Origin of the sequence: Lysobacter sp. CCNWLW3, from assembly GCF_036697405.1 — a bacterium.
Lineage (GTDB): Bacteria > Pseudomonadota > Gammaproteobacteria > Xanthomonadales > Xanthomonadaceae > Lysobacter.
The window spans coordinates 1-85,274 of sequence record NZ_JBAHWA010000015.1 but is presented as its reverse complement, the minus strand read 5'-3'; the positions used below and the strand labels follow the sequence as shown (position 1 = coordinate 85,274).

At 69.6% G+C, this 85,274-nt stretch carries 69 protein-coding genes; 50 read left to right on the top strand and 19 right to left on the bottom strand.

Going from position 1 to position 85,274, the window contains the following annotated elements:
- The 5 genes from V1318_RS17995 to V1318_RS17975 form a co-directional block, all read left to right on the top strand.
- A partial coding sequence (locus tag V1318_RS17995; protein WP_332941115.1) for a DNA polymerase III subunit gamma/tau C-terminal domain-containing protein occupies positions 1-661 on the top strand: 661 nt, incomplete at its 5' end.
- Between the two features lie 106 nt (positions 662-767).
- A complete protein-coding gene (locus tag V1318_RS17990) occupies positions 768-1,088 on the top strand; it encodes a YbaB/EbfC family nucleoid-associated protein (RefSeq protein ID WP_332941114.1) in 321 nt (106 codons plus the stop codon).
- Between the two features lie 19 nt (positions 1,089-1,107).
- Positions 1,108-1,344: a hypothetical protein gene (locus V1318_RS17985; RefSeq protein WP_332941113.1), complete on the top strand. Its 237-nt coding sequence runs from the start codon at positions 1,108-1,110 to the stop codon at positions 1,342-1,344.
- A gap of 10 nt (positions 1,345-1,354) precedes the next feature.
- Entirely contained in the window at positions 1,355-1,951 is a 597-nt protein-coding gene (recR, locus tag V1318_RS17980) for a recombination mediator RecR (protein WP_332941112.1), read from the top strand.
- A gap of 103 nt (positions 1,952-2,054) precedes the next feature.
- A complete protein-coding gene (locus V1318_RS17975; protein WP_332941111.1) occupies positions 2,055-2,408 on the top strand; it encodes a histidine triad nucleotide-binding protein in 354 nt (117 codons plus the stop codon).
- A gap of 216 nt (positions 2,409-2,624) precedes the next feature.
- On the opposite strand, the gene V1318_RS17970 is transcribed toward V1318_RS17975, so the two are convergent.
- Genes V1318_RS17970 through V1318_RS17955 form a run of 4 tightly spaced genes read right to left on the bottom strand, consistent with a single transcriptional unit; the run spans position 2,625 to position 7,018 of the window.
- Positions 2,625-3,122 carry a Slp family lipoprotein gene (locus V1318_RS17970; protein WP_332941110.1) on the bottom strand — a complete coding sequence of 166 codons (498 nt, stop codon included), beginning with the start codon at positions 3,120-3,122 and terminating at the stop codon, positions 2,625-2,627.
- Complete coding sequence (locus tag V1318_RS17965; RefSeq protein WP_332941109.1) at positions 3,119-5,101, bottom strand: DUF3488 and transglutaminase-like domain-containing protein; 1,983 nt, start codon at positions 5,099-5,101, stop codon at positions 3,119-3,121. Before V1318_RS17965 ends, V1318_RS17970 begins: the two co-directional genes overlap by 4 nt.
- Positions 5,094-6,059, bottom strand: coding sequence for a DUF58 domain-containing protein (locus tag V1318_RS17960; protein WP_332941108.1), 966 nt, complete (start codon positions 6,057-6,059; stop codon positions 5,094-5,096). Before V1318_RS17960 ends, V1318_RS17965 begins: the two co-directional genes overlap by 8 nt.
- Before the next feature lie 5 nt (positions 6,060-6,064).
- Positions 6,065-7,018, bottom strand: a complete 954-nt coding sequence (locus V1318_RS17955) for an AAA family ATPase (RefSeq protein ID WP_332941107.1) — start codon at positions 7,016-7,018, stop codon at positions 6,065-6,067.
- A 188-nt stretch (positions 7,019-7,206) separates the two neighbouring features.
- Here V1318_RS17955 and V1318_RS17950 point away from each other — a divergent pair, with 188 nt between their 5' ends.
- The gene (locus V1318_RS17950) at positions 7,207-9,039 is read left to right on the top strand and encodes a glycosyltransferase family 39 protein (protein ID WP_332941106.1); all 1,833 of its coding nucleotides are present in this window, start codon (positions 7,207-7,209) and stop codon (positions 9,037-9,039) included.
- Between the two features lie 36 nt (positions 9,040-9,075).
- Here the strand turns inward: V1318_RS17950 and V1318_RS17945 are convergent, their stop codons facing one another.
- The 3 genes from V1318_RS17945 to V1318_RS17935 form a co-directional block, all read right to left on the bottom strand.
- Positions 9,076-9,594, bottom strand: coding sequence for a tetratricopeptide repeat protein (locus tag V1318_RS17945; RefSeq protein ID WP_332941105.1), 519 nt, complete (start codon positions 9,592-9,594; stop codon positions 9,076-9,078).
- Between the two features lie 92 nt (positions 9,595-9,686).
- Entirely contained in the window at positions 9,687-10,259 is a 573-nt protein-coding gene (locus tag V1318_RS17940; RefSeq protein ID WP_332941104.1) for a Maf family nucleotide pyrophosphatase, read from the bottom strand.
- 105 nt (positions 10,260-10,364) lie between these two features.
- Positions 10,365-10,742, bottom strand: coding sequence for a hypothetical protein (locus V1318_RS17935; protein WP_332941103.1), 378 nt, complete (start codon positions 10,740-10,742; stop codon positions 10,365-10,367).
- 126 nt (positions 10,743-10,868) lie between these two features.
- On the opposite strand from V1318_RS17935, the gene V1318_RS17930 reads away from it, so the two are divergent.
- From V1318_RS17930 to V1318_RS17870, 13 genes are all read left to right on the top strand, one after another.
- Positions 10,869-11,396 carry a YceD family protein gene (locus tag V1318_RS17930; protein WP_332941102.1) on the top strand — a complete coding sequence of 176 codons (528 nt, stop codon included), beginning with the start codon at positions 10,869-10,871 and terminating at the stop codon, positions 11,394-11,396.
- 126 nt (positions 11,397-11,522) lie between these two features.
- Positions 11,523-11,717: a 50S ribosomal protein L32 gene (gene rpmF / locus V1318_RS17925; RefSeq protein WP_056173439.1), complete on the top strand. Its 195-nt coding sequence runs from the start codon at positions 11,523-11,525 to the stop codon at positions 11,715-11,717.
- A 209-nt stretch (positions 11,718-11,926) separates the two neighbouring features.
- A complete protein-coding gene (locus V1318_RS17920; RefSeq protein WP_332941101.1) occupies positions 11,927-12,922 on the top strand; it encodes a beta-ketoacyl-ACP synthase III in 996 nt (331 codons plus the stop codon).
- Between the two features lie 190 nt (positions 12,923-13,112).
- Complete coding sequence (gene fabD, locus V1318_RS17915; RefSeq protein WP_332941118.1) at positions 13,113-14,060, top strand: ACP S-malonyltransferase; 948 nt, start codon at positions 13,113-13,115, stop codon at positions 14,058-14,060.
- A gap of 117 nt (positions 14,061-14,177) precedes the next feature.
- Positions 14,178-14,924, top strand: a complete 747-nt coding sequence (gene fabG, locus V1318_RS17910; RefSeq protein ID WP_332941100.1) for a 3-oxoacyl-ACP reductase FabG — start codon at positions 14,178-14,180, stop codon at positions 14,922-14,924.
- 117 nt (positions 14,925-15,041) lie between these two features.
- Positions 15,042-15,281, top strand: coding sequence for an acyl carrier protein (gene acpP / locus V1318_RS17905; protein WP_031373652.1), 240 nt, complete (start codon positions 15,042-15,044; stop codon positions 15,279-15,281).
- Positions 15,282-15,431: 150 nt separating this feature from the next.
- Entirely contained in the window at positions 15,432-16,670 is a 1,239-nt protein-coding gene (fabF, locus tag V1318_RS17900) for a beta-ketoacyl-ACP synthase II (RefSeq protein WP_332941099.1), read from the top strand.
- A 184-nt stretch (positions 16,671-16,854) separates the two neighbouring features.
- Entirely contained in the window at positions 16,855-18,210 is a 1,356-nt protein-coding gene (locus V1318_RS17895; RefSeq protein ID WP_332941098.1) for an aminodeoxychorismate synthase component I, read from the top strand.
- Complete coding sequence (pabC, locus tag V1318_RS17890) at positions 18,207-19,049, top strand: aminodeoxychorismate lyase (RefSeq protein ID WP_332941097.1); 843 nt, start codon at positions 18,207-18,209, stop codon at positions 19,047-19,049. Before V1318_RS17895 ends, pabC begins: the two co-directional genes overlap by 4 nt.
- Positions 19,046-20,185, top strand: coding sequence for an endolytic transglycosylase MltG (mltG, locus tag V1318_RS17885; RefSeq protein WP_332941096.1), 1,140 nt, complete (start codon positions 19,046-19,048; stop codon positions 20,183-20,185). The genes pabC and mltG overlap by 4 nt, the downstream gene beginning before the upstream one ends.
- Complete coding sequence (gene tmk, locus V1318_RS17880) at positions 20,182-20,820, top strand: dTMP kinase (protein ID WP_332941095.1); 639 nt, start codon at positions 20,182-20,184, stop codon at positions 20,818-20,820. Before mltG ends, tmk begins: the two co-directional genes overlap by 4 nt.
- The gene (locus V1318_RS17875) at positions 20,817-21,791 is read left to right on the top strand and encodes a DNA polymerase III subunit delta' (RefSeq protein WP_332941094.1); all 975 of its coding nucleotides are present in this window, start codon (positions 20,817-20,819) and stop codon (positions 21,789-21,791) included. Before tmk ends, V1318_RS17875 begins: the two co-directional genes overlap by 4 nt.
- On the top strand, positions 21,788-22,153 hold the full coding sequence (locus V1318_RS17870) for a PilZ domain-containing protein (RefSeq protein WP_055909722.1): 366 nt from the start codon (positions 21,788-21,790) through the stop codon (positions 22,151-22,153). Before V1318_RS17875 ends, V1318_RS17870 begins: the two co-directional genes overlap by 4 nt.
- Before the next feature lie 400 nt (positions 22,154-22,553).
- Here V1318_RS17870 and V1318_RS17865 read toward each other — a convergent pair whose 3' ends face one another.
- Entirely contained in the window at positions 22,554-24,605 is a 2,052-nt protein-coding gene (locus tag V1318_RS17865) for a 3-hydroxyacyl-CoA dehydrogenase NAD-binding domain-containing protein (RefSeq protein ID WP_332941093.1), read from the bottom strand.
- Between the two features lie 238 nt (positions 24,606-24,843).
- Here V1318_RS17865 and rpoE point away from each other — a divergent pair, with 238 nt between their 5' ends.
- From rpoE to recO, 10 genes are all read left to right on the top strand, one after another.
- Positions 24,844-25,446: an RNA polymerase sigma factor RpoE gene (gene rpoE / locus V1318_RS17860; protein ID WP_091635334.1), complete on the top strand. Its 603-nt coding sequence runs from the start codon at positions 24,844-24,846 to the stop codon at positions 25,444-25,446.
- 1 nt (position 25,447) lies between these two features.
- Complete coding sequence (locus tag V1318_RS17855) at positions 25,448-26,311, top strand: sigma-E factor negative regulatory protein (RefSeq protein ID WP_332941092.1); 864 nt, start codon at positions 25,448-25,450, stop codon at positions 26,309-26,311.
- A 158-nt stretch (positions 26,312-26,469) separates the two neighbouring features.
- The gene (locus V1318_RS17850; RefSeq protein ID WP_332941091.1) at positions 26,470-27,978 is read left to right on the top strand and encodes a DegQ family serine endoprotease; all 1,509 of its coding nucleotides are present in this window, start codon (positions 26,470-26,472) and stop codon (positions 27,976-27,978) included.
- A 108-nt stretch (positions 27,979-28,086) separates the two neighbouring features.
- Positions 28,087-29,880, top strand: a complete 1,794-nt coding sequence (gene lepA / locus V1318_RS17845; protein WP_332941090.1) for a translation elongation factor 4 — start codon at positions 28,087-28,089, stop codon at positions 29,878-29,880.
- Between the two features lie 105 nt (positions 29,881-29,985).
- On the top strand, positions 29,986-30,771 hold the full coding sequence (lepB, locus tag V1318_RS17840; RefSeq protein ID WP_332941089.1) for a signal peptidase I: 786 nt from the start codon (positions 29,986-29,988) through the stop codon (positions 30,769-30,771).
- 65 nt (positions 30,772-30,836) lie between these two features.
- Positions 30,837-31,220 carry a DUF4845 domain-containing protein gene (locus V1318_RS17835; protein ID WP_332941088.1) on the top strand — a complete coding sequence of 128 codons (384 nt, stop codon included), beginning with the start codon at positions 30,837-30,839 and terminating at the stop codon, positions 31,218-31,220.
- Positions 31,207-31,872 carry a ribonuclease III gene (rnc, locus tag V1318_RS17830; protein WP_332941117.1) on the top strand — a complete coding sequence of 222 codons (666 nt, stop codon included), beginning with the start codon at positions 31,207-31,209 and terminating at the stop codon, positions 31,870-31,872. Before V1318_RS17835 ends, rnc begins: the two co-directional genes overlap by 14 nt.
- Before the next feature lie 73 nt (positions 31,873-31,945).
- Positions 31,946-32,842 carry a GTPase Era gene (gene era, locus V1318_RS17825; RefSeq protein WP_332941087.1) on the top strand — a complete coding sequence of 299 codons (897 nt, stop codon included), beginning with the start codon at positions 31,946-31,948 and terminating at the stop codon, positions 32,840-32,842.
- Between the two features lie 7 nt (positions 32,843-32,849).
- Positions 32,850-33,998, top strand: coding sequence for a hypothetical protein (locus tag V1318_RS17820; RefSeq protein ID WP_332941086.1), 1,149 nt, complete (start codon positions 32,850-32,852; stop codon positions 33,996-33,998).
- Between the two features lie 79 nt (positions 33,999-34,077).
- Positions 34,078-34,830, top strand: a complete 753-nt coding sequence (recO, locus tag V1318_RS17815; RefSeq protein WP_332941085.1) for a DNA repair protein RecO — start codon at positions 34,078-34,080, stop codon at positions 34,828-34,830.
- A gap of 325 nt (positions 34,831-35,155) precedes the next feature.
- Here the strand turns inward: recO and V1318_RS17810 are convergent, their stop codons facing one another.
- Entirely contained in the window at positions 35,156-35,890 is a 735-nt protein-coding gene (locus V1318_RS17810) for a response regulator (protein WP_332941084.1), read from the bottom strand.
- Positions 35,891-35,936: 46 nt separating this feature from the next.
- On the opposite strand from V1318_RS17810, the gene V1318_RS17805 reads away from it, so the two are divergent.
- The 3 genes from V1318_RS17805 to rlmD all read left to right on the top strand — a co-directional run bounded on the left by V1318_RS17805 (position 35,937) and on the right by rlmD (position 40,110).
- Positions 35,937-37,976 carry a hypothetical protein gene (locus tag V1318_RS17805; protein ID WP_332941083.1) on the top strand — a complete coding sequence of 680 codons (2,040 nt, stop codon included), beginning with the start codon at positions 35,937-35,939 and terminating at the stop codon, positions 37,974-37,976.
- Between the two features lie 35 nt (positions 37,977-38,011).
- Positions 38,012-38,620, top strand: a complete 609-nt coding sequence (locus tag V1318_RS17800; RefSeq protein WP_332941082.1) for a YdbL family protein — start codon at positions 38,012-38,014, stop codon at positions 38,618-38,620.
- Between the two features lie 134 nt (positions 38,621-38,754).
- On the top strand, positions 38,755-40,110 hold the full coding sequence (rlmD, locus tag V1318_RS17795; protein WP_332941116.1) for a 23S rRNA (uracil(1939)-C(5))-methyltransferase RlmD: 1,356 nt from the start codon (positions 38,755-38,757) through the stop codon (positions 40,108-40,110).
- 70 nt (positions 40,111-40,180) lie between these two features.
- Here the strand turns inward: rlmD and V1318_RS17790 are convergent, their stop codons facing one another.
- Positions 40,181-41,512 carry a S8 family serine peptidase gene (locus tag V1318_RS17790; RefSeq protein WP_332941081.1) on the bottom strand — a complete coding sequence of 444 codons (1,332 nt, stop codon included), beginning with the start codon at positions 41,510-41,512 and terminating at the stop codon, positions 40,181-40,183.
- Positions 41,513-42,055: 543 nt separating this feature from the next.
- Here V1318_RS17790 and V1318_RS17785 point away from each other — a divergent pair.
- The 9 genes from V1318_RS17785 (at position 42,056) to V1318_RS17745 (ending at position 50,716) form a co-directional block, all read left to right on the top strand.
- On the top strand, positions 42,056-42,571 hold the full coding sequence (locus V1318_RS17785; protein WP_332941080.1) for a CYTH domain-containing protein: 516 nt from the start codon (positions 42,056-42,058) through the stop codon (positions 42,569-42,571).
- Positions 42,572-42,756: 185 nt separating this feature from the next.
- Positions 42,757-43,752, top strand: a complete 996-nt coding sequence (gene nagZ, locus V1318_RS17780; RefSeq protein WP_332941079.1) for a beta-N-acetylhexosaminidase — start codon at positions 42,757-42,759, stop codon at positions 43,750-43,752.
- On the top strand, positions 43,752-44,321 hold the full coding sequence (locus tag V1318_RS17775; protein ID WP_332941078.1) for a hypoxanthine-guanine phosphoribosyltransferase: 570 nt from the start codon (positions 43,752-43,754) through the stop codon (positions 44,319-44,321). Before nagZ ends, V1318_RS17775 begins: the two co-directional genes overlap by 1 nt.
- A gap of 1 nt (position 44,322) precedes the next feature.
- On the top strand, positions 44,323-45,096 hold the full coding sequence (locus V1318_RS17770; RefSeq protein ID WP_332941077.1) for an S-methyl-5'-thioinosine phosphorylase: 774 nt from the start codon (positions 44,323-44,325) through the stop codon (positions 45,094-45,096).
- Between the two features lie 192 nt (positions 45,097-45,288).
- Complete coding sequence (locus V1318_RS17765) at positions 45,289-45,495, top strand: cold-shock protein (RefSeq protein WP_056176409.1); 207 nt, start codon at positions 45,289-45,291, stop codon at positions 45,493-45,495.
- A gap of 121 nt (positions 45,496-45,616) precedes the next feature.
- Entirely contained in the window at positions 45,617-46,858 is a 1,242-nt protein-coding gene (locus tag V1318_RS17760; protein ID WP_332941076.1) for an NAD(P)/FAD-dependent oxidoreductase, read from the top strand.
- An 89-nt stretch (positions 46,859-46,947) separates the two neighbouring features.
- Positions 46,948-48,585 (top strand): acyl-CoA dehydrogenase family protein, encoded by a 1,638-nt coding sequence (locus tag V1318_RS17755; protein WP_332941075.1) that lies wholly within the window; start codon positions 46,948-46,950, stop codon positions 48,583-48,585.
- The gene (locus V1318_RS17750) at positions 48,582-49,124 is read left to right on the top strand and encodes a L,D-transpeptidase family protein (protein WP_332941074.1); all 543 of its coding nucleotides are present in this window, start codon (positions 48,582-48,584) and stop codon (positions 49,122-49,124) included. Before V1318_RS17755 ends, V1318_RS17750 begins: the two co-directional genes overlap by 4 nt.
- Positions 49,125-49,537: 413 nt before the next feature.
- On the top strand, positions 49,538-50,716 hold the full coding sequence (locus V1318_RS17745; RefSeq protein ID WP_332941073.1) for a S1 family peptidase: 1,179 nt from the start codon (positions 49,538-49,540) through the stop codon (positions 50,714-50,716).
- A 61-nt stretch (positions 50,717-50,777) separates the two neighbouring features.
- On the opposite strand, the gene V1318_RS17740 is transcribed toward V1318_RS17745, so the two are convergent.
- Positions 50,778-51,137, bottom strand: coding sequence for an MmcQ/YjbR family DNA-binding protein (locus tag V1318_RS17740; protein WP_332941072.1), 360 nt, complete (start codon positions 51,135-51,137; stop codon positions 50,778-50,780).
- 847 nt (positions 51,138-51,984) lie between these two features.
- Here V1318_RS17740 and V1318_RS17735 point away from each other — a divergent pair.
- The 5 genes from V1318_RS17735 (at position 51,985) to V1318_RS17715 (ending at position 63,855) form a co-directional block, all read left to right on the top strand.
- Complete coding sequence (locus V1318_RS17735; protein WP_332941071.1) at positions 51,985-53,952, top strand: hypothetical protein; 1,968 nt, start codon at positions 51,985-51,987, stop codon at positions 53,950-53,952.
- A 105-nt stretch (positions 53,953-54,057) separates the two neighbouring features.
- Positions 54,058-55,560, top strand: coding sequence for a hypothetical protein (locus tag V1318_RS17730; RefSeq protein ID WP_332941070.1), 1,503 nt, complete (start codon positions 54,058-54,060; stop codon positions 55,558-55,560).
- A 494-nt stretch (positions 55,561-56,054) separates the two neighbouring features.
- A complete protein-coding gene (locus V1318_RS17725) occupies positions 56,055-58,424 on the top strand; it encodes a CshA/CshB family fibrillar adhesin-related protein (protein WP_332941069.1) in 2,370 nt (789 codons plus the stop codon).
- A gap of 755 nt (positions 58,425-59,179) precedes the next feature.
- Positions 59,180-61,159 carry a hypothetical protein gene (locus tag V1318_RS17720; protein WP_332941068.1) on the top strand — a complete coding sequence of 660 codons (1,980 nt, stop codon included), beginning with the start codon at positions 59,180-59,182 and terminating at the stop codon, positions 61,157-61,159.
- A gap of 446 nt (positions 61,160-61,605) precedes the next feature.
- Complete coding sequence (locus V1318_RS17715; protein WP_332941067.1) at positions 61,606-63,855, top strand: CshA/CshB family fibrillar adhesin-related protein; 2,250 nt, start codon at positions 61,606-61,608, stop codon at positions 63,853-63,855.
- Between the two features lie 45 nt (positions 63,856-63,900).
- Here V1318_RS17715 and V1318_RS17710 read toward each other — a convergent pair whose 3' ends face one another.
- Genes V1318_RS17710 through V1318_RS17695 form a run of 4 tightly spaced genes read right to left on the bottom strand, consistent with a single transcriptional unit; the run spans position 63,901 to position 67,916 of the window.
- Positions 63,901-65,682 carry an ABC transporter transmembrane domain-containing protein gene (locus tag V1318_RS17710; protein ID WP_332941066.1) on the bottom strand — a complete coding sequence of 594 codons (1,782 nt, stop codon included), beginning with the start codon at positions 65,680-65,682 and terminating at the stop codon, positions 63,901-63,903.
- Positions 65,679-66,281, bottom strand: a complete 603-nt coding sequence (locus V1318_RS17705) for a YigZ family protein (RefSeq protein WP_332941065.1) — start codon at positions 66,279-66,281, stop codon at positions 65,679-65,681. The genes V1318_RS17710 and V1318_RS17705 overlap by 4 nt, the downstream gene beginning before the upstream one ends.
- Positions 66,282-66,291: 10 nt before the next feature.
- Positions 66,292-67,365 (bottom strand): hypothetical protein, encoded by a 1,074-nt coding sequence (locus V1318_RS17700; protein ID WP_332941064.1) that lies wholly within the window; start codon positions 67,363-67,365, stop codon positions 66,292-66,294.
- The gene (locus tag V1318_RS17695; RefSeq protein ID WP_332941063.1) at positions 67,362-67,916 is read right to left on the bottom strand and encodes an RNA polymerase sigma factor; all 555 of its coding nucleotides are present in this window, start codon (positions 67,914-67,916) and stop codon (positions 67,362-67,364) included. The genes V1318_RS17700 and V1318_RS17695 overlap by 4 nt, the downstream gene beginning before the upstream one ends.
- Positions 67,917-68,160: 244 nt before the next feature.
- On the opposite strand from V1318_RS17695, the gene V1318_RS17690 reads away from it, so the two are divergent.
- Positions 68,161-71,025, top strand: a complete 2,865-nt coding sequence (locus V1318_RS17690) for an EAL domain-containing protein (RefSeq protein ID WP_332941062.1) — start codon at positions 68,161-68,163, stop codon at positions 71,023-71,025.
- Here V1318_RS17690 and V1318_RS17685 read toward each other — a convergent pair.
- The 4 genes from V1318_RS17685 to xseA form a co-directional block, all read right to left on the bottom strand.
- On the bottom strand, positions 71,015-72,946 hold the full coding sequence (locus V1318_RS17685) for a VWA domain-containing protein (RefSeq protein WP_332941061.1): 1,932 nt from the start codon (positions 72,944-72,946) through the stop codon (positions 71,015-71,017). The two genes, V1318_RS17690 and V1318_RS17685, sit on opposite strands and share 11 nt — an antisense overlap.
- Positions 72,947-73,318: 372 nt before the next feature.
- Positions 73,319-74,791 (bottom strand): aldehyde dehydrogenase family protein, encoded by a 1,473-nt coding sequence (locus V1318_RS17680; RefSeq protein WP_332941060.1) that lies wholly within the window; start codon positions 74,789-74,791, stop codon positions 73,319-73,321.
- Positions 74,792-74,841: 50 nt separating this feature from the next.
- The gene (locus V1318_RS17675; RefSeq protein WP_332941059.1) at positions 74,842-76,488 is read right to left on the bottom strand and encodes an acetolactate synthase large subunit; all 1,647 of its coding nucleotides are present in this window, start codon (positions 76,486-76,488) and stop codon (positions 74,842-74,844) included.
- A gap of 297 nt (positions 76,489-76,785) precedes the next feature.
- The gene (gene xseA / locus V1318_RS17670) at positions 76,786-78,141 is read right to left on the bottom strand and encodes an exodeoxyribonuclease VII large subunit (protein ID WP_332941058.1); all 1,356 of its coding nucleotides are present in this window, start codon (positions 78,139-78,141) and stop codon (positions 76,786-76,788) included.
- A gap of 133 nt (positions 78,142-78,274) precedes the next feature.
- Here xseA and ispG point away from each other — a divergent pair, with 133 nt between their 5' ends.
- From ispG to V1318_RS17655, 3 genes are all read left to right on the top strand, one after another.
- The gene (gene ispG, locus V1318_RS17665) at positions 78,275-79,546 is read left to right on the top strand and encodes a flavodoxin-dependent (E)-4-hydroxy-3-methylbut-2-enyl-diphosphate synthase (RefSeq protein WP_332941057.1); all 1,272 of its coding nucleotides are present in this window, start codon (positions 78,275-78,277) and stop codon (positions 79,544-79,546) included.
- Complete coding sequence (locus V1318_RS17660) at positions 79,521-80,243, top strand: phosphatase PAP2 family protein (RefSeq protein WP_332941056.1); 723 nt, start codon at positions 79,521-79,523, stop codon at positions 80,241-80,243. The genes ispG and V1318_RS17660 overlap by 26 nt, the downstream gene beginning before the upstream one ends.
- Before the next feature lie 133 nt (positions 80,244-80,376).
- Positions 80,377-85,274 (top strand): FG-GAP-like repeat-containing protein (locus V1318_RS17655; RefSeq protein ID WP_332941055.1); only part of this gene is annotated, 4,898 nt, incomplete at its 3' end.

Genomic DNA, 85,274 nt, shown 5'->3' with positions numbered 1-85,274 from the left:
GCCCGCACCGCAGACGCGCGCCGCGCCGCCGCCGCTCGAGACGCGGCCGGCCGAGCCGGCGCGAGTCGAAGCCCCCCGAATCGAAGCGCCGCGCATGCCGGCGCCGAGCGCGCAAACCGCGCGCAGCGACGTGCCCTGGGCGGAACCGCCCGCGGTCGAAGCGCCGCCGCGCCGGCCCGCGCCGCCGCCGGAACCGGCTCGGGCCGAGCAGCGCGAGGCCGCGCCCGCCGTGCCGGCGATGTCGTCCGCGCCGCGCAGCGGCGGCGCCGGCATCGCCGATGCCGACGCCTGGCACGACCTGGTCGCCGGCAGCGGGCTGCGCGGCCCGGCCCGGCTGCTGGCCGAGCACGCCGGTTTCATCGCCTACGCCGACGGCGCGCTGCGCCTGTCCCTGCCGGCCGAGGACGATCACCTGCGCGCGCCGGCCCTGATCCAGATGGTCGCCGACGCGCTGGCGCCGCGCCTGGGCGCGGCCCCGCAGATCCGTTTCGAGTCCGCCCAGTCCAGCGAATCGCTGCGCGAGCGCAACGAGCGCGCGCGCGACCAGCGCCAGGCCTCGGCCGAGGACGCGTTCATGAACGATCCCGACGTGCAGCGCCTGATCTCGCAGCACGGCGCGCGGGTCGTGCCGGACTCGATTCGTCCGTTCGACGAGGCTTGAGGACGGCGGCCGCCGTCCTCATTCCAGTTGCATCGCTGCTCGTCGCAGCGCGCCGCGTCCACCCGCGCGGCGCCTTCCCCACCACCCCGGAAACAGGCAGGACACCATGCGCGGCAACATCGCCCAACTCATGCAACAAGCGCAGAAGATGCAGGAAAACGTGCAGCGCGCCCAGGAAGAACTGGCCAAGATCGAAGTCACCGGCAACGCCGGCGGCGGCATGGTCAGCGTGACCATCACCGGCCGCATGGAGTGCCGCAAGGTGCGCATCGATCCCAGCGTGCTGAGCGATCCGGAGATGGCCGAAGACCTGGTCGCGGCCGCGTTCAACGATGCGGTCAACAAGGTCAACGCCGAGTCGCAGGCCAAGATGTCCGCCGCCACCGCCGGCATGCCGATGCCGCCGGGCATGAAGATGCCGTTCTGAGCCGCGGGAACCTGTGCTCATGAATCTGCAACTCGGCCTCGCCGCCGGCCTGATCGCGTCGGGCCTGCTCGGCCTGGACCTGTACGCGACCTGGGCGATCTGGCGCGAGCCGGACCTCAGCGGCGCCCAGAAGGGCCTGCAATCGGCCTTCGTCTGGCTGCTGCCGCTGCTGGGCGCGATCGTCTGCCTCAACGTGGTGCGGGCGATGAATCGCGAGCCGATCCCGCGCAGCAGTTCGTTCACCCCGTCCGAGTGAGTTCGCCGGCATGAGCAGCGCGCTGCTGGAACAACTGATCGAAGCCTTCCGGGTGCTGCCCGGCGTGGGCCAGAAATCGGCCCAGCGCATGGCCTACCACGTGCTCGAACGCGAGCGCGCCGGCGGCCAGCGCTTGTCCAACGCGCTCGCCGAAGCGATCGAAAAGGTCGGCCATTGCAGCCGCTGCCGCGACTTCAGCGAGACGCCGGTCTGCGCGACCTGCGCCAGCGCCGCGCGCGACGCCCATCTGCTGTGCGCGGTGGAGTCGCCGGCCGACCGGCTGGCGATCGAGCAGGCCACCGGCTACCGCGGCCTGTACTTCGTGCTGCAGGGCCGGCTCAGCCCGCTCGACGGCATCGGCCCGCGCGAACTCGGCCTGGACGGCCTGGCCGCGCGCCTGGCCGAGGGCGAGATCCAGGAGCTGATCATCGCCACCAATCCCACCGTCGAAGGCGAGGCCACCGCGCATTACCTGGCCCAGCTCGCGCGCCAGCACGGCGTGTGCCCGAGCCGGCTCGCGCACGGCGTGCCGCTGGGCGGCGAACTCGAATACGTCGATCGCGGCACCCTGTCGCACGCCTTCGGCAGCCGCAGCGAGATGGAGTGAGGCTGGGAATCGGGAATGGGGAATTGGGAATCGATAGAGCTTTAGACCCCGGCCGTTGTACCTTTACGATTCCCGATTCCCGATTCCCGATTCCCGATTCCCGATGACCGACCCCACCATCTTCGGCAAGATCATCCGCCGCGAAATCCCGGCCGACATCGTCTTCGAAGACGAGCACCTGATCGCGTTCCGCGACATCGCGCCGCAGGCGCCGGTGCACGTGCTGTTCGTGCCCAAGACCCACGTACCGACCCTCAACGACCTGCAGCCCGAGCAGGCCGAGGTGGTCGGCCGCCTGGCTCACGCCGCGGCCGCTTACGCCAAGCGCGAAGGCTTCGCCGAAGACGGCTACCGCATCGTCATGAACTGCAACGGCGACGGCGGCCAAACCGTGTTTCAGATCCATCTGCACCTGCTGGCCGGCGCCCAGCTCGGTCGTTTCGGCACGCCGCGCTGACGCGGCCCGGGCTGCAGGTGGGAGCGGCGTAAGCCGCGATCGCGACCTCAAGCCACGCGCGAACGATGGGCGACCCGGCGATCGCGGCTTACGCCGCTCCCACAGGGGGCGCCATAGCATCGTGGCCGCGGCTTGGCCCGCAAACATCGATCGAAGGCGCAAACGAAAACGCCCGGGACATCCCGGGCGTTTCGTCATGCGCCGCCAGCGACTGGCTTACCACCAGCCCCACCACGGCCACGGCGCCGGGCGGGTGATGACGTCGACTTGTTCGCGCACCGGCCACAGGTAGACCACCTCGGCGTCGACCAGCGGGAAACGGTAGTCGTACTGGCCGATGCGGCGGTTCTCGTAGCCGCTGATGCGACCGGTGAAGGTCACTTCGCGGTTCTTCTCGAACAGGGCCGGATCGTAGAAGCCGGAGCGGCAGGCCAGGAAGCGGCCGCCGATGTCGTCGCTGGCCCAGTACGGGCGGCCGCTGCTGCCCAGACGGGTGGAGATCATCACGAAGCAGGTGCGATTGGCTTGCGGCTCGACTTCGACCACGCGGCCGCCCCAGCGCACGGTCGCGCCGGTGCTGTCGTTGGCGGCGGCATCGGCCGGGGTGATCGGATTGAACGCGCCCTGCAGCGGTTGCGGCTGGGTCGCGCAGGCGGTCAGCAGGCCGATGCTCGCGGCCAGCAGGACCAAGCGGGGGGTGAGACGAACGTTCATCGGCCTTCTCCATTGGGGCCCGGGCGGTGCGCGCGCAGCGCCCTGATCAGATCGCGCTTTTCACGGGCGTCGCGCCGCCCGGGTTCCGCTACAGCGTACCGCCAATCGGCGAAACGCTGGCTGAGCGCCGCCAGCGCCGGGGCCAGGTCCGGCCGGCTGCGGGCGACGCGGTCGGACCAGTCCTGGGCCGGCTCGTGCGGTTCGCGCGCCAGATCCAGGCGCCGGTAGCGGCGGCCGAGCGCATGCCAGGCGCGCAGGACCGGATCGCGCTCGCGTTGGCCGCGGCTGCTGAGCCAGACCATCCACAGCAGGGTCAGGCCCGCGGCCATGCCGAACAAGGCTACCAGGCGTCCCGTGTCGAGCCGGTCGACACCCAGCGGCTGCAGCAGGCTCTGCTGGCGGTTGGCGTCGAAGCCGAGCACGAAGTCGTTCCAGCCGCGCCGGGCCCAGTCGCCGAGATTGAAGATCGGCGTGGCCATGGTCAGCCCGCCGAGCAGGTTGGCGCCTGGGGCGCGGTCGGCGAGGGTGTCGTAGACGCGCTCGGGGGCGACCGCGGCGGTCGGGTCCACCCGCACCCAGCCGCGCTGCGGCAGCCAGACCTCGGCCCAGGCGTGGGCATCGGAGCGGCGCACCAGCCAGTAGTCGCCGATCGGATTGCGATAGCCGCCGGCGTAGCCGGTGACCACGCGCGCCGGAATGCCGGCATTGCGCATCAGCACCACGAAGGCCGAGCTGAAGTGCTCGCAGTAGCCGGCCTTGTAGTCGAACAGGAATTCGTCGACCGCGTGGCGTCCGGGCAGCGGCGTGTCCAGGGTGTAGGCGAACTCGCGATTCACCCAGTCCAGCGCGCGCCGCACCAGCGCCGCGTCGTTGCCGCCGAGTTCGCGCCGCCAACGCAGCGCGAGTTCGCGGGTGCGCGGGTTATAGCCTTCGGGCAGGCGCAGCGCGGCTTCGCGCAACACGCTTTGCAACTGCAGGTGATAGCGCAGCGGCGGCGCCGAGCGCAGGCGCCAGCGGCTGAGCGCGGTCAGCGGGCGGGCGGTGAACAGGCCGTGATCGATCGACAAACGGGTGTCGGGCGGCGCCGCCAGCGGCAGATCCAGCGCCACCAGCTGACGGCCGTCGGTGGGCTCAAGCTCGATCTCGTAGTCCCAGCGCGCTTCGGCCGATTGGGTCTGCGCCGGCGGCAGGCCGCGGTACCAGCGCGGCTGGGTCCATTCGCGGCCGTCGAAATCCCACAGCACCGGACCGCGCCAGTACATCTGCGAGGGCCGGGGCACCGCGCCGTTGAAGCGCACGCGCATGGTCGGTGTTTCGTCGTTCATCAGCTCGGCCCAGCCGCCGGGCGTCATGCTGCCGGACAAGCCCGGCCGGCTCAGCGAGCGGTCGGGCACGCCCCACAGCGGCGTGCCCAGGCGCGGGAACAGCCAGAACGCCGCCAGCGCCAGCGGCAGGCCGATCGCGACCAGGCGGGCGATGCCGGCCAGGCGTTGCCAGTGACCGAGCCGGCGCACGCGTTCGCCGGATTCGAATTCGGCCAGGCGCTGCAGCGTCGCCAGCGCCAGCAGCGCGGCGATCAGGCCCAGGATCAGCGACAAGGGCCCCTGGTCGAGCAGGAAGGTGCCGAACGGCGCGAACAGGGCGAAGCCGATCAGGCTGCGCGCATCGCGCAGGGTCGAGGTCTCGGCCGGTTTGATCGCGAGCATGGCCGCGAGCAGCGCGCAGCCGGTGTCGCGGCCGATGCCGAAGTTCATCTGCATCATCACCGTGCCGATCAGCACCAGCGCGAGCAGGGCGCGCACCACGAAGTTGAGCGGGCGGCGCCAGGCCAGCAGCGCGACCGCGATTCCGCAGGCGGCGATCAGCAGGCCCAGCAGCGGTGTGAGCTGCAGCAGCAGCGGCAACATGCAGGCGGCCGCGGTCGACAGGGTCCAGGCCCGGCTGCCCGAGTCCAGCAAGGGCGAGGTCGGCTTAGGCATGCGGCATCAGCGCCAGCGCGCGCAGGCAGGCGTGACGGTGCGCGCTGCCGCTGCTGGGGCCCAGCTCGGGCTGGCCGGGCAGCATCAGGCGGTAGCGGCGGCCGTCGCGTTCGGCCTCGTCGACCCAGCGCGCCAGGCGCGCGATCCGCGCTTCGTAACCCAGGGCGAGCACGCTGCGCCAGTCCAGCACCACGTCCGCGCCCAGGGGTTGCTCGAACTCGCGCACCAGCAACGCGTCGCGTCGCGCCGAAGGCTTCCAGGCGATCGCGCGCCGGGCGTCGCCGGCGCGATAACCGCGCAGGTGATGGACGTCGTCGCCGCTGGGGTGCAGGCGGGTCTGGATCTGGTCGCCGCTGCCGGCCGGCAGCGGCGGGCCGTGCGGCTCCGGCGCCGGATACACCAGCAGGGGCGCGTCCGGCCAGACATAGGCCCAGGCGCGCGCCAGGCCGAGCGGTCGCGTGGTCGACACGCGCAGGCGCGGCAGTTCGAACCAGCCGCGCCTACGCGTGGCGAAGTTCAATTCGGCTTCGCCGCTGCCCGCGTCCAGGTCCAGCGGCGCGAGCGCGTCGGAATCGCCGTCGTCGTCGACGCGCAAGCCGCGGCGCGCGCGCTCGGGCGGGGCTTTGGCGTGCACGCGCACGCGCAAGGGCTGACCGGCGGCGACCGGTTCGGCGTCGATCGCGACCACGCTCAGGCCGGTGAGCTGCATCTGCGCCGCGATCAGGCTGGCCAGGCCGGCGCCGGACAGCAGCAGGGCGAGCAGCAGGGCGGGGTTGTTGTTGTAGTTCAGCGCGCCCAACAGCATCGACATCAGGGCGACGGCGAAGAACAGGCCGAAGCCGGTCGGCAGCACGTACACGCGGCCGCGATGGAACAGCGCGGGCAAGGTCTCCGGATCGCGCGGCCGCGCGAACTTGCGCAGGCGCGCGCGCAGGCCGGGGCGCGGATTGTCCGCCATCGCGCTCAGTCCACCGGCACCGCGTGCAGGATCGCCTTGGCCAAGGCGCCGTCGTGTCCGGCATCGGCGTCGGCGACCAGGCGGTGCGCGGCGACCGGCGCGAACAGCGCCTGCACGTCCTCGGGCAGCACATGCGCGCGCCCCAGCAGCAGGGCGTAGGCGCGCGCGGCGCGCAGCAGGGCCAGGCCGGCGCGCGGCGACAGACCCACGCGCACGCCCGGATGGCGGCGGCTGCGCGCGAGCAGCGCCTGCACATAACCGATCAGCGCGTCGCTGGCATGCACCGCGCTGACCGCGCGGCGCGCGGCCAGCACGTCCTCGCTGCCGAGGATGGGCAGGGTCTGGGCGATCAGGTCGCGCCGATTGGCGCCGGCGAGCAGGTCGCGTTCGGCCGCTTCGCCCGGATAGCCCAGCGCCAGGCGCAGGAGAAAACGATCGAGCTGCGAATCGGGCAGGGGATAGGTGCCGGCCAGGTCGACCGGGTTCTGGGTCGCGATCACGAAGAACGGATCCGGCAGGGCATGGGTGGTGCCGTCGACGGTGACCTGGTGCTCGGCCATGGCTTCGAGCAGCGCGCTCTGGGTACGCGGCGGCGCGCGGTTGATCTCGTCGGCCAGCAGCACCTGGGTGAACACCGGGCCGGGATGGAACTGGAAACTGCGCGCCTGCGGATCGAACACCGACACCCCGACCACGTCGGCCGGCAACAGGTCGGAAGTGAACTGCACGCGCTGGAATTCCAGACCCAGCGTGGCCGCCAGGGCGTGCGCGAGCGTGGTCTTGCCCAGCCCGGGCAGGTCCTCGATCAGCAGATGGCCGTCCGACAACAAGGCCACGAAGGCGAGCCGGACTTCGTGCGGCTTGCCCAGCACCAGGCCGTTGACCTGCGCCTGCGCGCGATCCAGGGCGCTGCGCAGGCCATCGGTTAGCATGGATGCCGTCGTGGGGGATGCCGCCATCGTGCTGGTCTCCTGAGGATCGCGTCGAATTCCGGAGCGCGCGCAGCGCCTGCGGTCGGCTGCGGTCCGGTGCGGGACAGGCGCGGCGCCGTTGCGCCGGGTCCGCCCGCGTCGAGTTCATCAGAGTGTAGCGAGGTCGCGAGTCGATGCGGGATGCAAACGGGGCCGACGCAAACCGGGACGTTGCGATGCGTCGCGTTTTCTGGGGGCTGTGGTCGATCGTCCTGGCGCTCAAGCTGCTGGTCGCCGCGCGTCTGCCCTTGTTCGTCGACGAGGCCTTCTATTGGTGGGAGGGGCGGCATCCGGCCGCGGCGTATTCCGATCTGCCAGGCCTGACCGCCTGGCTCACGCGCCTGGGCACCGCCGTCGGCGGCGAACACGCCTTGGCCCTGCGCGCGCCGTTCCTGTTGATCGCCGCAGCGCTGCCCCTGCTGGTGCAGCGCATCGCCGCGCGCGAATACGGCGCGCGCGCCGGTTGGCAGGCGGCCTGCTTCGCCCTGCTGCTGCCCTTGGGCGGCACGCTGGGCCTGTTGGCCCTGCCGGATGCGGCGATGGCCCTGGCGACCTTGCTGTGCATGGACGCGGGTGCGCGCCTGCTGCGTCGTGTCGACGCCGCCAGCGCGCTGGAACTGGCCGCGGGCCTGAGCATAGGCGCGCTCAGCCATTACCGTTTCATCGCCGTGATCGGGGTCGGTTTCCTGGCTTTGCTGATCCTGGCCGATGGCCGCCGCGCCTTGCGCGACGTGCGCACTCTCACCGCGATCGCGATCGGCGCCTCGGCGTGGACGCCGCTGCTGTTTTGGAACATCGACAACGCCGACGCCGGCCTGCGCTTCCAGTTGGTCGATCGCCATCCTTGGGCCTTCCACGCCGACGGGCTGTGGTTCGTCGCGATCCAGGCCCTGCTGGTCACTCCGCCCTTGTTCCTGGCGCTGATCTTGGCGGCCAGGCGCGGTTGCCACGCGCATGCGCAGGCGACGCGCTACTTCGCCCTGCTCGGCGGGCTGTTGGTGCTGGGCTTCTTCGTCCTGGGCTTTTTCGCCGATACCGAACGGGTGAGTTTCCACTGGCCGCTGCCGGGCTATTTCGCGCTGCTGCCCTTGCTGCCGGCGCTGCTTGCGGGCTGGCCGCGTTGGGCGCGGCGCCTGACCTGGATCGCCGCCGCGCTGGGCCTGCTGTCGATGCTGGGCTACTACGTCGCGGTGTCGGCGCCGCAGCTGCGCGCGCGCAGCGCGGCGGAGAAGTGGTACCCCAGCAACTTCGCCGGTTGGGACGAACTGGCCGCGCGCGTGCAGACCGCGCGTGCGCGCATGCCGGCCGGCACGCGTCTGGTCGCCGACAATTTCAAGGTCGCCGCCGAACTGGGTTTCGCCTTGCGTGATCCGCGCATCGCCGTGCTCGACCATCCGCTCAACCACAAGCACGGCCGCGCGCCGCAGCTGCGGCTATGGGGCCTGAGCAGCGCCGGCCGCGCCGACTGGGGCGACGCGCCGGTGTTGCTGGTGGTCGGCGCCAGCGAGGTCGAATACAAGAACCTGCTCGATCGCTACCACGCCCTGTGCGCGATGGTCGGGCCGCTGCCGGCGCCGGAGGTGCTGAACGTCGATCACGGCCGTCAGCGCTTCCTGTTGTTCGCGCTGGACGCTCCGCGCAGCGGCGCGTGCGCGACGCCGGCGATGGCCTGGATCGACGCGCCCGAATCGCGTGCGCGGGTCGGGCGCCGCTTCGCCTTGCGCGGTTGGGCGTTCAAGGACGGGGTCGGGCTGGACGGCGTCGAGATCACGCTGGACGGTCGCGCGGTCGCGCAGGCGCGCTACGGCCTGGAGCGCCTGGACGTGCAAGCGTATTGGGCGCGATCGCGCGATCCGCTGCAGCCCAAGGTCGGTTTCACCGCGCAGGTGGCGCTGGGCGCGGAGGTGGCGCCGGGACGGCATTGGCTGGGGCTGCGTCTGCGCGGCCGCGACGGCAGCGTGGAGACTTGGTCGGAGCAGCCGGTCGAGGTCGTCGACGCGGCGCCCTGACGCGCCGGCGCGCACTGCGCGCCGGCGCAAACCGGCTTACTCCTGCGGCGCGACGTCCAGGTAGCCGCCGGCGGCGGCTACCGCGGCCCACAGATCGGGCTTGGTCTTGAACGAGCGGTCGAACAGGCGCTCGGCGGCGGCGCGATCGCCCTGCATCAGATAATAGGCGCCGATCTCGGCCAGCTTGGTCTCGTCGTCGTCGGTCACGCTGAGGAAGCGATCGAACATGGCCTTGGCCTTGTCCCATTCGCCGGCTTCGCGGTAGACGCGGGCGATGCGGTAGAAGTCGGTGTCCTCGGGCTTGCCCGCCAGCACTTGGTCGAACATCGCCTGGCCCTCGGCCCTGTGGCCGCCGAGGTAGTAGACGCGGCCGACCGCGATGCGTTCCCAACTGCCCTTGCCGGCCAGCGTCTTGGCGGTTTGCAGCAGGGCCATGGCGGCGTCCTGCTTGGGCTTGTCGCGGTAGGCCGGCGCCGTGGTCTTCTGCGCGGCGTAACCGACCGCGATACCCGAGACGAACAGAACTCCCGCGACGGCTGCGGTGCGAATCTTCATGCTGGTTTTCCCCCTGATGGAGCGAAGAGCATAGCCAAGCGCCCGTCGGTCCGTCAGGTCGCGGCGATGGATCGCGCCGAAGCGGTGTCGCGCTAGGGCAGGGCGTAGCCGGCCGCGCGCAGCAGGCGCGCGGTCTCGATCAGCGGCAGTCCGATCAGGGCGCTGGGGTCGCGGCTGTCGACCGCCTCGAACAGGGCGATGCCCAGGCCTTCGGACTTGAAACTGCCGGCGCAGTCGTAGGGCTGCTCGGCGTCGACGTAGCGCTCGATCTCGCCCCGGTTCAGGTTGCGGAAGCGCACCGCGGTCAGGTCCAGCGCGCGCTGCGGGGCCTGGCCGCTACGGGCCAGGCAGAGGGCGGTCAGGAAGCGCACCTCGCGCCCCGACATCGAGGCCAGCTGCGCGATCGCGCCGGCGCGGTCGCCGGGTTTGCCGATCGGGCGGCCGTCGAACTCGGCGACCTGGTCCGAACCCAGCACCCAGGCCCCGGGCATCCGCGCGGCGACCTCCTCGGCCTTGGCCTGGGCCAGGCGCTGGGCCAGTTCCAGCGGCGATTCGCCGGCCCGCGGGGTCTCGTCGACCTGCGGGCGGGCGCAGTCGAAGGGCAGGCGCAGGCGCTGCAGCAGCTCGCGCCGGTAGCGGGAGGTGGACGCCAGGATCAGGTGCATGGGGCGAGAAGTGAGCGCGCAGGAGTGAGGAATGAGCGAAGGGCGGGCATTGAACATTCAGGATCGAGGCGAGCTAAGTCTATGCTTTTACTCACTTCTGGCTTCTCATTCCTCCGGGCTCACTTCCAGGATCGAACGCGCGCGTTCGATCTGCGACAGCTGCTGCTCGATGCGGCCGCGCGCGGCGTCGATCGAGGCCCGGACCTCGGCCAACTGCTCGGGGCTGGCCGAATTGCCGTGGTCGCGCAGCCACAGGCGCTGGCGCAGCATTTCGCGCATGGCGTCGCCGACCGGGTCCAGGTTCTGGTCGCCGGCGACCGCCTCGATCTCGGCCCGGGCCGTGCGCAGGCGGGCTTCCAGGGCGTCGGCGGCGTCCAGCAGCTCGCGCACCGCGCGCTGATGGCGGCCGGAACCGCGGCGGAGGCCGAACACGACCACGGCGGCCGCCAGCGCGGCCAGGAGCAGGATCAGGGTGGTGGTCACGGCGGAGTCGGCTGAACGCAGGGAAAGCCGGAGTCTGACCCGAGGGCCCGGCCGGCGGCAAATCCCCGCCCCGCCTGGGTTTCCGGTTTGACATCAGGGGGTTGGGTCTCTAACATTCCGCGGCTTATGTCAGCGGACGTGCCAGCCGGGCGGGTGCCCGAAGTACTCGATGCCTGGCGCCTGGTGGCCGCAAGGCGCGGCGTCGAGGGGCGCGTGCCGTTGTCGTCGTTCAAGCGGCTGCAGGGCAGTCTGCTCGATACCGAGGGTGACGTGACGTTCTCGCTGGATTTCGCCAGCGACGAACTGCAGGTGCCCTACGTCGAGTTGAAGGTCGATACGGCGTTGCCGCTGCTGTGCCAGCGCAGCCTGGAACGGTTCCTGCTGCCGGTGCAGATCGTGCAGCGCCTGGGCTTGATCCGCGAGGAAGCGGACGAGGCCGGGCTGCCGCCGGGTTACGAACCGCTGCTGATGCCGGAAGACGGCCAGCTGCGGACCATCGAACTGGTCGAGGACGAACTCATCCTCGCCGTGCCGGTGGTGCCGATGGCCCCGGGCACGGAAGCGATGGAGCGCGACTGGCCGGCCCCCGAGGCCGAACAGGAACGCGCCAATCCGTTCGCGGCGTTGTCGGCGTTGAAGAACAAATCGAACTGATCCACCGCGGCGCGCTTGCGGCACACGCGTCAGGGCACTACCGGCAACTCCAGTTTCCAACCGCAGTTTCCATCAGTTTCGGTTCCTAACAGTTTCAGTTTCCACAGTTTCTCTTGGAGCAAGACCATGGCTGTCCAGAAGTCCCGCGTTTCCCCGTCCCGCCGCGGCCAGCGCCGCGCCCACGACGCGCTGACCAGCAAGCAGCTGGCCACCGACCCGACCACCGGCGAGACCCACATCCGCCACCACGTCACCGCCGACGGCTACTACCGCGGCAAGAAGGTGATCAACACCCAGTCCAAGGTCGCCGACGAAGAGTAATCTTCGCATCGCCCGCCGCGCCGCGCGCACGCTTTGGCGGCGCGCGGGGCCGTCGCCGATCCGGCCGCCGCTGTCGTACAGCGCGCGGAACCAACACGTGCTTGTCGAGCACGCGGGACCTGCGGCCGCCACGGCGGGGTTCCGCCGCCAGCGCGTCTGGCGGAATGGGCCCGATTCGGGCCTGACTACGGTTCCGCAGCGGAGTGGTGATGACTGAGCAGCGCAAGCAAGACAGGGTCTATTCGCGTATCGCGGGCACCGGCAGCTACCTGCCGGAGAAGATCCTGACCAACGACGACCTCGCCAAGATGGTCGACACCAGCGACGAATGGATCGCGGCCCGCACCGGCATCCGCGAGCGTCACGTCGTCGCCGAGGGCGAAACCACCTGCGACCTGGCCTACCACGCCTCGCTGCGCGCGCTCGAAGCCGCCGGCGTCGATCCGCAGGAACTGGACCTGATCGTGCTCGGCACGACCACGCCCGACCTGATTTTCCCGTCCACCGCCTGCCTGCTGCAGCACCGCCTGGGCGCCAACGGTTGCCCTGCGTTCGACGTCAACGCCGCCTGTTCGGGCTTCGTCTACGCGCTGACCGTGGCCGACAAGTTCATCCAGTCCGGCGCGGCCAAGACCGTGCTGGTGGTGGGCGCGGAAACCCTGACCCGCATGATCGACTGGAGCGACCGCGGCACCTGCGTGCTGTTCGGCGACGGCGCCGGCGCGGTCGTGCTCAAGGCCGACAGCGAAACCGGCATCCTCAGCACCCATCTGCACGCCGACGGCGGCAAGAAGGAGCTGCTGTGGAACCCGGTCGGCGTTTCGGCCGGTTTCAAGCTCGACGAGCCCAATGCCGGCGTCAAGGTGCTGATGACCGGCAACGAGGTCTTCAAGCACGCGGTCAAGGCGCTGGACTCGGTGGTCGAAGAGACCCTGGAAGCCAACGGCCTGGACCGTCACGACATCGACTGGCTGATTCCGCACCAGGCCAACCTGCGCATCATCGAGGCCACGGCCAAGCGCCTGGACATGCCGATGGAGCGCGTGGTGGTCACCGTCGACAAGCACGGCAACACCTCCTCGGGCTCGGTGCCGCTGGCGCTGGACGAAGCGGTGCGCTCCGGTCGCGTGCAGCGCGGCCAGCTGGTGCTGCTGGAGGCCTTCGGCGGCGGTTTCACCTGGGGTTCGGCGCTGCTGCGCTACTGATCGCCCGCGCCTTTCCCTGTGTCGCCCTACGCGCCCGGCTTGCCGGGCGCGTGCGTTTTCGCGCCCGAATTCGCGTGTTCGGAAAACTGTCGCAACGCGTCACGATACGCGCGAGTACAGACGATGACGCGGTTTGCCTCGTATCATGCCGGTCCTTGACGAACTGGACCGGCGTTCGCGCCACGACTCGATGAGCCACGACTCTCTCGCCTTGGTGTTTCCCGGACAGGGCTCGCAATCGCTGGGCATGCTCGCCGAGCTGTCCGAGCTGCATCCGCTGATCCGCGACACCTTCGCCGAGGCCAGCGACGGCGCCGCCACCGACCTGTGGGCGCTGAGCCAGAGCGGCCCGGAAGAAATGCTCAACCGCACCGAGTACACCCAGCCGGCGCTGCTGGCCGCGGGCGTGGCGGTATGGCGCCTGTGGCAGGCCCAGGGCGGCGCGCAACCGGCGCAGCTGTCCGGCCACAGCCTGGGCGAATACACCGCACTGGTCGCCGCCGGCGCGCTGTCGCTGAAGGACGCCGCGCACCTGGTGCGCCTGCGCGGACAATTCATGCAGGACGCCGCGCCTGCGGGCACCGGCGCCATGGCCGCCGTGCTCGGCGCCGAGGACGCGCTGGTGCAGGAAGTCTGCGCGGCGGTGTCGGGCAAGGAGGTGGTGGTGCCGGCGAACTACAACTCGCCCGGCCAGATCGTGATCGGCGGCCATGCCGCCGCGGTCGATGCCGCCCTGGTCCAGCTGGCCGAACGCGGCGTGCGCAAGGCGGTCAAGCTCGCCGTCAGCGTGCCCTCGCACACCCCGCTGATGCGCGACGCCGCCAATCGCCTCGGCGAGGCCATGGCCGGCCTGAGCTGGCACCCGCCCAAGCTGCCGGTGGTGCAGAACGTCGACGCCCAGGCGCATGCCGGCCTGGACGCGATCCGCGACGCGCTGGTGCGCCAGCTCTATCTGCCGGTGCAGTGGACCGGCTGCGTGCAGGCCCTGGCCGCGCGCGGCGCGACCCGCGTGGCCGAATGCGGCCCCGGCAAGGTCCTCAGCGGCCTGGTCAAGCGCATCGACAAATCGCTGGATGCGCGCCCGCTGGGCACGGTCGGCGATTTCCAGGCCGCATTGGCGGACTGGTCGCAGGCCTGACCCTTATCCTGGCTAGGCTGGCTGCGCGATACGCCGTTTCGGGCGATGATCCGCGATGCCGAACCGACGCCGCACCGAACCGAACCGACGTCGTACCGAACTGAGAGCGGAGCACACATGAGCACTGGACCCCTCGCGGGCGAAATCGCCCTGGTCACCGGCGCCAGCCGCGGCATCGGCGCCGCGATCGCCGACGAACTGGCCGCGCAGGGCGCGACCGTGATCGGCACCGCCACCAGCGACGCCGGCGCCGCCGCGATCGGCGAGCGTCTGGCCGCGCACGGCGGCCACGGCCGCACCCTGGACGTGGCCGACCCGGCCTCGATCGAGGCGGTGATCGACGCGATCGCAAAGGACATCGGCGCGATCTCGATCCTGGTCAACAACGCCGGCATCACCCGCGACAACCTGCTGATGCGGATGAAGGACGAGGACTGGCAGGCCATCCTCGACACCAACCTGACCAGCGTGTTCCGCACCAGCAAGGCGGTCATGCGCGCGATGATGAAGGCGCGCAAGGGCCGCATCGTCAATATCGCCTCGGTGATCGGCGTGACCGGCAACGCCGGCCAGGCCAACTACGCCGCGGCCAAGGCCGGCATCATCGCCTTCAGCAAGTCGATGGCGCGCGAGATCGGCAGCCGCGGCATTACCGTCAACGTGGTCGCGCCCGGCTTCATCGACACCGACATGACCCGTTCGCTGCCCGAGGACGCGAAAAACGCGATGCTCGGCCAGATCGCGCTGGGCCGTTTCGGCGAACCGGCCGACATCGCCCGCGCGGTGGCGTTCCTGGCCGGCCCCAGCGCCGCCTACATCACCGGCGAGACCCTGCACGTCAACGGCGGCATGTACATGCCATGAGCCGTCGTTGCGAAGCGTAAACGATTGAACCAAAAGGGGTTTCGCGCATGCTCGCGAACGCCTCCGATTCCATTAGACTATTCCATCGAAAACCCCTCACGGGAGGAGCACAAACTCATGAGCAGCATCGAAGAACGCGTCAAGAAGATCGTGGTCGAACAGCTTGGCGTTAAGGAAGAAGAAGTCACCAACAACGCTTCCTTCGTCGACGACCTCGGCGCGGATTCGCTCGACACCGTCGAGCTGGTGATGGCCCTCGAAGAAGAGTTCGAGTGCGAGATCCCGGACGAAGAGGCCGAGAAGATCACCTCGGTGCAGCAGGCGATCGATTACGTCAAGGCGCACGTCAAGTCGTAATCGACGCGGGCGACGCGGCGGCCAGCGCGAGCGGACCGCCGGCGTCGTCGGCAAAACCATACCGGGGCCGCATTGCGGCCCCGCGTTTTTAGTGCCGGTGGATACGCCGGCGTAGCGTCAGAATCCCGTGTCAACAGTACGGAGTGCTCCATGTTCAACCGTCGCGTAGTGATTACCGGCCTCGGCATCGTTTCCCCGCTCGGCAACGACCTGGCCAGCAACTGGGACGGGATCGTCAACGGCCGCTCCGGCATCGGTCCGATCACCTGGTTCGACGCGTCCAACTTCACCACCCGCATCGCCGGCGAAGTCCGCGACTTCGACATCGGCAAGTGGGTCGGCCCGAAAGACGCCAAGAAGATGGACGAGTTCATCCACTACGGCGTCGCCGCCTCGATGATGGCGATGGAAGACGCGGGCCTGGTGGTCGACGAGTCCAACGCCGAGCGCATCGGCGCGCTGATCGGCTCGGGCATCGGCGGCCTGCTGGGCATCGAAGAGCAGACCATCAAGTACCACGAGGGCGGCCCGCGCAAGATCTCGCCGTTCTACGTGCCCAGCACCATCATCAACATGCTGCCCGGCCAGGTCTCGCTGCTGACCGGCATCAAGGGCCCCAATTTCTCCGCCGTCTCGGCCTGCGCCACCTCCAACCATTCCATCGGCATGGCGATGCGCATGATCCAGTACGGCGATGCCGACGTGATGATCGCGGGCGGCGCCGAGCGCGGCGCCTCGCAGACCTCGGTCGGCGGTTTCTGCTCGATGAAGGCGATGTCCACGCGCAACGACGATCCCACCCGCGCCTCGCGGCCCTGGGACAAGGACCGCGACGGCTTCGTGCTCGGCGACGGCGCCGGCATCCTGGTGCTGGAGGAGTACGAACGCGCCAAGGCGCGCGGCGCGCGCATCTACTGCGAGCTCGCCGGCTTCGGCGCCAGCTCGGACGCCTACCACATGACCGCGCCCAGCGAGAACGGCGAAGGCCCGGCGCGCTGCATGGCAGCGGCGTTCAAGGACGCCAAGATCAACCCCGAGGACGTGGCCTACCTCAACGCCCACGGCACCTCGACCCCGCTGGGCGACGTCGCCGAAACCCTGGCGATCAAGCGCGCGCTGGGCGATCACGCCTACAAGACCATGGTCAGCTCGACCAAGTCGATGACCGGCCACCTGCTGGGTGCGGCCGGCGGCGCCGAGGCGATCTACTCGGTGCTGGCCCTGCACCACGGCATCATCCCGCCGACCATCAACCTGGAGCAGCCGGGCGAAGGCTGCGACCTGGACTACGTGCCCAACGTGGCGCGCGAGAAGAAGGTCGACGTCACCGTCTCCAACGGCTTCGGCTTCGGCGGCACCAACGGCACCCTGGTGTTCAAGCGGATCTGATCCGCGCGCCCGCGGCGCTGCCCGGATCGGCCGCTGCGGCGCCGGTCCGGCGGCGCCCGCCGTATGCCCTCGCGGGCGCCGCGCCGGCACCCGGCCGGGTGCCGATCGCGCCCCAGCGGCGCCCAAGCGCGCTCGCGCGGCGCGCTCGCCGGCCCGCACCGCGCCGGTATAAGGTTCGACCATCATGCTGCTGACCCGCGCGCTGCCCGCCACCACCGACCTGCTGTCGCTGCAGCGCCTGGCGCCGCAGCGCTATCCCATGCTGCTGGAATCCAGCGCCGACGGCACCGCGCAGGGCCGCTGGGACCTGCTGCTGGCCGGCAACGGCGAGGCATTGCGACTGGACCCCGACGGCGGTGTGCGCGACCAGGACGGCCGCGCGCGCGCGGGCGATTTCCTGTCCGCGCTGGACGCCGATTGGCGCGCCCAACGGGTCGCGCGCGACGAGCCGCGCTGGCCGTTCCGCGGCGGCTGGGCGCTGTTGTTCGGCTACGAATTGGCCGCCCAGGTCGAACCGGTGCTGCGCCTGCCGGCGGCGGCGGGCGGCCTGCCGGTCGCGCTGGCCCTGCGTTGTCCGGCCGCGGTGCTGCGCGACCGCGCCAGCGGCGATTGCATCGTGCTGGCAGAGACCGATCACGCGGACATGCTCGATGCGATCGCCGCCGACGTCGAGCGCGCGGCCGCGCTGGCACCCCTGCCGGAATGGAGCCCGCCGCAGGCGATCGAAGAGGACGCGCCGCAGCGCTACACCGACGGCGTCGCGCGCGTGCTCGACTACCTGCGCGCCGGCGACGTGTTCCAGGTCAATCTCTCGCGCGGCTGGCGCGCGCATTTCGATGCGCCGCTGGCGCCGGCGGCCTTGTTCCAGCGCCTGCGCCAGCACAATCCGGCGCCGTTCGCGGGCCTGTTCGCCGGCCCCGGTTGGGCGGTGGTCAGCGCCTCGCCCGAGCGCCTGGTGTCGGTGCGCGGCGACGTGGTCGAGACCCGGCCGATCGCCGGCACCCGTCCGCGCGTGGCCGGCGACGACGATCTGGCGCGCATCCGCGAATTGGTCGGGCATCCCAAGGAGCGCGCCGAACACGTGATGCTGATCGACCTGGAACGCAACGACCTGGGCCGGGTCTGCACGCCGGGCAGCGTCGAGGTCGACGAACTGATGACGGTCGAGAGCTACGCCCACGTGCATCACATCGTCAGCAACGTGCGCGGCCGTCTGCGCGCGGAGGCGACGCCGGGCGCAACCATCCGCGCGGTGTTCCCGGGCGGCACCATCACCGGCTGCCCGAAGGTGCGCTGCATGCAGATCATCGCCGAGCTCGAAGGCGGCGGCCGCGGCGTCTACACCGGGGCGATGGGCTGGCTCAATCGCGACGGCGATCTCGACCTCAACATCCTGATCCGCAGCGCCGAACTCGAAGGCGGCGAACTGCGCTTCCGCACCGGCGCCGGCATCGTCGCCGACTCCGATCCGCAGCGCGAACTCGACGAGACCCGCGCCAAGGCGCGCGGCATGCTGCGCGCGCTGGGCGTGGCCGGATGAGCGCGCGCGTCTACGCCGGCGAGCATGCCGCGCAGGCGTTGCCCTTGCTGGACCGCGGCTATGCCTACGGCGACGGCCTGTTCGAAACCCTGCGCGCGCACCGCGGCACGTTGCCGTGGTGGGACGCGCACTGGCGGCGCCTGAGCCGCGGCGCGGCGCGCCTGCGCCTGCCGCTGCCGCCCCCCGAGTTCGTGCGCGCCGAGGCCGAGCGCCTGCTCGACGGCGCCGACGCGGTGCTGAAACTGATCGTCAGCCGGGGCGCGGGCGGGCGCGGCTATGCGCCGCCGGCCGAGCCGGTGCCGACCTGGCTGCTGTCCCGCCATGAGCTGCCGCCGCCGGCCCCGGCCGCGGGCCTGCGCCTGCGCTGGTGCGAAACCCGTTTGGCGACGCCCTCGGCGCTGGCCGGGCTCAAACACTGCAACCGCCTGGAGCAGGTGCTGGCGCGCGCCGAATGGACCGACCCGGGGATCGACGAGGGCCTGATGCGCGACGGCGACGGCGCGGTGGTGTGCGCGACCGCGGCCAACCTGTTCGTGCTGCGCGAGGGGCTTTGGTGGACGCCGAGCGTGGAACGCTGCGGTGTCGCCGGGGTCTGCCGCGAGCGGCTGCTGGCGATCCTGGGCGATCGGGCCGCCGAAACCGCGACCCTGTCGCAAGACGCGTTGGAAAGCGCGGACGCGGTTTTCCTGTGCAATGCCGTGCGCGGTATCCTGCCGGTCGCCCGGCTGGGCGAGCGCGTCTGGCCCTCGCATTCCGCGGTGGCCGGCCTGCAGCGTCGCCTGGCCCAATCGCATCCCGCATTCGAATCTGCAGCCCCGCCGGGCTCGGAGGTGTCGTGAGTCGTAAAACCAAGCGCCGTGTCGGCGGTTTCTTCCTGCTGCTGGTGCTGGCCGCCGCGATCGCGGGCGGCTGGCTGTACCAGCGCTACACGCGCTTCGCCGACGCCCCGCTGTCCGGCCTGCAAGCCGGGCAGAGCCTGATCGTGGAAAGCGGCGACTCGCTGCCGGTGGTGCTGCGCAAGCTGCGCGAGGCGGGCGTGAGCGGCGGCGACGCGCTGGAATGGCGCGCGCTGGCCAAGCAACTCGGCGCCGCCGGCCGCCTGCAGGTCGGCGAATACGCGCTCGAGCCCGGCACCTCGCCGCGCGAGCTGCTGATCGCGATGCGCGACGGCCGCGTGCTCAGCCATCGCTTCACCCTGATCGAAGGCTGGAACCTGCGCGACCTGCGCGCGGCGCTGGCGCGCAAGCAGGACTTGAAACAGGAAGCGGCCAAGCTCGACGACGCGGCGCTGATGAAAGCGCTGGGACGCCCGGGCCAGCACCCGGAAGGGCGCTTTTTGCCCGAAACCTATCTCTACACCGGCGGCGACAGCGACCTGGACGTGCTCAAGCGCGCCAGCGACGCCATGGACAAGGCGCTCAACGCCGCCTGGGAAGGCCGCGACAGGAACAGCGTGCTCAAGAGCCGCGAGGAAATGCTGATCCTGGCCTCGATCGTCGAGAAGGAAACCGGCATCGCCTCCGAGCGTCCGCAGATCGCCGGCCTGTTCGAACGCCGGCTCAAGTTGGGCATGAAGCTGGAAACCGACCCGACCGTGATCTACGGTTTGGGCGCGGGCTACGACGGCAACATCCGCAAGCGCGACCTGCAGACCGACACGCCCTACAACACCTACACCCGCACCGGCCTGCCGCCGACGCCGATCGCGATGCCCGGCGTGGGCGCGCTCAAGGCGGTCGCCAATCCGGCCCCGGGCGACGCGCTGTTCTTCGTCGCGTCCGGCGACGGCAGCGGCAGCAGCCTGTTCGCGGCCACCTACGCCCAGCACCAGGCCAACGTGCGCCTGTACCTGCAGCGCTACCGCGCGCAGCGGCGCGACGGCCAGCCCGAGGAGGGCAAGGCGGTGCTGGAGGAGGCGGAGGAAACGCCGCAGGCCGCGACCCCGCAGGCGCCGGCACAGAGCGCGCACCGATGAGCCTGCAGGTCCAGCCGCGCCTGATCACCCTGGAGGGCGGCGAGGGCGCCGGCAAGTCCACCGTGCTGGCGGCCCTGCGCGCAGCGCTGGAGGCGACCGGCGTGGAGGTGGTGTGCACGCGCGAGCCCGGCGGCACCCCGCTGGCCGAGCAGATCCGCGGCCTGCTGCTGGACACCCACCACGAACCGGCGACGCCCGAGGCCGAGCTGCTGCTGGTGTTCGCCGGCCGCGCCCAGCACGTCAGCGAGACCCTGCTGCCGGCGCTGCGCCGCGGCGCCTGGGTGATCAGCGACCGTTTCACCGACGCCAGTTACGCCTACCAGGGCGAGGGCCGCGGTCTGGATCCGCAGTTCATCGCCGAACTCGAACGCCGCGTGGTCGGGATCGAACCCGCGTTGACCCTGTTGCTGGACGTGCCCGTCGCGATCGGCCTGCAACGCGTGCGCGGGCGCGGCGCCGCCGACCGCATCGAGGCCGAGCGCGAGGACTTCTTCGAGCGCGTGCGCGCCGGCTACCGCGCGCGCGCGCAGTCGCAGCCGCAGCGCTTCCATGTGATCGACGCCAGCCAGCCCGCCGACGCGGTCGCGGCGCAGGCGGTGGCGCGACTGAAGCGACTGATCGAGGCGCAGTCGTGAGCGCGCCCGCGTTCGCGCCCTGGCAGCGCCGCGTTTACGAGCAGGCCACCGCCGCGCTCGACGCCGGCCGGCTCGGCCATGGCCTGCTGTTCTGCGGCCCGCCGCAGCTGGGCAAGCGCGCGGTCGCCGAGCGCCTGGTGCAGCGTCTGCTGTGCCGCGACCGCGGCGCCGACGGCGAGCCCTGCGGGCAATGCCGCGGCTGTCTGCTGTACGCGGCCGGCACGCACCCGGATTTCCAGACCGTGTCCTTCATTCCGAACAAGGAAGGCACCCGGCTGCGCACCGAGATCGTGATCGAACAGATCCGCAACGTGTCCGAACGCCTGGCGCTGACGCCGCAGTACGGCGGCGCCCAGATCGCGATCCTGGACCCCGCCGACGCGATCAACCACGCCGCCGGCAACGCGCTGCTGAAGACGCTGGAAGAGCCGGTGCCCGGACGCTATCTGTGGCTGATCAGTGCGCATCCCTTGCGCCTGAGCGCGACCATCCGCAGCCGTTGCCAGCGCCTGGAATTCCGCCTGCCGCCGCAGGACGAGGCCCTGGCCTGGCTCAAGGCCAACGGCCACGCCGAGACCGCCGCGCGCGAGGCGCTGGAGGCCGCGCGCGGCCATCCGGGCCTGGCCCACGAGTGGCTGCAGGGCGACGGCCTGAAGCTGCGCCGCGACGTCGCCGCCGATCTGAACAAGCTCGCGCGCGGCGATGCGTCGCCGTCGGAAATCGCCCAGCGCTGGGTCGGCGACGAACACGCCGCGCTGCGTCTGCGCCATGCCGCCGATCTCGCCCTGGCCGAAGCCTCCGGCTTGACCGACCCGGTGCGAACGCGCAGTCTGGCGGCCTGGTTCGATCGCGCCAATCGCACCCGCGATCTGTTGCGGACGACGGTGCGCGCGGACCTGGCGGTAGTCGAATTGTTGATGGCTTGGCGCGCCGGGGATGGCGCGCGGGCCGCTGGAGGGCATCGGGGATGAGCGGAGCGGCAGGCGCGGGCGCAGCCAGGCAGGGCATTCTGTCGTTGGCGATCAAGGACAAGGCGGCGCTGTACGGCGCCTACATGCCGTTCCTGAAGTACGGCGGCATCTTCGTCGCCACGCCCAAGCGGTATTTCCTCGGCGACGAAGTGTTCCTGCTGTTGACCCTGCCCGAATCCACCGAACGCCTGCCGGTCGCCGGCAAGGTGGTCTGGGTCACGCCCACCGGCGCCCAGGGCAATCGCCCGGCCGGCATCGGCGTGCAGTTCGCCGAAACCGCCGAAGGCGACGCGGTGAAGGGCAAGATCGAAGCCCTGCTGGCCGGCTCGCTGACCGCGGATCGCGCCACGCATACGATGTGAGGTGCCGCATCGCGACCGGCTTTCGGTGCTGCGCCCAAGTCCGGCCCGAATCCGCGAAGTGGCGGTGATCGCCGCACCTACGGCGCCGCGGCCTTCTGTAGGAGCGGCGTGAGCCGCGAAGTTTTTTGAGCGGGGAAGCACCCGCCCATCGAACGTAGGGTGCGGTGAGCCGAAGGCGAACCGCACCATCGCGTGGCATCCAACCTTCGCGACGGTGCGGTTATCACCGGCACCCTACGGCGTCGCCGCTGTCTGTGGGAGCGGCGTGAGCCGCGAAGTTTTTTGAGCGGGGAAGCACCCGCCCATCGAACGTAGGGTGTGGTGAGCCGAAGGCGAACCGCACCATCGCGCGACATCCAACCCTCGCGACGGTGCGGTTATCGCGGCGGCCTGCGAGGCCTTAGGGACGCAACGCCGGCGAATCCCAACCCGGGCGCGGCGCGAAACGATCGCCGTAGCGCGCGTGCAGGGTCTTCAGGCGTTCCAGCAGCGCATCGGCGCCGGTTTCGCGCACGTACTGGATCGGGCCGCCGCGGAACGGCGCGAAGCCGGTGCCGAAGATCACGCCGGCGTCGAGCAGGTCGGCGTCGCTGACCACGCCGTCGTGCAGGCAGGCCACCGCTTCGTTGACCAGCGGCAGGATCAGGCGATCCTCCAGGTCCGAAGGCGTCTGGTAGTCCTTGGGCAGTTCCGGCTTCTGGGCGCGGCCGTTTTCCCACTTGTACAGGCCCTGGCCGTCCTTCTTGCCGCGCTTGTTCGGCTCCACGCCGCTCAGCGCCGCCGGCACGCTCAGGCCCAGGAACGGCGCCAGTTCCGCGCCCACGCCCGCGGCCACGTCCAGGCCGACGGTGTCGATCAGCTCGATCGGCCCCATCGGCATGCCGAACTTCACCGCGACCTTGTCGATCGCCGGGCCCGGGATGCCTTCGGCGAACGCGGTCGCCGCTTCCAGCATGTACGGGAACAGCACCCGGTTGACCAGGAAGCCCGGCGTGCCCGCGACCGGCACCGGCAGCTTGTCGATGGCCTTGCAGAACGCGGCCAGGCGCTGCTCGGTTTCCGGCGCCATGGCGTCGTGGCGGATGATCTCCACCAGCGGCATCAGCGCGACCGGATTGAAATAGTGCAGGCCGCCGAACTGGGCCGGACGGCGGATGTGGTCGCGCAGTTCGACCAGCGGAATCGACGAGGTGTTGGTGGTCAGCAGCGCGTCGGGCTTCATCTTCGGCTCGACCTGGTCGTAGAGCTCGCGCTTGGCCTCTGGCTTTTCGATGATCGCTTCGATCACCAGATCGGCCTGGGCGGCGCCGTCGCCGGCCAGGTCGCCCTTCAGGCGCGCGGCCACCGCCGGGCGCTTGCTCTCGTCCTTCACGCGCTTGGTGAACAACTCGTTGGCGCGCGTAAGCGCGCCGTCGATGAAACGCTGCTCGCGATCGGACAAGGTGACCTCGAAACCCTTGTAGGCCGACCAGGCCGCGATGTCGCCGCCCATCACGCCGGCGCCGACCACGTGCACGCGTTGGATACCGTGATCCTTGCCGCCCTGGCCCTTGAGCCGCTCCTGCAGGAAGAACACCCGGATCAGGTTGCGCGCGGTCGGGGTCGAGGCCAGCTTGACCACCGACTTGCGCTCGGCCGCCAGCCGCGCCTGCACGCCGCCGCTGCTGCGCGCCCAGGTGTTGATCAGCGCGTAGGGGGCCGGGTAGTGCTCCTTGCGCGCCTTGCGCGCGACCTGCTTGGTCAGCATGCCGGGCAGGATCTTGCGCGCCAGCCAGCTATTCGTCGCCCAGCCCATGAAGCGCTGCTTGAACGGGCGCTGGGCGCCCTTGAGTGCCAGCGCGACCGCGGCGTCGACCAGCAGCGGCGCTTCGACCACCTTGTCGACCAGGCCGATCGCGCGCGCGTTCGACGCCGACAGCGCGCGGCCGGTCAGCATCATGTCGAACGCGGCCGGCGCGCCGACCAGCGGCGGCAGGCGCACGCTGCCGCCCCAGCCCGGGTAGATGCCCAGCTTCACTTCCGGCAGGCCGATCCGGGTCGAGGGGTCGGAGCTGGCGACGCGGTAGCGGCAGGCCAGCGAGATCTCGGTGCCGCCGCCCATGCAGAAGCCGTGGATCGCGGCGACCGTGGGGCAGGGCAGTTCGGCCAGGCGCTGGAACACCTGCTGGCCGCGCCGGATCGCGTCGCCGACCGTGCCTTTCTCGTCGAAGGTCTGGAATTCCTTGATGTCGGCGCCGGCGATGAAGCCCGAGGCCTTGGCCGAGCGCAGCACCACGCCCTTGGGCGGGTCCAGCGCCAGCCGCTCCAGCAATGCGTCCAGCTCGATCAGGACGTCCTGTCCGAAGGTATTGACCGAGGAGCCGGCGCGATCGAACGACAGCAACAGGATGCCGTCCTCGCGCAGCTGGGTCTGCCAATGTTGGAAGCGAAGTCCGTCGAGGCCAGCCATCATGACTGCACCATCCGTTCAGGTATGGATATCCCGCTATCATCCCGAGGATGTTTCGTCGCCGTCAAATCGGCACGTCCCAGGTCTCGTTTCCCGACGGTCCCGGCGCGCGCCGCGCCGTGACCCTTGGCGGTTGCGCCGGCGCGGCCCCGGCCCCATTTATGATCGTGATTGAACTTTCTCCCGACAGGGTTGTCCCATTGTTCGGCCACGGCCGAGCTGACAGGAGTGCCGGCGCGGCATGGCCGAGAATGAGTTGGACCAAGAGCTGGTCAGGCGTGTCCAGCGTGGCGATAGCACGGCCTTCGATGCCCTGGTGCGCAAGTACCAGCATCGGATCACCGCGTTGATCGGGCGCTACATTCCCGACTGGAGCGAATGCCAGGACGTTGCCCAGGAAACCTTCCTGCGCGCCTACCGCGCGCTGCCGAACTTCCGGGGCGATGCGCAGTTCTATACGTGGTTGCACCGGATCGCCGTGAACACCGCCAAGAATTACCTCGTCGCGCAGAACCGCAGGCCGCCGACCGACGACATCGACGCCGGCGACGCCGAACAGTTCGAGACCGGCATCCGGCTGCGCGACAGCGACACCCCGGAACACGAGTTGCTGCGCCAGGAGATCGAACGCACGGTGATGCGCGCGGTCGAATCCCTACCGGAGGAACTGCGGGCCGCGATCACCCTGCGCGAGGTGGACGGCCTGAGCTACGAGGAAATCGCGCAGAAGATGGGCTGCCCGATCGGCACCGTGCGTTCGCGGATCTTCCGCGCCCGCGAGGCGATCGACATCGAGCTGCGGCCCCTGCTGGATAACCAAGACACCCGCGAGCGCGCCCACTGATATGACGTCGATTCCCGCTATTGACGAGTACGGCCCCAACGACCGCGAAGCCCTGAGCGCGCTGTTCGACGGCGAGCTCGACGGCGATGCCGCCCGCTTCGCCCTCAAGCGCCTGAGCCACGACGCCCAGTGGCGCCGTGCCTGCGGCAGCTGGCAGTTGTGCGGCGACGCCCTGCGCGGCCAGGCCGCCGGCATCGCCGCGCCGGATTTCGCCGACCGCGTCGCCGCGGCGCTCGCCGCCGAGGCCGCGACCGCCAAGGCCGCCGCACCGGCGACCGCGCCCGCCAGCCGCCGCGGCTGGATCGGCGGCGCCCTGGCCGCCTCGGTGGCCGTGGCGGCCCTGTTCGTGGCGCGCCCGTTCTCCAGCGACGGCGCCCCCGATGCCGGCGCCCCCCAGAGCCAGGTCGCCAGCGCCGACAGCGCCGGCGCCGCGCCGCTCGCGCCGCAGCCGCAGAGCCCCGAGCAGCAGGCCGCCGGTCTGGGCGCCGCCGCGGTCGCGGTGGCCGAAGTACCGCGCCGCATCGCCGAGCGCCGCAGCTCGCGCGGGCAGAGCCAGCGCGCCGCCCTGCGCCGCCAGGCCCAGACCCAGGCCGTCGCCGCCCAGCCCGCGGTCGAAGTCGCGGCCGCGAGCGCCGCCGGTGCCACCGCCAATCCGTTCCGGCCGCAGCACAGCGACGCGCCGTCGCGGCCGTGGCCGCGCGCGGCGCTGCCCAACTACCCGGCCACCGGCGGCTTCACCGCCAGCTACGGCAGCAGCAGCGCCAGCGCGCGCTCGTTCTATCCCTTCGAGCCCAGCGCGACCGACGCGGCGCCCGTGCAGCCGCCGCCGGCGCCCGAGCCCGAAAGCCGGATGCCGCAGCCTTAAGCGGCATCGGCGGCGCGCCGCAGGACCCGTGTGCGTGACGCCGCCGCACTGCGTTCCGGTCTGACCGCTTCCGTCCAGCGTTCCCCCATCCCGTTCCCCGATCACGCGCGGCCCGACGGCCGCGCGGCCAAACCTCCGCAACCTTCGAGGCCGATTCCATGACTCGTCCGCTTCGCTCCATCGCCCTGGCCAGCGCCCTGGTCGCCCTGCTGCCGGTCGCCTGCACCGCGCAGACCCCCAGCACCCCGATCGCGCCGCCGCCGGCGGCGACGCCGGCCGCGCCGCTGGTCAGCGGCCTGCCCGATTTCACCGCCCTGGTGCAGCGGGTCGGCCCGGCCGTGGTCAACGTGCGCGCCGAGATCGCGCCGCGCCGCGCCAGCCGCGGGCAGATGCCGAACGAGGACGAGATTCCGGAAATCTTCCGCCGCTTCTTCGGTCCCGACATGCCCGGCGGCCCGCGGGGTCCGCGCGCGCCGCGCGGCGGCGGCAATTCGCTGGGCACCGGCTTCCTGATTTCGCAGGACGGCTACCTGCTGACCAACCACCACGTGGTCGACGGCGCCGACACGGTCAAGGTCACCTTGTCCGACCGCCGCGAGTTCACCGCCAAGGTGGTCGGCAGCGACGAGCAGTCCGACGTGGCCCTGCTCAAGATCGACGCCAAGAGCCTGCCTTTCCTGCGCCTGGCCAACGCCAGCCTGACCAAGCCGGGTCAGTGGGTGATCGCGATCGGTTCGCCGTTCGGCCTGGATCACTCGGTCACCGCCGGCATCGTCAGCGCGGTCGGTCGTATGAATCCCTACGCCGACCAGCAGTACGTGCCCTTCATCCAGACCGACGTCGCCATCAACCAGGGCAATTCCGGCGGTCCGCTGCTCAACACCAGCGGCGAGGTGGTCGGCATCAACTCGCAGATCTTCTCCAACTCCGGCGGCTACATGGGCGTGAGTTTCGCGATCCCGATCGACGTGGCGATGAACTCGGCCGAACAGCTGCGCGCGACCGGCAAGGTCCAGCGCGGCCTGCTCGGCGTGGGCGTGCAGGCGATCACCTCCGAAAGCGCCAAGGGCCTGGGCCTGAGCGAATCGCGCGGCGCCCTGGTCAACAGCGTCCAGGCCGGCGGCGCGGCGGAGAAGGCCGGCATCCAGCTCGGCGACGTGATCCTGGCGGTCAACGACCGCCCGGTGAACACCTCCAGCGACCTGCCGCCGCTGATCGGCGCGCTGGCGCCGGGGGCCCGGGTCAAGCTGCAGATCAACCGCGGCGGCAAGATCCTGACCGAGCAGGTGGTGCTGGGTGCGCTGGGCGCCGAGGTCGCCGGCGAACCGGGCCCGGCCGCCAACGACGACGGCGACGCCGCCCCGGGCCGCAGCGACGGCAACGCGCTGGGCCTGGTCGGCCAGGACCTAGCCGCGAACGCGCGCCAGCGCCTGGGCCTGAAGGCGGGCGAGGGCGTGCTGGTGCAGTCGCCGGGCGAGGTCGCAGGCGAGGCCGGGCTGCGTCCGGGCGACGTGGTGCTCTCGGTCGGCCGCACCGCGGTCGGCAGCGTCTCGGCGTTGAACCGCGAACTGGCCGGGGTCCGGCCGGGCGACACCGTGATGCTGCTGGTGCGGCGCGGCGCGGCCACCCAGTTCATCGCCGTCACCGCCGAGGCCAAGGCCGGCTGAGGCGGGGCACGCGCCCGCCCTGGGGCGGGCGCGTGGGCGTGGGTACGGCGCGGTATGCGATAATCTCCCGTTAACTCTCTGGAACCGGTGAGCTTCGCGCCGTCCCGCATGCAGCAGATCAGAAACTTCTCCATCATCGCTCACGTCGACCACGGCAAATCGACCCTGGCCGACCGCATCATCCAGCTCTGCGGAGGCCTGGAAGCGCGCGAGATGGAAGCGCAGGTGCTCGATTCCAACCCGATCGAGCGCGAGCGCGGCATCACCATCAAGGCGCAGTCCGTGTCCTTGCCCTACAAGGCGAAGGACGGTCAGGTCTACCAGCTCAACTTCATCGACACCCCCGGCCACGTCGACTTCAGCTACGAAGTCAGCCGCTCGCTGGCCGCCTGCGAGGGCGCGCTGCTGGTGGTGGACGCCGCCCAGGGCGTGGAGGCGCAGTCGGTCGCCAACTGCTACACCGCGGTCGAGCAGGGCCTGGAAGTGGTGCCGGTGCTCAACAAGATCGACCTGCCCACGGCCGATATCGCGCGCGCCAAGGCCGAGATCGAGGCCGTGATCGGCATCGACGCCGAGGACGCGGTCGCGATCAGCGCCAAGACCGGCCTCAACGTGGTCGACGTGCTGGAGGCGATCGTGCATCGCATCCCGCCGCCGAAGCCGCGCGACACCGACAAGCTGCAGGCGTTGATCATCGACTCCTGGTTCGACAACTACCTGGGCGTGGTCTCGCTGGTGCGGGTCATGCAGGGCGAGATCGTGCCCGGCAGCAAGATCCTGGTGATGTCGACCGGCCGCACCCACCTGGTCGACAAGGTCGGCGTGTTCACCCCCAAGCGCAAGGACCTGCCCAAGCTGGGCGCCGGCGAAGTGGGCTGGATCAACGCCAGCATCAAGGACGTCCACGGCGCCCCGGTCGGCGATACCCTGACCCTGGCCTCGGACCCGGCGGCCAAGCCGTTGCCGGGCTTCCAGGAAATGCAGCCGCGCGTGTTCGCCGGCCTGTTCCCGGTCGACGCCGAGGACTATCCCGACCTGCGCGAGGCGCTGGAAAAGCTGCGCCTCAACGACGCCGCGCTGCGCTTCGAACCGGAAAGCTCCGAGGCCATGGGCTTCGGTTTCCGCTGCGGCTTCCTGGGCATGCTGCACATGGAGATCGTGCAGGAGCGCCTGGAGCGCGAGTACGACCTCAACCTGATCAGCACCGCGCCGACGGTGATCTACGAAGTGCTCAAGACCGACGGCACCACCATGCCGCTGGACAACCCGGCCAAGCTGCCTCAGGTCAACATGATCGAGGAGATCCGCGAGCCGATCATCCGCGCCAACATCCTCACGCCGCCGGACTACGTCGGCAACGTGATCACCTTGTGCGAGGAAAAGCGCGGCAGCCAGATCGGCATCACCTACATGGGCAACCAGGTCCAGATCAGCTACGAGCTGCCGATGGCCGAGGTGGTGCTGGACTTCTTCGACCGCCTCAAGTCGGTCTCGCGCGGCTACGCCTCGCTGGATTACCAGTTCCTGCGTTTCCAGGCCGGCCCGTTCGTGCGCGTGGACACGCTGATCAACGGCGACAAGGTCGATGCGCTCAGCATCATCACCCATCGCGCCCACGCCGATCGCCGCGGCCGCGAGATCTCCGAGAAGATGCGCGAGCTGATCCCGCGCCAGATGTTCGACGTCGCCATCCAGGCCGCGGTCGGCTCGCAGATCATCGCCCGCAGCACGGTCAAAGCGATGCGCAAGAACGTGCTGGCCAAGTGCTACGGCGGCGACATCAGCCGCAAGAAGAAGCTCCTCGAGAAGCAGAAAGAGGGCAAGAAGCGGATGAAGCAGGTCGGTCGCGTGGAGATTCCGCAGGAAGCGTTCCTGGCGGTGTTGCAGGTGGACAACAAATGAAGCCGGGATTCGAGATTCGGGATTCGGGATACGGCCAAGTGCACGTTTCCTGGCTGGCCCGATCTCCAATCCCTAATCCCGAATCCCCGCTCCGAAGGAGCTTGCATGCGCTGGTTTGAAATCGCACTGGTATCGCTGACGTTGTTCTCGGGCGCCGTCTGGCTGCTCGACAAGCTGTTCCTGGCCAAGCGCCGCGCCGCGCGCGAGGGCCTGCTCGACGACGGCAAGGAACCGGCCCTGGTCGATTATTCCAAGGCCTTCTTCCCGGTGCTGCTGGTGGTCCTGGTCCTGCGCAGCTTCATCGCAGAGCCGTTCCGGATCCCCTCCAACTCGATGATGCCGACCCTGCTGACCGGCGATTTCATCCTGGTCAACAAGTTCACCTACGGCCTGCGCCTGCCGATCAGCAACCGCAAGGTCTTCGCCCTGGGCGAGCCCAAGCGCGGCGACGTGGTCGTGTTCAAGCCGCCGCACCACCCCGAGCAGGACTGGATCAAGCGCGTGGTCGGCCTGCCGGGCGATCGCGTCAGCTACCACGACAACCAGGTGACGGTGAACGGCGAGGTCCTGAAGTACACGCCGGTCGGTACCTACGAAGGTCACGGCAATGGCACCGAAATGACAGGTTCGCAGGAACTTGCGGAGAATCTGCTCGGGCGCGAGCATCGCGTCCTGGAGCGGACCAATTTGCCGTTGCTCGATCAAGGAGAGGGCGATTGGGTGGTTCCGGCCGGTCACTATTTTGTGATGGGCGACAATCGCGATAATAGCGAGGACAGCCGATACTGGGGCTTCCTTCCGGAGCAGAACCTGAGGGGCAAGGCGTTCCTGATCTGGATGAACGTCGATGGGGGCGTGGATTTCTCGCGTATCGGCAACAGTATTCCGTGACGGCGTCCGCCGTCGCGGCACGGTGACACTCAACAAATCGCGTCTAACGACGGGGGGATGATCGGATGAAGCGTAATCAGAGCGGCATGACCCTGATCGGGTTCATCATCGTGCTGGCGGTGGTCGGTGTATTCGTCTACATGGGCATGAAGCTGATCCCGATGTACACCGAGTATTACGGCGTGAAGCGCGCCTTGACCGGCCTGGCGGCCGAGCCCGGCATCGCCGACCAGGATCCGGTCAAGATCAAGAAGCTGTTCTTCCGTCGCCTGTACGTGAGCTACGCGGACAACGTCAAGGACGAGCACGTGAAGATCCAGCGCAAGGACTCCGGCTACGAAATCATGGTGAATTACGAAGTGCGCCGTCCGCTGATCGCCAACCTCGACGTGGTCGGCCATTTCGAAGCTCAGGAAGTTCTCCGCCGTGGTAGCGGTGGTGCCGACTGATCGCATCGAACACCGGTTCGCGAATCCGGGCCTGCTCGAGCAGGCCCTGACCCATCGCAGCGCCGGTGCGCCGCATAACGAGCGGCTGGAGTTCCTGGGCGACTCCCTGGTCAACCTGATGGTGGCCGAAGCCTTGTACGCGCGCTGGCCGCAAGCCGACGAAGGCGCGCTCACGCGCGCGCGCGCCGAGCTGGTGCGCGAGTCCGCGCTGGCGCCGATCGCGCGCACCCTGGAACTGGGCGCGCGCCTGACCTTGGGCCCCGGCGAGATGAAATCCGGCGGCCACCGCCGCGATTCCATCCTCGCCGACGCCCTGGAAGCGGTGGTCGCCGCGATCTACCTCGACGCCGGCTTCGAGGCCTGCCGGGCCCGGGTGCTGCCCTGGTTCGAGGCCGCGATGGCCGCGTTGCCGCCGCCGCACAAGGTCGGCAAGGACGCCAAGACCCGCCTGCAGGAATGGTTGCAGGGCCGGCAGAAGCCGCTGCCGCTGTACACCCTGCTGTCGGAATCCGGCGAGGACCACGCCAAGAGCTTCCGGGTCAGCTGCAGCATCGCCCAGCCGCCGATCGTGACCGAGGGCGAGGCCGGCTCGCGCCGCGCCGCCGAGCAGCTGGCCGCCGAGGCGGCGCTGCGTCAGTTGGATCCCAGTTAAGAAGCCGGGCCGTTAGCAAGCCGGGCCAGCATCCGCGTTTGCCCTCGGGCCCGCACACGCGGACAATCCCCGCATGAACGCATCCCCCTATCGCGCCGGTCACGTAGCCGTGATCGGCCGCCCCAACGTGGGCAAATCCACCCTGGTCAACGCCCTGGTCGGCGCCAAGGTCAGCATCGTCTCGCCGCGCCCGCAGACCACCCGCCACCAGTTGCTCGGCATCGCCACCTTCCCGGAAGGCCAGCTGCTGCTGGTCGACACCCCCGGCATCCATCGCGAGCAGAAGCGCGCGATGAACCGGATGATGAACCGCGCCGCGCGCGGCGCCATCGAGGGCGTCGACGTGGCCCTGCTGGTGGTGCGCGCCGGCCAATGGGACGACGAGGACGCGCTGGCCTTCGATGCGCTGCGCAAGGCCGGCATGCCGGTGGTGCTGGTGGTCAACCAGATCGACCGCCTCAAGGACAAGACCGCGCTGCTGCCCTATCTGGCCAAGATCAGCGACGGCCGCGAGTTCGCCGGCGTGCATCCGATCTCCGCGCTCAAGCGCAACGGCCTGGAAGGGCTGGTCAAGACCGTGCTGGGCTACCTGCCCGAGCAGGAAGCGCTGTACGGCGAGGACGAGATCACCGACAAGAGCCAGCGCTTCCTCGCTGGCGAGATGGTGCGCGAGCAGTTGATGCGTCAGCTCGGCGAAGAGCTGCCGTACGCGACCACGGTCGAGATCGAGAAATTCGAGGTCGACGGCAGGATGCTGCGCATCGGCGCGGTGATCTGGGTCGAGCGCGACGGCCAGAAGGCGATCGTGATCGGCAAGGGCGGCGAGCGCCTGCGCGAGATCGGCTCCAAGTCGCGGATCCAGATGGAACGCTTGTTCGGCGCCAAGGTGTTCCTGGAGACCTGGGTGCGCGTGCGCGAAGGCTGGTCGGACGACGAGGCCGCCCTGCGGTCGCTTGGTTATCACGACTGAGCGCGCCGTGATCGCGGCCGGCGGTCGTATGCGCGCCGCGCTGCTGCTGATCGCGCTGCAATGCGCCGCGCCGGCCTGGGCCAACATGGGCAAGCCGTGGCGCGAGGGGCCGTTGGTGGCCGAGCCCCAGGGCTTCGAAGCGGTGCGCATCGTGCACGAAGACCTGCGCATCGATCTGAGCGACTTGTCCGGCGAGTCGAGTTTGGCGACGGTGCGGGTCGCCTACCGGCTCGACAACGGCGGTAAGGCCGTGCGTCTGCGGCCGGTGTTCGCGACCGGCGCCAGCGGCGCCGAACGATTCGAGGCGCGGCTGGACGGCCGAAAGGTCGCGGCGCGACCGCTGAAGCCGGCCGCATTGCCCGAAACCTGGCAACCGCCCGCAACGACGCCGGCCCTGTCCGGCGAGCGGCCCGTGTTCTACGAGGTCGGCGAAGCTTCGAGCCTGGCCTTGGATTTCGTGCTGCCGCCCGGCCGACACGACTTCAGCGTGAGCTATCGCGCCGAAGCGATGCAGAGCAAGCGCGAGGGCCCGACCCTGCTGTACCAATTCGCCTACGTGCTGGCTCCGGCGCGCAGTTGGGCCGGTTTCGGCGGACTGGATGTGCGGGTCAGCGTGCCCGAGGGTTGGCGATTCGCGGCCGCGCCGGCGCTGCGGATGGATCGGCAGGACAACGACCCCCATCGCGACGTATACCGCGGCCGTTACCCCGGATTGCCCGGCGACGCCGTCGCGATCACCACCCAGGCCGCGCCGGGCATCGGCTATAGCGCGCTGAGCCTGGCAACGCAGCTGTGGCTGGGCCTGGCGGTGTTCGGCGGTGGCCTGGCCTGCCGGCCGATCGCCGCCGCCGTCGCGCGCCGGGCCGGGCGCGACGGCGCCACGGGCGCGGGGCGAAAGCGCCGCGTCTGGCCGTATGCGCTCGCGGCCGGCCTGGCCTGGGGATCGGCGGTGGCGTGCGCAGGCCTGGCGGCGCTCTATGCGCCCGAGCACTTGCTGCCGGACGGGCAGGGCTACAGTTACGGCTACGGTCGGCCGTTGGCGGCGATAGCGGTGGTGATGCTGGCCGCGTTGCTCAGTCTGATCGGCTTCATCGCGGTCGCCGCGATCGCGCGCCGGCGACTGCGGCAGGCCGGTAGCGGTACGGTCGGGGCATGAATGCCGCTCGATCCGCGCGCCGTTGCGAATCTGTCGGCCTGCGGTGCCGTGCCTGCACCGTCTGCGTTAGCGTAGCCGCATGCGTTACCTAGCCGAACCCGCCTTCGTCCTGCACACCCGGCCCTGGCGCGAGACCAGCCTGCTGGTGGAGGTGCTGAGCGAACGCCACGGGCGCATGGGCCTGGTCGCGCGCGGCGTGCAGGGGCCGAAGCGGCAGGTCCTGCGCGCGGCGTTGCAGCCCTTGCAGTGGATCCGCTTCGACGGCGTCCAGACCGGCGAGCTGGCGCGCCTGACCACGGCCGAGGCCCTGGACGCGGCGCCGCGCCTGAGCGGCGACGCCATGCTGGCCGGCTTCTATCTCAACGAGCTCGCGCTGCGCCTGGCGCCGCGCAACGATCCCCTGCCGGATCTCTACGAGGCCTACGCGCGCGCGCGCGAGCGCCTGGGCGCGGGCGAGTCGCCGGGCTGGAGCCTGCGGCGTTTCGAGCGCGATCTGCTGGACGCGCTGGGTTTCGGTTTCGACTGGCGCCACGACGGCGATGGCGCGGCCATCGACCCGGCCGCGCGCTATCGGCTCGATCCCGAGCACGGCCCGCGCCGCCTGCTCAGCGACCGCGGCCATGCCGACCGCAGCGGCGCGGCCACCGGCCAGGCCCTGCTGGCCCTGGCCGCCGACCGCCTGCCCGGCGCCGAGGACCTGGCCGGCCTGCGCCGGGCGATGCGCGGCGTGCTTGCGCACCACCTCGGCCCGCGCGGCCTGAAATCCTGGGAACTGCTCAGCGAGCTGGCCCGGGTCGCGCCGCGCGCGAAGCCCGAACGCGAACCCGACTAATGCCCAGCACCCATCGCCTGCGCAGGAAGCGATTAGCCAAACGCGAACCGCATCCTACGACCCTGCATGCCATTCGCTCCGACGCTAGTTGACGCGCTAAAGGCACTGGATCCCCGCCTTCGCGGGGATGACGAGCAAAAGCGAATTCTCCCCAACTCACCTTCAAAAAGCTGGGAATCGAAAGCAGAGGCGGGCGCTAGGAGCGGAGAAGGTGCGCGAGCGCCGAACATGGCGACGATGCGGTTCGCCTGCGGCTCACCACATCCTACGATCCCTGCCTTCGCGGGGATGACGAGCTAGGCAAACCCTCCCCAGTCCAAGCGACCTAACTCTCCATCTGCACCGTAGCCAGCGTGTCCTGCACCGCATCGTCGAAACGCGCCAGGCGCTCGCGCGAATCCGGTTCGCTTTGCAGCGCCTGCACCGCGTCGCTCAGGCGCGCCGCGCCGACGAAGCCGCAGCTCGCGCGCAGCTTGTGCAATTCGGTGCGCACCGTGTCCAGGTCCTCGCGATGGGCGGCGGCGAGGATCGCTTCGTGGGTGGTCGGCAGTTCCTGTACGAACAGGCTGCGCAGGGTTTCCACGTGCGCGGTGTTGCCGTTAAGGGCGCTGGCGGCGGCCTCGTCGTCCCATACCGGGCGTTTGGCGCCCACGGCGACGCTGGCGACCGCGCGTTGATCGTGCGCATCCAGGCCCAGGGCGCGCGCGATCGCCGCGCGCACTGCCGCCGCGGGCAGCGGTTTGACCAGCACCTCGCTGAAGCCGACCGCGATCAGGTCTTCCAGCACCGACGCGTCCGCGGCGGCGGTGTGGGCCAGCGCGGGCGTGCGTGGATGGCGCGCGCGCAATCGCGCCAGCAGTTCGACGCCGCTGCCGTCGGGCAGGTTGGCGTCGAACAGCCACAGGTCGTAGTCCTGCGCGTTGCCTAGCGCGACCGCGGCGGCGACGCTGTCGGCGCCGTCGATGTCGGCGGGCAGGGCCTGCGCGGCGGCGGTGAGGAAGGCGCGGCTGGTGGGGTCGTCTTCGACCAACAGCAAACGCGGTAACAACGGCGAATTCATCGTCGGTTCCATCGGGTCGGGGGCTCCGCTGGTTATGCTGCCGGCTATGTCGTCTCCGATAGTACGCCTGCTGCTGTGGATGTCGCTGCCGGGTTTTTGCCTGGCCGGCGACGCCGGCGCGCGCAGCCTGAACGCCAGGATCGGGCGGATCGAGACCGCGGTCGCAAGTTTGCGCCAGGTGCAGGTGTCGCTGGACTGGCCGGCCCAGGCCGAGCAGGGCGAATTGCGCCTGCGCGCGGCCAGCGTGGTCGCGCCGGAGCTGGGCTATCGCTACGCCGACGTGAGCTGGCGCTGCCCCCTGCGGCGCGACGGCCGCGGCGGCTGGCGCTGCGAGGGCGAACTGCGTTCCGGGCGCGCGGCGCCGCTGCGGTTGGCGCTGGATCTGGGCGTGGCGGTCACCGATGCGCGGCTGTCGCGCGGCGCGGCGGTGGTCGCGCTGCACCGCAACGCGGCCGCGCCCGACGCGACCCGGATCGACCTGACCCGGGTGCCGCTGGCCTGGACCCAAGCCCTGGCCGCCCAGGCCTGGCCGGAGGCGCGCTTCAAGGGCGGCGAACTCGACGCCCGGCTGACCGTGACCGCCGCCGAACGCCAGCCGCTGCGCGTGGCCGGGCCGATCCGCCTGCGCGGCGGCGCCTTCGACACCCCCGACGGCACCGTCGCGGCCGAGCACCTGGGCGCCGAACTGGATCTGGACGCGCGCTTCGGCGAAGTCACCGGCATCGACCTCGACGGCCGCCTGCGCGGCGGCGAGCTGCTGTTCGGCAACGCCTATCTCTCGCTGCAGCAGCGCGACGTGGCGCTGGAGCTGAGCGCGCGGCGCCAGGGCGCGCAGGGTTGGCAGTTGCCGCGCCTGCTGTGGCGCGATGAGGGCGTGCTCAGCGCCGAAGGCCGCGCGGCGCTCACGCCCGATGCCGGCCTGGACGCCCTCGAGCTGGACCTGCGCAGCGCCGACCTGGCGCCCCTGCGCGACAGCTACCTCACCGGTTTCCTGGGCCTGGCCGGCCTGGGGCAGCTGCAACTGCGCGGCGCCATGCAGGCGCGGGTGCGCATGGCCGGCGGCGAACTGCATGCGGCCGACGCCAGCCTGCAGGAGGTCGCGATCGACGATCCGCAGGGCCGGTTCCGCTTCGACGGCCTGGCCGGCAACCTGCGCTATTCGGCCGACGCGCCGGTGGCCAGCGCGCTGGCCTGGCGCGGCGGCGCCCTGTACGGCCTGGACTTCGGCGCGGTGGAGCTGCCGTTCACCAGCGGCGCGGGCGAGCTGCGCCTGCAGCGCGCGGTGAGCTTTCCCATGCTGGGCGGGCAGGTGAGTTTCGACGGCCTGCGCCTGCGTCCGCCGGCGGCCGGACGCGGCCTCGATATCCGCTTCGGCCTGGGCCTGGACCGGCTCGATATCGGCCGCATCGCCAAGGCCGTGGACGGCCCGGCCTTCAGCGGCGAGCTCAGCGGGCGCATCCCGCAGGCGCACTACGCCGACGACCGCCTCGACTTCGACGGCGGCCTGACCATGCAGCTGTTCGGCGGCAGCGTCAGCGTGTCCGCGCTGGCGATGGAGCGGCCGTTCGGGGTCGCGCCCACGCTGTCGGCGGATATCGCGCTGGACGACCTGGACCTGGAATCGCTGACCGGCGTGCTCGGTTTCGGCAGCATCACCGGCAAGCTCGACGGCCGCATCGACGCCCTGCGCCTGGTCGACTGGCAGCCGGTCGCGTTCGACGCCGAGCTGCGCACCGAACGCAAGCCGGGCGTGCGCCAGCGCATCAGCCAGCGCGCCGTCCAGGACCTGTCCAGCGTCGGCGACGCCTCCTTCGTCGGCAGCCTGCAGGGCATGCTGATCGGCTTCTTCGACGACTTCGGCTACGCCCGCCTGGGCATCTCCTGCCGGCTCGCCGACGAGGTCTGCCACATGGACGGATTGGGCCCGGCCAGTAAGGATTCAGGCGGCCAGGCCTTTATTATCGTCCAGGGCGCGGGACTGCCGCGCCTGGACGTGGTCGGCATCAACCGCCGGGTCGACTGGCCGACCTTGCTGGAACGGCTCGAAGCCGTCGGCAAGGGCGACGTCAAACCCGTGGTCCAATAAACCCGTCGTAGAACATTCTTCAGAAGGAAACGAACATGCGCCGTTGGATGGGTTTGCCGGTCGCCGCCGTGATGCTCACGGCCTGCGTCACGATCAACGTGTACTTCCCGGCCGCCGAGGCCAAGGAAGCGGCCAAGGAGTTCGTCGAAAAGGTCATCGGCGACGATGCCCAACCGGCCACGCCGGCGCCCGCGCCGACGCCCAAGCCGGGCGGGCAGAGCGCCTCGCTGGGGCCGCGCATCGATTGGCTGTCGCTGGTGGGCATCGGCAGCGCCTACGCGCAGTCGTCGCCGGACATCACCATCAAGACGCCGGCGATCCAGGCCATCCAGGCGCGCATGAAGGGCCGCTTCGACGGCCAGTTGCGCGCGCACTTCGATTCCGGCGCGCTCGGTTTCGGCAACGACGGCAGCATCGACGTGCGCGACGCGGCCAAGATTCCGCTGGCCGAGCGGGTCGGCGTGAACCAGGCCGTCGCCGACCAGAACCGCGATTCGGCCGCGGTCTACCGCGAGGTCGCCGTCGCCAACGGCCATCCGGAGTGGGAGCCGCAGATCCGCAAGGTGTTCGCGCGCCAGTGGACCGACAGCGCGCGCGCCGGCTGGTGGTACCAGGACGCCGGCGGCGGCTGGAAGCAGAAGTAGGCGAGCACGGGATTCGGGATCGGGGTTGCGGGATTCGCCGGCCATCGCCGGCCGCGGCCTGGCCGCCTGAACCGAATCCCGAATCTCGAATCCCCAATCCCGGCCTTTCTGCGACAATGCGCGGCCTCTGATTCCTGCCAGCAGCTGTGGCCCGCATCGATCAAACCCCCTTCGAGGCCGCCATCGGCGGCCTCACCCATGATGGCCGCGGCGTCGCCCGGCGCCCGGACGGCAAAGCGGTCTTCATCGCCGGCGCCTTGCCCGGCGAGCGCGTGATGGCCAAGCAGACCGCGCGCTCGCGCAGCTACGACGAAGCGGTGACGCTGGAGGTGCTGGAGGCCTCGGCGGACCGCGTCGCGCCGCGCTGCCTGCATTTCGGCACCTGCGGCGGCTGCGCCCTGCAGCACATGGCCGAGGACCAGCAAATCCTGGCCAAGCAGAACGTGCTGCTGGAAAACCTGGAGCGCATCGGCCATGTCACGCCCGAGCGCGTGCTGCCGGCGCTGACCGACTCGGCCTGGGGCTATCGCCGCAAGGGCCGCTTCTCGGTGCGCCGGGTCGAGAAGAAAGACAAGACCCTGGTCGGTTTCCGCGAAACCGATCCGCGCTTCGTCGCCGACATCGCGCGTTGCGAGACCGTGATCCCGGCGGTCGGCGACAAGATCGCCGCGCTCGCCGCGCTGGTCGACGGCTTGCAGGCGCGGCGCGAGATTCCGCAGGTCGAGTTCATCGCCGGCGACGCCATGCCCGACGACGGCGACAACGCCCACAGCGGCGTGGCGCTGACCTTTCGCCACCTCTCGCCGCTGTCGGAATCCGACCGCGAGGCCATCGTCGCGTTCGCGCGCGAACATCGCTTCGCGGTGTTCCTGCAGCCCGGCGGCGTCGACAGCGTGCATCCGCTGTGGCCGGCCGAGCCGCGCCTGGCGTTCACTCTGCCGCAATGGAACCTGGAGCTGGCGTTCCGCCCGCTCGACTTCATCCAGGTCAACGCCGGCCTCAACGGCCGCATGATCCAGCACGCGCTGGACCTGCTGGCGCCGCAGCCCGAAGACCGCGTGCTCGACCTGTTCGCGGGCCTGGGCAACTTCACCCTGCCGCTCGCACGCACGGTGCGCGAAGTGGTGGGCGTGGAAGGCGAAGCCGGGCTGGTCAAGCGCGCGCGAGAGAACGCCGAGCGCAACGGCCTGGGCAACGCCCAGTTCTACGCCGCCGATCTGGGCAAGGACCTCAGCGACGAAGCCTGGATGCGCGAGGGTTTCGATCGCCTGCTGCTGGATCCGCCGCGTTCGGGCGCCGATTTCGTGCTCACCCAGCTGCCGCTGAAGCAGTTCAAGCGCATCGTCTACGTCAGCTGCCATCCGGCTTCGCTGGCGCGCGATGCCGGCTATCTGGTGCGCGAGAAGGGATGGAAGCTGCGCGCCGCCGGGGTGATGGACATGTTCCCGCACACCGCGCACGTGGAATCGATCGCCCTGTTCGAGCCCTGATCCGAGCCCGTCGTATCGCCCAAAAAAGAACCCGGCCATGGCCGGGTTCTTTCGTTGCGACGGCGCGGATTCAGAACCCGCTGACGTCCAGGCGTCCGCCCGTCACCGTCTTGCCGCTCAGCGAGGGCGTGGGCACGGCGGCGTTCATGATCGCCGCCTTGATCTGCTGCGCGCTGGAGCCTGGGTGGCGCGAAGCGTACAGGGCGGCCGCGCCGGTGACGTGCGGGGTCGCCATCGAGGTGCCGCTGTAGCTGGCATAGCCCGACACGATGTTGCCCTTGGAACTGGTCGGCACCGTCGAGGCGATGCTGTAGCCCGGCGCGCCGATGTCGACCGTGGTGACGCCGTAGTTGTAGACCAGGGCGCCGGTGCTGCGCAGCGCCGCCACCGACAGGATGTTGCTGTTCGGGTACGCGGCCGGGTAGCAGGCGCCGCTGGTGTTGCCCTCGCAGTTCACGCTGTCGTTGCCGGCGGCGACCACGAACAGGATGTCGGCCTGGCCGGCGCGGTCGATCGCGTCGCTGAGCGCTTGCGAGTACGCGCCGCCGCCCCAGGAATTGTTGGTGGCGACGATGTTCAGGCCGTGCCGGGTCTTGAGATCGTTGAAGTAGTCGATCGCGCGCACGGCATCGGCGGTGCTGCCGCCGCGGCGGCCGAGGAACTTGGCGCTGATCAGCTTGACGCCGCTCCAGCACACGCCGGCCACGCCCTTGCCGTTGCCGCCGACGCCGGCGATGGTGCCGGACACGTGGGTGCCGTGGTCGTCGCTGGCGCCGCCGGAGTTGATGTTGTTGGTGTTGCCGTTGAAATCCCAGCCGCGCACGTCGTCGACATAGCCGTTGCCGTCGTTGTCGACGCCGTCGGCGGCATCGTAGGGATTGGTCCAGATGTTGGCGGCCAGATCCTCGTGTTGCCAGTAGATGCCTTCGTCGATCACGCCCACGATCACGTTGCCGCACGAGGTCGAACCGGTATTCCAGGCCTCCGAGGCCTGCGAGCCGTATTGATTGTTGGGGCTGCCGACATCGCCGTACATGCCCCACAGCGTGCCGTTGGTGTAATAGGTGTCGTTCGAGAACGCGTCGTGGTGCAGGGTCCAGTTGGGTTCGGCGTATTCGACGTCCGGGTCGTTGCTGAGCGCGCTGACGGCGGCGGCGAGATCGACGTTGGCCGGCAGCTTGAGCAGGGCTAGTTCGCCGTTACCGCGGTCGCCGCGGCGCACCACCTGCAGCTTGTGCGCGCCGAGGCCGCGCTGCACCGCGTCGCTCGCGCCGACGCCGGCGCCGTCGCGGTACTTCACCAGCAATTCGCCGCTCGCATGGGCGCGGCCTTCTTTCAAAGCTTTCAGCGCCAGATCCGGCCGACCGCCGGCTTGCGCGGCGAACGACGTTCCCAGTGCCATGGCTACAGCGCCTGCGATCAAACCGACGCGGATACGATTATTCATAAGGCTATGGACCCCGTTGAGGCCGCCCAGGCAGAGGACGGCTGCGGCCGAATGTAGCGGGAAAAAAGCCGGGTGTTTGCTGCGTTGCGGCAACCGATGCGGATTGTGAATGCGGTTGGCACGCCAAAGGCACATAAGCTGCGCCAAACCCCCAGTTAGGTTCCGCTGTTCAGCAAAATCCTGCCGAGTTCTAGGGGAAATCCCTCATGCGGGCGTGGCTCGCTCGAGCGGCGCGATGCGCGGTTCGCCGCCGGACTGCGCAGCCCGGTCGCTTCCGGCCGGGGCGCCAGCGGCCTACGAAACGGTACTTCGTATGGACGCGGCGGAGCCCCGCGCAACGCGCTCGGTCGATTCGCGATTGCGTTGCGTTCCTGGCCGCAGGGCGAGGACAAGCCCTGGGCTTCGCGCGGCGCGTGCGCGCCCGAACGCCCGCGCAACGGATAGAATCGCGGCCTCGGATTTTCGCCTTGTGGATCCGACATATCGCACAGGTGGACGATGGGTATCGAGATCGAGCGCAAGTTTCTGGTGACGGGCGACGGCTGGCGCGATGCCGCGCGCGAAACGGTGGCGATGGCGCAGGGCTATCTCAACGACCTGGCCCTGCTCGACAGCGGCGCGATGAAGGCCTCGGTGCGCGTGCGCATCGCCGGCGATGCGGCCTACCTCAATCTCAAGTCGCGCGAGCTCGGCCATACCCGCCAGGAGTTCGACTATCCGATTCCGGTCGCCGACGCGCGCGCGCTGATGGCGCTGTGCACCGGCGGCGCCATCGACAAGCGCCGTCATTACGTCGAGCACCAGGGCCACCTGTGGGAGGTCGACGAGTTCCTGGGCGACAACGCCGGGCTGGTGGTGGCCGAGTTGGAACTCGAGCACGCCGACGAGGCCTACGCACGTCCGGACTGGCTGGGCCGCGAGGTCACCGATGCCGCGCGTTACTACAACCTGGCCCTGGCCACGCGGCCCTACGCGGACTGGAGCGCCGAGGAGCGCGCGGGCCTGGCGCCCTGAGTCCGGGTCGCTGTGCCTCCTACCGAGGATGCGCAACGGCGGCCGCCGATCGTTGCCATTTCGTGAAACGGCCCCGAAACCCCAAGCCACGGCCCGCCGCCAGGCCCGGACTACGCCTGTAGCGGCTTCTGCGAGACAATGGCCCCCGCGCAGTCAGCGCAGCCATACCCGCTAGGAGTCCCCGCATGCTCGTGATCGGCGTCGCCGGTACCGAACTCACCGCGCAAGAGCGCGACTGGTTGCAGCACGATGCCTGCGCCGGCGTGATCCTGTTCACCCGCAATTTCGCTTCCAAGGCGCAGGTCGCCGACCTGTCGGCCGCGATCCGCGCCGCCGCGCCGCGTCCGCAGCTGATCTGCGTGGACCAGGAAGGCGGGCGCGTGCAGCGTTTCCGCGAGGGCTACAGCGCGCTGCCGGCGCTGGAAGGGTTCGGCCGCCGCTACGCGAACGACCGCGCCGCGGCGCTCAAGCTGGCCGAGGAGCACGCCTGGCTGATGGCGCAGGAGGTGCAGGCCAGCGGCGTCGACCTCAGCTTCGCGCCGGTGGTCGACCTGGGCCGCGGCAATCTCGCCATCGGCGACCGCGCCTTCGACGCCGATCCGCAGGTGGTCGCCGAATTCACCCGCGCCTACGTGCGCGGCATGCACGCGGCCGGCATGGCGGCCACGCTCAAGCATTTCCCGGGCCACGGCTCGGTGCTGGAGGACACCCATTTCGACAACGCCGTCGATCGCCGCAGCCTGGACGAGATGCGCGCGACCGATCTGATTCCGTTCGTCGCCGGCATCGAGGCCAAGGCCGACGCGGTGATGATGGCGCACGTGGTCTATCCGCAGGTCGCGCCGGAGCCGGCCGGTTACTCGCAGCGCTGGATCGAGGAGATCCTGCGCAAGGAAATGGGCTTCCGCGGCGTGGTCTTCAGCGACGATATCGGCATGGCCGCGGCGTTCTCGGCCGGCGGCGTCAAGGCGCGCATCGACGCGCATCTGGACGCGGGTTGCGACGTGGTCCTGGTCTGCCATCCGAACCTGGTCGAGGAATCGCTGGCCGCGGTCGCCGGCCGCAAGCTCAACACCATGGCCCTGACCGGCCTGATCGGTCGCGGCGCGATGGGCTGGGACGGCCTGATCGCCGACCGGCGCTACGGCGAAAGCCGCGGCCGCGTCGAGGGACTGGCTTGATGAGCGCCGCCACCGGCAACGGCGCCGACCTGGCTGCGGCGCTGCGCAACGCCGATCTGCTGCTGGACCGCAAGACGCTGGAGCAGGCGATCGCGCGTATGGCCGACGCGATCCGCAAGGACTACGACGGCGAGCGTCCGGTCTACCTGACCGTGATGCACGGCGGCCTGCCGTTCGCCGCGCAGCTGGCGATGGAACTGGGCGAGCGCGGCCTGGACCTGGAGTTCGACTATCTGCATGCGACCCGTTACCGCGGCGAGACCTCGGGCGGCGAGCTGGTCTGGAAGCATCGCCCGGCGACCCCGCTCGGCGGCCGCCGCGTGCTGCTGGCCGACGACATCCTCGACGAGGGCCACACCCTGCACGCGATCCGCGAATGGTGCCGCGAGCAGGGCGCCAGCGAGGTGCGCATCGCCGCGCTCGCGGTCAAGGCCCACGACCGCTGCGTGCCCGGCATCTGCGCCGATTACGTCGGCGTGGAAGTGCCGGACCGTTACGTGTTCGGCTACGGCATGGACTACCACGAGCAGGGCCGCAACCTGCCCGCGATCTACGCATTGAAGGACTGAGATGGGCGAGGCTCGCATCGAACTGGCGGTCATCGGCGGCACCGGCCTGTACAAACTGGCCGAATTGGCCGACGTGGAAACCCATCAGCCGCTCACGCGCTACGGTGCGCCGTCCGGCCCGATCCGGATCGGCACCCTGGGCGGTCGCCGGGTCGCGTTCCTGGCGCGCCACGGCGAAGGCCATTCGCTGGCGCCGCACCTGATCAACTACCGCGCCAATCTCGCCGCGCTGCAGGCGCTGGGCGCGCAGCGCGTGCTGGCGCTCAACACCGTCGGCGGCATCACCGAACGTTTCGGCCCGCGCGTGCTCGCCTGTCCGGACCAGTTGATCGACTACACCTGGGGCCGCGTGTCGACCCTGTGCGAAGTCGACGCCGAAGGCCGCGGCGGCGGCGACGTGCTGCACGTCGATTTCGGCGAACCCTACACGCGCAGCCTGCGCCAGGCGGTGATCGCGGCCGCGCGCGAGGCCGGCGTGGCGATGGTCGGCGAGGGCTGCTACGGCGCCACCCAAGGGCCGCGCCTGGAAACGCGCGCCGAAATCCTGCGCATGCGCCGCGACGGCTGCGACCTGGTCGGCATGACCGGCATGCCCGAGGCCGGGCTCGCGCGCGAACTGGGCCTGGATTACGCCTGCCTGGCGATCGTCGCCAACTGGGCCGCCGGCGCCGGCCCGGATCCGGACGAAGTGATCACCCTGCAGGACGTGCTCGACCACGTCGCCGCGGCGACCGCGGAACTGCCGAAATTGCTGGCGACGCTGTTGGCAAAGTGATCGGCATCGCAAATTTTCTGACGCTCAGCGTCAGTCGGACCTTGCGTCGGAGTTTGCTCCGCCGCAATGCCCGCAATCCTCGCTCAGACGCTTGTCATCATCCTGTTCAGTTTGCATATACTCGCGAGGCGTCTCGGTCGCCCCGACGCGATGGCGCACGACAAACGCATCCAGCATGAGGTCAATAAGGATATGCAGTACGGCACCGTGAAATGGTTCAACGACGCCAAGGGCTTCGGCTTCATCTCGCCCGAAGACGGCAGCGCCGATGTATTCGTCCACTTCTCCGCCATCGTTGCGAAGGGATTTCGCAGCTTGCAGGAAGGCCAGCGCGTCAGCTACCAACTGACCCAAGGACCGAAGGGCGCACAGGCGTCCGAAGTGACGCCAGCGGCGTGATCGATTGGCTAGGCCGATGTTCGCGGGTGCGCTGCTCGCGAGTGCGCTGCTCGCAGACGCGATCCGGCCCGGACTGGTTTCCAGGCCCCGCTACGGCGGGGCCTTTTTCTTGGCATAGCGCATGAGCGCCGCCTTGCGCATCGGCATCGTCGGCTACGGCAGCGGCGGCCAGGCGGCGGCCTTGCTGCTCAGTCGCGACGGCCATACGGTCGAAGCGTTCGAGCGCGCGCCGGTGCTCGGGCCGGTCGGCGCCGGCTTCCTGCTCCAGCCCACCGGACTGGGCGTGCTGTGGGAACTGGGCCTGCTCGATGCCGCGCTTGGCTATGGCGCGCGCGTGCGACGGCTGTACGGCGAGACGGCGAGCGGGCGCGCGGTCATGGACATGCGCTATCGCGAATTGCACTGGCGCTACTTTGGCCTGGGCCTGCAGCGTGGCGCGTTGTTCGCGCTGCTGGATCAGGCCTGGAACGAAGGCCGGCGCGTGCACTGCGGCCGCGACATCGTCGCCGTCGATCACCAGCGCGGTCTGCTGCGCGACGCCGGCGGCGACGAGCACGGCCCTTACGATCTGGTGATCGTCGCCAACGGCGCGGCCTCGCTGCTGCGCGCGGGCGTGGCGCCGCCGGCGCTGGATCGGCCCTATCCCTGGGGCGCGCAATGGTGCCTGGTCGAACGCGGCGACTGGGCCTGGCAGGACGAACTGCGCCAGCGTTACGTCGGCGCGCGGCGCATGGTCGGCATGCTGCCGGTCGGCAGCCGTCCCGGCGACGCCAGCCAGCGATTGAGCTTCTTCTGGAGCCTGCCGGTGGCGGCGCTGGACAGCGCGGCGAACCACGACGAGGGCGCCTGGCGCGCGGCGGTCGCGGCGGTATGGCCGGAAGCGGCCGAACGCCTGCGCGACACCGCGGTACCGCAGGGCTTGGCGCAGGCGCGCTACCGCGACGCGGTCGCGCGACGCTGGCATCGCGATCGCGCGGTGCTGCTGGGCGACGCCGCGCACGCCATGAGTCCGCAATTGGGGCAGGGCGTGAACATGGCGCTGCTGGACGCGCTGGCGCTGCGCGACGCCTTGCGCGCGCGGCCCGATATTCCGCAGGCGCTGGCCCACTATCAAGACCAGCGGCGCAGGCACGTGGGCGTCTACCATTTCTGGAGCCGCTGGCTGACGCCGCTGTTCCAGTCCGAGCACGACCGCATCGCGGCGCTGCGCGATCGCGTCTTCCATCCGATGTCGCGCGTGCCCGGCGGGCGCGGCCAGATGCTGCGCGTGCTGACCGGCCTGCGCAGCGGCTGGTTCGGCGCGCTGGCGCTGGCGCCGGCGTTCCTGCGGGCGCTGGAGCAGCGCATGGACGGGGAGGCCTGAGCGCCGCGAGCGCGATCCGCCACATAACGGCCCTACGCGCCGGGAGCCATTAGAATCGGGGACATCGCACCGTTCGCAGGGAGTCGACGATGTCCGAGCTGCCGCCGTTCGCGACCCATCGGGTCGAGAATCAACCGCCGCCGTTCGCGCCGCGCGATCTGTGGCGCGACGACGAGGCCTTGCGCGAAGCGGTCGCACGCGAAGGCGGCGGCGAGCACGGCGCGCACTTGGCGCGCTATGCGGCCCTGGCCGGCGATGCGCTGTACGCGCTCAGTTTCGACGCCCACCGCGATCGGCCGCGCCTGCGTAGCCACGATCGCTACGGCCAGCGCATCGATCTGGTCGAGTTCCATCCCAACTACCACGCCCTGATGCAGGCCGCGATCGAGCATGGCGTGGCCGGCTATTCCTGGCGCCACGGCGGCCCCGGCGCGCACGTCGCGCGCGCCGCGCTCAGCTACCTGCACCATCAGGTCGAACCCGGCAGCAGTTGCCCGCTGACCATGACCCACGCCGCGATGCCGGTGCTGCGGCATGCGCCGGCGCTGGCGGAGTGGGCGGCCAAGGCCGCCGCGCCGCATTACGACGGCCGCGACCTGCCGATGCGCGACAAGGCCGGCGTGACCCTGGGCATGGGCATGACCGAGAAGCAGGGCGGTTCGGACGTGCGCGCCAACCAGACCGTGGCCACGCCGCTGTCCGGCGACGAGTACCGCCTGGTCGGGCACAAATGGTTCTTCTCGGCGCCGATGTCGGACGCCTTCCTGGTTTTGGCGCAGGCGCCCGGCGGCCTGAGCTGCTTCCTGTTGCCGCGCTGGCGCGACGACGGCAGCCGCAACGCGCTGCGCCTGATGCGGCTCAAGGACAAACTCGGCGACTGGTCCAACGCCTCGTCCGAGGTGGAGTTCGAAAACGCCTGGGCGCGGCGCATCGGCGACGAGGGCCGCGGCGTGGCGACCATCATCGAAATGGTGATGCTGACCCGCCTGGACTGCATGCTGGGATCGGCGGCGGAGATGCGCATGGCCCTGGCGCAGGCGCTGCACCATGCCCGCCACCGCCAGGCCTTCGGCAAGGCCCTGGTCGGGCACGCCCTGATGCGCAACGTGCTGGCCGACCTGGCGATCGAGGCCGAGGCCGCCCTGCAGTTCTCCCTGCGGGTCGCGCGCGCGGTCGATCGCGCGCCGCACGATGCCGGCGAGGCCGCCTACGCGCGCATCGCCACCGCGGTGGGCAAGTATTGGATCTGCAAGCGCGCGCCGGCCTTCGTCAACGAGGCCCAGGAATGCCTGGGCGGCGCCGGCTACGTCGAGGAATCGATGTTGCCGCGGCTGTACCGGCAGGCGCCGTTGAACTCGATCTGGGAAGGCAGCGGCAACATCCAATGCCTGGACGTGCTGCGCGCGCTGGCGCGCGAGCCCGAGGCTGGGCGCGCGGTGCTGACGCAATTGCATCGTCATCGCGGCGCGCACGCCGCGCTGGACGCGCGCATCGCCGAACTCGCGCCGGCGCTGGACGGCGGCCTGCGCATCGAAGAAGGCCAGGCCCGGCACTGGGTCGAACGCCTGGCGCTGGCCCTGCAGGCCGGCGTTCTGCTGGATGCGCGCAGCCCCTGCGCCGAGGCCTTCTGCCGCAGCCGCCTGGACGGCGCGCACGGGCTCGCCTTCGGCACCTTGCCGGGCGATCTTGGTTTCGAAGCCATTCTGCAGCGGGCGCTGCCGGAGTGAAGCTGCCGCCGCCGGCGCTGTCGCGGGCCGCGCTGCTCGCCGCGCTGCTCGCCACCGGCGCCTGCGCGCGCGACGAAGGCGCACCACCGGTGCCGCGCACGGGAGCGCACGCGCCGGCGCTGTTGCCGCCGGCACAGCGCGCCGATCGCATCGTGGTCGACAAGTCCGAGCGCCGCATGCGCTTGCTGCGCGAGGGCCGGGTGATCGCCAGCTATCGCATCGCCCTGGGCGATGCGCCGCAGGGCCACAAGCGGCGCCGTGGCGACGAACGCACGCCCGAGGGCGAGTACCGCATCAGCCAGCGCAATCCGAACAGCGCCTTCCATCTGTCGTTGCGGGTCTCGTATCCGGGCCCGGACGATCGCCGCCGGGCGCGCGCGTCGGGCCTGGATCCCGGCGGCGACATCATGATCCACGGCGGCAGCTCGCGCTGGTGGCGCGAGGATTGGACCGACGGCTGCATCGCGGTCAGCGACGCCGAGATCGAGGAGATCTGGCGCCGCGTGCCGCGCGATGTGCCGATTCGCATAGATCCCTGACGCCTCATACGTACTCGAGCGTGCCGTCACGCACGCTCGCTCGCAGGTACTGCACACGATGGTTGGCGTTGCCGCGGCGATGCGGTGCGGCGCGAATCGTTTGCGTGCGCGCGACGTTCATCTTCGTGCAGCGCATCGTCACGCGCGCGATCGCGCATGCGCTCCTCGCGCTCGCGTCCAACGCGACTGCGTTCCTGTGACTCGCTTCAAGGATCGCGTGTGATCCGGGTCTGCGCATGCGCCTTGTTTCGCGCGGCCAGGCTCTGCTCTCTTGCAAGTAACCCGGACTGCAGTGCGATGCGAGGCGTGCACTGGACCGGGATGCCGTAGCGAGGCACAGCGCCGCGTGCGGCCGCCGCGACCCACACGGGTCGTCCATGTCCGAGCAACCGCTCTCCAAAGGAGTATTCACCATGCAGGGATCCACCGTACGTCGTTCGCTGCTGTCGCTGGCCGTCGCGCTGGCCGCGTTTTCCGGCAGCGCCATGGCCGCCGATCAGATCAGTCCCGAGTTGAAGTTCGCCATGCAGCGCGACCTGGGCATCGCCGCCGAGCGCGTGCCGCAGTACCTCAGGGCCGAACGCCTGGCCCAGCACCAGGCCGCCGCGGTCGAGCGCGAACTCGGCGCCGGCTTCGCCGGCAGCTGGATCGAGCGCAAGGCCGACGGTTCCTTCGCCTACGTCGCCGCGACCGCGGGCGCGCGCAAGTCTCTGGCCATCCCCGGCGTCGAGTTGCGCCATGTGCGTTACAGCCTGCGCCAGCTGCAGTCGGCGATGGCCCAGCTCGACGGCGGCGCTGGCGCGCGCGTGCTCGGCATCAGCAAGCCGATCGACGGCATCCATTCCTGGCGCGTGGATCCGCAGACCAACGCGGTGGTGCTCAGCGTCGCGCCCGGCGCGGCCGACGCCGCGATCGACTTCGTCGCCGCCAGCGGCGCCGATGCCGGCACCGTGCGCCTGGAAACCTCCGAAGGCCAGCCGCGCCTGACCGCGACCATCCGCGGCGGCATCGAGTACACCATCAACAACATGTACCTGTGCTCGGTCGGCTTCTCGGTGATGCGCGGCACCACCAAGGGCTTCGTCACCGCTGGCCACTGCGGCTCGCCCGGCGACGTGGTGCGTGTGGGCGGGGTCAGCGTGGGCTCGTTCGCGCAGTCCAACTTCCCGGGCACCGACCGCGCCTGGGTGCAGGTCGGCAGCACGCACACCCTGCAGCCGCTGGTCAGCGACTACAGCGGCGGCAACGTGACCGTGCGCGGCAGCACCGAAGCGGCGATCGGCGCCTCGGTGTGCCGTTCGGGCCGCACCACCGGCTACCGCTGCGGCACCATCACCGCCAAGAACGTGACCGTGAACTATCAGGAAGGCACGGTGCGCGGGCTGACCCAGTCCAACGCCTGCATCGGCGGCGGCGACTCGGGCGGCTCCTGGATCACCGCGGCCGGACAGGCCCAGGGCGTGAGCTCGGGCGGCCAGATCCCCGTCGGCAGCAACAACAACTGCAGCGTCGCGCAGTCGCAGCGGGTGACCTGGTTCGAACGCCTGAACCCGATCCTGAGCCAGTACGGCCTGAGCTTGCTGCGTCAGTAACGGCGGCCGGCGCCCCACGCGAACGCCCCGCAACCGCGGGGCGTTCGTGCGCCGGGGCGGCTCAACCGCCGGATATTTCGGCGCGGCGCTTGCGGCTGAGTTTGCCCAAGGCTTCCCGATACGACCATTCGACCAGTTCGCGCAGGTAGTCGGCCGGCACGCCGCGCACGTCGACGATGGTGACCCAGCGGAAACGGCCCATCCAGCGCGCCGGCTTGATCCCGGGCACGCCGGTCAGTTCCAGGAAACGCTCCGGCGTGACCTTGATGCTGAAGCGCCAGCGTTCGGGTTCGCTGGTCTTGAAGTAGGCGTAGGTCTTGCCGCCGACCGCGTAGGTCAGGATGTTGGACGGGTGGCCATGCAGGGTTTGGACGGCGCCAGGGAATGTTGCGCAGAATTTTTTCAGCTGGGCCGTGTCCATGCCGGCCAGCTTACCTGGGCTCGGCCGCCGGCGGCGTAGCGCCGGCTGCTCCGTCTGGGCCGCACCCGGGCGATGCGACCTGGCAGGCGCATGCTGAACTGGCCAGGCTCGCCCAGGACATGGGCGCGGCCGGGCATGTCCGGATTTCGGCGCGTATGGAGACTTATCCCTACAGAGTGGGCGCCATAGCGGCCGGTGAGTGTCATCGCCGTGGCTGTGGTCCAGTGGCCCGCCGAGAGGGTGGCCTGCTGGCGTCGTCCGGTTTCCGGCGCGGCGCGGTGGCCAAGGATGGGACGCGGCCGTTCGCGGCCGCGAAGGCGATCGCGCTTGGCAGTGTCGCGTTGTGGCGGGGGGACCATGCCAGCAGTCGCGTTTTGTCCGTCTGCCCCTGCGGCAGGGGCTTGTAGCGATCTCGTGCGTTTCGGCTGGACGGACGGGTCGCCGCCGCGTGCGGCGGCGCCGGCGTCCGTGGCCGAGACCCGATTGCCCGGCCCGATCCGTGCGGCCCGCGGCGCCGGTTCCTGTCGGGACGGCCCGGGCGCCGGAATCGCCTGCGTCGTCGGCGATGCAGTCGCCTCGCCTGTGCTCTGTAAGCAGGGGGCAGGGCGTGGCATTGAGCTTTGTCTGCACGTACGACCGGGACGGGGCGGATCAAATAGCCCCATGAGGTTTAGAACGGTTGCGACCTTGCACTGCGGCGCGAGCGATCGGCATTCTGAGGGTGTCACGTATCGCACCACCGATGACGCCATGCCGGTACGGCCTACGCCAGTCGATAGCGCTCCCAGACTTTCGCGGGAAAGTCAGAGCGCAACATTCACGTTTACATGTAGTGGGGGCGTTAGGAATGGCATCCAAACTTGACTCGTCGGCGAAGGGCTACAAGCGCAAGCGCTATGCGCGCCTCTGGCCGCTTCCTGTTTTCTGCTTTCTCGCCGCGGCGCCCGCGCAGGCGCAGACCGTTATTTATCAAGAGACGTTCGACGGCGGCAATGTGACGGGTCCGGCCTTCGCCACCCGCGATATTCCTGCCTATGTCGGCCCCGGTCCGCTCAATATGACCTATACGGCCGACCCGGCATGGAATGGCAGCACGGGTTGCAACGGCATCGTCGGTGCCTGGGCATCGTCCGCGACCGACGCCAATGCCGTTGCGAGTTGCGTTGGCGGCGCAAATCCCCCGTCCCCCCAGGCGATATGGAACTTCGCCCAGATCAACCTGCTCGCTCTTGGCGGTTTCAACGCCAATCGGCCAACCGGCGCTACGCTCAACAATGCGACTGCGACTAATGCCGAAAAGCAGAACATCGGGCTGACGGCGTATACGAACGGCAACCCCGGCGCGCCCAATCTGATATTGCGTAACGTTTCGCCGATCCCATTGCCGGCCAGTCCCGTAGGCGGAACCGGTCGCTTCGTCACCTTTCGCGTGACGGCCGCCGCGGTCAATTGTCCGCCGGTTGCTTCCGCACCTCTTATCACCGCCAATCTCAACGGTACCCAGATCGGGGGCACGATCAATCTGTGCTCTAGCCCATCGCCCAACGTACGCAGCTACACGGTGGCGGCGCGTCCCGACTCGGCCATCGCCGGCGCCACGGCGGTGGTTCGCGTCGGCGACTATTTCCCGACCGGCGCGGGCGCTTCGCTGGTAATGGGCGGCGGGCTGACCGTCTCGATGGTGAACCAGAATGCATCCGGCGGCGGCAATGACTGGGCCTTGGACAATTTCGCCGCCGCCGACGTTACGCCAAGCGTCACCAAGGCCGTGGATACGCCGATCAGCTATGTCGGCCAGGTCAAACGTTTGACCTTCACCATCACCAATACCAATGGCGATAATCTGCCCAAGGTCGGTTGGGGCTTCACCGACACGCTACCCGCCAATGTGGTGATCGCACCCATACCCAATGCGACGACCACCTGCGGTGCCGGCACGGCCATGACCGCGGTGGCTGGCGCAGGAACTTTCACCGTTTCCGCCGGCAATCTTCCTGGCGGCACTGCGGGCGGCGTAGCGACGACCTGTACCGTCAGTGTCAACGTGGTCAGCAACGTCGCAGGGATCTACAACAACGGCGCAGCGAACTTCACCACTTCGGTTGGGCTAAACCTGCCGGTCACTCCCATTAGCATGGAATGGGTGGTCAACCGCCTGACCCTGACCAAGGTGTCCACGGGCAACATCGGCAGCTTCGCGTTCAGCGGCAACAACGGCATCGCCGACCATACGATCGTCACCACCGCGCCGGATCTGCCCGGCACGGCGGGGCCGCAACAGACGCTGACCGTGGCCAGCACCACCGCCAATACCACCGTCACCGAAGCGCCGCCGCCGGGCTGGGCCATCACCGCCGTCGCCTGCACCGGGCTGGCGGCGGGGCAAACCGCTACGTTCGCGGGCAACGGCGTAACGATTCCGTTCGCCGGCCTTTCGATCGTGAGCGGCGGCCGCGACGTGGCCTGCACCATCACCAATACCCTGAGCAGCAATCTCACGATCACCAAGAGCAATACCTACACAGCGGCGCAGCCCAGCGACTTACCGGGCGATACCGTGGCGGCGGGCGCCAACACCACCTACACCCTGGTGGTGACCAATGCCGGGCCGGGCACGGTTACCGGCGCGGTGGTGCGGGACGCGCCGGGCGCGGGCATCACCTGCCCGGCGGGCAATGCGGTGACCATCACCGGCGACGGCGTGCCCGCCGGCAGCTTCAACATCGGCCAGCTGACCAGTGCGGCGGGCATCGCTTTGGGTACTTTGAACGCGGGGCAGAGCACGACGTTGAGTTTTACCTGCACGGTGAATTAGGGCGGGGCCGATTGAAGCGGTCTGAATTGGGAGAGATCGACGTGGCTGCAGTGGAATGGTTGCCCCGGTCAAAGCATCGGTATCGATTCACGAAGGAAAGTGGTCATGTATCCACATAAGGCAATCCCCGGTATCCGCACTCCTGCGGCATCGCCGCTCATGGCGAAAGCGGCCCGGATCGCGGCGCGCTGGCGTGGTGCCGTAGCACCGATGCTGCTGGCGAGCGTGGCGTTGCTTTCGACGCCGTCGGACGTCTTGGCCCAGGAAATCACCGGAGGCGAATGCGCGGGCGGAGCTGGCGTCGCTACGCCCAATTTCGATGCCGGCTGGTTCCACAACGAACCGCCGGCAACGGCCTCGGTCGCTCCCACGCGCAGGCAGGACGGATTCTGGGCGAACCCGCCGGGTGGCCCCATCGTCTACTGGGACAACCCGCGGGACGCCAGCCCTATAGGCGCCGACACCAGCGTGGTCGCCAACTACGCGGTCGACGAAGTGGTGGGAAGCGGCTTGATCCCCACGCCCAATATTCCTTCCAGATACGACTACAGCGGGGTCAATGGCACGGGCTCCACCTTTGCCCAGGCGGTCACCGGCAATGACTACCTGCAATACCAATTCACGACTCCGGCGAATTCGGATCCGCGCCTGTTCTTCAAGCGCACCGGTTTCGGCGCCTATAGCCCCGAGGCCTACCAATATGCGGTGCGCGTCTCCACCGACCCGACGTTCGCCACCTACTGGACGATCGTTCAGAACGTGGCCGTCACCAGTGCCAGCGGCTACAGCTACAACGCGGCGAACACGACCCGTTTTCCGCTGCTGAGGCCGAACACGACCTATTACCTGCGCGCATATGTGTACAACCGAACCGCCACCGGAACAGGCGCTCCGGCCAATACCATCACGGCTGACGATTTTCAGTTCGGCACCGCGATCTGTCCACGACCCACGGTCACGGTAACCAAGGTTTCCAACGCAGGCACGGGTACTTTCAACTTCACCGGCAGCAACGGTTTCGCCGCGCAAAGCATCGCCACGGTTACGCCCGGCATCGGCGTCGCCGGCGCCACCCAGGTGTTGGCGGCGAACAATACGGCGACCACCATTACCGAGGCGCCGCCGACGGGCTTCGCGTTGGCGTCGATCAGCTGCACCGGTTTGCCCTCGGGGACGCCCACCTACACCGTCAACGGCGTCAACGGCGGCAACGTGGTCCTGCCGGCGGCCGCAATGACCGCGACGGCCAACATCGCGTGCACGTTCACCAACAACACGGTGTCGAACCTCACGATCACCAAGAGCAATACCTACACCGCGGCGCAGCCCAGCGATCTGCCGGGCGATACCCTGGCGGGAGGCGCCAACACCACCTACACCCTGGTGGTGACCAATGCCGGGCCGGGCGTGGTCACCGGCGCGGTGGTACGGGACGCGCCAGGCGCTGGGATCACCTGCCCGGTGGGCAACCCGGTAACCATCACCGGCGATGGCGTCCCCGCCGGCAGTTTCAACATCGGCCACCTGACCAGCGCGGCGGGCATCACCCTGGGCGCTTTGAACGCGGGGCAGAGCACGACGTTGAGTTTTTCCTGCACGGTGAACTAGTCGCGCGCCGATGGTGCGACGAAGTGACGGAGACCGCGACATGGCTGCGGCCTCCGTCCGGGAAAATATCAGCTAGGCCATTCCCGCGTACTGCCGTTCCGGACCGGTGTCGACACGGTCCATGACCTCGATGCGGTCGGCTTGGGCATGGTCGCATCCTCGCTGCTGGATCTATCTGCATCGGCGGTCAGCGTCGGCGCGCCGATTCGCTTCGCTCACATCTCAGACGCATTTGGAATGTCGTTTGAATGCTTTATATGTGCGTTCAATGCCCATGGCATCCGCAATGGCGGGCGGCGTGTCCGGTTTTTGGTAGACATGGAGACTTAAACCTAGAGCAGGCGCTCCAGGGTCACTTGGCGTTGACGCCGCACCTGCGATCCGAATTTGCCTGCCGAGTCGCGGCTGCTGGCGCCGTCAGCATTCCGGGTTGGCGCGGAGGCCAAGGAATGGGTGTGACAGTGCCGTGCTTTATCCGAGGGGCAATGCCTATATTGTCGTCGACCGCCCGAGCGGCAGACACCAGCGGCGCGCGTTTGCGCGGGCTGCCAGGAGCGCTGCTGCGCGCCTTGGGGCTGGCGTGGGCGGTCTTGTTCATGGCCGGGTTGCCGGGGAGCTCATCCCACGCCGCGGCTTGGGCGAATGGCAGCGGCCCTTATCGCAGTCATCACCGGCGATGGCGTCCCTGCTGGCAGGTCCACATCGGCCGTCTGACTTTTACGATAGCCCCGCAGCCACGTCGGCAGTTGTTGTGCGGGGCTGCATTCGCGGTGGCGCTGAGCTTTGCCGGTCTGTCGACGCAGGTCCGGGCCGCCGCCATTGCCACCGGCGGCAGCAGCCCCTATCGCAGCCAGATCGTATGGTTGACCTGGGGCCAGGCGGGGGGCACAACCACCGGTAATGGCACCGCCGGTACGGCGCTGGTCAACGGCAACAGCTCGGTCGCCAATTTCACTGTCAATGGTGTTCCGCTGGTCGTCACTTGCACCCTCAGCAACATCGCCAATGTGGTGGCCACTCCATCCTTCGCTTCCTACGCCGCCGGCGCCTGGCAGGGCGATCAGTTGGACGAGCTATACAATATCGGCGGCACCGGTGGGGCGAATCAGCTGGTCAACGCCATCCAGGTCACCAACGGGGTCAAGACCTTCACCCTCACTTGCTCTGCCACCCTGAATGGCGCGCCCTATGATCTCCCCGGCGTGATATTCGCCGATGCCGAGCAGTCGGGTTTTTCGGATCGGGAACTCGCCAACGGCTCCGAGTACGTGCAAGGTACGGCCGATGGCGTCTGGAATGTAGTCGAGCGCATGCGCACGAACTGTGCCGAGCCTTTGACGGCAACGCTCAGCGCCAACAGCCAGACCTTGAGGCTGGCTGGCCCGAACAACGCCAATTGCGTAGGCGCAGGCCGTGCGGGACCGATGGCCACCGGCGTTCTTCGCTTCAACCCCAGCGCGTATACGGGCGCCAACCGCCAGGTCACCATGAACTGGCGCGTCAATGGCTGGGGCGCCAGTGCGATCGCGATCGGCCTGGTCGTTCCCGTCGATGGCGGCGATGCGCCGGCGATCTACGGCACCGCTGCGCATCTGATCAACCCCGCCTACAGCGCTGATTCGCTGGTTCCCGGTGGCGCTGCCAACGTGTTCGGCGCCGGCTTCAATCTCAGCACGTCTGCCAACTCTGACCCGCTGATGCTAGGTGCGACGGTGGACAACGACGCGACCGGCACGGCGACCGCGGTGACCACTCCGGCCGGCAACGTGGCAGCAAGCGTGGACGATGCGGGCGGCGTCACCCCGGATGACGAGGCCGCCTTCGCCACGCTGCCCGCGATCGAAGGGACCGCAACGGCCTATTCGTTGACCGTGCCGCTGGCGGCGACGGCCGCGCTGGGCGGTCAGGTCTGCGGCTGGATCGATTTCGATCGCGGCGGCAGCTTCGGCAACGACACCGCCGAGGAGGCCTGCGCGACGTTCGCCGCGGGCGCCGCCAGCGCCGTCCTCAACTGGACCCTTCCGGCCGGCAACGCCTACGTGGCCGGCAACAGCTACGCGCGCCTGCGCGTGGGCCGCGACGCGGCGTCCGCCGGCGTCCCCAGCGGCCTGGCGAATATCGGCGAGGTCGAGGATTACCCCATCGTGCTCAGGCCGCGCCTGCGCCTCAACAAGGCGACCGTGCCGACCACCGATGGCGGGCTGTTCAACCTGACCGTCAACCCCGCGCCGACGGCGGCGTTCACCGCCAACGATCAGGGCCATGGCGGCACCACCGGCTTCCAGAGCATTCCGCTGGGTAGCGCGGTGACCCTCAGCGAAACCGCCGGCACGAATACCAACCTGGCCGCCTACACCGGCAACATGACCTGCACCAACCGCGCCTCTGGCACGGTGTACGGGCCCACGGCGGGCACCACCCACAGCTACACGACGATGAGCAGCGCCTCCACCAACGCCGCGGTCAGCAACACGCCGGCGACGGCGGCCAACGTCAACGACACCGAAATCACCTGCGTGCTGAGCAATACCTTGAACGCGGACCTGTCGATCACCAAGAGCAATACCTACACCGCGGCCCAGCCCAGCGACCTGCCGGGCGACACCGTGACCGGCGGCGCCAACACCACCTACACCTTGGTGGTGACCAACCACGGGCAGATGCCGGTCACCGGCGCGGTGGTGCGCGATGCGCCGGGCGCGGGCATTACCTGCCCAGTCGGCAATGCGGTGACCATCACCGGCGATGGCGTACCCGCCGGCAGCTTCAACATCGGCCAGCTGACCGGTGCGGCGGGTATCGCCCTGGGCACCCTGGGCGTGGGGCAGAGCACGATGTTGAGCTTTACCTGCACGGTGAACTAGAACCGGGCCCGCGCGCGGGCACGTGGACGGAGCCAGGCCATGACCACGCTGCGATCGGCGTGCGCGCGGTTGCATTTACGCCGATCGATTGATTTGCACCGGCGCGCACGCGACGTGACATTCGCATGCTCAATACGTGCCACGTGCATTCACGGCATGCCCAATAGCGTGCGGCGTGTCCGGTTTTTGATGTGCACGGAGACTTAAGCCTAGAGCAGGCGCTCCAGGGGGCACTTGGCGTTGACGCCGCACCTGCGTTCCGAATAGGCCCTGCCGAGTCGCGACTGCTGGCGCCGCCAGCATTCCGGCCGACGCGGCAGGCGAGGAATGGGGCGTGGCCGTTCGCGGCCACGCAGGCGACGGCGCCCGGCAATACCGCGTTGTACCGGGGGGAACAATGCCTAGATCCGCGTTTTTGTCGTCCGCCCGCGCGGCGGACGCCAGCGGTGTGCGTTTGCGCGGACCGCTAGAACCGTTGCCGTGCGCGCTGGGGCTGGCGTGAGCGGCCTACCTCATAGGGCTGCGGGGCCAGCCGCTGGGCGCGGCGGCTTCTTTACCGTAGCCGCTCTGACCGCTATCTGCATTGTCTTGTCGCTGTAGACCGCGCCGAACGACGCGGCAATACCGTTCACCCAAGCTGTGACTTAGGACTACGCTGAACATATGCCGTCATTCCCGTGTTCGCAGGAATGGCTAGCGACAGGAGAATTCCTTCCCTGTTGCCTTGGCACAGCACTTGACCCATAGGGGGCGTCATGCGCGGATCCATTTTCTTCCATCCACGGCCAGGCCGTATCCGCGGCCTGCGAGTGCTGCCGTTGCTGTGTGCTGGTCTGGTGATGCTGGGCATGATCGCGCCGACGCGAGCGCAAACGATCCTCTACCAGGAAACCTTCGACAACGGCAACGCCACGCCAACGGGCACGCCGATCCTGATCACCAACTACACCGGCCCGGCGCCGAACAGCATCACCTATACCGCCGACCCCAGCTTTCTGACCCTGTGCGATGGCTGGGTGGCGTCTTGGAACTCGCCGGCCACGGCCACGGGCACGCCCAACGCCGCGGCGGCGATCGCTTCCTGCGGCGGCCAATCGCCTTGGAACTATGCCCAGTCCTATCCACAGGCACTGGGCGTCTATCAGGGGCAGGCGATATCGACTACGGCGCGCAACAATCTCGCCATCACCGCGACTACCTCCGGGGCGGCCGTCGTCGGCGCTATCGTCATTCAGAACACGACACCGATCGCGTTGACCGGCATTCCGCCGGGCGGTACCGGCCGCTTCGTGACCTTGAGCCTGCTGGTCGGCGTTTCCAGCAACAACTGCACGGGGCAGGCGGGGCAGCCCGTCCCGCCCCTGCTGCGCTTCTACACCGTGAACGGTGCGACGGAAACCCAATTGGGCACCGCAGGCGTCAACATCAACCCGTGCACCGCCGGACTGAACCCGCAGACCATCACCGTCCAGCAAAGAACCAACCTCTCCGGAGCATTCCCGATTCGGGCGGCCACTTTGTTTCCTTCCGGCGCCGGCGCCAATGCGCTCTATACCAGTCCGATCACCTTGCGGGTCCGCGATTTCCAGGGCAGCGGAACCGGCAACGACTTCACCTTCGACAATTTCACCTTCGTCGATGTCAGCCCCGCCCTGACCAAGGCGGTGGACGGGATCGATTACATCGGCCAGACCAAGCGCCTGACCTTCACCGTCACCAATACTCCGCAGGACAACCAGGCCAAGACCGGCTGGGCCTTCACCGAGACCCTGCCGGCCGGGGTGACGATCGCCGCAACGCCGAACATCGCGGTGGGCGGCACGGCGGGTTGCTCAGCCACCACCAGCGCAATCGCCGCTGGCGGCACGCTCACTGTCACCAATGGCAACCTGCCTGGCGGCGTCGCCGGCGGAACCGCCACTTCTTGTACGATCGCGGTCGATGTGGTCAGCACCACAGCCGGCGTTTACAACAATGTGGTCAACAACGGCGATGCCGCGGTGGACAACATCACCAGCTCGACCGGCCTCAACCTGGCCGTGCAGACCGTGCCCATGGAATGGGTGGTCAACCGCCTGACCCTGACCAAGGTGTCCACGGGCAACACCGGCAGCTTCGCGTTCAGCGGCAACAACGGGATCGCCGACCATACGATCGTCACCACCGCGCCGGGTCTGCCCGGCACGGCGGGGCCGCAACAGACGCTGACCGTGGCCAGCACCACCGCCAATACCACCGTCACCGAAGCGCCGCCGCCGGGCTGGGCCATCACCGCCGTCGCCTGCACCGGGCTGGCGACGGGGCAGGCCGCGACGTTCGCGGGCAACGGCGTGACGATTCCGTTCGCCGGCCTTTCGATCGTGAGCGGCGGCCGCGACGTGGCCTGCACCATCACCAATACCCTGAGCAGCAATCTCACGATCACCAAGAGCAATACCTACACAGCGGCGCAGCCCAGCGACCTGCCGGGCGACACCGTGGCGGCGGGCGCCAACACCACCTACACCCTGGTGGTGACCAATGCCGGGCCGGGCACGGTTACCGGCGCGGTGGTGCGGGACGCGCCGGGCGCGGGCATCACCTGCCCGGCGGGCAATGCGGTGACCATCACGGGCGACGGCGTGCCTGCGGGCAGCTTCAACATCGGCCAGCTGACCAGTGCGGCGGGCATCGCTTTGGGTACTTTGAACGTGGGGCAGAGCACGACGTTGAGTTTTTCCTGCACGGTGAATTAGGCGCTGCGCCGATGGTGCGGCGAAGTGACGGAGCCGCGTGCATGGCCGCGGCTCCGTCCAGGAAAAGTGCGGCTAGGGCATTCCCGCGTACTGCCGTTTCGGGCCGGTATCGACATGCTCCATGACCACGATGCGATCAGCCTGAGCACCGTCGCATTCGCGCTGCCGCGCATTGGTTGCCTGCGCCGGTGCGCCTATCGCCCCGCTTACCTCCATTAGGCGCAATAGGTGTGTCATTCGCATGCTCAATGTATGCCCGGAGCGCTCACAGCATGTGCAACAGCGCGTGGCGTGTCCGGGTTTTGATGTGCATGGAGATTAAACCTAAGGAGCAGGCGCCCCAGGGTTAGATCGGCGTTGACGCCGCGCCTGCGATCCGAGTTCGCCCGTTGAGTCGCAGCCTGCTGACACCGTCGGCGTGCCGGGCCGGCGCGGCAGCCTAGGGGATGGGACGTGCCGTTCGCGGCCATGTAGGCGATAGCGCTTCGCAGCGTCGTGTTGTACCAGGGGGAACAATGCCTAACTCCACGTTTTCATCGTCTGCCCGCGTGCGCTGGCCGCTGGTAGCGCTGTTGCGTGCGCTGGGGCTGGCGTGCGCGGTCTTGCTCATGGCCGGGCTGCCCGGCCCGGCCCGCGCGGGGGCCTGGGCCACAGGTGGCAGCAGCCCTTATCGCAGCCAGATCCTGTGGCTGACCTGGGGCGACCCCAGCGGCACCACAACGGGTAATGGCACGCAGCTTACCCGCCTGGCCAATGGTCATCGGTCGATTGCCAGCGTGACGGTCAATGGTGTTCCGCTGGTCGTCACTTGCACTCTCGGCAACTACGTCACCTTGGCGGGCACGCCTCCGCCGGGTTCATTCTCCTGGCGTCCAGGCTTCTGGCAGGGCGATTTGCTGGACGAGCTCTACAACGTCGGCGGTGTCGGCGCTGCGAATCAACTGGTCAACGGCATCAATGTCGCCGGCGGCGTCATGACCTTCACCGTCACCTGCTTTGCGACCCTCAATGGCCAGCCCTACGATATTCCAGGCATGGTCATGGCCGATGCTGAGCAATCCGGTAATTCGCCCTATGAGGCCGGCTTCGAATACATACAAAGCACAGCCGATGGCGCCTGGAACGTCGTCGAGCGGTCGCGCGTGAATTGCGCCGAACCTTATCGGGCATCGCTCAGCGCCAACGGCCAGACCTTGACCCTGGCGGGCCCGGCCAACGCCAATTGTGCCGCCGCTGGCAGGGCGGGACCGATGGCCACGGGTTTCCTGCGCTTCAACCCCACCGCCTACGGCGGCGCCAACCGCCAAGTTGTGATCAGCTTTCGCATGAATGGCGGCGGCGCCACCGCAGCCGCAATCGGCCTGGTCATTCCAGTCGATGGCGGCGATGCGCCGGCGATCTACGGCACCGCTGCGCATCTGATCAACCCGGCTTACAGCGCGGATTCGCTGGCGGCTCCCAGCACAGCCGTCGATGTGTTCGGCGCCGGCTTCACCCTGAGCGCACCGACCAACGCTGACCCGCAGATGCTGGGAACGACGGTGGACAGCAACGCGACGGTCGTCAATTCGATCACCGTGGTCACCCAGGCCGGCAACGTGGCAGCAAGCGTGGACGATGCGAGCGGCGCCACCCCGGACGACGAGGCCGCCTTCGCCACGCTGCCCGCGATCGAAGGGACCGCAACGAGCTATTCGCTGACCGTGCCGCTGGCGGCGACGGCCGCGCTGGGCGGGCAGGTCTGCGGCTGGGTCGATTTCGACCGCGGCGGCAGCTTCGGCAACGACACCGCCGAGGAGGCCTGCGCGACGTTCGTCGCGGGCGCCGCCAGCGCCGTCCTCAACTGGACCCTTCCGGCCGGCAACGCCTACGTGGCCGGCAACAGCTACGCGCGCCTGCGCATCGCACGCGATGCGGCGTCCGCCGGCGTCCCCAGCGGCCTGGCGAATATCGGCGAGGTCGAGGATTACCCCATCGTGCTTCGGCCGCGCCTGCGGCTCAACAAGGCGACGGTGCCGACCACCGACGGCGGGTTGTTCAACCTGACCGTCAATCCCGCGCCGACGGCGGCGTTCACCGCCAACGATCAGGGCCATGGCGGCACCACCGGCTTCCAGAGCATTCCGCTGGGCAGCGCGGTGACCCTGAGCGAAACCGCCGGCACGAATACCAACCTGGCCGCCTACACCGGCAACATGACCTGCACCAACCGCGCCTCGGGCACGGTGTACGGGCCCACGGCGGGCACCAGCCACAGCTACACGACGATGAGCAGCGCCTCCACCAATGCCGCGGTCAGCAACACGCCGGCGACGGCGGCCAACGTCAACGACACCGAAATCACCTGCGTCCTGAGCAATACCTTGAACGCGGACCTGTCGATCACCAAGAGCAATACCTACACCGCGGCCCAACCCAGCGACCTGCCGGGCGACACCGTGACGGGGGGCGCCAACACCACCTACACCTTGGTGGTGACCAACCACGGGCTGATGCCGGTCACCGGCGCGGTGGTGCGGGACGCGTCGGGCGCGGGCATCACTTGCCCGGTCGGCAATGCGGTGACCATCGCCGGCGATGGCGTGCCCGCCGGCAGCTTCAATATCGGCCATCTGACCGGTGCGGCGGGCATCGCCCTGGGCACCTTGGGCGCGGGGCAGAGCACTACGCTGAGCTTTACCTGCACGGTGAACTAGAACCGGGCCCGCGCGCCGGGCGCGCGGCCGGGCCGGCGGCCGCGCTCAGTCCAGGAACTGCAGTTTGGCCAGTTCCGCGTACAGGCCGTCCTGGGCCAGCAACTGTTCGTGGCTGCCTTCGGCGACGATGCGGCCGCGGTCCATGACCACGATGCGGTCGGCCTTGAGCACGGTCGCCAGGCGATGCGCGATCACCAGGGTGGTGCGGCCTTCCATCAGGGTCTCCAGGGCCTGCTGCACCGCGCGTTCGCTCTGCGCATCGAGCGCGCTGGTGGCCTCGTCCAGCAGCAGGATCGGCGCGTCCTTGAGCAGGGCGCGCGCGATCGCGATGCGCTGCTGCTGGCCGCCGGACAAGCGCGCGCCGCGTTCGCCCAGCTCGGTGTCCAGGCGCTCGGGCAGGGCCTCGATGAAGTCGGCGGCATGGGCGGCGCGCACCGCGGCCTCGACCGCGGCGTCGTCGGCCTCCAGGCGGCCGTAGCGGATGTTGTCGCGCGCGCTGGCGGCGAAGATGGTCGGCTGCTGCGGCACCAGGGCGATGGTTTCGCGCAGCGCCGAGGGATCGAGCCGGCGCGCATCGATGCCGTCTACGCGGACCGCGCCGGACTGCGGATCGTGGAAGCGCAGCAGCAGCGAGAACACCGTGCTCTTGCCGGCGCCCGAAGGCCCGACCAGGGCCACGGTTTCGCCCGGCCGCACGCGCAGGTTGAAATCGTCCAGCGCCGGCAGGTCCGGGCGCATCGGGTAATGGAAGGTGACGTCGTCGAAGGCGATCTCGCCGCGCACCGGCTGCGGCAGCGCGTCCGGATGCGCGGGCGCCTCGATCGCGCTGTCCTCGTTGAGCAGCTCGCTGATCCGGCCCATGCCGCCGGCCGCGCGCTGCAGGTCGTTCCAGACCTCGGCCAGGGCGCCTACCGAGCCGCCGGCGATCAGGGCGTAGAGGATGAACTGGCCCAGGGTGCCGGCGGTCATGTTGCCGCGCGCGACTTCGTGCGCGCCCGACCACAGCACCAGGGTGATCGCGCCGAAGATCAGGGTGATCGCGACCGCGGTGACCAGCGACTGGATGCCGATGCGCTTGCGCGCGGTCGCCACCGCGACCTTGAGCGCGGCGTCGAAGCGGCCGCGCTCGTAGGGCTCGCGCGCATGCGCCTGCACGGTGCGCACCGCACCCAGGGTTTCGCTGGCCAGGGTGTTGGCGTCGGCGACGCGGTCCTGGCTGGCGCGCGAGATCTTCTGCAGGCGGCGGCTGCCGACCACGATGGGCAGCACCGCCAGCGGAATGCCGAGCACCGCGTATGCGGCCAGGCGCGGCTCGGTGACGAACAGCATGGTGATGCTGCCGATCACGGTGATCGAGCTGCGCAGCGCGACCGACATGCTGGAGCCGACCACGCTGCGCAGCAGCTCGGCGTCGGCGGTCAGGCGCGAGACCAGTTCGCCGCTGCGGCTGCGGTCGTGGAAGCCGGCGTCCAGGCCGATCAGGTGGGTGTACAGCTGCTGGCGCAGGTCGGCGACCACGCGCTCGCCCAGCAGCGAGACGAAGAAGAAGCGCGCCGCGGTCGCCAGCGCCAGCGCCACGGCGACGCCGAACAGCAGGACGAAGGCCTGGTCGATCGCGCCGCCGCCCTGGCTGAAGGCCTGGTCGATCATGGTCTTGAACGCCGGCGGCAGGCTCAAGGTGGCGGTGCTGGACGCGGCCAGGGCGATCAGCCAGGCGATGAACAACCCCAGGTGCTTGCGCACGAACGGCCACAGGGTACGCAGGCTGCCGATGGGCGCCTTGGCGGCAGCGGTCGGAGCCGGCGGGGTGTCGGCGGTGTCGGTCATGGGGAGTCGGCGTCTTCGGCGCGCAGGCGTACCCGATCACGAGTGGCGTCGCGCAACTGCGCTTTCAAGGCGTCGAGGCGGTTTTCGGGCAGGCGGACACGCATTCGGGCGCCGTCGGCGCCGAAATCCTCGTCCAGTTTCTCGGCGCCGTGGGCGGCCAGGGCCACGTGCACCGCGCCGGTATCCTCGAAGGCGTAGGCCAGCGCCACCGTGCGCAGCACGATCAGTTCGCGGCGTTCGGCGCGGCGCAGGCATTCGGCCGCGCAGCCGCCGTAGGCGCGCACCAGGCCGCCGGCGCCGAGCTTGATGCCGCCGTACCAGCGCGTGACCACGGCCGCCACGCGGTCGTAGCCCTGGCCTTCGATCGCGGCCAGGATCGGCCGGCCGGCGGTGCCGGCCGGTTCGCCGTCGTCGTTGAAGCGGTACTGGGCGCCGATCCGGTACGCCCAGCAGTTGTGGGTCGCGGCCGGGTCGGCGACGCGCGCGACGAAGGCCAGCGCGGCCTCCGGCGTGTCCACCGGCGCGGCCAGGGCCAGGAAGCGGCTGTGCTTGACCTCGATCTCGTACGAGACCTCGGCCGCCAGGGTGGCCGCGCTCAAGGCGCCGGCCTCATCGCTGTAGCAACGGGCGCAGGTCGTCGGGGATGCGCACGCGCGGGTGCGCCTTGCGGAACAGGGCCAGGCTGGCGCGGGCATCCTCTACGCGGCCGGCGTCGCGGCGGGCGCGGATGCGTTCCAGCCAGTCGGCGCGGTCCAGGCGCGGGTCCTCGGCCACCGGCGGCAGCACGATCAGGTTGCCCTGCATGCTGGTCACCGGCTGCGCCGATTCGATGTCCGCGCGCTTGATGCGCGAACCGGTGACTTCGATCCGGTCCAAGGTCGCCGCCTCCTTGGCCTCGGCTTCGCGGCGCCGCTCGGCGGCCTCGGCGGCGCGCCGGGCCTGGGAGGTGGCCCGGCTGAATTCGCGGGTGGCGGTGCCGGCATCCGCGGCGGCCGGCGCCGGCGCGGCGGCCGGCGTCGGCGGCGCATAGGCCGGCGCCGCGCGCGCGCCGTCGGCGAAGCCGGCCATGCTGTCGGCGGCGGCGTTGGCCGCCACGCCCTTGTCGCTGCGCTGGCGGCGTGCGCCCGGCGCGGCCGGCGAGGGCGCGTCGCTTTCGTAAAAAGCATCGACCGGCGCGGGCGCTTCGGCCGCGGGTTTCGCGGCCGACGCCAACGGCGGAGCCGCGACGGAGGCCGCGGCCGCGGCATCGGCGGCCGGCGCCGTCGCGTGCCGGCGCATGTTGGCCTGCGGCAGCGCGACCGGCTCCGGCGGCGGAGGCGGCGGGGCGATGGTCTGGCGCGGGCGCGCGATCATCTCGGCGCTGGTGTAGGCGCCGTCGGCGGGTTCTTCGATCGGCGCCTGCACCGAGGGGCTGATCGGGCGCAGTTGCCAGACCACACCCACCGCCAGGGCCATGGTCGCGGCCACGCCGACCCCGGTGATCAGCCCGCCCGGGATCGCGCTCAGTGCCCAGCGCCGCCGCGCGCGCTGCGGCGGGCGCGAACTCGCCGCGGCGGCGTGCGCCGCGGCCAGGATCTTCGCGTCCAGCGCGGGCGAGGGGCCGTCGTGCGGCCCCAGGCGCGCCAGGCGGTCGGCCAGGGCGCGTTCTTCGGGCGACAACGGATCGGGGGTGTGGCGCTTCATTCGTTCAGCCTCAGCCGCAGCTTGTCCATCGCATAGCGCAGCCTGGATTTAACCGTTTCGCGTCCGGCGCCGGTGATGTCGCCGATCTCTTCGAGGCTCAGCTCCTGCTCCAGCCTCAGCAGCACCACCTCGCGCTGCTCTTCGGGCAATTCCTCGATCGCGCGCTGCAAGCGGCGGCGCTGTTCGAATTCGGACAGTTCGCGCTCGGGCGTGGTCGGATCGGGCACGCGCGCGGCGCGCTCGTCGCCGTCCTCGGGGGCGGCGGGGCGGTGCTTGAGACCGCGCCAGTAATCGTTGAGCCGATTGTGGGCGATCCGGAACAGCCAGGTGCTGAATGCGGCGTCGGGCTTCCAGCCGTGGCGCGCGGCGATCACGCGCTGCCAGACGTCCTGGAAGAACTCGTCGGCCAGCGCCGAATCGCGCAGCTGGCGCAGCAGGAAGCGGTACAGCGGGCCGCGGTGGCGGGCGTACAGGGTCTCGAACGCCGCTGTATCGCCGCCCGTCCAGGCCAGCATCAATACGTCGTCGCTCGCGTCCGCAGCCGAATTCATCCGCGGCAGGGTACGGGTTGGCGCCGCCGACGGGAAGCCATGGCTTTCCATCCGGACGGCCCGCGGTTCGGGGGAGATCGCCAGGTGCATGTCCAGACGAACGGCCCAAGGCCCGCGACGGGGTTGGCGGTTCATGGCCGGCCGGTCAGGCTATCCTGCGTCCTGCGTTGTAGAAACATGAACGATCCAGAGGCCTGTAGCGGTGCAGACAACCGGAAGGCCAGTAGCAGGCGTCGACGCCGGGGTGCCCGGGACCGGGGACGAACTCGCGGGCGCGCTGCGCGACGGGCTGCCCCCGGGCTCGCAGGTGGTGGTGCGCTGGCTGGACCCGCGTGGCGCGGCCGGCGGCTCGGCCGCGGGCGCCGCGCCGGAATCGGCCGCGGCCGCCGAGCGCATGCTCGACGGCCACGGCGCGGAGCCCGAACGCCGCGACCGCCTGCAGGCGGCCTGGACCCTGGACGACGGCACCCGCCTGGCGCTGTGCGCGCAGCTGGGCGCGCCGCTGGCCGACAGCGCGCGCGCGCCCTGGCTGGCGCTGGCGCAGCGCCTGGTCGCGGCGCAACTGGCGGCGTCGCGCGCGCAGGCGCGGGCCGAATCGCTGGAGAAATCCGAGCGCCTGCAGCAGGCGCTGTACGAGATCGCCGACCTGGCCGGCTCCGATCTGGACATGATCGAGATGCTGCGCCGCATCCACGGCGTGGTCGGCGGCCTGATGTACGCCGAGAACTTCTACATCGTGCTGTACGACGACGTCCGCGACAGTCTGCGCTTTCTGTACTTCGCCGACCGCATCGACACCTACATCGCCGAACCCGAGCGCGAGATCCGCGCCGCCGAGATGCCCAACAGCCTGACCCTGGCGCTGCTGCGCCACGGCGAACCGTTGCAGGGCTCCTCGGCCTCGATCCGCGAGCAGCTCAACGTCACCCAGGACCTGACCCACGGCCCCGACAGCGAGGACTGGCTGGGCGTGCCGATGCGCCGCGACGACCGCGTCTGCGGCGCGATCGTGGTCCAGAGCTACGACCGCCCCGGCCTGTACGGCGACGAGGAGCGCGCGCTGCTGGCCTTCGTGGCCCAGCACATCCTGACCGCGCTGGACCGCTTCCGCGCCCGCGAGGAACTCGAGCGCCGGGTCGCCGAACGCACCCAGGCCCTGCAGCTGAGCAACCGCGATCTGCAGGCCGAGATCATCGAGCGCCAGCGCGCCGAGCGCCTGCAGCGCGCGCTGTTCCGGATCGCCGAACTGTCGATCACCTCCGAAACCCTGGAGCGCTTCTACGCCCAGGTCCACGACGTGGTCAGCGAACTGCTGTACGCGCGCAACTTCTACATCGCCCTGATCACCGACGACGGCGACCATCTGGAGTTCCCGTATTCGATCGACGAGCGCGACTCGACCCGCGAAAGCCGGCGCCTGGCCGCCGGCCTGACCGAGTACGTGATCAAGCGAGGCCAGGCCCTGCTGGCCGACCGCAACCGCATCGCCAGTCTGGAGGCGGCCGGGCTGGTGCGCAGCCTGGGTTCGCAGGCGCATTGCTGGCTGGGCGTGCCGCTGTTCCGCAGCGACCACGTGGTCGGCGTGATCGCGGTGCAGAGTTATTCGCCGGCGATCGCGTTCACCGTGCGCGATCAGGAGCTGCTGACCTTCGTCGCCCACCACATCAGCAACGGCCTGGCGCGCAAGCAGACCCAGGACCGCCTGGTCGCCGCGCATTCCGAACTCGAACAGCGCGTGGCCTCGCGCACGCGCGAGCTGGCCCAGGCCAACACCGAACTGCTGTCGCAGATCGGCGAGCGCCTGCGCGCCGAACAGCAACTCACCCACCAGGCCCTGCACGACGCCCTGACCGGGCTGCCCAACCGCGGCCAGCTGCTGGAACGCCTGGAGACCGCGATCGCGCGCGCCCAGCACGATCCGCGCCGCCAGTTCGCGGTGCTGTTCCTGGACCTGGACCGCTTCAAGCTGGTCAACGACAGCGTCGGCCACTCGGCCGGCGACGAATTGCTGATCGAGGCCGGGCGCCGCATCGTCGCGGCGGTGCGCGCCGACGATACCGTGGCGCGCCTGGGCGGCGACGAGTTCGCGATCCTGGTCGACAACATCGACGGCCTGCGCGTGGCCGAGGAGCTCTCGCACCGCATCCTGCGCGCGCTGGGCGAACCGTGCTGGGTGGCGGGGCGCGAGGTGTTCCCCTCGGCCAGCCTGGGCATCGCCATGTGGCACCCGCGCTACCGTACGGGCGCCGAACTGCTGCGCGACGCCGACGCGGCCATGTACCGCGCCAAATCGGCCGGCCGCGACCGCTGCGCGGTGTTCGACGAGGCCATGCGCGAACACGCGGTACGCATCCTCGATCTCGAGGCCGACCTGCGCCGCGCCATCAACGGCGACGGTTTCATCGCCTACTACCAACCGATCGTGCGCCTGAGCGATCGCAGCATCATCGGCCACGAGGCCCTGCTGCGCTGGCGCCACGAACGCCGCGGCCTGCTGCTGCCCAACGATTTCATCGGCCTGGGCGAGGACAGCGGCCTGATCGAGGAAGTCGACTGGCTGCTGTACGCGCAGGTCATGAAGCAGCTGGCCGAGGGCGGCGAGGGCTATGTCTCGGTCAACGTCTCGCCCAGGCATTTCCGCGCCGCGGATTTCGCCGACCGCTTGCTGCGCATGATCGACGAGGCCGGCGCCGATCCGCACCGCTTGCGCATCGAGATCACCGAGGGCGCGCTGCTGGACGACGTGCCGCGCGCGTTGCGCATGCTGCGCACGCTGCGCGGCCACGGCGTGCTCGCCCAGCTGGACGATTTCGGCACCGGCTTCTCGGCGCTGTCGTATTTGCACCGGTTCCCGATCGAGTGCCTGAAGATCGACCAGAGCTTCGTCGCCGGCCTGGTCGGCGAGACCCGCCCGGAGAGCGTCGCCGTGGTGCGCGCGATCCAGGCCCTGGCCGGCACCCTGGGCATCCACACCATCGGCGAGGGCGTGGAGAACGATGCCCAGCTCGCGGCCTTGCGCGAACTGGGCTGCGCTTACGGCCAGGGCTATCTGTTCGGGCACCCGGCCGAGCGCGCGCAGGCGCCCCTGCGGCAGGCGCTCACTCGCTGACACTGACCGCGGTGGACGGCGTGTCGCCGGCGATCTGGCGGCGCGCGCGTTCGATCAACTGCACCAGTTCGCGGCGCTGGCCCCAGCGGTCGTCGAGCTTGCTCGCGCGCGCGGTCGCCTCGATCCTGTCCCAGCCCCAGCCGTCGGAGCGGCTGCCGCCGCGCAAGGCGTCGGCGAAGGCGGCCACCGCGGCGGCGAAGCGCATCGACTCGCCGGGCTGGACGCGCAGCTGGCTGCTCAGGATCGGGGCTTCGATCAGGCGGCTGGCGTCCTGTCCGGGGCGCTTGTAGCGCAGCTTGAGGTTGGCGATCTCGCCGCGCTTGCCGGCCTGCGCCACGGGCGCTTCGCGGTAGCGCAGCGCCGGCAGGCGCGCGGCGGTCGAGCCGACCGGGGTGAGTTCGTACAGCGCGGTGACCTCGTGGCCGGCGCCGATGTCGCCGGCGTCGACCTTGTCGTTGTCGAAGTCCTCGTGCTTGAGCACGCGGTTCTCGTAGCCGATCAGGCGGTACTCGGAGACCAGGGCCGGGTTGAACTCGACCTGGATCTTGACGTCGCGGGCGATGGTCAACATGGTCGAGCCCATTTCCTCGACCAGCACCTTGCGCGCCTCCTGCAGGGTGTCGATATAGGCGTGGTTGCCGTCGCCGACGTCAGCGAGTTTTTCCGACAGCGCGTCGTTGTAGTTGCCCTGGCCGAAGCCCAGCGTGGTCAGGGCGATGCCGCTCTTGCGCTGGTCGGCGACCAGGGTTTCCAGGGCGTTCTGGCTGACCGTGCCGACGTTGAAGTCGCCGTCGGTGGCCAGGATCACCCGGTTCACGCCGTCCTTGACGTAGGCCTGCTTGGCCATGGCATAGGCCAGGCGGATGCCGTCGCCGCCGTTGGTGCTGCCGCCGGCCTGCAGGCGGTCCAGCGCCTGCAGGATCTCGCCCTGGCGGTCGCCCGGCGTGGGCGGCAGGACCAGGCCTGCGGAACCGGCGTAGACCACGATGGAGATGCGGTCCTGCGGGCGCAGCTGTTTGGTCAGCAGGCTGAAGGCGCTCTTGAGCAGGGGCAGCTTGTCGGGCTGGTCCATCGAGCCGGAGGTGTCGATCAGGAACACCAGGTTGGCCGGCGGCAGGGTCGCCTTGGGCACGTCATAGCCCTTGATGCCGATCATCAGTAGCTGGCGTTGCGCGTTCCACGGCGCCGGCGCCAGTTCGGTGGTGACCCGGAACGGCGTCTCGCGCGAACTCGGGGCGGGGTGGCCGTAGTCGAAGTAGTTGATGAACTCCTCGGCGCGCACCGCGTCGGCCGGCGGACGCAGGCCCTGGTTGAGCATGCGCCGCACGTTGGCGTAGCTGCCGGTGTCGACGTCGATCGAGAAGGTGGACAAGGGCTCGTCCGCGGTGCGGCGCACCGGGTTGTCCTCGCGCGCGGCGTATTTCTCGGTGTTGGCCGGTTGCGGCGACACGTTGCCGATCAGGCCGATCGCGGCCGGCGCCGACATCACGGGCGTCGGCGCTTCCATCTGCACCCGCTTCATGCGGCTGCCGCTGACGTCGACGCGCTGGAGTTGCGGCGGCGGAGCGAGCTGGTTGGGCGCATAAGCAGCGCGTCGATGCTCGGACGGCGGCGCGGGCGGCGCAGGCGGGGGCGCCACCAGCGACAGTTCGACATGCTCGCTGGCGGCTTTGTCGGCGGCGGTTGCGGCGGCGTCCGCGGCGTCCGCGGCGGCGACGGCAGCGGCGGTCGCTTCGCGTATCGCCGTCACCTCGGCGGCGGAAGGCGTGCTCTGGGCGGCGTGGCGTTCGCTGCGCGCCCCGGTTTCGCCGGCGGCGGGCGCCTCGTCGCGGGTGCTGGTGTGGCAGGCGCTGAGCGCGAGCGCGCTGAGCACGGCGGCGAACAGGAGGGAGCTCGGATACGGCGGCGGCTTGACGTTCATGCGGGCGGTTCCCAGGGAGGTCCTGGGTCGAAACGCATGGTGTGGGGAAGCGGGGTTAAAGGTTTTCTCAATCGTGTGCGGCCTCACCCCAACCTCTCTCGCCCTTGCACACCCTTCGGGCGCCGCGAGCGGGAGAGGGGCAATAGGTAGGGTGTGGTGAGCGCAGCGAACCGCACCATCGCGACGGTGCGGTTATCACCGCACCCTACGTCGCCCGATTCCCTTCTCCCGCCTGCCGGAGAAGGTGCCCGCAGGGCGGATGAGGGCGTCGTGCGAGGTTGGAGCGATGCGCTTGCGCCGGCCCTCACCCCAACCCCTCTCAGCCTTGCACACCCGTCGGGCGCCGCCAGCGGGAGAGGAGCTAAAGCAGCGTCACGCTACCGGATCGCGAATCACCAGCAAGCGCTGCTCGGTCATGTCCTCGATCGCATAGCGCACGCCCTCGCGGCCCAGGCCGGAATGCTTCACGCCGCCGTAGGGCATGTTGTCGACGCGGAAGCTGGGCACGTCGCCGACGATCACGCCGCCGACCTCCAGCCGGTCCCAGGCGCGCATGGCGTGGTCGAGGCGGCCGGTGAACACGCCGGCCTGCAGGCCGAAGTCGCTGTCGTTGACCTGGGCCAGGGCCTGGTCGAAATCCTCGAACGGGGCCATGAATGCGACCGGGCCGAACACTTCCTGGCGGAACAGGTCGCTGTCGCGCGGCACCTGCTCCAGCAGCGTCGCCGGCAGCATGTTGCCGCGGCGTTCGCCGCCGGCGATGAGCTTGGCGCCGCCCTTGCGCGCGGCCGCCACCCAGGACTCGATGCGCTTGGCCGCGGCCTCGTCGATCACCGGGCCGATGAAGGTGCGCTCGTCGCGCGGATCGCCCATGCGCAATTGCGACACCGCCGCCTTGAGCTTCTTGCGCAGCCGGTCGTAGATCGCCGCGTGGGCGTAGATGCGCTGCACGCTGATGCAGCTCTGGCCGCTTTGGTAGTAGGCGCCGAACACCAACCGCTCGACCACGTGATCCAGCGGCACGCCCGGGTCTTCGTCGATGATGCAGGCGGCGTTGCCGCCCAGTTCCAGGGTCACCTTCTTGCGGCCCGCGCGCGCCTTGAGTTCCCAGCCGATCAGGCCGCCGGTGAAGCTGAGCAGGGCGATGCGTTCGTCCTCGGTCAGCGCGCCGGCGTCCTCGTTGGAGCAGCAGATCACCGAGAACGCGCCCTTGGGCAGGTCGGTTTCGGCCAGGACTTCGCCGATGATCAGCGCGCCCACCGGCGTCTTGACCGCGGGCTTGAGCACGAAGGGGCAGCCGGCGGCGATCGCGGGGGCGACCTTGTGCGCGACCAGGTTGAGCGGGAAATTGAACGGAGTGATGAAGCTGCACGGGCCCACCGGCACGCGCTTGACCATGCCGCGGTAGCCGCGCGTGCGCTGGGAGATCTGCAGTTCGATGATCTCGCCGTCCAGGCGGGTGGCTTCGCCGGCGGCGATGCGGAAGGTGTCGATCAGGCGGGTGACTTCGCCGCGTGCGTCCTTGATCGGTTTGCCGGCCTCGATGCACAGGGCCAGCGAGAGTTCCTCGTGGCGCTCGCTGAAGCGGCGCACGCAATGTTCGAGCACGTCGCGGCGCGCATCGGGCGGGAACGCGGCCATGGCCTCGCGCGCCTTGTGCGCGGCGACGATGGCCTTGCGCACCACCGAGGCGTCAGCGAAGGCGACGCGGGTGGCGACCTTGCCGCTGTACTTGTCCAGCACCTCCAGGTCGGTGTTGGCCGCGACCGGGCGATTGGCGAGGTAGTAGGGATAGCTGCTCTTGAGTCCGGAAGCGGGCTTGGACTTGGAGGAGGACTTGGCCATGGCGGATTCCGATTGCGAGCGAAAGAGGGGCGTGGCGGCGAACGCGGCGCTCAGCGCACCGCCGCGCTCAGGCGCGGGATGTCTTCGTTGAGGATACGGTCGTCGTCGGCGTAGTCGATCGGCACTTCGATCAGGTCGACGCCGGGCGTGTCCAGCGCGTGCCGCAGCAACGGCAGGAACTCGTCCGTCGTGCCCGGACGATGGCCGCGCGCGCCGTAGCTTTCGGCGTATTTGACGAAGTCCGGGTTGCCCAGGTCCATGCCGAAGCTGGGATAGCGTTCGTGCGCCTGCTTCCACTTGATCATGCCGTAGGCATCGTCGCGCAGCACCAGCACGGTCAGGTCCAGGCCCAGGCGCACCGAGGTCTCGATCTCCTGCGAGTTCATCATGAAGCCGCCGTCGCCGCAGACCGCGAGCACGCGCCGGTCCGGATGCACGATGCGCGCGGCCATCGCCGAAGGCAGGCCCGCGCCCATGGTCGCCAGCGCGTTGTCCAGCAGCAGGGTGTTGGGCCGGCGGCAGCGGTAGCCGCGCGCGAACCACAGTTTGTACAGGCCGTTGTCCAGGCACACGATGTCGCGCTCGCCCATCGCCGTGCGCACGTCGGCGACCAGGCGCTGCGGCACCAGCGGATAGCGGGGGTCGGCGTTGCGCTCGTCGATCTGCGCATCCAGGGCGCTGCGCACGCGGTCGAAGAAGGCGAAGTCCCAGTGCGGCTGCGGCTCGATCGCCTCGGACAGCTGCCAGACCGCGTTGGCGATGTCGCCGATCACTTCGATCTGCGGGAAGTACACCGCATCGACCTCGGCGCCGGCGTAGTTGACGTGGATCACGGTGCGCCGGCCCTCGCGCATGAAGAACGGCGGCTTCTCGATTACGTCGTGGCCGATGTTGACGATGCAGTCGGCGGCGTCGATGGCGCGATGCACGAAATCGTGGTCGGACAGGGCGGCGTTGCCCAGCCACAGCGGGTCGGTCTCGTCGACCACGCCCTTGCCCATCTGGGTGGTGAAGAAGGGGATGCCCAGCTTGGCGATCAGGGCGCGCAGCTGGCGCGCGGTGGCTTTGCGGTTGGCGCCGGCGCCGATCATCAGCAGCGGATGGCGCGCGCGCATGATCGCGGCTGCGGCGTGGGCGATGGCCTTGTCCTCGGCCAGCGGGCGGCGCGAGTACGAGGCCGGGATCAGGCGGGCCTCGGTCGGGTCGGCGGCGATGTCCTGCGGCAGCTCCAGGTGGGTCGCGCCGGGGCGCTCCTCCTCGGCGCGGCGGAAGGCCTCGCGCACGCGCGCCGGGATCGCGTCGGCGGACACGATCTGGCGGGTGTACTTGGTCAGCGGGCGCAGGGTGTCGACCACGTCGACGATCTGGAAGTGGCCCTGCTTGCTGGTCTTGATCGGCTTCTGGCCGGTGATCATCAGCATCGGCATCGCCCCTAGCTGGGCGTAGGCCGCGGCGGTGACCAGGTTGGTCGCGCCCGGGCCCAGGGTCGACAGGCAGACGCCGGCCTTGCCGGTGAGGCGGCCGTAGGTGGCGGCCATGAACCCGGCGGCCTGTTCGTGGCGGGTCAGGACCAGCTTGATCGTGGAGGTGCGCAGCGACTCCAGCAGGTCCAGGTTCTCCTCGCCCGGAATGCCGAACACGTACTCCACGCCTTCGGCTTCGAGCGCGGCGACGAACAGATCGGACGCCTTGGTCATGCGGGACTCCGTGTTGGGCTGCGCCCGAGTCCTGCGATCCTCGCCCAGATCGTGTTAGCGGTGGGCGATGGCGAGGCGCCTTGAGCGGAACGGTGCGTCGCATGGGCGGGGGCGCCGGCCGTTGACGCCATCGTCGAGTGCGAGGTGGCGTTATCGCGGCTTACGCCGCTCCCACAGGCGCAGCGGCGGCGCTGCGGCGGGGCCTGCGCAGGCCCCGGGTTCCCGGTGCCGCCGCTGTGGGAGCGGCGTGAGCCGCGATGAATCCCGCTTGCGGCGCAACTCGTATCGAGCAGCGTCTCAGGCGGCCGCGTCGTCGTCCCCGCTCTCGACCTTTACCCGCAGCCGTCCGTCCTGGACGCGCGCGCTCAGGCGGTCGCCGGGCGCGGCATCCAGCACGCTGCGCACCACCTGGCCGTCTTCGCGCTGCAGGATCGCGTAGCCGCGCGCGACCGTGGCCAGCGGGCTGACCGCCTCCAGCGAACGCGCCAGCCCGCGCAGGTGCACCGCCTGGTGGGCGAGGCGGCGCAGCACCGCGGCGCGCGGGCGCTGGGCGAGCGCGCCCAGGCGTTCGCGCAGGGCCGCGATCCGGCGTTGCGGATGGGTCGCGCGCAGCACCGCGTCGGCGTGGCGCAGGCGCGCGCGTTCGCGTTCGAGCCGGCGCTGCCAGGCCGCGTGCAGGCGGCGCAGGGCCTCGGTTTGGCGCAGGCGCAGGGCCTGCAGGCGCGCCTGCGGTCGCAGCGCGTTGAGCCGCAATGCGGCGCGGTCGGCGCGTTGCATGGCCTGGCGCAGCCGCTGCAGTTGCAGATTGCGCAGGCGCGCGTCGAGCTGGCGCAGGCGGCGCTGCAGCTCGTCGCGGTCCGGCGCGATCAGTTCGGCCGCCACCGAGGGCGTCGGCGCGCGCAGATCGGCGGCGAAATCGGACAGGCTGAAGTCGGTCTCGTGGCCGATCGCCGACACCACCGGCACTTCGCAGGCGGCGATCGCGCGCGCCAGGCGTTCGTCGTTGAAGGCCCACAGGTCTTCCAGCGAGCCGCCGCCGCGCGCCAGCACCAGCACGTCGTAGCGCCCCGAAGCGGCGGCGCGCTGGAGCATGGCGGTGATCTGGGCGGCGGCGCCTTCTCCCTGCACCGGCACCGGCAGCACCTCGGCCTCCAGCAGCGGAAACCGCCGCGCCAGCACGCTGAGCACGTCGCGCACCGCCGCGCCGCTGGGCGAGGTGATCACGCCCACGCGCGCCGGGAAGCGCGGCAGCGGACGTTTGCGCTCGGCGTCGAACAGGCCCTCGGCCTGCAGCCGCGCCTTGAGTTCCTCGAAGGCGCGCCGCAGCGCGCCTTCGCCGGCCTCTTCCATGTGGTCCAGCACCAGCTGGTAGTCGCCGCGCGCCTCGTACAGGGTCAGGCGGCCGCGCGCGAGCACGCGCAGGCCCTCGCGCGGGACGAACTTCAGCCAGCTGCTCTTGGGCTTGAACATCGCGCAGCGCACCTGCGCGCGCGCGTCCTTGAGGGTCAGGTACAGGTGCCCGGAGGATGGCCGCGACAGGTTGCCCAGCTCGCCCTCGACCCAGACCAGCGGGAAGCTGTCTTCCAGCAGATTGCGCGCCAGGGTGTTGAGCTGGCTGGGCGAGAGGACGTGATCGGGCGCGACGGCGTTCATGTTCGGGCGGGGATTACGGCCGGATACCGTACTGCTTTTAGGGCCGGGATTGGGGATTCGGGATTCGGGATTCGTTAAAGCCGGGATTCGCGTCGCACGGGCGAATCCGCCCGCCCGGCCTTACAATGGCGCCATGAATTCCGACGCTCCCTTGCCCTGCGCCCATACCGGTTTCGGCCCCTTGCCGCGGCGCCTGACCCGCAGCGTGCGCATCGGCGCGGTCGAGGTCGGCGGCGGCGCGCCGGTGGTGGTGCAGTCGATGACCAACACCGACACCGCCGACGTCGCCTCCACCACCAAGCAGGTCGCCGAGCTGTGGCGCGCGGGTTCGGAGCTGGTCCGGGTCACGGTCAACACCGTCGAGGCCGCCGCGGCGGTGCCGCGCATCGTCGACAAGCTGGCGATGATGGGCATCGAGGTGCCCATCATCGGCGACTTCCACTACAACGGCCATCAGCTGCTCACCGCCGAGCCGGCCTGCGCGCAAGCGCTGGGCAAGTACCGCATCAATCCCGGCAACGTCGGCTTCGGCAAGAAGAAGGACAGCCAGTTCGCGACCCTGATCGAGTTCGCGATCAAGTACGGCAAGCCGGTCCGGATCGGCGCCAACTGGGGCTCGCTGGACCAGGCCCTGGCCGCGACCCTGATGGACGAGAACCACGCCCGCGCCGAACCCTGGGACGCCGGCCGGGTGCTGCGCGAGGCCCTGATCCGCTCGGCCCTGGACTCGGCCCAGCGCGCGGTCGAGATCGGCCTGCCGGCCGACCGCATCGTGCTCAGCGCCAAGGTCAGCGGCGTGCAGGAACTGATCGCGGTCTACCGCGAGCTCGCCAACCGCGGCGACTACGCCCTGCACCTGGGCCTGACCGAAGCCGGTATCGGCAGCAAGGGCATCGTCGCCTCCAGCGCCGCGCTCGGCGTGCTGCTGCAGGAAGGCATCGGCGACACCATCCGCATTTCGCTCACGCCCGAACCGGGCCAGGCGCGCAGCAACGAAGTCGTGGTCGCGCAGGAACTGCTGCAGACCATGGGCCTGCGCGCGTTCACCCCGATGGTCACCGCCTGCCCGGGGTGCGGCCGCACCACCAGCACCTTCTTCCAGGAACTGGCGCAGAAGGTGCAGGAGCACGTGCGGGCGAAAATGCCGGAGTGGAAGATCAGCCATCCCGGCGCCGAGAACCTCACCCTGGCGGTGATGGGCTGCGTGGTCAACGGCCCCGGCGAATCGCGTCACGCCAATATCGGCATCTCGCTGCCGGGCACGGGCGAAGCGCCGTCGGCGCCGGTGTTCGAGGACGGCGAGAAGACCGTGACCCTGCGCGGCGAACGCATCGCCGACGAATTCGTCGACCTCATCGACCGTTACGTCGAACGCAACTATGGCGTTCGCGCAGCGGGCGCCTGAGCCCTTGGCCGACGGCGCGGCGCTGAAGCAGGAGGCGCGCTTCGGCGCCGCCTTCCTGCGCCGGCACGGCCTGCGCCTGCTGCTGGTGTTCGCCGGCCTGCTGCTGCCGCTGTGGGCCTTCGCCGAATTGGCCGACGAGATCCACGAGCAGGAAACGATCCCCTTCGACGAGCCGATCCTGCGGTTCGCGCACTCGCTGGCGGGCGAAGGCTTCGATCGCTTCTTCGTCGCGATCAGCAAGATCGGCTACCTCTACGGCGTGGTCCCCTTCGATATCGTCCTGGTGCTGGGGCTGAGCTTGCTGCGGCGCTTCCGCGAAGCCACCTTCGCCGCGATCGCGCTGGGCGGTTCGGCCCTGCTCAACATCGCCGCCAAGCAGGCCTTCGCGCGCGACCGGCCCTCGCTGTGGGAATCGATCGCGCCCGAGCACAACTACAGCTTCCCCAGCGGCCACGCCATGGGCTCGGCGACCTTGGCCTGCGTGCTGACCCTGCTGGCCTGGCGCACGCGCTGGCGCTGGCCGGTGGCGGCGGTCATGGCCGCCTTCGTGCTCGTGGTCGGCCTGTCGCGGGTCTACCTGGGCGTGCATTACCCCTCCGACATCCTGGCCGGCTGGTCGGTGGCCACGGCCTGGGCGGTGGCGGTCTACCTGCTGGCGTTCCGCGGTGGGGTGGGGCCGTGGCGCCGGTCGGAATGAGCAAATTCGGCGCATTCGATCCGTCTTGCGCCGGATTGTGACCGCTATCAAAATAATCAACAACTTACGTCGTCCATAGGGGTCGCGCTACGCGCGAGTGGCCGGCGGTATTGCGGTGAGGGGACCGCTTTCCATGTCGAACGAACCTGCTGCCCGCGCTCCGTTGGGGCCGATCCTGCTGTTGTCCGCCGTCGCCGGCTTGCTGCTGCTGCAAGCCGGGGTCCTGATCTCGGGCAGTTTCGCCGAACCCGGCACCGGAGGCAGTTTGCCGCCCACTGCCTTGTTCGCAAGCGATCCGGAGTCGGATCGGGTATCGGCGATCGGCGCGGAGTTCCGGGTCGACGAAAGCGGCGCGGCCACCTATAGCGTGCCCTTGTATTCCGTCGCGGGCACGGCCGGCGTCGCTCCTAAAATGAGCCTCAATTACTCCAGCCAGGCCGGTAACGGCGCCCTGGGCAAAGGCTGGTCGATCGGCGGGCTGTCCTCCATTTCGCGCTGCCGCGCCACGCGCGAGGCGGGCGATTTCATCGAGAACGGCCAGCCCATCGACGGCAGCCCGCCGCCGGTGAATTTTTCCGCCACCGATAAGTACTGCCTCGATGGGCAGCGCCTGATCGCGTATGCCGGTACCACGGACGCTTGCCCCAGCGTCGCCGGCTTCACCACGTCGGGCTACCGCACCGAGCTGGAGTCCTTCCAGCGCGTGTGCGCCTACGCCGACGGCGGCGCCAATGGCCCGTCCTTCTTCACCGTCGAACGCAAGGACGGCTCGACCTCCTGGTACGGCGATCGCGACAACAGCGCCAGCGCCAATCGCGCGGACGGCTACGTCAACAGCAACGCGCCCGGCAAGGAAGGGATGGCACTGACCTGGGCGCAAACGCGTTTCCAGGACTCCACCGGCAATTACATCGACTACGTCTACCACGAAGGCCTGGACGGCGTGGCCGGCGAACACCTGATCCACAAGGTGCGCTACACCGGCAAGACCGTGTTGGCCGGCCAGTCCGCGCCGGCCTCCACGCCCTACGCCGAGATCGTCTTCAACTACAGCGCGGCACCCGCCTACCGGGCGTACATCGCCGGCGGCTTTACCCAGCTGGCGCACCGTCTGGACAGCATCACCTCGACGGTGGACGACGACTACGACGGCAGCTACGCCACGGTGCGTCATTACGCGCTGACCTATGCCTATGGCAGCTCCGCCCAAACCCTGACGCAACTGCGCGAGTGCAACGACAGCGCCCAGCAGATCTGTGCGGCGCCGACCAGCTTCAACTGGAGCCAAAGCTACACCGACAGCCGCGGCTTCTTCGAAACCCAGGAGTCTTCCGGTTCGATTCCCAACGGCAGCCTGATCAAGTTCGAAGGCCTGAAATTCGGCGACATCGATGGCGACGGCCGCCAGGACCTGGTTTGGATCAAGGACGGCCAGACCGGCGAAGCCTGCGGAACCGAAAGCATCTATGTGGCTTTCAGTCGTCAGGATCCAAGCGGCAAGCCCTATTTCACCGTCGGCAATCCGGTCCTGTGCAGTCCGTACGAGCTGAGCTGGGAGGAATACGAGGGCGACGCGAGCTGGTTCCTGCTCGACTACGACGACGATGGGCGCGACGACCTGTTCCTCAGCGGCACGCCCAACTGGGTCGGCTATCGCTCCAACGGCGACTATAACCAGCCGTTTCAGACCAGCGTGAATCTGTTGGCCGAGCTGGCCCAGCCGATCCCGGGTGCCGGTTCGGTGAAGAAGGCCGAGCCCCAGCACGCCGACGTCAACGGCGACGGCTTGATCGACTTGGTCTATCCGCGTTCGGGCAGCATGTACGTGCGGGTGATGGAGCGCGGCGGCAGCTATGGCTATCGCTGGGGCAACGAGCGCCTGCTCGCGGTGGTGGATGCGCAGGGCAATCCCCAGACGGTGTACGGCCTGTACCGCAAGAACAACTACCAGCAGCTCAACGATTTCAACGCCGATGCGCGCTCGGATCTGCTGCTCGAGGTCGGAATAGCATGTTCGAGCGGCGGCGGCCCCGGGCCGATCGGGCCGGGGCCAGGACCGGGAGATCCGCCCCAGCAACCCAAGAGCGAGGCGGTCGCGTACAGCGAGGCGACGCCCAGCACGACCGTCGCGTGCGTTCCGGTAATGCCGTTCACCGTCGAACAGATCACCGCTACCGGGGTCACCGCCAGGGCCTATGGCACAGGCCGCTTCTCCGGCGGCACGGATGTGATGAGCTTCGCAGACATCAACGGCGACGGCCTGACCGATTACATCTATCACGGCACGACCACCGGCGTGCCCACCTACGCGATCAATACCGGCGTCGGCTTCGGTCCTGGGGGCAATCTGGGCCTGGGCATCGTCACCGCACAGGTCCAGGTCGCCGATGTGAACGGCGACGGCCGCGCGGACGTGCTGTACCCCGGCACCGACTATCAGCGTTTCGTGGTGCGCTACGGCGATCCCGCAGGTACCTTCTCCTCGCCCATCGCGCTGCCCAACGTGCTGACCGGTTGCGGCGACACCATGTGCCTGCCGCGCCACAGCTACTTGTTCGGCGACTACGACGGCGACGGCAACGTCGACTACATGCGCGTGCGCTGGGACGATTCGACGTCGCCGATTTATTTCTCGCGACCGGGGCCCAGCAATCGCTTCATCCCGCGCGACGTGATCACTCGTTTCACCAACGGTCTGGGCGCGGAAACCGACATCGGTTATGCGCCGTTGATCAACAAGGATCTCTATCGTCCCGCTGTATCCAGTACGCGCAATGCCGCAGTCTGGGGGCGCGGCTCTCCGGTGCGCGACGTGCTGGGCCCGGCCTATGTGGTCTGGCGCGCGGCCAGCAGCGCACCGAAGTCCGGAGCGCCCGAAGCCAAGGCCACCTTGTACTACCGCTACGCCAATGCCCTGATGCAGGCTGGCGGTCGCGGCTACCTTGGCTTCGGCAGCATCGAAACCATCGACGTCAACCACAGCAGCGGTTACGTCGTCACCGGCAGTACCTATCAGCAGAACTATCCCTACATCGGCTTGCCGCAGCGGACCGTGAAATCCGTGGTGGCCGATGAGGCCTATGCCTTGCCGGCATGTTTGACCGGGCCGGTCAACGACGCCTGTTTCGCGCCGCGCGGACAGGCGTTGCCGCCCTTGGGCGGTAGCTGGTTCTCGGACAAGGTCCAGGTGTGGTGGGCCACCGGTTTGGGTTTCCAGGCCGGTGTGCAGGCGCCCCTCCATGTCGCTACGGGAAGCACCGAGGAAAAGCTACGCGACCCGTTCACCGCGATGGTGACCAGCCGCACCACTTCGGCGTTCTATTACACCGGCCATGGCAACGTGAACTGGTCTGAGGTGAATACCTATACCCAGAGCGAGTCGGCGCCGACCTCGACGGTCATCACCAACAACAGCTACTCCGACGATCCTGCGCGTTGGCGCCTCGGACGCCTCAATACGAGTTGGGTCGAGCATCGTCGAGCGGGTAAGCCTAACGTCGCGCGCGTGACCACATTCGGTTATGCGATGGGCGGCGCCGCCACCGGTCTGTTGACCGAGGAGCGCACTCAGGTCACGGGTACTGCCGACCAGGACCTGCGCAAACTGTATTTCTACGACGATTATGGCAACAAGACCTACAGTCTGACCTGTGCGGGGGTGTCCTCGGCCATCTGCAATACCTCGCCGAACTTCCGCTCGACCGATCCCAATGAGGTCGTGCGTTACAGCAAGGTCACCTACGACAGCCGCGGCCGCTTCCCGATCAAGACTTCCGAGCCGTTCTACAACGGCTCCACGCAAGTGGAGCGCGACACGCTGACGGTGTTCGGGCGCAACCGCTACGGCGCCGTGACCGAGGCGATCGACGGCAACGGGGTGCGCGTGGTGGCCGAAAGCGGTGCCCTGGGCCGGGACTACGCGACCTGGAACCAGACCTCGCCCACCTCCGCGCCGGGCAGCGGCGGAGCCTATGGCTATACGCGCTACCGCTGGTGCGGGACCGGCGCGGGAGCGGTGAGTTGCCCGGCCGGCGCGCGTTTCCGCCAGGAGACCACCGCGACCGCAGCGCCGGCGTCGTGGACCTACTTCGACATGCTCGGCCGCCCGCTGATGAAGGCCAGCGAAACCTTCAACGTCGGCGTATCCGGCAAGGACATCTCGGCGGTCTGCACCGAATACGAGGCGGCGGGCAAGCCCCTGCGTACCTCCAACCCGTTCTTCCTGTCGGGAACGGTCGGCAGCGCCGGTCCCACGGTGTCCGCGGACACGTGTACGGCCGGACGCGACTGGACGACCACTACCTACGACCTGATCGGCCGCCCGCGCTTTGTGACAGCGCCCGACGGAGCGACCGCGCAGAACTACTACTCCGGCCCTTGGACGGTCGCGATCGATCCGCGCGGCAATCAGATAACCACCACGCGCAACGGTCTGGGCGAGGTGACCACGGTCACCGACCCGAACTACCACGGCCTGAGCAATTACTACAATGCGGATGGCACGGTCAGCAACGTCAATCGCGATGCCGGGCGCGGCGCCGTGGTCAACTACTTCCAGTACGACGTACTCGGCCGCAAGGTGCGGCAGACCGATCCCGATGCGGGCGAAACCACTTATCAGTACAACGCCGCCGGCGAGGTGGTCGTCGAGCAGGACGCCGCGGGCAATCGCACCGAAAACCTTTACGACGCCCGCGGCCGGGTCTGGCGCAAGACCGTGCGCCTGGCCGACGGCAGCATCGAGTCGCAGTCCACCTACCACTACGACACCGCCGCCAACGGCGCCGGCAAACTGGCCAGCGAGACCGTCACCGGCGCCTACGCGCAGTGGGCGGGCGGGGTCGGAGGCGGGCCGCAGCTGAACTTCAGTCGCAGCTATCAGTACGACGTCATGGGGCGCGTCAAGCGGGTGGAGACCGTGATCGACGGTGCCACCTACGTCGCGCAAACCGAGTACGACGAACTTGGCCGGCCCTGGTTGTCGCAGGACGCGTCCGGCCGCTGGAGCAAGGTGGAGTTCAACGCGCGCGG

Excerpts from the sequence above, each read along its gene's own strand:
- rpoE (WP_091635334.1), top strand. The coding sequence starts at position 24,844 with ATGGCCGAGAATGAGTTGGACCAAGAGCTGGTCAGGCGTGTCCAGCGT.
- V1318_RS17870 (WP_055909722.1), top strand. The coding sequence starts at position 21,788 with ATGAGCGGAGCGGCAGGCGCGGGCGCAGCCAGGCAGGGCATTCTGTCG.
- fabD (WP_332941118.1), top strand. The coding sequence starts at position 13,113 with ATGAGCCACGACTCTCTCGCCTTGGTGTTTCCCGGACAGGGCTCGCAA.
- V1318_RS17835 (WP_332941088.1), top strand. The coding sequence starts at position 30,837 with ATGAAGCGTAATCAGAGCGGCATGACCCTGATCGGGTTCATCATCGTG.
- V1318_RS17920 (WP_332941101.1), top strand. The coding sequence starts at position 11,927 with ATGACTGAGCAGCGCAAGCAAGACAGGGTCTATTCGCGTATCGCGGGC.
- V1318_RS17970 (WP_332941110.1), bottom strand. The coding sequence starts at position 3,122 with ATGAACGTTCGTCTCACCCCCCGCTTGGTCCTGCTGGCCGCGAGCATC.
- fabG (WP_332941100.1), top strand. The coding sequence starts at position 14,178 with ATGAGCACTGGACCCCTCGCGGGCGAAATCGCCCTGGTCACCGGCGCC.
- V1318_RS17930 (WP_332941102.1), top strand. The coding sequence starts at position 10,869 with ATGTCAGCGGACGTGCCAGCCGGGCGGGTGCCCGAAGTACTCGATGCC.
- era (WP_332941087.1), top strand. The coding sequence starts at position 31,946 with ATGAACGCATCCCCCTATCGCGCCGGTCACGTAGCCGTGATCGGCCGC.
- xseA (WP_332941058.1), bottom strand. The coding sequence starts at position 78,141 with ATGAACGCCGTCGCGCCCGATCACGTCCTCTCGCCCAGCCAGCTCAAC.
- V1318_RS17950 (WP_332941106.1), top strand. The coding sequence starts at position 7,207 with ATGCGTCGCGTTTTCTGGGGGCTGTGGTCGATCGTCCTGGCGCTCAAG.
- V1318_RS17775 (WP_332941078.1), top strand. The coding sequence starts at position 43,752 with ATGAGCGCCGCCACCGGCAACGGCGCCGACCTGGCTGCGGCGCTGCGC.
- V1318_RS17960 (WP_332941108.1), bottom strand. The coding sequence starts at position 6,059 with ATGGCGGACAATCCGCGCCCCGGCCTGCGCGCGCGCCTGCGCAAGTTC.
- V1318_RS17895 (WP_332941098.1), top strand. The coding sequence starts at position 16,855 with ATGCTGCTGACCCGCGCGCTGCCCGCCACCACCGACCTGCTGTCGCTG.
- V1318_RS17975 (WP_332941111.1), top strand. The coding sequence starts at position 2,055 with ATGACCGACCCCACCATCTTCGGCAAGATCATCCGCCGCGAAATCCCG.
- V1318_RS17685 (WP_332941061.1), bottom strand. The coding sequence starts at position 72,946 with ATGAACGTCAAGCCGCCGCCGTATCCGAGCTCCCTCCTGTTCGCCGCC.
- tmk (WP_332941095.1), top strand. The coding sequence starts at position 20,182 with ATGAGCCTGCAGGTCCAGCCGCGCCTGATCACCCTGGAGGGCGGCGAG.
- fabF (WP_332941099.1), top strand. The coding sequence starts at position 15,432 with ATGTTCAACCGTCGCGTAGTGATTACCGGCCTCGGCATCGTTTCCCCG.
- nagZ (WP_332941079.1), top strand. The coding sequence starts at position 42,757 with ATGCTCGTGATCGGCGTCGCCGGTACCGAACTCACCGCGCAAGAGCGC.
- V1318_RS17710 (WP_332941066.1), bottom strand. The coding sequence starts at position 65,682 with ATGACCGACACCGCCGACACCCCGCCGGCTCCGACCGCTGCCGCCAAG.
- V1318_RS17715 (WP_332941067.1), top strand. The coding sequence starts at position 61,606 with ATGGGACGTGCCGTTCGCGGCCATGTAGGCGATAGCGCTTCGCAGCGT.
- V1318_RS17745 (WP_332941073.1), top strand. The coding sequence starts at position 49,538 with ATGCAGGGATCCACCGTACGTCGTTCGCTGCTGTCGCTGGCCGTCGCG.
- V1318_RS17680 (WP_332941060.1), bottom strand. The coding sequence starts at position 74,791 with ATGGCCAAGTCCTCCTCCAAGTCCAAGCCCGCTTCCGGACTCAAGAGC.
- V1318_RS17735 (WP_332941071.1), top strand. The coding sequence starts at position 51,985 with ATGGCATCCAAACTTGACTCGTCGGCGAAGGGCTACAAGCGCAAGCGC.
- V1318_RS17720 (WP_332941068.1), top strand. The coding sequence starts at position 59,180 with ATGCGCGGATCCATTTTCTTCCATCCACGGCCAGGCCGTATCCGCGGC.
- V1318_RS17865 (WP_332941093.1), bottom strand. The coding sequence starts at position 24,605 with ATGATGGCTGGCCTCGACGGACTTCGCTTCCAACATTGGCAGACCCAG.
- V1318_RS17985 (WP_332941113.1), top strand. The coding sequence starts at position 1,108 with ATGAATCTGCAACTCGGCCTCGCCGCCGGCCTGATCGCGTCGGGCCTG.
- V1318_RS17770 (WP_332941077.1), top strand. The coding sequence starts at position 44,323 with ATGGGCGAGGCTCGCATCGAACTGGCGGTCATCGGCGGCACCGGCCTG.
- lepA (WP_332941090.1), top strand. The coding sequence starts at position 28,087 with ATGCAGCAGATCAGAAACTTCTCCATCATCGCTCACGTCGACCACGGC.
- V1318_RS17765 (WP_056176409.1), top strand. The coding sequence starts at position 45,289 with ATGCAGTACGGCACCGTGAAATGGTTCAACGACGCCAAGGGCTTCGGC.
- V1318_RS17700 (WP_332941064.1), bottom strand. The coding sequence starts at position 67,365 with ATGAAGCGCCACACCCCCGATCCGTTGTCGCCCGAAGAACGCGCCCTG.
- V1318_RS17730 (WP_332941070.1), top strand. The coding sequence starts at position 54,058 with ATGTATCCACATAAGGCAATCCCCGGTATCCGCACTCCTGCGGCATCG.
- V1318_RS17945 (WP_332941105.1), bottom strand. The coding sequence starts at position 9,594 with ATGAAGATTCGCACCGCAGCCGTCGCGGGAGTTCTGTTCGTCTCGGGT.
- V1318_RS17675 (WP_332941059.1), bottom strand. The coding sequence starts at position 76,488 with ATGACCAAGGCGTCCGATCTGTTCGTCGCCGCGCTCGAAGCCGAAGGC.
- V1318_RS17755 (WP_332941075.1), top strand. The coding sequence starts at position 46,948 with ATGTCCGAGCTGCCGCCGTTCGCGACCCATCGGGTCGAGAATCAACCG.
- V1318_RS17965 (WP_332941109.1), bottom strand. The coding sequence starts at position 5,101 with ATGCCTAAGCCGACCTCGCCCTTGCTGGACTCGGGCAGCCGGGCCTGG.
- V1318_RS17785 (WP_332941080.1), top strand. The coding sequence starts at position 42,056 with ATGGGTATCGAGATCGAGCGCAAGTTTCTGGTGACGGGCGACGGCTGG.
- pabC (WP_332941097.1), top strand. The coding sequence starts at position 18,207 with ATGAGCGCGCGCGTCTACGCCGGCGAGCATGCCGCGCAGGCGTTGCCC.
- lepB (WP_332941089.1), top strand. The coding sequence starts at position 29,986 with ATGCGCTGGTTTGAAATCGCACTGGTATCGCTGACGTTGTTCTCGGGC.
- V1318_RS17940 (WP_332941104.1), bottom strand. The coding sequence starts at position 10,259 with ATGCACCTGATCCTGGCGTCCACCTCCCGCTACCGGCGCGAGCTGCTG.
- V1318_RS17660 (WP_332941056.1), top strand. The coding sequence starts at position 79,521 with ATGGCGTTCGCGCAGCGGGCGCCTGAGCCCTTGGCCGACGGCGCGGCG.
- recR (WP_332941112.1), top strand. The coding sequence starts at position 1,355 with ATGAGCAGCGCGCTGCTGGAACAACTGATCGAAGCCTTCCGGGTGCTG.
- V1318_RS17800 (WP_332941082.1), top strand. The coding sequence starts at position 38,012 with ATGCGCCGTTGGATGGGTTTGCCGGTCGCCGCCGTGATGCTCACGGCC.
- V1318_RS17790 (WP_332941081.1), bottom strand. The coding sequence starts at position 41,512 with ATGGCACTGGGAACGTCGTTCGCCGCGCAAGCCGGCGGTCGGCCGGAT.
- V1318_RS17855 (WP_332941092.1), top strand. The coding sequence starts at position 25,448 with ATGACGTCGATTCCCGCTATTGACGAGTACGGCCCCAACGACCGCGAA.
- V1318_RS17805 (WP_332941083.1), top strand. The coding sequence starts at position 35,937 with ATGTCGTCTCCGATAGTACGCCTGCTGCTGTGGATGTCGCTGCCGGGT.
- V1318_RS17695 (WP_332941063.1), bottom strand. The coding sequence starts at position 67,916 with ATGAATTCGGCTGCGGACGCGAGCGACGACGTATTGATGCTGGCCTGG.
- V1318_RS17990 (WP_332941114.1), top strand. The coding sequence starts at position 768 with ATGCGCGGCAACATCGCCCAACTCATGCAACAAGCGCAGAAGATGCAG.
- recO (WP_332941085.1), top strand. The coding sequence starts at position 34,078 with ATGCGTTACCTAGCCGAACCCGCCTTCGTCCTGCACACCCGGCCCTGG.
- ispG (WP_332941057.1), top strand. The coding sequence starts at position 78,275 with ATGAATTCCGACGCTCCCTTGCCCTGCGCCCATACCGGTTTCGGCCCC.
- V1318_RS17850 (WP_332941091.1), top strand. The coding sequence starts at position 26,470 with ATGACTCGTCCGCTTCGCTCCATCGCCCTGGCCAGCGCCCTGGTCGCC.
- rpmF (WP_056173439.1), top strand. The coding sequence starts at position 11,523 with ATGGCTGTCCAGAAGTCCCGCGTTTCCCCGTCCCGCCGCGGCCAGCGC.
- V1318_RS17760 (WP_332941076.1), top strand. The coding sequence starts at position 45,617 with ATGAGCGCCGCCTTGCGCATCGGCATCGTCGGCTACGGCAGCGGCGGC.
- V1318_RS17955 (WP_332941107.1), bottom strand. The coding sequence starts at position 7,018 with ATGGCGGCATCCCCCACGACGGCATCCATGCTAACCGATGGCCTGCGC.
- V1318_RS17740 (WP_332941072.1), bottom strand. The coding sequence starts at position 51,137 with ATGGACACGGCCCAGCTGAAAAAATTCTGCGCAACATTCCCTGGCGCC.
- V1318_RS17810 (WP_332941084.1), bottom strand. The coding sequence starts at position 35,890 with ATGAATTCGCCGTTGTTACCGCGTTTGCTGTTGGTCGAAGACGACCCC.
- acpP (WP_031373652.1), top strand. The coding sequence starts at position 15,042 with ATGAGCAGCATCGAAGAACGCGTCAAGAAGATCGTGGTCGAACAGCTT.